A 108,052-nucleotide genomic window follows, 5' to 3' on the forward strand; every position below is an offset into this window, starting at 1 on the left:
GATGACATGGATGCAGAAGACGAAGTTAACACAGAAGAAAGTGTTTTTGTAATGCCCGGTGATTTTGTAGGTACTACAGAGGAATTCAGGGCAGGTAATGGAACTTATGTCAACGTGGCAGATATCCATTCACTCAGTACCGGATATGTAAAGATAGACAGAAAGTCAAGGACAATTTCCATTGTTCCCCAGACCAGCACTCCTCCTCAGATCAATGAGGGTGATATTATTGTCGGAAGCGTTGTCAATATGCGTGAATCTGTTGCTCTGGTGGAGATAGGAGCTATTAAAGGCAAAGGTGAACGTGAGTTCCAGACCAATGGCGCAGCAGCTATTCATGTTTCCAACGTGAAGGATTCTTACGTCAAGAACCTTGGACAGGAGTTCTCCCTTTCAGATGTTGTAAAGGCAAAGGTCATCAACACACAGAACATGCGTCTGACAACAGATGGCAAGACACTTGGCGTTATGAAGGCATTTTGTTCAAGATGCCACTCTGGTCTTGAAAAAGACGATGACAGGTTGAAGTGTCCGGAATGTGGTCGTGTAGAGAAAAGAAAGCTCTCATCGGACTATGGAACAGGACTTATCTGAAGATCATTGCATGATTATCGTATAATTTAGGTGAGATTAAGATGGAATTGAAGATCATTGATAAAACAGAAGATGAGATGCACCTTGAGATCATAGGTGAGAATCACACTCTTCTCAATATGCTTAAGTCAGCTTTGCTTGATGACCAAAGGGTTCAGATAGCAACATACGACATGAAACACGTTTCAATAAGTGATCCTATACTGTTTGTGAAAACAGATGGTGCAGACCCTATTGGTGTAGTAAAGGATGCTGCAAACAGCATGGTTGCCCAGTGTGACGAGTTCATGTCAATTTTTAAGACAGCTGTAGACGTTTAAATTAGTTTGAAGTAGCACCTTTTGGTGCAATTTCATCCATTTTATTTTTCATTTACCTGTTAATCATGGTTTTATTTTTATAGATTGAGATTAATTATTTTTCAATGAACATTTTTAACTAGTATTGGAAAGTTCAGTATTCACTATAATTCATACATTCATACTTCAGGGGTAATATTATGGAACTCGATGATTCTATTCTCAACAAATTCGGTTTTATTGCGCGTGGTCCTAAAGATGCTATAAATATTGACCCGCTCCAGACAGGTGGCAAACTCACAGAAGATGCCCGTAAAGCATTGCTTGAATGGGGAGACGGATATTCGGTTTGTGATTTCTGTGGTGGCGTGCTTGATCTTATAAAGAAGCCTCCGATAGAAGAGTTCATTCACAATGCATTGCCTGTATTTCTGGATACGGATGCTGTGAGGATTACCCACGGAGCAAGGGAATCCAAGTTTGCAGTTATGCATTCAATGGGCCAGGAAGGGGACTATGTTGTGCTTGATGGTCTTGCTCACTATTCATCTTTCGTTGCTGCACAGCGTGCAAGGTTGAACGTGAAGACTGTTCCCCACAGTGGTAGTCCTGAATACAAAACAGATGTAGAAGGATATGCTACCGCAATTGAGGAAGTAATAAGAGAAACAGGTAAGGCTCCGGCACTGGCACAGGTCACATATCCTGACGGTAGTTACGGTAACCTTGCGGATGTTAAGAGAATATCCGACATCTGCCACAGTTATGATGTTCCACTGATGCTAAATGGTGCTTATTCTGTGGGCAGGATGCCTATACAGGCAAAGAAGATGGGTGTGGATTTTGTTGTGGGAAGTGGCCATAAGTCCATGGCATCATCAGGACCGATTGGTGTTCTGGGTGTCAGAGAAGATTATGCTGATATCGTTTTCAGGAAATCATCAACCCACAAGGTCAAAGAAGTAGAATTTCTGGGATGTACTGCAAGAGGTGCTACTGTGATGACAATGATAGCATCATTCCCGGAAGTTGTACGTCGTACCCGTAACTGGGAAAACGAAGTTGCTGATGCACGTTGGTTCTCGTCAAAACTGGAAGATATGGGAATCATACAGATGGGTGACAAACCACATAACCATGACCTGATGTTCTTTGAAGCACCTGTATTCTATGACATCTCACAGACCGCAAAGAAGGGCAGATATTTCCTGTACCGGGAACTTAAACAACGTAACATCCACGGTATCAAGTCCGGACTTACAAAATACTTTAAGCTCAGTACTTTCCAGGTTGGAAGGGAGAATCTCTCATACGTTGCAGATTCTTTCCAGGAGATCATTGACAAGTATCAGAAGGCAGAATGAACTGCCTTTTCATTTATTCCTGTATTCCTTTTATTTTTGTAGATAGTTGGAAAGATTTCATTATGCTTGTTCGAGACTAATCAGTATTTCTTCTTCCGGATCATCTATGAATACAAATGAAACCTTTTCAGAAGAAGATTGTTTAGTTGCATATTCAACTCTTGCATTGAGTGCAAATGTTTCTTCATTATCAATGTGTAAACATAACGATGCAACTCCAGCTCCTCACTGATATCAAGTGACTCGATTTTCTCATCGGGTTCAATTGAATAGCTCTCCTTGAATATGGATTTGTTATATGGGTCAAACACTTCCACTGAAAAGTCATGTTTGATGCTGTCCTCATTTAGTATCCCAAAGTTCAGAGGGTCCACTGGGTACTTTTCTTCCTCCATCCTTGAATTCACGATGTCATAAACAGCTACATAGTGGATGATCTTTCCATCAACTACAACATCAATAGGGAAGATATTGTACTTTCTTTCATAGTTTGTTACAGACCCGTATATTTCCTCTCCTCTAAGGGACATGTCTAAGTTGTAATCAGGTGAATTCGTAACAAAACCTTTGTACCTGACTACATCTGGGTCACTATCCTCCATTGAATGAATTATGATGTCAATATCCTTATTCATCAACGTAAGGTGCACGGTTCCATTTTTCGCGGAAGCACTCCAGTTTTTCCATGTCTATAAGAACAGTTTCATTGTAATCCCAGTCATCAGGCAGTTTTATGGAAACTGGACCAGTGTATATTTCTGACACAATACCTGTGTTCTGTTCTTCGATTGAGTTTGTATCATCGTTCTGATTAATGGTGTTTTCTTTGTGCTCCGGGATTTCTGAGTGCGAACAGGCACTGGCAGATATCACGGACAACAGAACAATAAACAAAACAATAGTCTGTTCGTCCCTTTTTATTTTAGCAACTCATGTTGACAAAATATTGCAAAGAATATTAATAAATTCTTAGTACTCATGTTTTATTTAAAAGGTGATGCTGTCAGGAGATTTAATATAAGACTTTTTCCTTTCTTCCTTTCCTTAACATGAAACTAGATTGGTCACATATTTTTATATACCTATGTTGTATATAATATACAATTCTGTAATTCCTAACAAGAGGCATTACTTCCATGGGCAAAAAAACACCACGTAGTGGTTTTATGTATGTTAAGTCAAAACTGGTACACAAATCACTGAATACTTTCTTTTTGTTCTTTGTATTGATGATCATTATTGCCCTTTTGATAATTGCTGTGGATGAGAGGCAGTTATTTGATTTTCCTGAAGTTGTGACAGGTACTCTAAGTGCCCTGGTAATTATTTTTGTGTCCTATGCCCTTGCAACTCTTTTTACGAAGCTGACCGTAAATACCATCCTTCATTATTTCAAGGAAATGGGGGATATCGAGGAGCGCATACTCATGGGTAAGATATACGTCTGGTTTGTATATCTCCTTGCTACACTGGTAATTTTCTCACAGCTCGGTATTGATGTTAATAATATCGCTATATTTCTTGGTTTGATTACCACGGGTTTTGCCTTTGCCATCAGAGATATCATTCTTTCTTATTTCATATGGTTCATCCTGCTTACCAAGAAACCTTTCAAGATTGGTGACTACATCAGGGTTGGTGAGGATGATTCTCTGGAAGGACAGGTTAAACACATCGGTCTTTTCTATGTGGTTGTAACTCCAACTCCTGAGACATATGATGATTATTTCAAGATCCCAAACAAGGTCTTCCTTGAAAAGCCAATCAAGAACTATGGCAGAGGGAAGTTCAGGAATGAATTTGAAATGTATTTTGAAATAGAGGAACTTCAAGTTAATTTCCCTGCAAAGGTCGAGGCACTGAAAGAAAAGGTCTGGAGCAATCTTGATGTCGATGTGAGTTTCTTCCTAGGTGCTGATAGCGAAGGCGTGAAGATTACTGTTCAATACAAATCAACTTTTGAGCGCCGCGAACAGGTCCGCCACCAGATCACTTCCATGATGCTCAATGATTTGAAACTGCTGGATGATCAATATCTTTTTCCTCACACGATTTAATGATAATCATTAAATTAATATTATCAGCGCTGTATAGTATATACAAACGTATATGGCGTTCATAGCAAGACCTGATTTAAGAGGTCAACAGATTGATAAAAGTAGAATATCTTCAACTGTTGCAACGTATTCCTGAAATGTCCAGATGGCAGTGGGAATTGCTTCTGGCAAATTAACTCTACATTGATACAGGGAAATGATATACAATGTTAAGCAAGGAAACATTTGAAATAGAAGACACGTATTTTGCACCATTCTTCGTGAAGCAGAAAATCTCTATCGAAAAAGGAGATGGAGTTTATGTATGGGACGAAGAAGGAAGAAGATACCTTGACTTCACTGCAGGCTGGGGTGTAACATGTATTGGGCATGCCAATCCGGTTATTACTGATGCTCTGGTTGATCAGGGGCGCAAAATTATACAGAACCCAAATTCAGGGCTTACATATTCACCTGCACGTGCACGTCTGCTATCCCTGTTGGCAGGAATCCTCCCTCTTCATCTTACAAGAGTATTTTTTACAAACAGCGGAGCTGAAACAAATGATGCTGCCATCAAGCTGGCCCGAAAGGTGACAGGAAGACCTGAAATTGTTTCCACTTATCAGAGTTTCCATGGTCGTACCATCAGCACAGCATCAGCCACAGGTCAGGCCAAAAACAGGGACAGGTATCGTCCACTGATGCCCAATTATCGTTTCGTTCCATACAATGATCTGGACGCATTGGAAAGTTCCCTGGATGAAAGTGTTGCAGCAGTGATACTCGAGCCGATCCAGGGAGAGGGAGGAATTCGTATACCCTCTGATGATTATCTGAAAGGTGTCAGTGAGTTATGTAAGAAGAACGGTAGCCTGCTGATAATGGATGAGATCCAGACTGGATTTTTCAGGACAGGCCCTGCTTTTATCACCGGTTCATGTGGCGTAAATGCAGATTTTCTGACCATGGCTAAAGGGATTGCAGGTGGTTTCCCGTTTGGTGCGTTTGCCATGTCTGAAGAGGTGGCAGAGAAACTTGAGATTGGTGATCATGGCGGTACATATTGTGGAAATCCACTTGGATGTGCTGTTTCCTATGCAGTGATAAAATACCTTATCGACAACAATATATCCAAAAAAGTGGAGGAAATGGGTCGTTTAGCCCTGAACCGGATGCAACAATGGGAGAGTGCTTATGGAGATGCAGTTGCTGAAGTGAGGGGAAAAGGACTTCTTATAATGATCGAGTTCCAAAACGAAGAAATTGCCACGAAGATCAAAGATGAATGTCTGGCAAGAGGTTTGCTTGTTACCCAGACTCAGGGCATTGGAATAAGAATATTCCCGGCACTGAATATCAAAAAGGGTGAATTGGAGGAAGGTCTTCATATTATCGAGGATGCAATTGGAAGTGTTGTGAACAGGAGTAGCTAATCGGGCTGCTCTTCCCGTCCTTAATTTGCTTTTTTATTGATATGTTTGGGTAGCTTGCATCTTACTTCTTACTTCTAATGTCCTACGTTTGTTTGATGTATTCAGCTTCTCGACACCACAAAATCTGTAATATCCGCGACACTACAATCCTGATAGTCGTGTAATAAATGGTAGTGGTTTAGTGGTGATAATTTGGAAAATGATAATTCCCAACTGTACATATAGTTATATAAAGGAGCATATCCTAGAGGAGACTCTAAAAACGAAAATGAGTGAATAAAATGCTTAAAATAAAAGGACATGAAATTGGTTCGGTGGTTGTAAAGGGTGCCAGTAACAGAAGGGCCGTACAATTTCAGAATAATATTATTACGATTCTAAGAAAGATCGGTGTTAATGAAAATGATATTGATATCCCTCTTGAACGTATGGCAATGAAGAGGGCAAAAGCTTCTGCAACCTGGTGGATCTCAGACCATCGCATGCATTACAGTCATAACATGCAGAAGAACTACGTAGAGAATCTTTATGTTCTTTCCAGAGTAATTGAGATCGAAGCAAATCGGGTCCTTTCCGGGGAAAACACAATATCCGAGTTCATTTCAGAGTTCAAAGAGGATTCAGATGTTTATAATAAACGCCTGGATGCACGAGAGTTCTTTGGCTGTGATCACGATGAGACTGATTTTGAGATAATCAATCAAAAATACAAAGCCCTGTCAAAAGAGTTGCATCCGGACAAGCCGACCGGAGATATTGAAAAATTCAAGCAGCTAAACGTTGCACACAAGATACTGAAGAGAGAATTGACATAAGATCAGTTCATCAAGGTGTTAAAAACCAGGTGTGATCGTTTAAATAATTTTGTGCAAATCTGCTTTTAGTTCTTTTTTGCTTTCACCCTGGATACCCCTTTCATATCGAGAAAAAAGAAAAGAAGATTCTTCTTTAAGTATTCTAATAGTCAAACAGCTTCCTGTTCGAAATAATCAGAAGTTGTTGAAACTGAACTTACTATTACTGTTGAATTATTCCTGATGACGTACTCGCTCATCCCGATTTCACCGTCAGGATTTCCCCAGTCATATGTATATCCCATTCTGGTCCAAGGATACTGGTCATAGGTGTTATTTTTAAGAGAATTGAACCATTCGACATGTTCTTGTGAGACGTTCTCATTGAAATCAAGTTGAGCCTGTGTATCTGTAATCTCAGGATCAGGGCTTGGTCTGAAAAGGTCATCCGGCTTTACCCACATTTCAACAAAGTACTCATTACCGTCATCATAAGGAAGACCGATGAGCTGCTCCAGTCTGAGTGTTAGTTCATTATCTTGGATATTATTTTGCTCAACGAAGCCTTTTAACTCAGGAATGACCATCACCCATGTATCTCCCCACCATGTTAACACGTTTGAATCAACAGGGTAACTTTCAGGGTACTTGGTCCATGTGACCACAAGAATATATTTTTCGCCGGATTCTTCCATCCATTGAAGTTCAGTATTAGACTCGTTTATCGGGACAAGTTCTCTGTATATCTCATTCTCTTCGGTTACCATTGCATCTTCTATCGCAGCCCTGTACATTTGGTCAAGGTCTGTTTCTTCAGCTGGAGATGGATCTGAATTAGCATCATGAACAAATCCTGCAGATACTATGAAGACTAAAGAGATGGATAATATCAACAACAAATTTCTTATTTTCATTTATTTGTTTTCTATTGTATATGGTCTGCATTCGTAAAATCGAGTCTTCTAATAATAGATTTCTATATTTATTTTTTATTATATTAATTATTGCCTGCTATCTTTTATTATCTACCAGTTAGAACATTTCTGAAAAGCCTACAAGGCCACAATCAAAGAATTGGGGCACTGATCTTTCGAACCTATCACAAATAGATAAACACTGTTTCCATCACCACAAAATCTATAATCTCAGCCGTAATATCACTTATTACGATTTTTTAATGTGCGGCTGTGGTTTAGTGGTATGACCGGAGCTTCCCAAGCTCTGAACTCGGGTTCGAATCCCGGCAGCCGCATGCTTTATTTTGGAAGTGATGAATACTGTAGTTAAAGATGATTGCAGATGTGTCTCACAACCTTCTTCTCAGCAAGAATATCGCAGCCAATGAAATAATCGCTACTTCAACTTCAAATCCAGGTATCATTCCAGCAAGTAGATTCTTCTTCATCAAGTGGATGCAAAGGAACTGGTTTAGGATTAGCACTCGTTAAAAGGTTTGTAAACATGCATGATGGAAATATCACTGTCCAAAGTGAAATTGAGAACGGAAGCACATTCACTTTCATTATTCCCATGAAGAAACATGACGTATGAATTTTTCATCTTAATTCCAACATCCTCATTACTTCCCTCCCATGATTTCCTATATATCTACTAAAATCCCTCCCCACATCTCCAATCTGTTCTTGACATTCATTGCATCAACAAGTATATAAGCATACAACACATTATAATATTACTTGTATTGTTGGCAATAGTGTTTCCAATTGGGAGATGGTGACACAAAAGAAGAACAATTGAGGAAGGTCGTTCTGAATGGCCTGAAGACTTTTAGGTTGAATCTAAGACTTACTGAGAGATTCCTCTGTATTCAAAAGGAGTGTTAATATGAAAGCAGCAGAACAAATCAAGAAAGTAGCTGACGAAATAAAGAATGTCAATTTAGAATCGAATGACAATTTGAAGAAGATTACTCCAGATGACCATCTGAATACGGCCGGTCTGGAATCTAATAAACAATGAATTAATCATCTTTTCTCATAGGGGAGCGGGGGCAGGGAGCAATTACCTGTGAGCAGCAGAACAGAATAAAATCACCTCGGAATTAAGAAAAACGAAAGATTCACTGAACTACGTTCTTTCAATGGATCCCTGGAGGTAAAATCTCCAAAAACTCTTTTTGTAATTGCATATTAGAACGAAATTCTATATAAGGGGTAATAAAATGAAAATAAGCACAAAGAATCAAGCTGAAAGTAAAAATCAAAATGCAGCAGCAGCTATTAAAGGGACTGTCGGGGAATCCACAAATGATACCTACGTAAAAGCCAAAGGTAAGGCTGAAAAGTCCAAAGGCAAACACAAGAAAAGATAGTTCAAATCAAGAGGGTTACAGGGAACTGAAAAGAGCGGATTATTATGCACCAGCATTCAGATTCCATATTTCTTATACATATAAGTGTCCGGATTGTTTTTTAGGACACCTATTTTTTAGGGGCATACTGGTTGAGCAATCAACCACAAAGATATATAATTGCCGATGCAACTAATCGCTCGCAGATATTTGATCTATGTATGTCAATAAACTCCATCAGGAAGGAAATGCGTGGCTAATAATATCTGCGGAAAATTCTTTTTTATTTCAAAGAGTAGCAACGTGAAAGCAGGGTAATTGAAGAAGATTACATCAGACACTTGAAAAATATCACTCTGGACTACAAGAAAAGACAGAAGTGATGAAAATCACTTCGAATCGTTATAATCCTATTTCGGTACTTATGGCTGTGGTTCTATTTCCTGCTGCTGATCCTTAGAATTGGTTCGTTTATCGGCCGAATGACAGCAATGGCCTTTTAACATCTTTATCAACATAAAAATTCCGAAATTTATCAATATCCATTTCAGTATTTTATTCATTTCTCCCACTCCTAAATATAATTACTAATATCTCTGATTTACATTAAGATAAATGTATCTGAAAAAACGAGATGAATTACATTTTACAACTACATTATTAAATAAAGAATAATGTTTAATCTAATTCGCTTTTAAGTAAATTCATACGTATAGAGAATAGAACGTGATATGTTACAGGAGCTTCAGCAGCAAACAAATATAATTTTTCTTATTAATGATGCCGGATATGGCAGTATGGCTTGATTTTAGGCTTCTGCTGCTTTCAAGTTAGTTGCTTCTAAGATTGCACGCTCCAGCTCGTTTGGTTCATCTGTGCCTATCCTGTATATTTTACCGTCTTTCATCTTTATCTCAACTGCATCATAACCGGAAACATTGAAGATCCACATTTTAGGCCATAGCCATAATCTTATCCCCCAGCCATAATACCAACTATTCTTTACTGTTTTTGCTGAAGTGATCTCATTAAGCGGGAACTTCTTCCTAAATATACCATAACCGAATTTTATTCCAAGGCTTTTATCGTCAATCGTTACGTTAAGTGTTATAAAAGAAATTACGATCATCACAACGAGCAACATAGTGGCAAAAGCGATTGGTTCAAAACCTGTACTTGATAATATGAATGCAAATAACAAAATAAGTGCAAGAAGGATAAACTCCATTAAACGTGCTTTTTGAGTGTGGTTATATATCATATTATTACGTTGTTTACTCCGGTTAAAAGCTTTGCTTTCCACATCTCCAGTCTTTCCCTAACATGAGAGTTTAGAGAAATGGCTTATGTGCTTCAGAACTCTTTTTCATGTAATGAAGAGTATCTCTAGAAAATCCCATCTTCTTCTAATCCGAATAAGAAATGCTCAATATCTTCTGTCTTATAATCTGAATCCTACGTCTCGAATTTTAGTGAAATTTCTTATTTAGGCTACATATCATCTAAAGGCTCAGGAGAGACTGAATATGTCAATGATGGTTTTGTATTTTTTACGTGTACATCACCTATTTTTTCAAACATATTCTTCATTAGATACGTTGTCAGAGCAATAAGCAAACCCAAGATGCCTGATATCATAAAGACCGTGTTAATGCCAAAATGCAATAGGACTATTCCAAGGAGTATGGGAGAAAGACTCTGACCGGTATACTTCATGGTGTTGTGTATAGATAACACACCACCTCTTGATTCTGAAGGGGATATATGAATTATCTGTGCGTCAATTGTGGTTTGAGCAAGCCCATAACCTGCCCCGAACAGCAACATTAAAAGAAGAACTACGACAATTGAATTCGCAAATGAAATAGAAAGTATTGCCAGCCCAACAAGTGCAAAACCAATGGCAATAACTCGTATCATTGAATATCTGGTGGTCAGGATCTTTACCCGGGATGCCATTAGAATGACAGCTAATCCCTGGAATGCCAATACAAGTCCTGCTTGCTTTGCCGTATAATCAAACACAGCCTTAAGCATAAAGGGCATGTAGATAACCACTGAAAATAACAGGAAGAAAATAGCAAAGCTCAGGAATACCGTATATAGTATTCTCAGATCCCTGAGTACCGGAAACACATTCAATATGCCTTTGTGAGTATCATTTTCCCTCTTCACTCTTGTTTCCGGTAGGAATAACAATACAAGAAAAGCGAATGGCAATGAAAATGCATAGAAAAGGAATGGATAGTTCCATCCCAAAATTGCCAGTCCCCCTCCTATAAGAGGGGCAGATACCGTGCCAATGGCAATAGCCATACTAACCCTGCTCATTGCATGTACACTTTCATGGCCGTTATACACATCCCCTATGACCAGCATAGCCAAAGACATCATTCCTGCAACGCCGATACCCTGTATAAACCTCAAGACAAGAAGTGATTGCAGATCGGAGACAAAATAACTTACAAGTCCCATCAGGCCATAGATAACAAGACATGGAACCAGTATACTTTTACGGTTCACACGGTCAATGAAATGTCCGATCACCAGTGTGAAAATAGCTGTTGAGATAGTGTACACCGATATCAACAGTCCTATTTCATGAGATGTTGTCTTCAGAGGGTTCACCATCTCTGGCAATACTGGTGCTAAAATAGCACTTCCAGCCATTGCAAAAAAAGCAGTAACACAAAGCATTAGAAGATGAGTATTTTTAAATTGCATGATCAGACCTATTTATCCTGCATTATTTCGGATACGTTTTTAAACATCATTTCAAGTGAGTTCATGATATCTTTTCTTTGACTTTTATCAAAACCAGATAAGAGGATGTCCTCCCACTCTGAAGCTATCTTTTTCATATCAGGTTCCAGTTTTTTCCCTTTATCAGTAAGGAAAATCATGTATGAACGCCTGTCTCCTTCATCAATTTTCTTGAAAACATAACCTTTGTCAACAAGTTTCTTAAGAGCCCTTGTAGTAGTGGCCTTATCCATCTTCAGGTAGTTTGAAAGATATTCCTGATTGACACCATCCTCGTGATACAATCGCATAAGAAAAGAGAACTGTCCACTTCCAATACCATATGGTTCAATTTTTTTATCAATATAGATTTGTCCATATCGGTGGAGATATGAGATGAACTTCCCACTGAAATCATTATTACACATTTGTACACCTTTTTTGTTCCTCAACGGTGTCAAGGCAATTAGTTGCACGCGCAACCAAATGTGCTTGTATACATCTCCCATTGATATATAGTTGCTGATGCAACTAATTAATCGCAGAACTTTGGTATAGATGTGGCAATGTAATCTTTGGGATATCGTTGAAACTTTTTGATGCAATTCAACAATAGAACCTCTCAGTTCCAACTATCTCTTACATGAGTATTCAGGATAAATGACTTAATCTTTAGTATTCTACTTAATATAATAGCAAATTCAAATTGCATCCATTGAATATTCTCCGACAGGTGATTCTAAATTAGTATAAAATCTAAAAAGAGTATATTTATTTATGGATCATTAGGCATCCTCTTTTTTACAATTGGTTTTCTTTTATGTCTCACACTAGTGGGAATGATAGTTGGATTTCCTATGATAGGAATTGGGCTTGTTTTTTTCACTATGGTAGACAGAATAAAGAAAACCGAAGCTAAGAAATAAGAATAAATCACGAAACAAAAATGAAAAAGGAACTGTCTGAAACACAAAAATAGGCAATTTTAAAACACCCACAGGGTTCTTTTAGAAACATGGCATTATTAAAGAAAGAGGAGAATTCCATGGCAAGATATTGTAAAATATGCGGAGCAAAAAGTGGCAGATGCAATCATCTGGTAATTGATTTTGGTGAAAGGGAAGAGAATACGGATGAAAAAAAGGATGAAGCTAAAAAATCAGATGAACAAAGCTAATTTCATTACAAATACTTCTTTTTCATTTAAACAAAAGTGATACTATGTTAATAAAATTCAAATCCACAACTCCAACAATCTCCCCAACTGCTTTTGTAGCCGACAACGCAACGGTAATCGGTAATGTAACCATATCAGACGAGTCCAGTGTCTGGTTCAATGCGGTCATCCGCGGTGATTCTGACACGATAAGCATCGGGAAGAGGACCAGCATACAGGACAACGTTGTCATTCACACCGATGCACCGCAGAAGGTTGAGATAGGGGATGATGTCACAGTCGGGCATGGGGCCGTGTTGCATGGGTGCAGGATAGCTAACAACGTCCTCATCGGGATGAACGCCACGGTGCTGGATGGTGTTGTGGTAGAGGAGAACTGCATAATCGGGGCTAATGCACTTGTGCCGCCGGGAAAGAAGATACCTGCAGGAAGTCTTGTAGTTGGAGTTCCAGGGAAGGTGCAGAGGCAGCTTACTGATGAGGACATCGCTCATATACGGGAGAATGCGGCGGAATATATCCGATTGTTCAAAGAATACAAAAAGATGCAGGATGAATGAATATATCCTGCTGAAAGGGTCTGTTAAAATTAAACGATGGCTAACACAAATACAATAACTCCGATTGCGAACAAAGCTGCGAATATCATAATCGTCTTTTTTCTCAGGTCTCTTTCCCTTTGGGTAAGAGGTCTCAATTCATGCTCGTGCTTCTTTTCATAACGTGAGCCCAGTATCGTACCAATGACAAGGCCAACCATGTATCCTGCAAATATACTTTCAAGTGCAATAGCTATTGGAATCCCTATTGCAATACCGATTGCAAGTCCCTGTCCCATATAATGGCCTCTGGGATACTTTCCGGTAGCCTTGTACTCTTCTCTTTTAAGTTTGAATGCGAAATACGACATCACAAGTCCTGCAAGGAGTAACACAAGGATAATGATCATAACAACGGAATATGCCATGCATTTGCTTTTGCTTCCTTTCACTTAATAGTTTGCGGATATACCTAAAATAATTCATGGTCGGTACAACTGCCGGGATTTACAAATACTATTGATGCGTAATATAAAATGTGGAGTGATTTATTTTCTGTATTCTCTATTGGGATAGAGATGTGGGACACATCCGTTTTTAGATTCATCTTTAAAGGAGTGAAACAATGATAGTTGGAGACATAATGACTACAGACCTGGTGTGTATAAAAGAGCACGATGTAATGACATATGCCAGGAAGCTATTGCGTGATAATCATCTTCATAGTCTTCCTGTACTGGATGATAAAGGCCGTGTAGTAGGTATGCTGGATGATCAGGACGTCCTTCGGTTGCACTCAAACAAATCCGAAGTAACAGTCAGCGGTTATGCGCGCGAGTTTCCGCTCATCACTCCTGATATGGAAGTGCGGGATGCAGTAAAAGCGCTTATTGGTGCACAGCAACACCGTGCTCCTGTGATGAAATCATCTACTGACAAGACCCTTGTAGGCATACTGAGCGATACAAACCTCCTGCGTCATGTCCGTCTCACTAAGCTTCCTCCTAAAACTGTAGGAGAGATAATGAACACAAAGGTAAAGACTGCATATCCTGATGACAGCATTGCTAAAATATGGGGCAACATGCTGGAATGGGATTACACAGGAATACCGGTGGTTTCTCATGATGATGAAGTCATGGGGATAATCACCAGAAGCGATATAATTAAAGTAGGATTTAGTCGTGTGGTTACTCGGTCAGGGGATTTTCATGATAGTGGGTCGGGAAAGACTCCAAAAGTGGAAAAATTGATGTCTACTCCGCTTTATTCTATCAACTCCGACACAACAATATCCAAAGCTATTGAATCTATCATTCAATATGATGTTGGCCGTATATGTGTCACAGATAATAAGAAGCTCATAGGCATTGTTGACAGGTTTTCCCTTCTGAAAGAATGTCTTGCAGCTCCGGGTTTTGAATAATTTATTATTTTGTATATTTTTATTTAAAATCCTTTTTTTGCGTAATTCATCATTATAATTGCTTTATATTGGAATATAATGTCTATTTTTTATTTTTTTCAGTCAAAAGCTCTTTATCTATCTTATATGGCTATATAATGTAATTATTAGCATTATTTAGAGAAAAGGATCTAAAAAAAGGGAGATTTAAGTTTATGGGGCACAGTATGGATGTAAAAAAGGCTATTCACTATAATGTAATACAGAACATTCTACGATATTATGAATGTCCCGATACCTGTAAATCTTATTGTTGCAAGAACGGGAGAGTTCACATGCTTGAAGATGAGTTTAAGATTCTGGCAGAACTTGACAAGGTAAAATCAAAGAACATTACAAATGATTCTCTTGTTCCAGATCTCTATATGATGAATACTCCCTGCTCTTTCCTGAACCTGACAAACCGGTGCGATGCCTATAAGGATAGGCCCACGGTCTGCGGGATGTATCCTTTCAAGATGAATAACTCGGGTTTATCATCAGGATTACAGCCATGCCCTCTGGGTTTTTTGATAATTACAGATTTCTTTTCATGGGTAATGGACACAATATCAACATCAAATATTCCAGAAGATGAAAAGGCAGTAAAAATTCTGCAATGGCAGACCAGCCTAAAATCTTATGCAATCGAACTCTCCGAATTCCAAACAAAGCCTATTCTAAAAGAAATGCAGATACCGTTCGATGAACTTGATATGCTGTCACTGTTCCTCTTCTCTAAAAACGCGTCAAAAAACAATCCAGTATGTACTCCCACAATTTAACACATAGACATATATATTCATACATAGAGGTTTATAGGGTATATACCGATTCAATAACGGAGAAATGCTGTTTTGAAATATTATGTGAACACTCTTTATCCGGGAGACCCTTTCAGGGACTGGCTCGTCGGGCTGCTTGGGAATAGAATACAGAATAAGAGTTGTGTTGTTGATGTCTTCAAGTATGATCCTTCCTCTCATACTGTATGCAGATATAAGTTCAGAGGAGAAAAGTACAGTGTTGTAGCCAAGTTCTTTGCCGAACCACATGGGAAAATGAAAAAATACAATGCATACGAGGCAATGGATAATGAATACAACAATCTGAAAAAAGTGGGACAATTCATAAATGTTGCAAGGCCCATAGCAACAAACCGGGATTTTAATTGTGTCCTTGTAACTGAGTATATTTCCGGCAAATCTCTTTTTCGTTACATGGAGAACGAAAGAAACCTTTATGATCGCCTGACATCGGTCGCGTACATGCTCCGCAGGCTCCATGATTCCACAGAAGGGTATTATGACCGGGAGAGGGAATTTGCAAATTTCCATCATGTTTTAGATCAGCTCAGGCTCGATCCCTCCACCAGACAGGTTTTCAATGAGCTGCTTGGGAAATGGTGGCATAGTTCACTTCTTGACCGTTACTGCGGTTGCATGGTTCACAGGGATGCAACACCTTCCAATTACATCTTCAGAAAAAGTGTTCCGTACGCCCTTGATTTTGAAAGTTCTTGGGAAAATGGTAATGCTGTGAGGGATCTGGGGATATTGTGCTCAGAATTGAATAATTATTATAAAGTTAATAAAGGTTCAGGGACAAATGCTGAACCATATATAGGACATTTCCTCTGGCATTACAGCAGGAATGAAGAAGATTTCCATTATATTACACAGGTATTACCTTTTTTCATGAGTCTCGGACTCCTGAGATCTGCAAGGTTGCACAGGCGATATCCGCACTACAATTATTTGATAAAGGAGGCTATTGCATGTCTGAAAGCTCTCATATAAAGGGTATGATCTTTGATTGTTATCACACACTGATAGATATCCAGACGGATGAAAGCAGTTTTGATACTTATGATGCTATTAGCAAGTGGTTGCAGTATCAGGGTGTGAAGATAGATCCTAATGCATTGAAAGATGAATATCGAAATAAGGCAAAACACATAGTTGAGACCTCAGCAGAGACCTACCCGGAAATAAAGGTCGAAGATATCTTTGGATCAATCTGCAGTAATTATTCCGTATGGGATATTGATGCAAAGGAACTGGGAATTGAAACATCAAGGGTATTCAGATCAGCTTCTCTGCGCAAGATCGAGGCGTACCCACAAAGCCTGATGCTTCTTGAAAAGTATCGTGATGTTCCCAAATGCATAGTATCCAACGGACAGCGTGTTTTTTCAGAGCTTGAGTTAAAGTTTCTGGGGCTTCACGAATACTTTGATTTCATAATATTCTCATCCGATCATGGTTACAAGAAACCGGATACAAGGCTATTTGAAAAAGCACTGGAACGCCTGGGTTTTGAAGCTCATGAAGTAATGTCTGTTGGTGATACTCCTGAGAACGACATATTCCCGCCTCAGGAGTTGGGAATGCAAGCCATGCACATCCATGATGCATGGAAAGAAGTTGAAGAAATAGAACAAATAAATGCAGAAACAGAAAACACAGATGATGAGACTTAGTTCTTCTGTTCTCTTTCTTTATTTTCATTTATTTTACTCTTATCTGGCAGGAAGCACTACACATCGATCTTATAATCCTGGAGACTTCGCCGTAGTTATCCTTTGTACAGAACACGATACTCTTTTCCCCGCATCCGGATGAAAGCGTAATTGTGCTGTTTCCAGGATAAAATGTAGCCTTTCTGACATTTTTCCATTTAATATCCTGATCCTGGTGAGAATTGGCAAGAAAACCTGTCCCCGCCGCCGTGGGATTTTTCGTGAGAAGTCCGATTATTACTAACAGGAAATTCAATTTGCTGTTTTTGCCTCGTTGTTCTGTGCGGTTGGTGGTCCTGACACCTTTACTGTCCATACTATAGGACAGCATGTACTTGTTTCCATAATATACGAAGATGAACAATACTGTGAGCAGGAACGTCAATCCTATCATAATCGAGGCATATTTCATATCTTGCGCGTTGATGTTGTTGGAATGAAAGTCACCCGTGAGAATAGAAGGAAGAGTTATTAGCAGTAAGATGGAAACTGCGATAAATGTTGCAATTCCCAGTACTTTCAACAGTTCTTTTAAAATGAACCTGTTAGTTAGTATCGAAACATCAATATCCTATTCGGTCTCATTTTCCGTGTTCATGTCCATTAACAACCACTAAAATTCATTTTATTATCTGGCAGACAAATCCAGGTATAAACAGAATATAGTTATATAAAACAACTCTTATTTTTAAAATAGATTTCAATACATCTATTTGAATATAGAGTAAAAGTCATTTCCAGCATGTTGCTTGAGGTATTCCTTGTCTCAGTCTTTCTATCTGAAGTTTCTTAGCTTCGTTGTATCTTCTCCAGAGAAGGAAAGTGCCAACAACAGCTACAAACACCTGTCCCATGAATACATTTACCATCGTCTGAGGGAATATGGCTAATACTTCGGGCAGGCCATTCCAGAGTCCATGGAGGGCAGCTACCGTCAGATATGCTCCAATTACTTTGTAGTTTATGTGGAATGCACGTGGCCCGCTTTCCCTGAACATGACGCTCACAAGGATGGCTGTCCATGTACCATGTCCTATGGGTGCGATAACTCCTCTTACGAGGGTTATCAAAACTGTCTGTGACAGGCTGCCTCCACTTGCCAGGAATGCTGAAAATGCGTAACCTGTACTTTCAAGTGCAGCAAACCCCATACCTGAAGCTGCACCAAGTATAAGTCCATCCATTTCAGAATCATGAAAACAGCGTTTTGCGATTATTAGAACGCCAAGTATCTTGGCAAACTCTTCTATCAGTCCGACTTCAAAAGAAAAGTATAATTTATGCTGTGACAGGAATATTGGTTCCAGGGTGGCCGCGGCCAGAACTCCTAGCATTCCTCCATAGAAAAAAGCCCAGGCGGTTGTTGGCAGGTCGAGTTTGCTCAAATGTCTTCTCTGGTAAAAAAATGCCACATATGTGATTGGAACCAGAAAGTTGCCGAGCATAACAACCGTTGGAAAGATGTTGCTATTGCGGGTTACTGCAAGTGCAAATACTCCAAATATATACAGGAGTAATCCGCCTGAGAATACTTTAAGCCAGGAATGGTTTCGCTGGTTGACTATTTCCTCGTAGTCGTTCTGTTCTTCCATGGTATATGTGGTCTGGTTCTTATTTTCAGCTTTCTTTGTGCAATAGTATGTTAATCAGTCTTTTCCCAGTATTCTTCAGCTTCATTTTCCATTTTTTCCAGTCTGTCGTAATAATCGGGGAATTCATTCAAATGTGCAAGTGCGATTTTTCCTGTCATCAATGGGTCGTCGTTAGTTACATTGGTTACAGGGTCTCTTGAACCGTGTTCAAGTTCAACGTCCATTCCTCTTCTGAATTGGTCCACATCGAATTTGTCCCAGCTTATCCCTAATTTTTCTCCAACTGATTTTACCTCTGCTTCAGTGAATGATTTTTGTGATGTCATTTTAAATCTCCTATACTTATTAAGTAAGTTTATTTTTATTTAAAGATGTTTGAATCGATACTAGCTAATATCTAAATATATGGTATTAGAACGTATACTCTAAATTAGTATTTCATCACAGGAAGTAATTGCAGATGTCAGAATCAGCTAAAGACAATATAATCTCTGAATGGGAGCGAAAACAGCTTCTTTCAGCGTTGCATGCCCGTCTTTTTTGGGTAGGCGAGGAAGTTCCATATTCAGTTGAGATCAAAGGAAGAAAATGTAAGCTGCATGACATGGTATGGGATCTCATAAACAAAGATACGCTATCAGCTGATGATATCAAGCATATTAATATGTATCTCTCATATATCCGGGAAAAAGAAAAAGAAGATGAGCTGGAGTTATCAACAAAGAAACTCACACGAAAGGAAGCAAAGGATCTCTTTAACGAGACTGCCGGACTTCTCAGGGCAATAATGGACCTCAGGGAGATTGAGGACGGAACTGCAAAAGAGAAGGAACAGGAGTTTCGTGATACATTTTCCAGGGAACGCACGGCTGAAGCACGTAGGTGGCTTCAATTCCTGAAAGATAGTGGTACGTTAAAATAGGAAACTTCCTGTCTGTTTTGGTCAGCTGCCGGAAGATGGTGTGATTTCAATTTCCGGCATTTTTGTAACTTCAATACCTGAGATACTTCCTATAAAGATATCCGATTCACCGGCAAAGCCCTCAAGAAGATTCCGGACGATCATATCATTGACGTATCTTCGCTTTTTAGGATCAACCACGTAACGAAGATGCATCTCTATTCTGTCACCCTCGATTTGCATAAACACCTTTGTATCAACATCATAGGATGTCAACAGGTATTTTTGTTCCATGTTTACAAGTTCTCTTTTCGAATGCTCCACGTAATCTTTTATGAGTTCATTGGTGGTTTCAAGCGCAGTTATTTTTGCCTTTTCCCAGTTACTTTCAGGAGTCAGCATGATGGTCACTTCGTCCCATATGAATGAGAAGTCCCTTGTGTAGTTCTTTATTGTATTGTTCAGGACAAAACTGTTCGGAATGTTGAGTACCCTGCCAGAGTACTGGTCTCCGTCAACCCATTCTCTGATCTCCATCAGGGTTGTGTGAAAATATGCAATATCAAGCACATCTCCATAGCAGTTTTCTACCTGTATTCTGTCTCCTGCCCTAAAGGATTTTGAAAAGAGGATAATAATACCGCCTGCAAAGTTACGAAAAACGTCCTGCAGAGTGATAACTATCCCTGCACTGAAGATGCCATATGCAATTATAAGAGTGGTTGTTTCCTTGAAAAATACTATCACTAACAATCCCAGGGCCAGCAAGGTGATGAAGATTGAGGATACTTTTCTAAGGGTATACCTGTCTCTGGTATCTCTGACTTTCTCCAGGATGATATTTCCAACCAGAACATCCAGCAAATACGCAAGCAGAATTATCAATGATGCCTGTATGAGTTTTACAAGCAGGCTTTCATTGTTTACAGCATAGTCTGTGAAGTAATTGATGTAGGAAAGTATCAGGATAATAACAGAAAATAAAAGAATTCTAATATAGTTTTTTCCACTCACATAATAATCTTGCCTGCTATCTTATAATAATTTTATCCGCGATTCCTGTTTAATGTTTTGGCCTTTGCTACAATAATGACTATTATGCGATATGTTCCGATTCCTGCAAAAATGCAAAACATGAAAGAGGTGATTAAGACATTCATTTCCCCTTGAATTGCTGCAATTATAATGAAGGCGAGTATTGCCATCAGTTTTGCAGCTCTGATTCTTACAGTGTCAAGAGATTTGCCTGTTCGGTCTCCAACACTAACTAATTTCTTCTTGTTTACTATCACTGGAATAAACAAGATCGATCCTAATATAGCAGGGTAAAGATTTTCCAATGTTCTTATGAATACCATCCCTCCATTTTCAATACAAATTATAGCAGAAGCAAATAACATCAGAATTCCTGCAGGAATATGATATTTTGCCGGATATTTTAGCTGGCTGTCGATTACAAATCCTGTAGCTGTAATCACTCCGTATATCCATGAGATGTAGTAAGTCATTGTCAGTCCAAGCAATACAATGAACAAAGAATCCATTATTCCTGCAGGCATTCCGGTCGAATGGTTCACCACTCTCAGGATCAGCAGGAGCCATAAAAATACAAGTATCATTGGCCTTTCTGAAAAGGTGAGTATTAAAAGTGACAGACTCACAGGTACAAAAGCACTCCAGTCATTGTCCGGGTCAAGTTCTCTTGAAATAGCCCATAGCAGGAATATAAACAAACCTGTTCCAACTCCTGTAAGAAGGCTTTTAGAAAAAGTTTCACCATGGATTGTACTGACAATAGTTGTTGAAACAAAAGTGAGAAATGAAATGATGGCCATCAACCAGTTTGTTAAATATCCGTAATCAAAAGGTCGACCTATAGTCGTTATTCTGTTTGTTCCCATCTCTATTATAGCTGATCCAATATGATTTCTATTTTTTCCTGTGCATTGTGCATAGTACTATGTAAAAAGTACATCATAATTATTATGGTGATTAGATATCGAAGTGTAGATATATTTATATAGTATGTATTATTAGTAGGAGTTGTCACATAAGACGCGTGTGGCTAAATGTCCCAAATGGTACGATATGGACATTATTTACCCGCCTAAAACGGAATTGGATTGCACAGGAATGTGGACTACAGGTACTTCCCCCTCAGTACCTAAAAAAACGTATGCACACATAAGTCCACATTCCATCCATTAAATCGTTCCAGTGGAGTATGAGCAAAAAAGGATTGCATTCCGATTTAAACGGAATGCGGGGTTATTGTCGCTTCCCTCTATTCAACGCCATTTTCTATTTTTCTGGCATTTTCATACATCCATATAGCGTCTTCTTTCCTTCCCATGAGTTCCAACACATATCCCAGATTCTCAAGTGTTATGGTGACATTGGCACGGTATGACTTATTCTCTGGCTCTGCTTCCATTATTTCCCCGTATGATTTCAGGGCATTCTCATAACTCTTCTTTGCTTCTGCATGCATCTTCATATTAAGGAAAAGAGCTCCCATTCCATCCAGGACACCGGCATAATCCAGCTGGTATTCCATACTGGAAGGATTTGAATCTATTAATACCCTGTAAGTTTCAAGCGATGTCTCATATCTGGTTTTTGCCTCATCGCCGTCACTGACACTTGCTGCAAGTTCTGCTATCCTTGTATGTATCGCTGCAGTTCTTTCAAGAGGGTAAACGCTCTCCGGTTCGAGTTCTGAAAGGTCGGCATATGCATCAAGTGCATAGGTATACATGTTACCTGCCTCTTCCGTCTCTCCTTTTTCAGAGAGCATCTGGGCAATATTTTCGATGATCGATGCTCTGTTTCCGGCAATCAAAGCATTGTTAACCATTGTTTCCATAAGTTTGTTGTATCTTGAAAGCAGAAATTCCAATACTTCAAGTTTCTTTGCAGATTGCTGCCCGCCAGCAGATATCTTAATTTTTTCAAGCAGCTTTACTATTTTAGGCAGGTATGTGTTTGTGTTATCTGTTTCCTGAAGTTGCTCATATGCCTGAAGTGCTTCTCTGTTCTGTCCCATTGCGACCATTATATCTGCTATCTTTTCCTGGAGCACCTTTATTCTGTAGGTGTTTTTTCCCTGTTCGTCAGGCATCAGTCCAAGAAGCTCGGTTCTGGACTCAATTATCTTCTCGTACTCTTTTTTCAGGACATCCACATTTCCTGTATTATCTGCAATTTTTTCTTTATCAATTAGTATCTCATCAATACTTTCAGCGTATTTCCTATTAAGAGACCCTGCTTTTACAATCTGCATATAAATCTTCAATGCCTCATCGATATGTCCAAGATTGCTCTGCATATGTGCCATACTTTCCAGAACATCATTCATTTTGGACCTTTCCCCGGTTGCATGTCTGACTGTTTCATAGGTATGGAGTGCCTTTTTGAAATATACAAGGGCTTCTGAATATTCTCTTTTTTCAGCAAGTATCCTGCCTGTTTTGTTGCATATTCCTGCATTTATCAGTCCAATCTCAAGGTTTTCCTCACCAATTTCCTTTATTTCATGTCCAAGTCTACTGTATAGTTCAAGTTTTGTACTGCTGTCTTCTACTACACCGATAAGTGCCAGCATATCTTCTATAAAGGATATGGCTACCTGCAGGGAAGAACTGTCTTCTTTTTCCTTTTCAAGAACCTGAACTGCAATACCCACGGATTCTTCCATCTTTGGTATTGCTTCATTAACTTTGCCTGTGTCCTTTAGCAGGTTTCCTATTATATTAAGAGCGAAAGCCACATTCAGCTGATAAGACGTATTGTCTGGCATAGATACCAGCAGCTTTCTGGACATTTGAAGTATCACTCCGTACATTTCCAACAACTTCTCAGACTGCTCCACATTTTCCAGGAGCCTGTTCATATCCCTGAGAATGTCGATAAGCATTTTTTTGTTTTCAGGATCATCAGGCTTGTCATCAAACTGCTTTGAAACGATTTCCAGTGCTTCTTCAAGTTTCATGAATGCAGCATCAGTATTTCCTTCTTTTTCACGCATGTGGGCAATATTTCGCAAGGCTGTAGACATTTTAAGCGACCCCTTGTTATTAGCATTTATTTCTGCATACTGTTCCAGTAATTCCATATATCTTTCTTCTTCAATCCCGGATGTATCATCCAGAGGAATATTCAGAAGGTTTTCAAGTATCGTGGCTCTTTTTTGCTGGTATTCGGTTTCTTCGTTACTTCCAGTTGCTCTTGCATGGAGATTAAAAGCTTCTTCCAGCGTATCCAGAGCTTCTCCATTCCTTCCTATTTCTGCAAGCAGCGCACCCATGTTGTTTAGTGTTGATACAGCGTTCGAGATATGTGATGCGCTTGAAGTTTCCTCTTTGATTAGTTCCCTGTAGTTTTGAGCAGATATCTTGTATTTTTCCCTGGCCTCTTCTTTCTTTCCTGCATTCTCCAGCGCCAGTGCCATATTACTGAACATATTTGCTTTTTGTTCAAGAGACATATAGTTCGGGTTCTTTTCAAGGATATCAGATGCCGCAAGGTATCTATTAAGTGCTTCCTCTTTTTTATCATGCGCAAATAACAGGTCTGCATATGTCTGCAATACTGCGATCTGTATCTGAGGTGAGTCTGCTTCATTTGCCTGTTCTTCAGCTCGTTGCAGTGTCTCAAGTGCATCTTCATGCAGTCCTTTCTCAATGAGGCTTACTCCTTTGTTGAAGTGCCTGAATGCTATATCTCTTGCTCTTTTGGACATAATGCTCTCGGTTTTATGATGATGGTAATTAACAACATAGGTTATACTATTTATTTTTTCACAAAAAATATAATAGAACGTTTGTACTAGCTCCGCTTTTAGGTGGGAGTATCTTATTTAATAGTAACCCTGTTACTGGTTACGTTGATAATCTTTTCTATAAAAATATCTTTAAGTTCAGAATCGACTTCCACAACAAAGTCTGCAACATCAGAGTAACTTGTTTCCAGAATGCTGCCGTAGTCTGCCACCAATCTGGATACAACATCAATGTCCGAATAATTTGATTTTATATGTAAACGTATCCTTTTGCAAACCTCGATAATTTCCACATTCTCTATGGCTTCAATTGCAGTTTCTCTGTATGCTCTGGTAAGTCCTCCAAAACCAAGTTTAATTCCTCCAAAATACCTGTTTACAACTACCGCTACATTGCTGAGTTCTTTCATCTCCAGTACTTTGAATACTGGCTTTCCTGAACTTCCGGCAGGTTCCCCGTCATCGTCATATTTCATTGCAAGAACATTATTTGAATTTATAAGATATGCAGAAACATTATGATTTGCATCACTATGGTTTCTTTTTACATCGGTTATTACATTTTTAGCTTCTTCTTCATCTTTTACAGGGATTGCGTAGGCGATAAAGGTTGAATTTTTTATATCCTTCTGTGCATATCCCTTTGCTTTTAATGTTTTGTAACCTGACAACAACACCCTCCATTATTTACTTATCTTTATATTTCGAAAATGATTTTTTTATTTTTTGCATTAGATATATGTAAATACTAAAAACTGCTATTAAGATTAACCACAATTATCATCATTCAATATTTTTATTTCAGGTAATATTATGGTTCATAAAAACCCTATATTCTTTGTAATACTCCTGCTGGCAGTATTTTATTCCTGTCCCATAGCTCATAGCTTAGGTCAGGAAGCTGAAGGTTTGAATTCAATTGCTTTTTCCCTTGCCAGAAATGGCACATATGATGAAGCTCTGGTTTATTTTGATAAATCCTTGGAAGCAGACCCTTCCTATATACAGGCACTGGACAATAAAGGTTCAACGCTTATTCTGATGGGGAATTATAGCGCAGCATCAAAAGTATATGACCAGATACTAATCCGCTATCCTAATTCTCCTGCAGCTCATTTTAAGAAAGGGCTTGCCCTTTCAGGGCAGGGTTATCATGAAGAAGCCCTGAATTATTACAATGAGTCTCTTCATCTTTTATCAAATGAAAGTATTTCTGATTATGAAGATGTCTTTGACATTGGTACTTTTTCCCCGATGGCTTCATCACAGGAGCACAAATTAATTGATGTGGACTATGATTCCAGAATTCCAGGTGTATGGTACCAGAAAGCATTCTCACTAAAATCGCTTGGAAAGTACGATGCATCCCTTGAACAATATGATTTGATTATAAACCTTGTAAAAAGCAACAATGCTGGTATTTCAAAACGTGCAGCCAGTTTGTATGAGCTTGGAAAATACAATGATTCAATAAGCGTTTATGATGAGGCGTTACAGATAGAACCTGATAATGCTGATTACTGGTATGGGAAAGGTCTGAATTATGATAGTTTAGGTGATTATGAAAAAGCTATCCATTCATATGAGAAAGCTATAGAATTTAATCCTGAATATATCAATGCATACTACAATAAAGCACATGATCTTGAGCTAATGGGTCAGCTTGAACTTGCTGTGCAACAATATGATGCTCTTGTCAAGGTCAATCCCTATGCAGTTGATGCCTGGTATCAAATGGGAATAGGTTTTGTGGAACTTGGTAATTATAACTCCGCATTGAATGCTTTTAATCAGGTTCTGATCTATGAACCGGAAAATGCAGAGGTATGGACACATAAGGGTGATATGCTGGATACCCTTGGTATGTATACAGAGGCTATAGAAGCTTATGATATAGCTTTACAGCTTGATAATAAAGGTGTGGATTCTTCCAGCTTAGGGGCAAGTCTGTTTGGTGTGCCTTTCGAAGTTTCTGATTGCTATGATGATATTCCTGAATTTCAGTCTGATTCTGCTTTGTTGTGGTTCAACAAAGGTCTCTCTTTTTATAAAATGGGCAATTACGAGGGTGCGATTGAGGCATTTGATAGTGCAGCCGACATCGAGCCGGATTTTCCTATGATCTGGTATAAAAAAGCCAGTGCATATGAGAATCTTGAAATGTATGACGAAGCTATTAAATCATACGAGAAAGCGGTGAAAACGGATGGTTCATGTGCAAGGCTCTACTACGATCTTGGTCTTGCTTATGATCGTGTTGCTGATTACAACGATGCACAAAAAGCATACTCTAAGGCCGTAAAACTTGAACCTAATTTCACAGCTGCACTCTATAACAGGGGGCAAGACCTGGATAATCTCGAAAAGTATGTTGACTCTGCGGAAGTTTATTCTAAAGTACTTGAGCTTCAACCCGAATCCATAGATGCATGGCTGGGAAAAGGTTATGCTCTGAATGAACTTGGCATTCATGAGGATGCAATCGAGTGTTATGAACAGGTTATCCAATTGGATCCATCTAATTCATTTGCCCGGTTCCAGTTAAATGCAAATAAGGCTTTCCTCGAAAGCAGTAATAGTTCAGTTTCGTATTCTTATGATACTACCACATCATTTGGGGTACTGAATTCCGAAATTTTCAGTTCAGATGTGCTTATCCTGTACGATTCAGATAACATTTTATACGGTAATGGTAATGGCCCTAAAAATGAAGAAATACTTGGTAATATCATCACTTATGATAAGGTTTGGATTTCCAAGGCATCTTGTTACGAAAGCATGTCGATGTCTGATATTGCTATAGAGACTTATAATGCCGCTATACTTCTCAATCCGCAATCTGCCGAAGCCTGGAGTGGAATGGCATCATCTTATGATATTCTGGGTAAACATTCCGAAGCCATTTACTGTCATGAGCGGGCGGTATTGCTTGATCCCGATAATTCTATGGTATGGTACGAAAAAGCTCTTTCACATTACAATAGCGGAGAAAACCAACTGGCAGTTGAATCTTTTGAAAAGGTTATGGAGAATGAAAATTCCAATCCTGATGCTCTTTATTATAAGGCACTAGCCTATGACAACCTTGGTATGTATGCTGAATCCATTAAATTATATGATATATTGTTACAACAGAATGACCGGGATATAGATATCTGGTGCAGGGTGGGAAATGCTGCATACCAGCTTGGAGAATATGAAAAAGCAAAAGAAGCTTTTGACAGTGTGCTCCTATACGACCCTACAAATATCACAGCTCTTAAATCGCAAAGCAGGGCTGTAGAAGGGCTTGGTAGATATGAAGAAGCCATTGATATCTATGATAAAATACTGGCTATTAACCCGGCAGATTCCAGTGTGCTTTTTGAAAAAGCTTCCGTTTATGAGAGAATCGGAAATTATACAGAAGCATTTGTAATCTATGACCGGATTCTGGAATTGGAGCCGGAGAATGTCATGGTCATGAACAGAAAAGCTTTCTCATATTATCTTAAAGGTGACCTTGCAGGTGCATCAGATATGTTTGCAATGGCAGCAGCTAAAGATCCTACAAATGTTGCAGCCTGGTATCATTTGGGAACGATGGCGTACATAAGAAGCAGTTATAGGGGTGCTCTTTTTTATTATGATAAGGCACTGGAGCTTGATCCATACTGCATAACAGCCTGGTATAACAAAGGTTTCATTCTCAATATCATGGGTGATATTGAAGGTGCTGTTGAATGTTATGACAATGCCCTGATAATCGATCCTGATTCACCTTCTGTCCTTTACAATAAGCAATTCGCACTGTATAAAATAGGTGAATTCTCAACAGGTGAAACAACAAAAGAAAGACTTGACTCCATAGATCCAGGCTTTGCAGATTCTCTTAACGATCGAGGTACACGTTTCTTTGTTCCTTCCGAATATAGTGAGACTCTGGATTATAGTTTGCCTGATAGATGGTACAACGATACCACAACAAGCACTGCTGTAAGTAATGAATCCATGGCATCACATCCTTACATTACTGGTGTAAAGGAGTAGTTCCCGATATATTTTGCGTGGCATTTGACTTTGTCACACAAGATTTATCGTGTATGAGTGCAATTACCATCCATGCTCAGTTCTCTTATTTTTGACATGGATGGAGTACTTGTAGATTCTATGATGTATCATGCACAGGCATGGATACAGGTTTCCAGTGAAGTTGGTGTCAAGGTTGCACCTGCTGATATCTATGAAATAGAAGGTGCTAACCACAGACTTGGTCTAGAGTGGCTTTTTAAAAGGGCAGGTAGAGATTTTGAGCCGGAAATGTATGAAAAGGTCATGCAAAGGAAAATTGAGATATTTTATAGCATTGCCGATGTGAAAGCATTTGATGGAATGGCAGATTGTCTCAGTGTACTTAAGAATAATTTCAGGCTGGCGGTCGTTACAGGTTCCGAACGAGCTACAGTTGAATCTTTTATGAACCAGTTCTTCCCTGGAATCTTTGATGTTGTAGTTTCAGGTGAAGACGTGAGTTATGGGAAACCATATCCTGAACCTTACCTTAAAGCCGTTGAAATGCTGGGGATTGCAAAAGATGAATGCATTGTGGTGGAGAATGCCCCAATGGGTGTTGAGTCTGCAAAAAGAGCTGGTCTTTACTGCGTGGGCGTGCCGACATATGTTTCCCCGGACAGGTTATCCGAAGCAGATATCGTACTGGAAGACCACGCATCGTTGCAGGATTATCTTTACAATATCCTTGAGTCAAGGAATATGAGCGATAATTCGTAAGATTTTAAAACCAATGCTCCCAATATACTACTATGGAAGAGAAAACAGGATCTGACATGAAGGATGCTCTTATAGAGAACCTGCATAATCTGAAAGAGAGTTTCCGCGAAACCCCAAGTATGGAATATCTTCTCCAGATAATTGCCACGTATCGTGGACTTGAACAGACGGAACGTGGCATTGGCTTTGCAGAAGCTTTCATTATGCAGATAGAGGATGAAAAGGAAAGACTCTTGCAGACCTCAATGGTGTTTGAGATGGTTGAACTGAACGAGGAGGCTCTTTCCTATCTGACCGAGGCCGGTGAGAAATTCCCGGAGGATGTACAGGTGAGGAACCACCATGGAATGCTTCTGAACAAGCTCAAAGAGTTCGAGAATGCACTCTCCATCTACGATGGTCTGCTTGAAAGCACACCTAGTTCCCTTGAGTCACTTTCCGGCAAATTGATAGCGCTTGTGGGACTTGGAAGGCAGGGGGACATTCTGAAACTATACAAGATCTCCATTGCTATAACCCCATCCTCGGTCCAGGACTGGCACTTCAAGGGTGTTATCGATGGTATTCTTAAGGATTATTTTGAACATGAAAAAGGTGTATCTATCACCGAAGGGCAGGCAGCTAAGTTGTCTGGAAGTTTTAATTCCATTAACCACATAATAGATGGATTGGGGCACGAGGTCCGTAACTTTTACATGATGGGAAATTTTGCAGGTAAAGAGATATATCATGAAATACTGGAAAATAAAAACTAATTTTTCTGGCATTTTATAACGAACGGGTTATATTATGTCCGTTTTGTGCAATTTAAACTATTATTATAGCCGGATATGGTTAATAGTGGGCTCAAAAGGGTAACGTTTATAATCGCTCTTTCCACATTTGCTATATGAAAAAATATGATGTGAAATGCCTGTTGTGTGGTGAAGTTCACAATCCCTATTCACTGAGCTGTAAAAAGGGTGACGATTCTCTTCTTCGTGCTTATTACACAGCAAAACAGTTGATGCCAACGGATATGCCAGGTCTCTGGCGGTACTATAACTGGCTTCCTGTTGAAGGTATCATCGAAGAAGGTTCCGGGCGGACCATTACTTACAAAAGTGAAAAACTTGCTTCTGCTCTGGGTCTTGATGACCTGTGGATTGCTTTTAATGGTTACTGGCCGGAGAGGGATGCTTATCTTATGACATGTACCTTCAAAGATCTCGAGTCATTCCCAACCATGCAGAGACTCATGGAACAGGAAGAAAAAAGAATAATGGTTGTTGCATCCGCCGGTAATACTGCCAGGGCATTTGCTCATGTTTGCAGTATAACAGGCCAGCCACTTCTTCTTGTAGTTCCAAAAGAAAGTGTCCACAGACTGTGGACAATACATGATGATAATCATTCAGTTTGCCTTGTAACGGTGGAAGGTGACTATTTCGATGCCATAGCCCTTGCAGGCAAGATAGCATCAAGAGAAGGTTTTGTAAATGAAGGCGGTGCTAAAAACGTTGCCAGGCGCGATGGTATGGGCACAGTGATGCTTGATGCGGTGTTGACTTCCAATGAGCTGCCTGCTCATTATTTCCAGGCAGTTGGAAGTGGTACCGGCGGCATCTCGGCGTGGGAAGCATCCATGAGATTAGTTGAGGATGGACGATTCGGAAATACCTTGCCAAAACTCCATCTTGGGCAGAGTCTCCCATGTGCACCACTTTATTCCCTCTGGAAAGGCACTGATGCAATTGATGCCGCATGTCCCGATGAAATGTATGATGATGTTCTCTTCAACAGGAAACCACCTTTCGCTGTAAAGGGTGGCGTAAAGAATGCTCTTGAGGCAAGCGGTGGAGACATCTATGCTGTAAGTAACGAAGAAGCTTCCTATGCCCAGGATCTCTTTGAGAAATCAGAAGGTATAGACATAAATCCTGCTGCAGCAGTCGCAGTTGCCACACTTGTGCAGGCTGTGAAAGCCGGCAATGTGAAGCCCGGTGAAAAGATAGTTCTCAATATCACCGGCGGCGGACAAAAACGATTGATTAAGGATTATGAATTAAAACAACTACCTGTATCTCTTGCAGTGTCGGCAAAGGACGAGGATGCAGAGAACATGGTGGTAAAAAAGGTAACCGAAGGATTTGGTGTATAATTATGGCTGAAATAATAACTCTTACTATACTGGGCGGTGTTGACAAAGATGGTGTCAACGAGCCTATAAGATCAGTTGATATCTCCCGTGGCGAAATAGTTGGCATTGTAGGTCCAACAGGTTCCGGAAAGAGCACACTTATCGATGATATCGAGCAGCTTGCGCAGGGTGATACGCCTACTGGCAGATTACTTCTTATCAATGGCGAAAAACCGGATGCAAGTGTCCGTGCGGACCCGCGTAAGAAACTTGTTGCCCAGCTTTCACAGAACATGCATTTCCTTGCTGACATGACAGTTGAGGAATTTCTGCAGATGCACGCACGTAGCAGAGGTAAGGACGAAGGTCTTGTTTCAAGGGTTATCGAGCTTGCAAATGGCCTTACTGGAGAGCCAATTGCACCGCATCACCACCTGACATCTCTTAGTGGTGGTCAGTCCAGGTCACTTATGACCGCGGATATTGCAGTAATCAGTGACTCTCCTGTGGTGCTCATCGATGAGGTGGAGAATGCAGGTATCAAGAAGCAGGAGGCTCTCCAATTGCTTGCAGGCGAGGGAAAGATTGTTGTTGTGGTCACACATGACCCGGTTCTTGCATTGATGTCCTCCCGCAGGATAGTTATTAGAAACGGAGGCATGGTAGACATTATCACAACAAGTGAGCAGGAACAGGATGTCTGCTGTAAGATAAGTGAGGTAGATAACTGGCTCATGTCGCTCCGGGAGACTATAAGGCGTGGTGACATCGTGGGAGAAGTTGCATGAAGCTTGTTGTAATTGCTGGAACGCCCGGTTCAGGAAAGACTTCTGTTCTCTTGCATACCATTAAAGCTCTGATGAGGCATGAAAAAAGACCTGCGGTTGTCAAGGTTGATTGTCTCTGGACAGACGACGACCAGCGTTTCAAGAAACTGGGCATACCTGTGCATGTTGGTCTTGCCAAGGATATGTGTCCAGACCATTTTACTATTTATAACACTGAAGAAATGCTTAAATGGGCAACTGCAGAAGGTGCTGATGTCCTGCTTAGCGAGACTGCCGGACTTTGCTTGCGCTGTGCCCCTTACCCGGATGAGTGTCTTGCAGTTTGCGTCATAGATGTCACAACAGGTCCTAACACGCCACTCAAGGTAGGTCCTCTGCTTACAACCGCCGATATAGTCGTCACGACAAAAGGTGACCTTGTATCACAGGCTGAGCGGGAAGTATTCAGAGAACGTGTCCTTGAGGTCAATCCGGGATGCATCATTGTAGAAGCAAACGGTCTTGCCGGAAAAGGTTCGTTCGAGCTAGCAGAACTGATAAGGTCCGGTCCGGATGTTGTAGACAATATGCTTTTGCGCTATAACCCTCCTCTTGCAATATGCTCTCTGTGCACTGGTGAAAACCGTGTTGCGAGGAAACATCATATGGGTGTCCTGAGGAACCTTGATGGTTTCATGGAATACAAGGGAGAATGATCCATGAGCGAGATCGAAAAACTGCTTCCTGGTTATAATTGTGGAAGTTGTGGATTCCGCCAGTGCAGGGACTTTGCATCATATATCAAAACTGCTGAAGACTTGCATAAATGCCCTTTTCTTTCCCGTGAAAATTTCAAGGATAATGTGGAAAAAATACTGATACTTCTGGGCGCGGAGGTCCCCGGAGATGAAAAAATAATCGGTATCATTGACGGACTTGAGGCGGACTTCACTTTGGCTCCACTTAAAGATGAATGCTCATGCAGAGAAGATATACATCCCTTTGACACTTCTGTTGAAGTGGAAGTAGGCGATATACTGCGCTACAGGCCACTTGGATGTCCTGTTACTCATTTTGCAAAGGTCATCGATAAAACACCTGGTGCAATATACACAGTTCACATGGTAGGGCCATTACACAGGCTCGGGAATGATGATTTCAAATTCAAGGACATTGGTCTCTGTATGATACTTGCTTTTGATGGCAAGGTTGCAAAGGGTAAGATTCCGAAAGTAGGCCAGACCGTGAAGTTTATTCCTGAATACTGCATGATGCAGAAGGTCCACTCCGGCATGGTCGTGGGTGTGGAAGGCAGAAACGTTCGCATCGAGGCAATAGACTTGAAAGTATGGTGATATCATGACTAATTCATTAACAGGTGAACTTACTCCTTCTGAATCTATTTTTGAAGGTCTCAGGGATGCTGGCATAGATTTCATTGTCAGTGTGCCATGCGCTAATCTCAAGGAACTCATCCCAATGGTGGATGAAGCGCCTGATATCATTCATCTGCCAGTGACCCGTGAAGAAGAAGGCGTGGGAATATGTGCAGGGGCCTATATGGGCGGCAAAAAGCCAGCAATGCTCATGCAGAACTCAGGTCTTGGCAATTCGATAAATGCACTTGCTTCACTGAATATTCTCTACAAAATACCGCTTTTGATGATTATTAGTCACAGGGGTGTGGAGGGCGAACCAATAGTTGCCCAGGTGCCAATGGGTGAGTTGACCACCAAATTGCTGGATACCATGGAGATTCCATATTTCCTTCCGCAGAAAGGCGTCGATCCGGCAGATCTTATCGTAAGAGCATGGAATGAAGCTTATGAGAAGAGAAAACCAGTTGCTGTACTTTTACCCATACCATTCTGGAGGAAGCAATAATGAAGCGTATAGATGCCATCAACGAAATCGCTGCAAAGGTAAAAGAAACAGGTGCATTGCTTATAGCTAACATCGGTATTCCCTGCAAGGAATTACATTATGTGTGCGATATACCTAATAATTTTTACATGCTTGGTTCCATGGGACTTGCTTCTTCAATAGGTCTTGGTCTTGCATTATCAAGGCCTGATAAGAAGGTTATTGCAATAGACGGGGACGGTTCTATCCTCATGAATATGGGAACCCTTGCAACAATAGCTTCACAGGAACCGGATAATTATATCCTGGTTATTGTTGACAACCGTGCCTATGGTTCAACCGGCAATCAGCCTACAGCCACTTCAAAGAATACTGATCTTGCGGCCGTAGCAAAGGGAGCAGGAAACTCAAATGTCTATGTGGTCGATACTCCCGAGGGTCTGAGAAGAACCCTGAAATCCACAGATAATGGGATAATAGTAGTAAAAGCCGAGCCTGGTAATTCCGATGCTCCGGTGATTGAGATGAGTCCTGAAACAATCCTCAAAAGGTTTATGGGTATATCCTCTCGACCATCTCGTTGATTTTGAAATCTCCATCCTCTACTTTCTTTTTAAGTTTCCCGGCAAGTTCTTCAGCTCTTTTTCGGTCTGATTGTCTCAGTACAATGGGTACATCATACTGCTTTCCATCTATTTTGAAGTGAAGCTCTCCAAGCTCGGCGGTGAATACTTCACCGGGGCAGAGTGTTGAGCAAAGGCCGCAATTGAAGCACATGTATCTGTCAAGTACCATTCTGTCATCATTGCGGTATATCGCTCCCATGGGACAATCTCTTGTAGGCTTGCACGTGTCACAATTAATACAATTATCAGGATTGAAACTGACTGAGGCGTCTGTATCCTTCCACGCATCAGCATATGTGCTGCTACCTATCATCATTCTTTTATCCACATCATTGACAACCATTGGGATGTCACTGTCTGTTTTGATCACTGCATCAAGTACGGATTGACTTGTAACAGGTATGGCAATGGCCCAGGAGGCTATGCACTCAGGTCCGGCAGATGTCTTAAAACCACCCATGAGGGCCGGATCCATATCGTGCATATCTGCAAATCCGGTCAGGTTTGGCTTTTCCGGGCTACTGCGCGTTCCATGTCCAATAACGAAGCCTTCAGCTCCGTTCATAAGCATGCGTGTCCCTATTCCAATCGTCTCCATTTTAGGGTCATTTTTAACAGGGTTAATCTCGCCACATCCGGAAAGTGTTGCACCATCCATGTCAGGGCTGAACTGTACAGCATGGAATATAGTGCTGATTGGTTTTGTAGAGCAATTCACAAAAGCGGCATAGTTCTTGAAAGTATGGCGGGTTGCATAGAGCTTAGCATAAGGTATGTCATCCAGTTTAACTTGACTTTTGAAGGATACATTTTCGTCGGTGACAACGGAAACATCTATGTTTTTTCCCTCAACCAGTTCTCTAAAAAGGTGTCCTGCTCCGTAACTGTGTTCATAGGTTGAATGCGCTGTTCCAAATACTATAAGGTCAAGCACTCCAAGACTTTCATTGGGGCACGGTCCAACATGTGCCGGTACTCCATTTAGAAGAACCGTTGATGCTCTCTTAAAACTTAAAGAGCAATCTACAGGGAAAGATAGGATTGCATATGTTCCGCTCATGATAGCTCTTGTTGCAGTTGTGACAACATCAACATCTTTTGTTGTTATGTTCTCTCCTTTTTCCACAAGTCTGGATACTTCCTGTGCTGTCATTACAACGGCTTCTTTTTTATCCAGTTTTTCTTTAATATGAGCAATAGAGCGTTCCATAAATACCCCTCGTTTCAAAAATCAAATTAATAATTCAAATATGAAATACAAAATAAAAATGGCAGCAGTTTTTGCTGCATTCAGTCAACACCAAGTATACTTGCCAGTTCCAGTCCCTCACTCCCAAGTTCCGAAAGCTGGTCAAAAGCTTCTTCTTTTGTGATATATTTCTCAGTACGTGTTCCATCGGATGCTTCTATTTTGATGGTTATTTCGTTTTTGACATATCCCTTCTCAAGTGATTCTCTGACAATATCTCCATATTGCTCAGCGATTAGCTTGAGGCAGTCAAATATCTCATTATTACGTACTGCGTCTTTTCCGTCAAGCGAAATGTGTGTAAGTGTCTGGGATTTGATGAACATTTCCATGTATTTCCTGACATCTTCCACAAGACCTGTAATGTTGTCCACAGTTAGTGATTCAAGCAGTTTTTCATCGGAAGTGATCTCAAAGTCGTTGTGATATATCTGATATGTATCATTGTCAGAAACAACCTTGAATTTCTGTTCTCCCTTTTTGTTCTCAAAACTGACATCAATATGTTTATTACCATCATAATTCATGGATGTGATTACGTATTCGGACACATTTATTATTTTGACCTTGTTCTCTTTGGAGAATATACCCGCTTTTGTCCATGTAGGTAGTGCCAGTTCTCCATAAACTTCCCTGATGGAAAGTATCTCATGGGCGTAGACAAGGTCGCATGTGTATTCCATACCTGCAAAGGATGCTTTGAGTTCTCCTTTCAGAGACAGGTCTTTCATAGAAACGTAATATGCTTTTCTTGCACCATAAATGCTGGATTCAAAAAGTGGGTTAAGGTTATTCAGCAGATCCATCTCGATTTTGTAAATACCACTTTCAGACTGGCGTTTGATCTGCTCCAGTCTCAGAGTAATATCCTTAATACCACGATTGGCAGTTTCGGTGCAGGCATCTATAACAGCGTTGCGACATTCAAGTATTTCTTTATCTTCCGCACCCTTTGAGCGATCGTCAACATAGTTCTGTATGTCCTTGCTGAAGCTATCGATCTCTTCTAATCTTGCTTCCAGGGAAGATATCTCTTCAGATTCTTCCTCGCTAAGTTCAATTGCAGAATTTTCAAGAGGAAGGACCTTCTTTGCCATTTCTATGAAATTATTAAGGTCCTGAATAAAATCTCTTTGTAACGGTAATTCTGTAGAGTCCTGAAATGTATATTTCATCCTAATCCCCGTTGTTATTTTTCTAGTAGTATATTCTTACGGACCGAATATATAAATTCCTGCTTATAGGGGTGCAGGCAAATCTTAGATTACACTCCTTACAACATCAAGTATAAGGTTCATGTACTTTGCAGCCCCATTCTTCAGGTCCATTGGGTGAAGTTCCCCAGATGCAAAAACCGCTTCAAGTTGCTCATATCCCTTACATACAAGGTTGCCGCCAAATTTATCTGGTCTTTCAAAGACAATTTCCTCGTATCTTGGGCATATGTGGTACTTGAACAGTTCCATTACTGGATTATCATTAATTTCTCCTGCAGGACAGAATGCCTTCTTCATTTTCTTATTGATGTCAGCTTCGGTGTCATCAACTGATATGAAGTTGTTATTTGACGACGACATCTTTTCACCATCAAGTCCCAGGAGAATTGGCGTATGGATGCATAGTGGCGCTTTAAATCCAAGTGATGGAAGTCCTTCCCTTCCAAGCATGTGTATTTTTCTCTGGTCTATTCCACCAACTGCTATATCAACACCAAGCATTGCTATGTCCACTGCCTGCATAATGGGGTAGACCATCTGTGAGACGGATGGATCTTCCATCTTCCTTCCTACCTCATCCATACTCCTTGTTGCCCTGTTCAGGGTTGTGATACGTGTTAGCTTGAGTACGTTGAGGATGTACTCCTGACCGAGCTGGTAATCTGAGCCATATACGAAGTTAGTGTTCTCCTCGTCAAGTCCTAGGGCAATGAAGCATCTTTTATTATAATCTGCAACCTCGCGGACCTCTTCAAGTGTTCCTTTTTTGTTGAGGTAGGCATGAACATCTGCAAGAAGCACCGTAATCTTAAAACCTGCATTCTGAAGGTCAAGGAGCTTATTGACCGTAAGGACGTGTCCCATATGGATCTTACCACTTGGCTCATATCCTACATAGGCTGTAGGGTGTTCTTTTGTTTCCAGAAGCTTCTTCAGTTCGTCCTCTGTTACTATTTCCTGCACATTTCTTTTTATAAGCTCAAGTTTATCCATAGGTTCACCTTATAAATCGTGGTTTGTATAAACACATCCCTCTTTAAATGCTTTTTCTTGTGTTATTCGCTCAGTTCTTATGCAAGGATTTTTTTCAAATATGCTTCTCCCTCTTCTGAACTAAACAAAGGGATGTAGCGGTCAGCAAATACCTTTGTTCTGGTACTTGTTGTTTTGACATTGAGGTACGGGTTAAAACCTTCAATATCGTTCTCTTTTTTGTGGAACATTATCCCGCGTCTTTGCCACATGGGAACTTTTGAGATATTAATGCCTCTGTCAAAAAGAAGCTCATGCATATCAGAAGACTTCTTATTTTTAAGGAAAGCAGTTGCCTTCTTCTCATCCATACCTTCAGATAAAAGAGTGTAATATGCGTATGAGTTGATGCAGTTACGCCATGCTTCATCCTGTCTCCAGATGAGGTATTCGCGAACATCTTCCTCATGCACAGGTATAATCCTGGAATCAAAGGATATCGGTTCACTAGGGTTCAGGGCTGTCGTAAAAGCACTGCTGATATATGAAGGGACAATTGAGTCAATTTTTTCAATTCTGCTTTCAAAGGCATTATCCCTGAAAAAAAAGCTTATCTCGTCGGAGAAAGTATATGCAAAAACAGGACTCAATCCGCTTTTTGTAAAAAAGGTTTCTATTGCTTCTACAATAGCGGATGTGAACTTTTCGTCATAAGGTTTTTCAAATCCCATGCGTGACAGTGCATTTTTAAAATTCCTGCCATCAATGCGCACGATCACAGGCGGTATACAACGCAGATCTGAATAGATCTCTCGCCTCTTCATGGGTCAGTCTTCTTCTATCTCTTTCTTAAGTTTCTTGAACTTGTTCACTACATTCCTGATAAGTACAATGTCACCTGAAGTAACAACCCATCTGTAAGGAATTATAACTCCTCTTGAAGTTACGTCAAAAAGATCCTTATTGATGTCGGAAACTGCTAATCCTCTGACTACTCTCTCGTCAACGTCCAATACAAGGTCAGCAACTTTTCCTACGTATGTTCCTGTATCAGTATAGATGTTTAATCCAAAAAGTGAAGTTATGTCTGCACGCATGATATCCCTTTCTTCTTTTATTTTACTTATATATGAATATTTGTATGTAATCCGGCATTTTCAAATGTAAATGCCGGTATTTTAAGTTTCCTTCAGGTGCTAATCTTTGCAATTCCTTCTCTGACTTTGTTAGCAGATCTTTGCAGAGCTTCCATTTCCTGGCTGCTAAGTTCAAGCTCGATTATCTTTTCAACACCGTCTTTTCCAAATACTACAGGTACACCAAGGCATATATCGTGTAGTCCGTACTCGCCGTTAAGGAATACTGAAGCAGTGATTATTCTCTTTGTGTCATTGAGTATTGCTTCGATCATTGCCACAATTGCAGCAGAAGGTGCGTAGAATGCACTGCCGTTTTTCATATATCCCACGATTTCCGCACCTGCATTAATGGTCCTGTTTACTACTCTTTCAATGGATTCTTCGTCCATCAGTTTGCTTAAAGGAATTCCTGCTACTGATGAGTGATCAGGAAGAGGGACCATTGAGTCGCCATGACCTCCAAGTACCATTGCACGTACATCTTTTACGGAACAATTAATCTCTCTTGCAATAAATGATGCAAAGCGACTAGAATCGAGCAGTCCGCCCATGCCAAAAACTTTGTTCCTGTCAAACTGCGTGCTTCGAAGAGCAGAATATGTGATTATGTCAAGAGGATTGGTCACAGTCATGATTATAGCATCTGGTGCATATCTTTCAATTTCCGCAAACACTTGTAGTGTGATCTTGATATTTGTAGCAAGCAGATCGTCCCGGTCTATCCCAGGCTTGCGTGCGATTCCTGCAGTTACAACCACAATATCCGAGTCTATGATGTCTGCGTAATTATTCGTCCCGAGTACATTAATATCATATCCCATCAGTGGTGCTGCATGGAGTAAGTCCAATGCTTTTCCCTGTGGAAGACCTTCAACTATATCCACCATTACAACATCTGCAATATTAAGTTCTGCAAGCCTCTGGACTGTGGTGGCACCGACATGACCTGCTCCTATCACTGCAACTTTTTTCATATTTATCTCCTGAAGGTGATTTATATATAATATATTGTGTTATTGGTGAAGAGGTTAAATCCAACATTATATATTAAACCTTATTTTATTTAGCACTTGTAGATAGGCCATATAGTTATCAATACCATAATCATTACTAAATATTAGGGAAAATTATGCTTACAAGTACATACATTCACATGCCACGGATTGGCGCAACCGTGGAAAAAAGAATATGGTCAAATGGTATCAGGACATGGGATGAGTTCATGGATAGAAGGGATGAGATTCTAATATCTCCTTCCAAAAAGGATATGCTTATGACTGGCATCAGGGAGTCCATTGAAAGACTTGAGTCCCACGATTTTGAATTTTTTGCCAAATCTCTTCCAAAAGCGGAACATTGGCGTGCTTTCAATGAGTTCTCAGGCAAAGTTGCCTATGTTGATATAGAAACTACAGGTCTTTCTCCAGGTAGTTCGTATATCACTGTTGTAGGGATATATGACGGGAATAATGCCAGAACATTTGTAAAGGGTATAGATCTTGATGATATAGTCGATGTTTTTCCAAAATATGATTTCCTTGTTTCTTTTAACGGTGCAAGGTTCGATCTTCCCTTCATTAAACGTGAATTCCCTCAAATAGAATTCAACCAATTGCATGCAGACCTTATGTATCCTCTGCGCCGCATCTCGCTTTCAGGCGGCCTGAAAAAGATAGAATGTGAATTGGGTATTTCAAGAGCAGAGGAAACTGTTGGTATTAGTGGCTTTGACGCGGTGCGTCTATGGCACCAGTATGAGCGCGGGGACGACGATGCACTTGATCTCTTGCTTAAATACAACCGGGAGGACATAGTGAACCTCAAAACGATAATTGACATGACCCTCCCCAGATTCATCGAAAATAAATTCTCCGAATGTATCTGATATGAAATTTGACCTGAAAACCCTTCCTGCACTTCCTGGTGTGTATCTAATGAAAGATAGCTCCGGGGATGTCATATATGTGGGTAAGGCAAAGTCTCTGGACAAAAGGGTGCGTCAGTATTTCCAGTCGAAGAAAAATCTCTCTCCCAAGACAATTACACTGGTAAAACACATTGATGATATAGAGTATATTATAACGGATTCTGAAATAGATGCACTTGTATTTGAAGCAAATCTCATAAAGAAATACAAGCCGCGTTACAATGTCCGTTTAAAGGACGATAAACGATATCCTTACGTGAAGGTAACAGTTAGTTCCGCATACCCGCGTATATTTCTTACCCGCAGGAGACTCATGGACGGAGCTCTCTATTTTGGTCCTTATACTAATGTAAAGGCTATCCGTACTACACTTGATCTAATCTCCAGGGTTTACATGCTCCGACAGTGCAAAAAAAGAATCGAACCGGGAAAATCTCGTCCATGTCTTAATTATCATATCAAACGTTGTGTAGCTCCATGCAGGGAAGGACTCGATAAGGAGGAATATCGCAGGAGGGTAATGGAAGCTGTTCGCTTCCTGAAAGGTGATACTTCGGGTCTTTTGAAAGAGCTTGAAAAAAAGATGGAATCTATGGCAAAAGTACAGGATTATGAATCTGCTGCAGAAGTAAGGGACCAGATAGAATCTGTAAAATATCTTTCAGAGCAGCAGATCGCGACTTCCGGTACGGATGATCGCGATATACTGGCTGCAGTTGCTGATGAGAAGTCAATCTATATCCAGGTTTTTTATGTGCGTCACGGCAGCATGGTTGGCAAGGCTGACTTCACACTTCTGGGGGCCGAAGCTTCGGAAAGTATTGAGGAATCCATGGCGCAGTTTGTAAAACAGTACTACCAGGATTCACCTATTCCACCGGAGATCCTGGTCCAGTATGATCTTCCTGAAAATGAACTCATTGTCAGATGGCTTTGCCAGCGTTCCGGCAGGGATGTGCATGTGCATGTACCACTTCGGGGTGAAAAGAAAAAGCTCATCGAGATGGCTGCAAGGAATGCTGAAATGGCCCGAAGGCTGGCACAGCTAAAACCGTCACCATCTGAATCAGCTATGGAGGCACTTGAGGATCTGCAAAAAGTATTATCACTGAAATCTCCTCCTATGCATATTGAAGGCTTTGATATTTCCAATATATCAGGTACCAATGCAGTGGGTTCCATGGTATATTTTGAGAATGGCAGACCTGAAAATAACAAGTACAGACAGCATAATATAAAAACTGTAAAGGGGATCGATGATTTTGCCATGATGGCAGAGGTTGTAGGCAGACGTTATTCCCGATTGCTCAAAAATAATGAGGATTTGCCTGATCTGATTCTGATAGATGGGGGGCCGGGACAGGTTGGTGCTGCAAAATCCTCTCTCGATGCTCTGTGTCTTGATATACCGCTTATCGGTCTTGCAAAAAGGTTCGAGCATATAATTACGACTAAAAAGGGCCCGGATGAAGTTATTATTCTTCCTCATTCATCTCCTGCTTTAAAGCTCCTGATGCATATACGTGATGAAGCTCACAGGTTTGCAGTGACTTCTCACAGACGCAGGAGGTCTGCCAGTCTCACACATTCGGAGCTTGACTCAATACCTGGTGTTGGTTCTTTCAGGAAACGTCTTTTGCTTGAGAATTTTGAATCAATCGAGAAAATAAGATCATCTTCAGTTGAAGAGCTTTCTGCTCTTGATGGTATAAGCCAGAAGCTTGCAAAAAGAATACTTGAGCATCTGATCAAATAAAATCATCTTATTAAGGAAGTTGCGGCAAAAATAAATACTGTGCTGTGAATATACTCTACTATCTTGATTTTATTCAAATGGTAAAGTGTGATTAAATGGGTAAAGAACTGGATTTTTATGGGAATGTCCACCTTCCTGATATAAGGATGCTTCATGATATGGACGAAGTACTGCATGATCAGGCATGGCTACTTTTACAGGATAATATTGAGCTTTATTACATGTATCGTGATCTTTCAAAAAATGGATCCGACTACAATAAAATAGTCGAAAACAGGCTCAGATATGATATTACTATCATTCCTCCTGCAATGCTTGGTGATGAGTATGTAAAGACAGCGGGTCATTATCATCCTCCTGTGCCAGGTCAGGATGTATCATATGCTGAACTCTATCAGGTACTTGAAGGGGAGGCTATCTACCTCTTGCAGAAGGCGGAAGGTGACAAAATTATCGATGTAATCGTGTTTGAGGCAAAGGCTGGAGATCTTGCACTGGTTCCACCGGGTTATGGACATATAACAATCAATGCTTCGGAAGTACCACTTAAAATGGCTAACTGGGTATGCCGTGATTTTTCATCTCTGTATGAGCCTATCAAGAAACTCTTTGGTGGAGCATACTACATGCTAACAGATGGTTTTGTAAAGAACCCTGATTATTTGGAAGTGCCGGAAATAAGGTTTATAAAACCGATGGATTATCCAGAATACGGTCTCTTCTGCGGAAAGGACATGTATGAGATGGTAAGCGAGCTCCGCAAACTTGATTTCCTTTTGAACCCCCAGGTTCACCAGGATATATTCAAAAAGATGATATTTTCTTAGTTCCGTTATTTTTATATGCGAAACTATAAATGTCTAGCCGTTACTACTTTCTAGCAGTTACAAAACGTTAGAGGTATATCTTTGCAAGGAAATCAGCGCATTCAGTTTACATCGTCGAAAATAGAGGACCTGATGTTCAGGACAACCTTCAATCCTAAAACAATGGAAGGAGATGTAATTGTAAATCTCTCACTTATTGACAAGAAGGATTATGATGATGTTTTCAAGATCTTCAGAATGGCCATAAATAGTGGACTTTCCGTCAGTCCTCTGCTTAAGATCCTTCGCGAGGGGGATATGATTGGTGAGCGGAAGATCGGTAGAGATGAAATTGGATTTGCAACGGTATGCAGTATCACTATCGACGGCCTTCTTCTAAAAGCAGGTGTGATGGTAAAACCACGATTTGGTGGTCTTGTAGAAATACGTGATGGTGAACCTTTACGCTTTACAAATGTTCTAACATATCAGAGTACTACCATAGATCCTCTTGAGGTTCTGATGTCCCAGGAACTCACGTCCGTGATGGGTATGTTGAAAACGGGCTCTGGTAAGATACTTGCTAATCTTCGTGAAGCACCTATGGTTGCAAGGGATGTAATAGACAGTACTCTTTCTGATATGGTGGATGCCGGAATAAATGGAATTCTTGAGGTGGGTGAGCCGAATACAAGAATACTGGACGTACCGGTAGAGCGCGATCACCTTGGTATCGTTGTCATAGGTGGTACCAATCCTATGGCTATAGTCCAGGAACATGGTATTCCAATAAGGACCAATGCAATGTCATCACTTATTGATATTAAAGAACTGACTCACATCAACGATCTTGTTTGATGTGTTTCATGCTTTCATTAGCTGTGCAGCGATAGTAGTATTCAGTTTCTGGATAAACTCTTCTTTTTTACCGAAAGGAACTGTAGCACCCGCTGCAATATCATGTCCTCCGCCTGCACCTCCAAGTTCCTGACATACGATACTCATGGCTTCTGCCAGGTTGAGTCCCCGGTTGACAAGTTCCTGTGTTCCTCTGGCAGATACTTTGTAGCCGTCATCCTTGTCTGCAAATGCTATGATTGGTAATTTACGATTACCTGCAGATGAATGACTCATTCCTGCAACAATACCTACGATGGTTTCCGGGATCACACTGCCAGCATCAAAGTACTGAAGATATGAAAGTTCGGTTATCCCATTGTCTCTGACGAAATTCAGTCCATCAACAAGGTTTTTGCGATGAGTGTTCAGCAGGTCCTGTGCTTGCGTGTAGGCTTCATCGCGATCTCCCATACATACCTGCATGCCAACTTCTGCTCTCATATATCGGCCGGTGGCATTAAGGAGTGTGGAATATTCTGTTGCATCCCTCATTTCCGTGCCTTCCTGTTCGGAAAGAAGTATGTATCCTTCAGAAACCAGTCTTCCTATATTGTAGGACGACATACCGCTCTGCATGGAATGTTGCAGGAGTGATGATGTGACTTTCATTTTCTCCTCTTCAGAAAGGTCTATCCATCGTCTCCATTTTTCGTCATTTGAGAACTGAAGGCCAACCCTTGCAAGAAAATCAATGCATGCATCTTCATTGCCTGTAAGTCCTGGGATAAAAGGGTCGGATGAGAACTGCAACATCTTGTAAACAGGTCTTGTCTGTTTTCCAAAGAGTGAAATGTCCTTCCTAGGGAGTATAACTTCAGGATTTGCTTCAAGTATCATCCTGTTAAGACTCACAAGTTGTCCATACTTTCGGTATTGCATATCTCCTACACACCCTACAATTGCAAGATCAGCAAGATCCCTGTTATCTCCAAGCTGGGTTGCGAGTATAAATGTTGTTCCTGAGCCACTGATCTCGTAAGACCCATTTGCTCCGAAAAGATGTGGGTTCAGGTGGAACTTTGTTTCTCCCTGGGGTCGGTGATGGTCTGAGACAATGGCATGCACTCCATAATTGCTGATATGCTCCAGTTGTCCGCTCCCAAGGTCGGTGAATATCGTAAGTTCCGGGTTTATATCTGCAAGTTGCTCTACAATTGTTTCATCGAGTTGCTTCACAAACATCATGTTATATCCAATACCCACTCTTTCCAGGGCTTTGGAAATAATGGCACCGGATGTTATCCCATCAGCATCGATGTGAGATACCAGTTGTATTTCATCATACTTCCTTATCTCTTCAACACATTCTCTTGCACGTTCGGCCATCATGGCCATGGTTTCAGACATTATAAAAACCTCTTATTCTATCAACCTGAGTCTTTTCCATCCTTTTGTGTCTATCAGGTACTTATTTCCTTCTCGTTCTATTCTCGGGTATTCCTGTATTTCTTCCACAGTTATTTTTGGAGTACCTTCTTCATTGTATTTTCTGCAAAGCTCTGTCCAGGGGATCATATAGGCTTCTCTTGCCCTTCCTACTCCCATTTTGAGTTCTACTGCAAGGAATCCCGTTCTCCCTGATCTTAACAGGAAACTGGATATTCTTTCTATCTGGTGGACTCCATTCTTATCTGTTGTGAAGTGCTGTGTAAAATATATTGCTTTTGCACCTTTATCTACGGATATGCTCTTGCATTCAATGCCCATGTAGTAGTCAGGATCAAGGGAATCAACGAGCACATCCAGAAACTGGGAAGTGAATCTATGCTGCTTAAGTCGATAGGCAATTCCCTTAAAGTTGTTCTGTTCGAAGAATGCATTAAATGACTGGACGAGTACCCTTTCAAATTCTGTCATAGCTTGATCACGTTTTCAGAATTATATTATTTTGAGGTTATATTAAGTATTGCTTTTAGTTTCTTTCCTGTATATTCGATAGATTCATGTACCTGTTAACTCAATTAGAAACGATGAATAAGAAAAATATGGAAATTATATCTTCAGTAGGTTCTGTAGTATTGTTGATTGTTCTTTTTGCTGTCGCACATCAGATGAGGAATTCAATGTCACAGGAATACGGATTTGTCGGTGCACTTGTGGCATTCATAGTTGTGATCTCAGTTGTTGGTCTGAAGTTAAATGAAATGCAGTGAGGTTTAGTGATCGATGTCTGTTTTCAGTAGTGATTTCAGCCTTTAAACTTCAGGAAATGCGGACGTAATCGATATTATTCGCCAGGTTTGTGAGCTGGTCTTCTCACGTAGTCTTAGTGATGATATATGTACTGGTAAATGTTCTTGGTTCAACCGCAGCGATAACCGCGATTGAGCTTAATCGGGTTTGCTTGGAACATCAAAGATGCACTTAAAATCTGGCTCTGGAAGATATTACTTATTTTCATAATGGAAGATGGCATGGTGGCAATGGCTATTCTCATATACACGCTTCATTTATAGGGCAAAGTGAATCTTTTCTTCTGATAAAGATTCTACTTGGCGCCTGGCAGCAGATTGTTCTGATGGGCCTAGATGATCGTCCGCAATCAAGAAAAATCATTGTTCTGATCTGCGGTGAATAAAGAATAGAAAAGAATAATAGGAAAAGTTCCCGGCTATTGCCGGTAACTGTTTTATCCCTGTTTAACAAGGAACTTGACAAAGTCTGGACTGAGTCTTGTCTCTCTGATCATCTTGTCTTCGACTTCATCTTCGGAGAGTCCGTCCTGCTTGTACTGTGCAATACGGTCGTAAACACTCTGTGAAACCTCGGAGTATTCATTGATATCCTTTCTGTGTCCCCATACATCTCCTTCGAGGAGCTCTATTCCCTGCATCTCAAGGTACATCTTTGCAGAGTTTGAGATTGTCCTCTTGTATGAGCTTGGTATGTGGAGTGCTTTTACATTAGGGCATTTCATAATAAGGGAAAAGATATCTGTGTTTGATGGTCTGAATGCAAGGTGTATAATCTCTTCATTTGGGCCAAGTGTGTTGATCTCTTCTTTTGAACTTACTACTCTTATTTTCATGTTTTAACATTCCTTGATATTTGTGTGTTTTTATTAACTTTTAGGAGGACTATCTTGAGATTTTTTCTCTCTAAAAATTAGTGTATATACAAACTTTTATTTAAAGGTTACTAACGTAATATTATATCAATCAAATTAATTAGTTCATTAGTGTAATTAGTTATTTTTTTATAAATGTCTATTTTTGAATAAAACGCACGCAATTGATTCATTGACTGTTTCTTTCTTATGTCTGTTAAGCACTTTTTTACTATGATTCTTTTATTTATTTCATAGGAATAAAAAAATAAAACATTTGTATTTTACAGTATATACTTTAAATTTCAAGTTGCCCGTAAAAAAGTTTATTTTTATAAAAACATACAATATTTGGTGTATTTCTCACAACAACCACACTTTGTATCTATTTTGGTATCATTTAAAATATAGCGTATATATCATAATTACATTTATATTGCGGGTGATTTATTTTAAATAGATATATATATCAACTCTATTCAAGATACTTAGTTTTATTAAAATGTAAACGCTTATATAAGCACCTCTCCAATTTAAGAAGCGTGTTGCCAAAAAGGATAAAGAATGATGTCAAAGCAGTTTACCTTCTATTTGGTATAGTAATGACCTATTTTTCTATATATATGCCTGATTATATGGATGTGGTAGGTGTAAGTGGAACTCGGATTAGTTCCACAGTATCCTTTGGAGCATTAAATGGAATGTTATTTGGTCCTTTTTGGGGGTCTATTGTTTCACTAACAGGTTTCATGTTGCATAAGTTCACAAGTGGGAGTTATGCTTCAATGACTTCTTTTTCGGTCTTTTCGGTCTTGTTCATTGCCCTGAGTTCAATTGTTGCAGGTCTTGTCGTTAACAGGGAGCACAAAGCAGTTAGGTATATATTTAGTACACTTATTGCTGCATGGTATCTGCTTGATGTGGGAAGGGCGGTATATTATTATCCATGGTATCATTTGCTCGTGCTGGGTATTTTTATATTTTTTGAGAAAACAATCCTTATAAAGTCTGTCACTTCAAAAGCATATGTTTTTGCCTCATTGTTTATAGCGTCTCTTATGGGTGTTCTCTCCGATCACATGGCAGGCAGTATTACATATTACTTGCTCTATGGTCTTCCTGCAGATATGTACAGGTCTGTAGTCTTTATTTATCCCGTGGAACGAACTATACTGGCATTCTTTCCGGCATTTCTGGTATACGTGCTCGTAGTCATTTTCAAGGATATACTACTCTCCTCAGGTACGATTGAAAAAGACATAGAGGATATGAAATCCAAAGATCTGGAGGAATATCTCCAGAACGATGTCTTAAAAATAATAAAAGAAGATGACTGAAAAATGTAATTTACTGCATGGTTTTAATTTTGTCTTTAATTGCGATTATACTTTTAGAGAATAGGTGTTCAGGTTCTGTATGTACAAGTATCTCATTCTTTCCCTTGGTTGCAATTTCACACATACATGGTATCGTTGCAAGGACGGGTGCACCATATCTTTTTCTTTCGATCAGATCAAGATGATTTCCATGGTACATATTGTCTATTACCGCACATTTTTTATCAAGAAGTGAATAAACGCCTTTTATAAGCTGTTCCGTACAATTGGTGCAGGCGTTTGTATCATTATGGACTATAATTACCATATCCGATGCCGCCACTGCATTTATGGATTCATATTCAACACCTGGACTAGTATCAAATATGACTACATCCATATTATTTTGTTCCAGTTCTCTTTTCCCGGCCATCAATGCTTTAAGTGCACCAGCCTGCCAGTTCCTGTCTTTGCTGACAAGGTCTCTGATCTCTCCTATATCAGGATTTGCGAAGCTCAGGTAAAGGTGACCACTCGTATCCATCTTTTTTTTAATATCAGTCAGAGTATCCTTTATGCTGCATCTTCCTGAAATGAAATCATTTATCCAGAAACGGGTTTCTGGCTTGAACATGCTACAAAGAGATGGTCCTCTCAGGTCCAGATCTATCAGGCATGTATTTTTTCCTTCAGCTGCAAAAGCAACTGCCAGGTTCATGGCAATGCTGGTTTTTCCTGTTCCACCTTTTGAGGAGTGTATTGCTAATGTATGGGTCATATTTCTGTCATCTGGTTTTGTTTAATTGTTCTGGAACTGTTCTGATTTGCTTAATAAAGCATTTATGTAATACAATATTATTATCTCTTCCTCAAACTTTGGTTAATACGGAAATAAACCTTCCTTCCTTCTCTGTACTTTTTAACGTGATTCATCCTGACAAGCTGATTGAGGTAGTTACTTTCTACTGCTCTTTCTTTATTTGTGACATTTGATATCTCGTCTGCTGTTGCAGGGCCGATTTCAAATAAAGTGGTTGCTGTTTTTCTCAAATGGTCCGGAAGGGATAATAATGTAATCACATCGAGAGAATCAGCTACATTTCTAATTTTTTCACTGACCTGCTCTTCTCTGCATTCTGCCTGTACAACGAGCCTATCGAGTTTAGAATTTATTTCTTTTAAATTATATACAATTTCTTTAAGCAACTCTGAATCCAATATTTTGTCTCCTGCATTAATCATCAGAATATTCATTATTACTATCATTATTATACATTATTGCTATATAATCATCCGCCATCTTTACTAATAAAACTTTCTAATTCAGTTCTTCTGTATGTTCTTTGTCATATATACATTTTCCAGTTCATAACCTGCCTTGCGGTAGTACTGGCGAACGCCAATTCCACTTATTATTGCAACTTTTCGATATCCTGCATCATATGCAAGTTCCTCTGCATACGATATTAGTTCCTTTCCATAACCTCTGTGCTGCCAGTCGTTCTTTCCTGCATCTTTTCCAACAGCCACAGTAGAGCCGAATATATGAAGTTCTCTGACAAGAGCTGCGTTGTGCAGTTCCTCACGATGGGGACTATAAGGGTATCTAAGTCTGAGAAAACCTATCAATATATCATTTTCAACATCCTCAAAGGCAATAAAATTCTCTTTTCCTCCACAGCAATCGTAGGATTCCACTGTTAGTTGTATATTTTCTATATCAGGTTCATTTCCTTTCAGCATGTTATGTCCGACTTCACGGCATCTTATGCAACGGCACTTGCCACCATGTTGTTCAAGATGTTCATGTGCAAGTTGGCGTAGGTTGCTTTTCCTTACACCTGCAAGTATCTGCGGGGATGGTATGTCTCTCTGGATACGCTGTAGTCTGACCCATTTTGGTATAAAGGATTTGATTGTGGACAGGAGCTGTGTTGCTTCTCTGTCTCCCATAGCCTCGTACTTTCCCTGTTTCCACATCTCATGTAATTCAGTACCTTCTGTAACAAGAGTTGGATATATTTTCAGGTAGTCCGGTTTGAATTCCTTATTTTCAAAAAGTCTTTTGAAATTCCTTTCGTCCATTTCTACGTCAGTTCCGGGAAGTCCTGGCATCATGTGGAATCCTACTTTAAGGGCACTATCTCTAAGTATGCGGTTCGCTTCAATGCTGTCTGCAACGCTATGGCCCCGTTTCATTCTTTCCAGGACAAAATCATAAGTACTCTGGACTCCGATCTCTACCTTTGTTGCTCCAAGCTCCAGCATCTTGTCGATGTGAATTTGTTTTGTCCAGTCAGGACGTGTTTCAAAGGTAATGCCGGTATTCCTTACATCCGATGTTTCATTTGCCTTCTGAACGTCTTCAATTGTGTAATATGGAACTGCTTTTCCAATGGGATTTGCCTGCTGTCTCCAGGAATCTCCATAGAAATCATTCATAGCTTCAAGACAGCGTTTTGTATACCATTCCTGATAATCAATGGACCTTGCGGAAAAAGTGCCTCCCATTATGATAAGTTCGGCTTTTTTAATTTCATGTCCGATCTGTTTCAATTGGGTCAGCCTGTTTTTTACTATTCTGTAGGGGTCGTATTCAAATTGTATGGCCCGCATGGTGGAAGGTTCCCTTCCCATGTAGCTTTGTGGTGAATGGAATTCTGAGTTAGGTCCTCCGGGGCATGGTGTGCATATTCCGTGAGGGCATGGTGCAGGTGATGTCATTGCTGCTATCACAGCTACTCCAGATATGGTGCGGACAGGTTTGCGCTGAAGTATGGCACGGACCTTTTCCTGCTCTTCATCGTTACCTGATACTATAATGTCTGCATTTTTAGGAAGGGTCGAAAGATGAAACCTTTTTGAAACCTTTTTCTTAGTTTCATTCAGTTGTTTTTCATCAGTTATCTTGCCTTCAAGGACCATGTCCATTATTATCCGGCAGGCTACTTCAAAATCATTTATGTTATTATCAGTCATCCAAACCATCATTTTATGTGGTAAATATCGCAGTATCTGCGTCTATTGGCAGAATTCAGCAACAAGGGCTTCAAGCTGTATCCTGTCGTTTGCACTTTCAGTCAAGTAGAAATCTGTATCTGCTATTTTTGTGACCCACCTGGCAATGATATTATCCGGTTCATTGTAATTAACTACCATTTTATGAAGCTGAAGCAGTATTTCCTGTCCTGATAATCCTTCTTCCAGAATAAGTGCATCAATATACTTCCTGGCTTCGAGTATGTTCTTCAAAATAATGGAATCAAATAGTTTTGCTACGTTCTCTGATTGCTCCTCCAGTGTTGCATCGTATATCTGTTGTGTGCCGATATTATCAATGTCGGATTGTATGGATGCTATCTGAAGTGTGTTCAATGCTCTTGCAATGTTGCCTCTTGCATGGTATACAAGTGCATCGATGCCATCGCTGGTAACAGTTAGTTCTTCGGCTTCGATTACTTGTAAAATGAACTTTGTGAGCTTATCATCTGAAACATGGGTGAAGAATAGTTGTAGTCCCCTTGACCTTAGAGGTGCTATCAGTTTTGAAGGCTGGGTAGTTGAGAGAATGAAACGGCATGTTGTCGTATACTTCTCCATTATCCTTCTCAGAGCATTCTGAGAGTCAGAACTGAGTGATTCGGCATTATCTATGAATATTATCTTGTAATCTGCATCCATGGGTGCCATACTTGCATATTCGTTGATGACTTCTTTGAAGATGTTGATTACACTTTTAGTGATTTTCTTTGGGTCATCAGTTCCCAGAATGCGCAGAAATCTCTTATCACGCACGAGGTAACTTTTTCCCTGTTCAAAGAAATCCGATGCATTGAAGTATGCCAGATTACGCTCATAACCTTCTCCATATAACTCATAGGCAAGTGCAAAAGCCGTGCTTGACTTGCCTGAGTTTTCCGGGCCGTGGAATACAAGATGCGGAAGGTTGTTGGACCTGGCCAGTTTAATTATCATGTCCAGTGATTCTTCATTGCCGACAATATTTTCAAACGTCGATGGCCGATATTTTACAGTCCACAGGTCCTTCATGTATTCACCTTTCTCTTTTATTCAGCATCAACGGCAACCTTTGCTGCAAGTATTTCATGTATCACTTTGCCGTACACTGGTCGTGCAATAATTATGCCTATCAGAACTCCTACGATAGTCGTTATTGCAAATCCTTTCAGGGTGCCGAATCCCATGATGACCATAGGTGACATTGCGATAATGGTTGTTGCTGCTGCTGCAAATATTATTCCGAATGCTTTTGTTATCCTTGAAAGATATACTTTCCTTGGTGGAAGCTTGCCTTCGTACAGCACTTCATCAGTGATGATAACAAGGTGATCAATACCTGTTCCTATGGCTGCAATGATACCTGCAATACTTGCAAGGTCAAGCTGCCAACCGATGGCTGCTGCAAAACCAAGTATCATTATAACTTCACTGATAGAGGTTCCTACCATAGGTACAAGTATAGATGGCTTGTTGTATTTCCTGTAAACCACAAAGGCAACAGCGAACAGTGCCAAAAGACCTGCAATGACTGCCTGTAACTTGAACTGCTGGCCAAGGGTTGCATCTACATGTCCTGAACCCATGAGTTCTACATTCACAGGCAATGCACCTGCACGCAGGTGTATCTGCAATTCTTCAGCTTTTGTCTTGCTATCCTCATCAGGGCCGGTGGATGCCTGCCATGAGTATATCGGTGCATTTTCGAGTCTGGAAGCTGCTGAGTAGCTAAGTGGCGCACTGTAAACTTCATTCTCATCAAGGTACATAACAAGGTTATGTGAAAGTGGATCTTTTGTTGCACCAGTTTCCATGGCAACTTTCTGAAGTGCAATTGCACCAGCATCTGTGAGGGTGAATGGAACGTACCACTGACCATCATCTTCCTGATATCCTACAATGCTGACCGATTCAATCTTGTCACCATAAAGAGCATGCTCTGACTCGTTGCCCTGGGTTATTATCCTAATTTCAAATTTCCCTGGTTTTTCAGCAATGTTCTTGGCAGTTGCAAGATCAATTCCTGCAAAATCAATGAGTATATATTCATCACCGACTGTTTTTACAGGTATGTCCTTAAGACCCAGAGAATTAAGCTTATCGCTAAGTATCTCCTTGGTCATTTCCGTTGTTTCTGCTGTTACTCCCTCTTTGTAGAGTACCTCACCACTGCTGTCAGTAAGGATAGAACCACCGACTGCTCCCATAAGCTCTTCGAGTTCTTCCTGTGATACAGCAGTTCTTATCTCGTACTCTACACCATTGGAAATAAGTGTAGGAAGGACTTCTGCTTTTAGTGAATCGACAAGATATGTGCTGATAAGTGTTTCCTTTGAAGTGTGGAGTATAACTTCGGTCACATTGTTGTTTCGGAAGATAGTTGTCTGGCCCACGCCAAGCTGGTCCATCTGGTTATTGGTAAGTAATGAATCTGATGTGAATGTTACCGTTATGTCATCGGTTCCTTCATCGACGGACAATATCTCAATATTCTCTGCAATGTTAATATTAACTATTTCCTTTACCAGAAGACCAATATCCCCATCAAGTTGTGCAACAGCACCTTGAAGTTTCAGTTGCAGCCAGGAGCCACCTTCAAGGTCCAGTCCGTAGTTAAGGTTGGTTGTAAATCCTTCTTCAGAGGAATACCATGGCTGTATGAAGACTATAGAACCAAGTATTGCCAGGATGAAAATAATTACTCTGACGTCCTTGAAGAGGTTTTGTTGTTCGTCGTCTTTCATGCTTTACGTCTCCTTGTGCCCACGTTTGTAACATGCCATCTGAGTATGGATGTATTAAGCATCCAGGTGTTCATCATATCGGCAGCCAGTCCGAATATCAGGACGATTGATATGTTTGAAAGAAGGGTGATCTGTGAAAGCGATGAACTCAGTAGGTATGAGTAAGTTGATACAAGGTACATTACAACCAGTGCCGCAAGGGTAGTGGTTGTCATGGTTACTCCTGTATACATTGCGTTGGTAATATTCTCCTGTGGAGTTCCACGTCTTTTGAGTACTCTTGTAGTAAGTAATATGTCACTGTCAACTGAATAGCCTATTAGCATTAACAGGGCGGCAACAGTTCCCAGAGATAGTTCGATCCCGACTATGTTCATGAACGCTGCTGCAATAATAATGTCTGATAAAGCTGACAATACAACCGCAATTGAGGGTACGAAAGTCCTGAATATCATAAACACTACAAGGGCCATTCCCAAGAATGATATAATAACTGCTTTAACAGCCTGTTTCTGAAGGCTTTCTCCGTATACAGGTCCAATCTGGTTTATTTCCACACTTTCGTATGATTCTATTACATCACTTACCAGTTGTTGTTGCAGTTCATCATTCATTGGTCCGAATTGTATTATAACTCGTGCTCCGGCCTGTCTGACGTCAGATATTGGATAATCTGCATACTTTTGTTCAATGGCTGACAAACTGTCTTCAGTTGCCACAGAGACCATTGTCCCGCCTTTAAATTCCATTCCTAGCTTTACAGGTGCACCGCTACTGGCAAATGTGAATGCAAGTATCAACAATGATATTACTAAAATCACAAGCGGTATTACTGCAAGCTGACGATCGTTATGTTTTCTAACAAAAGAATCTAAACGTTCAGTCAAACCGACTTCCATGTTTGTATACTCCAGAATAATAGGTTTTCAATCTCATCAATAAAACATTGAATTGATGAATACACTCTTACACTATAACTTATATATACCACTTACTGCTTCTTTTAGTCAATGACTGACAGGCCAAGTATAGATGAGTATTTGCTTGAGATCGCTACGATTGTGGCTAAACGCTCCACATGTCTTAGAAACAAGGTTGGTGCTGTGATCGCGAGGGATAAACGTATACTTTCCACCGGTTATAACGGTGCACCACGGAACATGAAACATTGTCTTGAAATAGGTTGCATAAGGGAACAGAATAACATTGCTTCCGGCACACGTCATGAAAAATGTCGTGCTGTCCATGCTGAACAGAATGCTATTATCCAGGCAGCCCTTCATGGTGTAAGCACTGATGGTGCAACTCTTTACTGCACTCACCAGCCATGCATACTATGTACTAAAATGATTATCAATTCCAACATAAAAAGAGTTGTTTATATCCAGCCTTATCCGGATACAGATGCCCTTGATTTCTTTTCAGAGTCAGGTGTTGAAGTAGTGAACATTGCGATTTCAGACTTTGCTTAAGCAGCGAAGTCCTTTTTTTATTATATCTTCCCGCTTACTACGGTACATTTCTCTAATTGAACCTTCTTCTGACCTGAATTCCAGTCCTCGCAGAATCACTACAGGATATCCTCCGTCACCTTCACCCATGAGCAGATTTGCCGCTCCTGCAATTTCATCGGCTATAGCTTCCTCGGTGATTTCCAGTATATTGCCAAATAGGTCTTTTTGTCCCTTCCAGTTCTTTATCGGATGTATTTTGTACACACCAATGGCAATGCCTGTCTGGCCGATCTTAAACGATCTTCCATTGGTGTCGGTCACTATGATACTAACTTTTTTTCCTGTTTGGTGTTCGATACCTTCGCCTATGTTCTTTGCACTCTGGTCCGGATCAGTGGGTAGGTCTGCCATATAGCCTTTATCAACATTTGATTCATCTATTCCTGCTTTAATGCATACGTGTCCGTTGTCTGTCTCTACAAGAAGTATCGGGAACTCTACCAGAACCTCATGGCTGCGGTCAAGAACTGCCTGCACAAACCTTGCATCAATTCCGTGCTTGTCTGCAATTCTTTTAGCGTCTTCGCCTGCAGTTATGTCTTCCAGCCTGAACATCCTGCCCTCTGCTTTTGAAACTATGGTGGAAGCTATGACTATGATATCATTGTCTTCAATGCTTGTTCTCTCACAGATGATCGATGCAATGTTATCCCTTTCTTTGATCAGGGGGATATTTTCCACAGTAAATGCCTGCATTTTCAATTGGATTCTCCAAAGAATGGTGTTTCATAAAAGTTGCTATGTTAATTTATGCTGCCATATTAAATTAATACACGTTTATGTTAAATATGCTGAAAATCAACATAATATTTAAGGGGGTAGGTTTATGAGGCAAACACAGGTTTCAGCTATAAACCAACCAACACATAGTATTGAAGTTTGCATTGATTAGTTTTCATGTGTTTGTCTCGCCTCCAATTTCCTCCATTTGAACTGTATGTTGTATCAATTTTAATGGTTATTCAAAGACCTGCCAAGAAGAATAATATACTATATTTGCATAGTATTTCCTGCGGCGATGATGACAGTTACCCCGACTGAGCAAAGAATGATGATATTTCTAACTGATGCCGCAAATCCAAATAAGGGTAATATAAAAAGATGAAACGTCCCTTTTATGGGGCGTTCATTGTAATACAGGTTTTACTCGATCATTATCTATGCTTTTCTTCGATATCTGCTTTAGGTAACGTTATGGTCAGTACACCATCTTCCAGTTTTGCACTTGCTGTGTCTTCCTTTACTGCAGATGGCAGATTGAATGCACGTGCAAACCTGTTGTAGGTCCGTTCTCGCATAAGGTATCCTTAATTTTTTTCTTCGGATTCCTTGTGAGTATTGGCACTGATCCATACTTTGTTATCCCTTATGTCTATATTGACGTCCTTTTTATCAACACCCGGAAGATCTGTTGTGACAACAATATTATCGTCATTATCTTTGATGTCAACAAGAGGGGATAGTGTATCAATATCCATCATTTCAGGCATCGATTCACGATCTCCGAACAAACTGTTGAGGTGCTCTTGCGTATGTTTCATTTCTTCAAAGGGATCCCACCTTGGAGCTGTACTCGGGTTTCATGGCGTTAATCCAAATTTCATTTCACCACACTCATGGTTTGTTATAGTTGGAACTATCCCTAATATTGGATACTCCCACTAAATAATATTATCCATTCAGTTTTATATATCTATATATATATGTGGTGATTCGGAGTGTGGGTGTAAAAAAGATGACAAGCGGAGTTATTGGGTCCACTTGTTGTCTATCAGTATTCTTACAAGGTTAGCTGCATACATTGTACCAAGTGAGCCTTTCTTCACTGACTCCTCGTCAAATGCATCTGCATTATCCGCAGTTTCTTCTGATGTGCAATATATGGCTACAGGGATTGGCACTGAAGTGTGCGTCCTCAATGCAATTGGTGTGGGGTGATCCGGCAGAACCATGATGGTTACGTCTTCATCCATGTCGTTGGCAGCTTTAAGAACAGTGCCGACAACTTTCTCATCGAAATCCTCGATTGCCTGTATCTTGGCCTTCATATCGCCCATGTGGCCTGCTTCATCAGGTGCTTCCACATGAACGAATACAAAATCGTGGTCTTTGAGAGCTTCCATTGCGTACTCGGCTTTTCCTATATAGTTTGTATCAAGGTACCCTGTGGCACCCGGTACTTCAATAACATCAAGCCCTGCATAGATGCCTATTCCTTTTACAAGATCAACGGCTGATATAATGGCACCACGAAGTCCATACAGTTCGTTAAATGGTGTGAATGCAGGTGCAAATCCCTGTCCCCAGAGCCATATGGAGTTTCCGGGGTTTTTTCCTTCTTCGACTCTTTTTTTGTTTACAGGATGATTGGGAAGTATCTCCATTGACTTTTCTATGAGTTCAGAGATCACTTCGCTGTCTTCTCCCTTTGGCATATGTTCATGCCTATTCTCATCGATGACATCATGAGGTGGAACGCATTCTGTATTAGCTCCAAGGCTTTTCTTTGCCACCATGAGGTGTCTGTAGCTGATACCAGGGTAGAAACTAAAACGTTCGTCTCCAAGGGTCGAGTCAACACTTTCTATCAGTTCCTTCGCTTCCTCATTGGTGATGTGTCCGGAACTGTAATCAGCGATCTGTTCATCTTTGATCGTTATCAGGTTACATCTGAATGCCACATCATCCTTTTCAAGTTCCACTCCCATGCTTGCTGCTTCAAGGGGCGCTCTTCCTGAATAGTACTTCTTTGGATCATAACCGACAATGGACATGTTAGCCACATCACTTCCAGGAGGAAATCCTTCAGGAACTGTTTGAGCTAGTCCTGCCCTTCCGTACATGGTAATGTAATCCATGTTGGATGTGTTGGCTTTCTGGAGAACTGTCATGCCTCCAATTTCTTTAAGGGGCTCATCTGCCATGCCATCTCCGATAAGTACTACATATTTCATACAATCACCTATATTAATAGAAATCAATAAAAACTATGAGACTTTAATATGCTTGCTAAGTAGCATAATGATTCTGTCATTTTAATCCGGTATTATGATGTGAGGGTTCGATGAAATATATACATTTTGTAATGGTCTGTGTTTGTCTGCTTGTTCTGTGTGTTTCTCCTGTTTCTGGTGTTGAAACAGAGACAATAATCCATTATTCGGAACCTGCCGTAAGTGTGCAGGATAATATAACCCTGGAGCAAGGCTATTCCTTCAAAGTTGTAGATATGAATAGCAAAAGCGGCGATGTAATGATAGAACTCTATCTTAATGGCGAAGAGATTGATCTGGACAATAACTTTGCCGCAGAAGATAATCCATTGGAGTATGTCCGTTCAGTTGCAGATGATGACGATGAAGAGGTAGATTATTTCATCATGAGGATAACCCCAAAAGGTTCTGTAAAGGAATCTGATGGTAAATATTACTCTATAATCTATATTGAGCAATACCTTGATCCGGTGGAAGATATTGATGAGTATCTGATTCTGGGCGAGAGTTATTCTTTTAAGAGTGATTCTGATTTTAAATTGGCCAATAGTTATACTCTGGATGTTGCAGGTATCGAAGATAATGAGTTATCTCTTGAACTAAGGCTTAACGGTAAATTGCTAAAAGAGGATGATGTTGAAGAAGGAGAATACTTCTATTATACTGTCTATTCTGGTAATCAGCCAGATACGATTTTCCTTGCAAATGTGAAAGCATTTATTGAGTCCGATGATTCTACTACGGTTTTCCTCAAGCAGGTTTCATTGAAACAAAATTCAAAATCTGTACCAGACAAGGATGCTGCTGCTGTTCCTGAAGAGATAGATATTGATGTTGAGTCCCCAGTAGGTGGTGACTTGAAAGCAGGTAGTATCGCCATTATAACCTATGGTGTCGATGAGGCATTTACAGAAGTGCGCATTCTGGTTGACGGTGAATTTGTTGACTCTAGAAATGACGTAAGTAAGGGAACTTATAAGGCGGTCACTGGAGAGATGGATGCCGGGATTCATGACGTAATGCTTATTATGATAGATGGTGAAGATTTTTCATATTATTCAGAGGATTTCTCAGTGTCTGTTAACATAAAAGACAATATCACAGAATCGATAGCAGGCATTGCAAGTTCAGCTGCAGAAAGTATCGTAAGGGATAATAGTTCTTCAAACGTTTCTTTCAATTCATCTATGCCATCCACTTCCGGTTCAAGTATTTCAAATGTGATCTCTCTTATTGTAACAGTAGGAGTATTTGTTGTATTTTTTGTTTTCTACAATAAATTCAGGTAATATCATATTTTTTACCTTCCTTTTTTGCTTTACTCATAATCTTTATATCACTCTTTATTGTTTATAGACAAGATTAGCTGACTAAACTTGGTTGTATCATGAGAATCGTAATGAAGTTTGGCGGAACTTCCGTGGAAAACGGCGAAAAGATCCGTCATGTGGCAGAGCTTGTAAGGCAATACTATATTGATGGCAATGAACTTGTAGCAGTGACTTCTGCACTTGGCGGTGTTACGGATGGATTACTGAGCACTGCAAAAGAAGTATCTAAAAATGGGAAAGTAACTCAGGTCAAGGAATTTATTACAGATTTATCCAAAAAACACTATGATGCAATTAATGTTGCTATTGATGATGATACTATAAGATCAGAATGCATAGAAGTAATCGACAGTAGGGTCGATGAATTGGAAAAGGCTTTGATTGGTATATGCTATCTTGGTGAACTGACCAACCGTTCAATAGATTACATTTCTTCATACGGGGAACGTCTTGCCGCACCGATTGTAAGTGGCTCGATCCGCTCACTTGGAACTCTTTCAAAAGCGTTCACAGGCGGAGAGGCGGGTATTGTAACAGATTCTAATTACGGTGATGCTAAGCCATTGGAGGACAGTTATTCTCAGGTACACGAAATACTCTGTCCTTTGCTCAAAGATTATATTTCGGTAGTTACAGGTTTTATTGCCCATGATAAGCAGAATATCATTACCACTCTTGGACGTGGAGGTTCTGATTTCTCTGCATCTATCATAGGAGCTTCTATTGGAGCCGATGAAATCTGGCTGTGGAAAGAGGTTCATGGTATATTGACCACTGATCCGAAAATAGTTCCTGAGGCAAGTCCGATCCCTCAGATATCATATATAGAGGCTATGGAGCTTTCTTATTTCGGTGCTAAGGTTCTTCATCCTAGGACAATTGAGCCTGCTATCAGGCACAAGATACCTGTACGTGTGAAGAACACCTTTGAGCCCGATTTCCCGGGCACGCTTATTGTTGCAGAACAACAGCAGACACAGGATGTTGTCAAGGCTGTAACTCTCATTAACAAGGTTGCCCTTATCAATATATGCGGAGCCGGCATGGTGGGAACCATCGGTACAGCGGCAAGGGTATTTTCCGTACTTGCCAATGCAGGTGTTAATATTATCATGATCAGTCAGGGTTCATCTGAAGCTAACATGTCCCTGGTTATCAATGAGGACCATCTTGAGGCAGCAGTGGCAGCCGTAAGGTCAGAATTCACAACTAATGTTGTAGGTGACGTTGCCTATGATCGTGATGTCTGTGTGATTGCTGTGGTTGGTGCAGGGATGGATGGTATTCCCGGAGTTGCAGGAAAAGTATTCAATTCTCTTGGAAAAGCCAGTATAAATATTATTATGATAAGTCAGGGTTCTTCACAGCATAACATTTCCTTTGTAGTGAGTTCAGAGGAAGCTATTGATGCTGTGCGGACCTTACATAAAGAATTCGAGCTTGAGAAATAATGCAGGGATTTCAGATGAACGATAAACACCTAACGTATGCAGATTCCGGGGTTGACATCGAAAAGGAAGAAGAGACTATCAAGGCGCTAACTAAAGGTATGGATTACAAGCGTGAGGGTCTGGGTGCACCTTTGACTGGCATTGGTCACTATGCAGGTCTCATAGACTTTGGAGAATATGCCCTTGCTCTTGCTACTGATGGGGTGGGTTCCAAGGTTCTGATCGCAAATGAGATGAAGCGCTGGAATACCGTGGGAATTGACTGCATTGCAATGAACGTCAATGACCTGCTTGCAATAGGTGCTGAACCTATTTCATTCGTTGATTATCTTGCTCTTGAAAAGCATGATGAGAACTTTGCGGCCCAGATCGGCGAAGGTCTTAGAAAGGGTGCTGAGATTTCACGCATGTCGATAGTTGGTGGTGAAACAGCAACACTCCCTGATATTGTGAAGGGTTTTGACCTTGCAGGCACTTGTCTGGGAATGGTCAAGAAGGATCAGATCATCACAGGCGAAAAGGTTCAACTCGGGGATGCAATTGTGGGTATTCCAAGTGACGGTGTTCACAGTAATGGGTACACCCTTGTCAGAAAGATAGTCGATGAATCTTCCTATTCATATCATGATGAGTTTCCTTATGACACCTCAACCACAATAGGTGGCGAACTTCTTATTCCTACTCGTATCTATATGGAAGTTCTTAATGTCATTAAGGAGTGTGATGTACATGGGCTTGCACACATCACTGGTAGTGGACTGTTGAAATTGAAGAGGGTCACAAAGCTTGGTTTTGATTTCAATGATCCGATAGAACCAAATGACATTTTCAAGTTCCTTCAGGAAGAAGGTAACGTGGCTGACCTTGAAATGTACAGGACATTCAACATGGGAATGGGATTTGTGATTATACTTCCGGTAGAGCAGGCTCAAAAAGCCGCACAGATGACTGGCGGTAAGATTGTCGGTCGTATTGTCGAAAAAGGTATAAAAGTCGGCGACCTTTTTATTGTTGAATGATTTATAAGGTGTTATGATGGCTTGTATCAATGATATTCCCTTTGAGATTCTCTTAAAGGGTGGCACTCCTAGCCAATGTGAGAAACTCATACAGGAAAAGTCGGACAAGGTCTACCATGTAGCTGGTGGTTACAGATTACGTGGTGTAGCTCTTATGGGGGATAATGTCCCAGTAGGGGTGAAAGGAGACGAGGTATTCTTCCAGTTCATCAAGCCGTGTTTTGGGCTCTTTGTACTCAGGGTGCCTGATGCTGCAGATATTGCAGAACAGCTTGAAAAGGATTTTAAAAAATAGTTGATCAATTAGATTTTACTCAATTTTGCAGTTTCATTGATCCATTTCAGGAACTTTCCTGATGGGAACTCATGAATGGTGGTGGCAATTATCCTGCCATTTCCTAATTCCTTCACTACCATTAAAGGATTTCCTGCATCATTACTGAAAACCACTTCTCCATCTGTCTTTGAGAAATATCCATCGAATTCAACTTCAGCACATGAATCTTCGATCAGGCACTGCGCTTGATGATCTGTTGTTTTGCAGATAGTGGTTACTTGTTGTTGCTGTATGTATTCTAATTCCATTGGTAACCAGCCATAATTATATTTGGGAACCATGGGGCTGAATACTACAAGGTTACCTCCGGCACGAACAAACTTTTCGAAGCTCTTAGCGTTCCTTTCTATTCCTGGTAGGATTTTCGTATAATCTTTGTTTGCAAAACCAGTTGGAATGACTACGCATTTGCATGGTGGGGTAAAAGGTGTGCCAATGGAGTCAGATACAATTCTCTGGCACTCAATGTTATGCTCTTTAAACAGTTTTTCGAACAATAAAGGATTATCCCAAACCAGCATTACCTCGGTCATGGTAGCTGATAGTATTTGTTGCTTTAATTATTTTGCTGCCAGTAACAGCACTTCATATGTTATTTTACTACTGTTGCATTATGTCAGTATAAGTGATTGAATATAGAGTATTAATTGCAACACATATCTGTAGGTGTGTATTTTTATATTTTTTATGTACACATTATATCGGGTTGGGGATGGAGGTCCCTAAGAAATACCTACGGCTCTTTGCCAGAAGGTCTATAAAAAGAAAAAAGAAAGCTGGTTTAAACCAGCTTGTTGAGTGGGTGGTTCTCGTCCATGATCTCAAGGCCGAGTTCCTTTGCAGTCTCTGCCAGCATGATATCAACCATTGCTGTTGCAGGGAATATTTTGTCTGTGTTCTCGATAGGTCCAAAGAGCTGGAAGTTTGAGCCGATTATCTGTGATACAAGATTTGTTCCGATATCAGTTGGCATGTAAATTGCCTTCCTCTCTTCTATTGTCTCAAACTGCTTTTTGTACGTCTTCATCCAGTCCCATGCGGATGCCATGTTGTGGTATCCACCGCCAACAGGCAGTCCAAGGTGGCCCTTGATTGCAATTACTGCTCTTATGGATGCACCGGAGCCTGCTCCCAGTGGTGTTGCTGCTACATCGATCAAAGGTTTTGTGATTCCACATTCCTTTGCGATATCGAGCATACCTTTTTCCTGTCCGGTACCACCGCTTTCAAGGATCTCAAGTTTTCCTTTTACGCTTGGGTCGGTTGCATTGAATGCAAGCACAATGGAAGCATTGATGTCGCTGTCTCTGATTGCCTCGATCTCGTCAGCATGAACACTGGCGTTGATTGAGTTGTAGATTGCTCTGTCAGCTACACCGATCTCTGTTACATACTCTGCTGCTGCTGCACGAACATCACCAGCAGATGAGTCTATGAGGAATGGTGTTTTGTCATCGACACTAATGAACCAGTCGATATATTTCTTGATTGCTTCCGGTGTTTCTCCGACAATCTGGTTTACGATTGGGTTACCAGTGATCTGTCCCATGTCAACCATTCCCTGCCAGAGCTTGTTTGCAGCATCTACATCGAAGACACCCTTGTCTTCATCAGTCACGATCTTGTGCCTGTTGTAGAACATCGTTCCTATAAGCACTGTTGGGTATTGCCCTGGCTGGCCACCGAACTTGACCCCACCGACATCAAATACTTCTTGTTTCTTGTCAAATTTGAACATATGAACAACCTCTTTATTTTAAATACCGAGCATAGGTGCAAGGAACAGAACGTACAGCAGGAATATGATAATTCCAACAACAGCTCCGTATAATATTCCTATGTCTCTTCCTACTTTCTTTCCGATACGTTGTGCTACTTCACTGTTAACAAACTCGATTTTCTCATCTATCTTGTTGAGTTTCTCAAGTACTGCATTGAAGTCTTCCGGATCTGTAACTACGCTTGGTACCCTGTCGCTACTGTCAGCCATTTTACATCACCTTCCAGACGAACATAGGGATTATTACTACCATTACAATCGCAAATACGAATCCCGCTATAAACCCAGACACACCTGTTACAGATACTCCTGAATCGAGTTTCTGGTTTCTTGCTATGAGCTGAGCCCTGTAACGGATATCCTCAACTACGGCTTCAATGGGTCCCATCTGTGGGTTTATGACCATTGGTACGCCTTTTCCATATTCTTGTTCTTCTGCCATATCAGTTACCTCCGAACAGCAGCATTCCAAGGAGTGCTAATGTGATTGCAAGACCAATCATTACACCTTCTACCTTACCAGCGTGTACACCAGAGTGGAACTTGTTGAGGTTACCTATTACCATCATTTCCTTATTGATGCCAAGTATTCTGCTTCTGATAGTTGAGATCTCAGCTGCCATTGGCTTAAGTCCGCCGGCTTCCTCTCCTTCGTCACTTTCTCCGCCGCCTACTTCAAGTACCATTGCGTCTGCATCGAAAGCTCCGGGATCTTTTGATGCGTATTCCTTGATCTTTGCAACAATAGCATTCATGTCCTCAGTACCGATGAAATCGATACATTCGACCTGCTGCTGGAATCTTTCAATTGCCTCCGAACTCAGGTTCTCTACGTAAGGAATTGCACCTGCTGCACCAACTATCCTGTTGTCTTTTATACCATTTTTGTGGATCTTGATGATTGCGTCTCCTGTAATATGACCCTTTACTTCGGATCCTGTTACAAGGAGGAATCTTACGTTAGGGTTTGATATTATGTGAGCAACTACTTTTTCAAGACCAAGGTTTTCGGTCTTACAAGGGCCTGCTATACATGCACCTGCTTCTAACATGGGGCCAGCTGAAAGGTGTGAACCACATGTTACGACTGCAACACAGTTGTTGACATCGCCAACATCGTATTCTCCTTTAAGGATTGGCCATCCTGCTGCTGGTTCTCTTTTATCTACCATCTCACATCACTCCTAATGCGCCCATGACCAGAAGCATGAGTCCTGCAACTCCCAGACCAACTATCACTCCATAGAATGTGTTTCCGTAGAAACCTGCGTGGTATGAAGTCTGTCCACGTCCTGGGAATGAGTTCATCAATTCTTTGCTTGGTGACAGGGAGTTGATGAGGTCATCAGCTATTTTGTCAAGTTCATCAAGCTGTGCCATGATAGGATCCATTGAATAAGCAATTATATCCTCTCTTTCTGCTGCAAGAAGGGATGTAAGTGGATCCAGTACAAGATGTGCCTCTGGGGCTACGTGTACCATGCTCATTCTAATTCCTCCTTTGTAGGTAATTGACCAGTGCCAAGAACTACATATGCATCTCTCTTTACGCGCTCATAGTAGCCGCTGAACCCTATGTACCAGAGTGCGAGTCCTATAAGGATGGTAAGTGAGCCGGATGCTCCTTCGTTTATGGTTGCAACTATTCCTGCAACTACCATTGCCAATGCACCTTTTTCCAATGCAACTATGAGTGTCCTGTCCTGTTTCTCGTCAGGTCCCAGGTTTGCATTGAATGGGTGAAGTATAGCAAGTCCTCCTGCTATGAAGATAACAGCAATGTATCCGGTACTGATGACTTGCTTAAGTACTATTGGGAAATCAAATGTTCCAGTCATTGCGATAGTAAGACCAATGATGGTGATCGTACCAGCTGTTGCAATTTCTGTCATGGATATTTCCATGATGGGGATACCCATATTGAGTACTTTGTTTGCAAGGCTACCAATGAGAAGGCCAATAATTGCTGCTGAAATCAGTGCAATTATAGGTCCTGCAATGCCACCTACTGCAAGCCCGAATGTTGTTGCAATTACTCCCATACCGAGTGCCAGCATACCGATTGAAGGTACACCAGTACCAAGCCCGTAACTTGCTACTCTTCTGACTGCTGCAGCACCCCATATCATGCCGCATATTGCTCCAAGTGCACCGATAAAGGACATATACTGTCCAACCATGTCCACAAGGAAATATGCTGCATATATTCCGATAAGTCCGCCTGCAACGCCAAAGGCTATAATTTTATTCTGTGGAACTGCCTCTGCGGCTGCTCCGCTTCCACCTGCTGACATTTACAGACCTCCTATGGACAACACAGCAATAATTGAGCAAAAGAATGTTGCTATTAATGATGCGAGTACTGCTTTTGGGAATCTCTTGAATTTAGGGTCGTGGAAACCTTCGATGGTTCCTCCGATGTTATAGGATGGGATTACTGCGTTAACGAAGAAGATACCTACTGCGAAAACACTGGCCATACCTACAAGGTCTACAAGAGGAAGTCCGTTCTCAATGCTCATAAGGGAGTAGTATATAAGTGCGCCACCAATTCCTCCAAGTGCGCCACCAATTACACCACTTACAAATGATACGGTTGGAAGTCCGTGTCCCTCAGTACCCTGTGAAACGTAGAGATCCTGCCTGTCCTTTGTAATTGGGTCGTACTTGACCTTTGCTGATGCAGGTGGGCAACCAACTCCGTATGTGTATACCCATGCTCCTACTATCATTGTTACGGACATCATTATCATTGCACCGACTGCACCAGATGCAAGAATGAGTCCCATATTATCTGTTACCTGCATCATGGCGCCTGCTGTTACAAGACCTGTAAGACCTGCACCAGCTGCAAGCTGGACAGTACCTGTGCCGATACCTGTTGCCTGTGCCATAGCTGCCGGAGCACCACCTACTGGTACGAAGTGAACACTCCATGAAATTAGTGCTCCACCAAGTGTGATAGCTATCACGTAGATGATGTTTGCCATTAATATGCCTACAATATCTATCATGCGGCCACCTCTGCTTCTACTTCATCTTCTTTGTATGTTCCAAATGCGGCACGTGCAGCAACTTCAATGTTCCTGTTCCATAATATCAGAATAAGTACAATAATCACACCTGTTATGACTGAAACCCAGCCAATAGCGTCTCCCTTTGTCGGATCGAAAAGAGCGGTGATCCAACCACTGAGAAACACGGTCATACCAAAAGCAAGACCTGTAACAGGTCCACCGAATTTTGCACAGAACCAGGAATTGTCGATACCATTTCTCAAGCCTGACTCTGCTTTTCTCACGATGTTACCGGAGTTTGCAGCATTAAGGCCTGCTCCATATTCGACGTTCTGGAATTCACGTTCTGCACCGTAGTGTACGTCACCGGTTGATGATCCGATTGCACCGACAGTGATTCCCCAAATGAATGCCAGAAGTGGCAGTGAGAAGGGGTGTGCCAATACAGCCACCATCAGATATGATACCACAAGTATACAGAATGTTGTGATAAAGGAATATCCCATAATGACGGGTGTGTGACTTGCAATTAAATCAAGATAAACTGGTTGTTTGAAACGTTTCTGACTTGCTGATCTGCCGAAATATGCGGTCACTGAATATGTGCCATGTATTGCTGCAGCGACAATTGCTCCAATGACCAATGCCAGTACTGCAGATGCACCAGCGGTAATCAATACGGATGCGGTTGTTCCACCAATTGCACACATAAGTGCGTTTGATGGTGGTTCACCGGAAATGGCTTTACTATATATCCTGTGAGGATACATCATTTGGGGCGCTAACTGCACTTGAGAGTTTGGGTTACTTTGTGACCCAACATCTGATTCAAGGTCTTCAGAGGCACCTGCAATAGTTGCAGCTGCACCCATAAGTGCGAGTACGCCCATACCTGTGAGCGGTTCCATTCACATTTCCTCCTTTTTATGTTGTACCAAGTAAATTATGCCAAAATTACAATAACTATTTCTTAATATTTTATTATAATTGCTATGGCGTAAACTAACGTAAGGTGGATTGCATTATCTTAAATACTTCTTAAAGCTTTCGAATGGATTCAAGTGAAAAGGCAGTCGTTTAGCTAAAAGAATGACATATATTTTCAATACCCCGGTACGTTAAAAATATATAATTCAAGAAATGATGGAATTGTTAATTTCATTCCCTGCGTTCGAAGTTAAGTATATATATATCTGGTCTTGGCTTTTTGCCACTTCCCCGGGAAAAGTCCATGTAACACCTGTTGCAAAGAACCCGGCTGTTGAGTGAGGCTATTTCAGCTGTACCAGGTACAAGCCTTGCAAAAAGAAAAGAAGATTCGATTTCGAGATTCTCTGATGTCTTTTTCAGGTAGCCATTAATGTGTTCCTCAAAGATCTCCAGGTCATCATACTGCAATCCTCTGGTGTTTACGGTAACTCCTTTACATCCACATGGGAGGGCGAAGACATCCATCTCTATAATAAAGACTGGTTTTGCCAGCAGACTCCTCAGGTTGTTTTCAAGGTCACCACGGTTCTTTGCCAATATTTCTGTTATAGTCATTATTGCCCTCCTTCTACTTTCAGGGGCTTAAGTATGTTTTCACCATTCTCCGTGGAGTAGACCTTTATTATTTTCTCTGCCAGTCTCTTGCAATATCCGCATTTATTGCAGACCTTGCCACATTGCTTCCATTGGGAAATAGCACCTTCAAGCTCTTTATTAGGTATATAATACAGGTCTCTTAAATCTCTGGGACAGTCCAGCAGGTCCATAAGATTGCCTTCATATGACTCATTTGCATAAGCATGGACATTATTTAATATCCAGTTGGGAAAATGCGTCCTTCCGCCAATCTTGAAAGTATCAGTTATATGTTTGTATTCCTTGAGGTCTTCTGGTCTTATCCATGGAGATTTGATAAGCTGCTGAGGATCTTTTATCCTGAGTGAGAGACACTTGTAATAATAGTAGTCGTCAAGCACGTTCAGTTTTGGTCCCGGGCCATTTGCGTGAGAGAAGAAATTAAAGTGCGCATACCTGAGCGGACACTGATAAAGGCATCCTTCGTTCACAAGCAGTTTCAGGTCACATGATACTGCATCCCTGATAGCTTCAAGTTTATCGAAGGCACGATTGATTACAGGGTCTATTACTATAGTATCTGCTCCAAGTCCTTCATAGAACTCTGCTTTCTGCGGTGAGTCAACGAATGAAAGGACTGATACAACAACTTCCATATCAAAATCCTTTGATAACATTTCTATAAAATAAGGCTCAGCAACCGTTATAGCATCTACTCCTATGTTATTGAGCTGTTTAAAATACCAGTTGATCCGGTTGTAACCTTCAGAGGTAAGATGTTGGCCTCCCATACAAGAACTGTTGAGGACGACTTCCATTTTGACCCCTTTTTCATGGGCATACCTGGTTTGCTCAGCTATTTCTTCAAGTCCAGGTGCACTGAGATTTGTTCTGCCTGTGCCTACATAGTCTGGAGTGCCCGCCATGTAAACTCCATAAATATCGCTGGAACCGGTAAGCAGCTCCTCCAGTCCCTCAAGGTGTCCCACATGGGGAGCATACAGTTTCATCGCTTTGGTGGTACTCTTTAATTTAGATAAGTATTTTGGTTATTAAGAAAAAAGCAAAACTCTTATCAATTACTATAATATCCATTTAGTCATGATACTGGGTGCTTCATCCTTTGCAGGCAAAATTTCCGAGATTGCCTCTGAATTACAGTCTGTTGAGCTTTACATGCCAAAACTTGATGTGTACAAAAGTTCCATCCTGCAGAAAGACATTCTTGAGTTCATACTTGATGAGCTTTCGATGTTTGATCTGCAAACCTCACTTCACGCTCCCTATTTTGCAGATGTTCCTACTTACCCGAAAGATGTTGTTGTTGATACAGCCAGTATGGGCGAAAGAGAATTCCGTCTTATCCGGGAATCCATTGAGCTTGCCGCAAGGCTTGATTCAAAGGCTATTGTCCTGCATCCCGGGAGATTTGACAATGATCATGAAGCATGTTTCAATAAAATGATATCCAATCTGAAAGTCCTTGCCGCTGATGCAGAAGATAGTGGTGTGATGCTTGGACTTGAGAACAAGGAAGGGACTTCAACCGGGAATCTGTGCTGTAATGCTCATGAACTTTTACTTGCCGTTAAAGAGGTAAATTCTGATAATCTTGGTGTAACCTTTGATATAGGGCATGCGAATCTTACCTGTGGCGGAGACAGTACAAAACTTCGTGAATTTGCAAGAACACTTGCTCCGTATGTTATTCATGTGCATGTGCATGACAACGGTGGAGTCTGGACAAATGAATATGACGGGGATGAACACCTTGCTCCGGGATCAGGGACTATAGATTACAGTGTTCTGAACGAGTTAAAAGGTTACAAAGGTATCTACAATATGGAGGTTTTCTCTATAGAAGATGTACGTTTGGGAAAAGAAACAATAAAAAAAGCACTTAGTACTTGTTAGTATTCGATGTACTACTTTCTGTCATTCCTTGAATGATTTTCAATTTTTTATTTAAGAATAATGCTAAAAGATCAAGCATTATAATTTGGCGGAACGACCAGGACAAGCACATCGGATATCTGTAGCACTTTCTCGGTGACCGAACCTACCAGTTTTTTCAGGCCATTCTTTCCCTGTGTGCCAATAACTATACGATCAACACCTTCCTTTTTTGCAACCTCTACAATTTTCTCAGGGGCGCTGCCGTCCTCTATTATGGTATCTATCCTATCCATTTCACACCCTGACTCAACGAGTATGTCGGTGATAGTTGAAATAGTACTATCAGCTCCTTCATTCTGCCATGTTTTCCTTGAAAATCCCTTATCGGGGACAACATGAAGGACAATCAGCCGGTAGTCATGTTTTAAGGCTATTTTCGCTGCTACCTTTGCAGCATTTGATGAATAGATTGAGCCATCTGTAGGGATGAGTATTTTCATTCAAACTGTGGAATTGTGCAGGTTATAATTAAATATATTGGAATGCAATTGTGTAATACAATGGCTGCAATACTTCATGCATGTCAGTCTTATTGTGGGTGAATGGCGATGAACAAATATCAGAAATTCAAAAAAATGGATAACAAAAGTTATTCCGATGTAACTCGTTTTTTGAAGGAAACAACGCACCTTACAGCCAGGGAATGGGTTGTTTCTAGGATGTGTGCTGACTTCAAGAACCTCTCCAACCATTCCGAGATGACATGGATAGGTGAGAACCTACCGGAAATGGTTCCTTTCATGGACGAGGCTTACTCAAGGCAGGAAGTCTCAAATGCCAGGTCCTCATTCAAGAAAAAAGTCCAGCGCAGTGGAACTACGTTTTTTTATGCTTACTATGCGGGTTTGATTACACAGGAAGAAATGCTTTACATGATCCATCAGATGGTAAAAGATATCAAAAAACTAATGGATACTGAAGGCAGTGAAGTTCCACAAGAGCATGCAACTGATGTTCAGATCCTCGTTGCCGAAGTACTCAGAAATATAAATGAATCGCTGGATGAAGGGTATTAAGATATTAGTACTCTTCAATTCCGTTTCTTTCACAATAGTTCAGATATCCCAGGAGCATTCTCATATCAATCTGCCTGATATATCTTGCCTGTACCTTGGATACATGCAATGTATTGTCTCCAATCTTTACCTTTATGTCTGATTCCTTGGGCATACTCATATCTATAGAAACAATGGCAGGTCCGCCACAGGTAGTGCAAAGGCGATAGTCCTTGTTTGATTTAAGGATAAAGTCCTCAACTTCATTTTCAACTTTTATTTCTCTAGGGGTATCTATCATGCGTACTAGGCAGTATTATGTATACTTAAATCTTATCCATTATTGCTTATAATCTGGGTATTTTCATGCCTATAAAAAAGTAATGTAGGTGTATGTTGAACCGTATGGTATGCTAAAAATCTGTCAGATACAATGTTCTTTTGTTTTTAAAAAAGGATGGTGAAAAAGGAGTTATTGCAGCTCATGCGTACGAGTCAAAAAATTATATTTCAGGATTATTTTCCGTTAGTTTCGATACAATAATACATATTTTTAAGCTCATTTTCTTTGTAAACTTCGCAGTCTCCGCATATGCAGCCTTTCTCTTCATCAATACATTTGCTCTTTTCGAAAGCACAGAATAATCCTTCCATATGTTCGACTTTGTCGATATCTCCCTTAACCATGGTCATCATATTCTTAGGCATTGCTTTCATTTTGCATGCAAATGAATAACTTGGGCATTTCATGCACATACATTTGCTTATATTTTCCTTACTTCTTTCCACATTCCCCATTATTATCACCTTATATTGCTATTGTTGCAACATCTGCTATGATAACCCCTGTTGATCTTAAATCTCTATCTACCATCCATTTTGATCAACATTTAAAAACTCTGTGTCATTGATATTTATTATTATTGGTATTTAATGATGTGTGATTTTTATAAACACCATTTTCAGGGCAAATTTAAATCGAATGAGTTGTATTGTAAAATCCATGTTGATGAAAGAAAGGGGTAAACTGGTCATATGGCCTGCGTACATCGATAAGACCAAATCCAGGCGAGACGGGCGTATTGTCTCCAGAAAGACTTCAGTGGAATCCCCCACAATCAATGAGATTAATCAGGCTGCACAAAAGTTGGGACTTAATCCTGAGGTAGAGGCTGACAAAGCTTATCCTCGTAGCTGGTGGGAAATTAAAGGGCGGGTACTTATTGATAATACGGCACCAAAGACTCATTTATCCAGAAGGATATGCGCAGCTATCAAGGAAATGCGTTCCTGATAGTTTATCTATCTTATTTTTAGCTATTTTAAAAAAAGAATGGTGAAATGCGTTTTGTAGTTATGCTACAGGCCACATTCCAAAGTTTGCATCAAGTATGATGATAGCAAGTCCGATGACCACGCCAATCACCATTACGGTTTTAGGGTCTACGTGTATTGCTTTTTTGTCAGCTTCATAATAGCGCATAAGGCCGGCAGATGACATCAAACCGTTACCGCTGGATTTCTTTTTTGACATTTGTATCTCCGCATTTTAGTGTTTATATCTATTAACTAGATATTATGTGTTTATTATTAATTTATTTGTCCCTTTCATGTCTTTCATGATTTAAAAGACTGTGCCTTCATGCAAGGAGTTCATCCAGCAGGAATGGGGGGTAGAATACTCCTTTTTCTGTAATGAATGCAGTCACATTTTCCATTGGTGTCGCGTCGAATGCGGGATTGTACACCTTTACATCTGCAGGTGCTATCTGCACATCCTTGAAGAACCGCAGTTCGTTTGCATCCCGCTCTTCAATGGTAACAGTGTCTTCCCAGTTATTTGGGTCAAAGGTGGATATGGGGGCTGCAACAAAGAACGGTATCTCATGTTCCCTTGCAAGAACTGAGTGTGTGTAAGTTCCTATCTTATTGAAGACTGCATCTCCAGTTATCCTGTCCGCGCCCACGATAACCTTGTCTACCATGCCCTTGCTCATGACATGTCCTGACATTGAATCGGTGATGAGTGTTACATCTATATTGTCCTGCATGAGTTCCCATGTTGTAATTCTGCCACCTTGGTTGAGTGGTCTTGTCTCACACGAAATGACTTTGATCTCTTTGCCTGCCTCGATAGCAGAGCGGATAACTCCAAGTGCGGTTCCCCAGTCAACACATGCCATTTTTCCTGCATTGCAATGAGTCATGACAGTGTCGCCATCTTCCAGGAGTTTTGCTCCGTATTTTCCAAGTTTCTTGTTGGTTGCAACGTCTTCGTCAGCGATATTCTTTGCTTCAGATAGTACTACATCCTTGATGCCATCAAGGTCAAATGCATCCGAGATCGCATCCATTGTCCTGTCAACTCCCCATGCCAGATTTATAGCAGTGGGACGTGTTGCCTTGATAGTCTTTGCAGCAATTTCCAGATCCCTGATAAGCGCTTCCATTTCGTTTGCGCTGCTCAGAGTTGCGGCAAGTGCGATACCATAGGCACCGGCAGCTCCCAGCGCAGGAGCACCCCGCACGCGCAGGGACTTGATAGCCTCACAAAGCGAGGCAAGAGTTTTGCATTCAATGACCTTGTACTCCATTGGTAGAAGTGTCTGGTCTATCATTACGATTGAAGCTGATTCATCATTCCAGTCTATGGTTCTCATGCTATCTGCTCCTTTAAAGGTATTAACTGGGATAAAAATGTAAAGGTTTGAACAAATGTGACTTTAATATTTATAACAAGTATCATGCTTACAAACAGAGTCACTTTTTTAATTACAGAAATGAATACTAAATTATAATACATACCAATGAATGGCAAAGAGCATCTGACTAGGAGCACTCTCCAATCTAATCATTTTGATGGTTATTATAAAAATCCATTTTTTTAATAACCTTTGCCGGGTTACCGGCTGCAATACAATTAGAAGGAATGTCACTCAAAACAACCGAATTGGCACCGATAATGACATTGTCGCCTATAGAAACACCGGGCATTATAATACTTTGAGCACCAATATATACATTGTTACCAATTTTGACTTTTCCATACGGGTCTTTCTCATAAAAATCCTGGAATTTGAATTTTGAACTATCATAGGACAAAATCATTGCATAGCGCGTTATCTGAACATCATCACCGATTTCGATATATCCGGGTTTGTGCATATCGATATAACTTAAAGGTGATATTTTAAAATTCTTACCTATGACTACTCCGCTAGCTTTGTACATTTGGATACGGGCATGAATATATATTTTATTATAGGCTGATATAATACGGAATACTAATTTCATTATTGGGCGAATAATCATTTTTACACCGTATGTTCAATGGAAAAAGTTATTTTATATCAAAATATGCAGTTTGCTCTTTATTATAGGCCATTATATTAAGTTCTTTATTTAAAAGGATGCCTATTTTATTCAGTAAGTCCTGATTATTCCCTACAAAGATGAAGAAACAAAGCTTCTTCATTTTGTTAACGATGCTGGAGATATTTCATTGCCTACAGGGTCAAAACTTCATTATTTTGTAAAATATAGGTTAAGGAAGGAGTTCAATAAATTATGGAAATGATAGGAGAACATTGACCTAACCGGGTATTTTAAGCAAAAGAGTCATCAAATTAGAATAGAATAAATGATGGTCTAATTTGATAGGTTCATGAAGCTGGATCGTCTATTTACCTTCTATTTATATACTCATCACTCATAATATCAGCCAATGCAAAAGCCCTTGATTATCCACGATCCGGTACATAAAACCATCATACTCGATGAGTTCGAGCAGATGGTATTGAACTCAAGGCATGTGCAAAGGCTTAGGAATATTCAGCAACTGGGGTTGGTCGACTATGTCTATCCAGGTGCCAACCATACTCGTTTTGAGCACAGCATCGGAACCATGCATATGGCATCGGTTATTGGTCACTCCCTCTCACTTGAGGACGAGGACATACGTAGGATAAGGATTGCAGGTCTTCTTCATGACGTTGGGCATTCTGCATTTTCTCATGCGGTTGAGAATGTGCTGAAGCGCAATCCTCAGTTGCAGCCGGTGATCGAAGGAAAGAAGTTCATAAAACATGAGGCCTTTTCAAAGGATATTATTTCCAGAAGACTGCCACAGGATAATTATATTGCAAGGTATGTGGAGTCCGAGTTTGGCACAGATCCGTTCGATTTCTTTGATGAAATATCAAAGATAGCCACAGGTGATGCCCAGTCTATTTCAAAACCGTACCTTGCTCAGGTAATTGCAGGTGATGTGGATGCCGACAGGATAGATTTCCTTCTGCGTGATTCATATCATACAGGTGTCTCATTCGGACTCATAGACGTTGACCAGATAATTGGCAGTCTCATTATTAAAAATGGAGCAGTTGTGCTGGGAAGCTCGGATGGTTCTGGTTATGGAAGCGACATGGCTCTCACGGCTGCCGAATCTTTGCTTATATCCCGTGCTCATCATTATACTGCGATCATACATAATCCTAAAACTCAGGCTGCCAGGGTGATGTTGCTCTATGCACTTGAAGATGCGCTGGAGCAATTCAAAAACAAGTTCGGAACAGATGCGGTAAAAGATGAGATAGTTTGTTTTTTCACAGAATATAATGATAGTGATCTGCTAAGTTTCATCAGGTCCAATGCATCTGAAAAGTCTGTTAGTTTGATTAAAGACTTGCGTGATGGCAAACTGCATGTGCCGGTAGCCCGGCTAAGCCAAAAGATACTCAGACCATCCACTAGAATGGCACTTTCGACCATTGCACGACATGGTGTCGCTACAAGACGACTTGAGATGCGACTTGCCAGGGAACTCGGTGATGTGCTTGTGGATCTAACGGTGGCTTCGGGTGTTCCCAAGAGCATGCGCATAGCAATGGAAAATGAGGATGGTTTCTTCTATGATGAATCAGCACTTGCAAACGGTCTGGTTCGTGCCATCTCAAGACAGTTGTCTCTTACAGCATTTTCCCATCCTGAGGTTGTCACGAATGAAGACTCAGCATCTGTGATCTCAGAATTGCGCAGGGTGGTTGATGATCTCTCTCCTCGGCTCCTTAGTTTTACCCGGGAAGATCAGTATCTTCCTATAGAGGGTATAATTCTGTTATTCTATGCCGTTCACAATCTCTTTGCAGATGAAAAACCGGGTTTTATCTCAATTCCCCGTCTCCGGCATATAACATGGCTCTACCGTACCATCCGTGAGCTAAGTGGTTTCCCAAAGCTGAAGAATCTCTTTGACTATTCTTTCCATGAAATGTATGGTTTCCCCTACTGTGAGAAAGTCTTTGAAGATATACAAGTGCTTGTTGCCATGGGTATTGTTGATGAGGACCTCCGCTATTATGAAAAGGACGGGAGGTTCCGGCAGAGTTATGAATATGTGCTGACATGGGAAGGGGTTGAATATGCAGGGACTCTTGCAGATGCATACCGTCTGGAATTCGAGGAAATGATGTTTCATCTTTCAATGGTCAAACATTCTATCAAAAGGGATATTGTTACAATTCCTTCCAACAGATATGTGTCAAAAAAACGTCCAACAGGTGTAAAATAATGTTAACTGGTGAATTGGTTTTGCTGAAGACCTTCTATGGGGATAAGGTCAAAGAGTTTATCGCAAAAGTTTCTGATGATCAACTGCACACGAATTTTGGTATCATAGAACTTTCATCTCTTGCGGACAAGGTCCCTGGCGACACAGTAGTATCACACAAAGGCCAGGAATTCATCATCCAGCGTCCAAAAATGCCGGATTTTTTCCGTCATGCAAAAAGAACAGGCGCTCCTATGATGCCCAAAGATATAGGCATGATATTGGCCTATACTGGTCTTAACAAGAATGATGTGGTACTGGACGCAGGTACGGGTTCGGGAATACTTACAATGTACCTTGGCTCCATCGCAAAAAGGGTTGTGACTTATGAGGTCAGGGAAGAATTCGTAGGTGTTGCTCGTAAGAATGTTGAAAATGCTGGTCTGGATAACGTAGAACTCCGCTGCGGTGACATCGTTGAAGAAATAAAAAAGCTTGATGAGAAATTCGATGTTATAACTCTTGATACTCAGAATTCGAAGGATGTCATTCCTCATGTGAAGAATGTATTATGTCCTGGTGGTTTTCTTGTTACGTATTCTCCTTTTTTTGAACAGACAAAAGAGATACGTGATGCAATTGAAACTGCGCAGTTTTATGAGGTAGTAACATTAGAGTGCACAGAACGTGAGATTTCTTTCTCTTCAAGGGGCACCCGTCCATCTACGACAAAAGTAGGTCATACAGGCTTTATAACAATAGCAAGGGCCTGAATTATTTTTTAATACTTATCTGACACCTTCACTGGTGATTGTAAATACACAGATCTTTCCTTCTGGGAGTGAGCGGTGTTTCCATAGTTTTGCACGTCTTTTGCCATCTCCTGTTTTTTCGAACTGGATGATGGTTTTTGATATGTGCTCTATGCTACTGCCACCTATGGGTCGTACTGTGCCTGTCGATATATCACTGTATACCTGATTGGTTATAACAGCCACAACCCTGTGTTTGCGCGCAATGCCGTGTACAAAACCTATCTGATTTGCCAGTTCTCTTCTGGTTTTGATGCTTGATTCTTCCTGGTCAAGCTCTAATCTGTAAAAAGAAGTTGCAGAATCTATTATTATAAGGCCAATCCTGTCTGAGATGAGTTTTTCTATTTCCATAACTGAAGCGTACTGTTCTTCAAAATTATGAGGTTCAAAGATGATTATTTGCTGTGCTATCTCCTTTGCATTCTCTCCGGCTATTTGTTTGAATCTGTCAGGGGAGATTGCTTCAGTATCTATATAGATGACCTTTTTCCCATTTTTAACACATTCAACTGCAAGCTGAAGGCACAGATTAGTCTTCCCGCTTCCGGCTTCTCCATATATCTGCGTAACAACTCCTGCTTCAAATCCTCCTCCTAGAAGTTCATCAATGGGCTTGCAGCCGGAGCTTAGTTTTTTAGTTATCTTGTACACCTCTTGATTGGATTATGTGCTATATGGGGTTTATAATATACATCTTTTGGCAGTGGAATCGTAGTTTTTTTTGTTTGTGATTTTCTGTCTGCTTCTATTTATGGGATGACATTCAAGTCAGTTCTCTCTGGATTGTTGGTGTCATGTCTGGTATTAATATATTATCATATTTGTTATCAGTAATGTTTCATATATGGTCTGATATTCTCTACTGTATATTCAAACGATGTTTGAAAAACCATTATTAATCTATAAGTCATTTGTATAATTTACCTTCTGGAAACAGAAGTCATCACCACTACAATGCCGATTGAATGTGCTTTTCAACTTGGCATTGTCGTTCCTCTTTGGAATGGTGGTAAATATAAAAATTTAATTATATACTATGAAGGGACGCGAGAAAATGGTTGAAGTGGTTATATATACAACAAAGACTTGCCCGAAATGCGAGCAACTGAAGAAGGTACTTACGTCAAAGGAAGTTGCTTTCACAACTGCAGATATGTCTACTCCTGAAGCTTTGACCGAACTTAAATTCAATGGTGTTTTCACCATGACTGCTCCGGTACTCCAGATTGGCGATGAATTTTTAACACATAAGGAACTGTTCAATGGTCCTGACGTGAATCTGGAAGTATTGAGTAGCATAATCTAAGTGCAATTAAATTGAGGTGGAATGATGGACGTATGTGCTACTAAAAAGGGAAAGGAAGAACTTGACAGGTCAGACTTGGGAACTGACATGCAGGTTCACGCAGAGGAAGATGAGAGGACAAATATTAGTATGACACCATTAACAAAACAGCATGCTATACAGAAGACACTCGATGGCCATGATGTCTCTATAATGCCAAAGGTGCGTACCACAGCAGGCCACATGGTCGATTGGGATCGCATTGTAATTGTCAATCAGTTGCTGAAGGAAACAAAGCTTGCTGAGAGGTTCCATGGCAAAGCTGGCATAGAAAAGGATGAGGCTCATGACATCGCAAAGGAAGTAGAGCGTCTCATCAGAAGTCTTAATCTGAAGTTCCTTTCAGGTCCTCTTATAAGAGAGATCGTGAACATGGAACTTCTTCAGAGGGGCCATGTTGAATGGAGAAATGTCTCCACAAGGATAGGTACTCCTGTATATGATGCCTGTGAGATCGACCTTGGAAGTGGTTTTGAAGCAAATGACAACGCAAACCTCCAGGAGAACGCTGAAACATCCCATAAGAAGAAGGCTGACAAGATCTCCAAGGAACAATACCTGCTTCTGTTGCCTACAAAGCTTGCTGACATGCATCTTAACGGCGATATTCACATTCATGACCTTGAGTACCTCGGAACCCGTGCATTCTGCCAGGACTGGGACCTCAGGTATTTCTTCTATTATGGTCTCATGCCAGACGGTTCGGGTGCAAAGGCAAGTGTCGCTGGTCCTGCAATGAAGGCAGAGGTAGCTATACTCCACGCAGTGAAAGCTCTGGGAAGTGCCCAGACAAACTTCGCAGGTGGCCAGGGATTCTATAATTTCCTGACATTCCTTGCTCCATATCTTGAGGGCAAGAATTACACTGATATAAAACAGCTCATGCAGATGTTCGTGTATGAGATGACCCAGATGATGGTAGCTCGGGGTGGTCAGGTCGTTTTTTCTTCCGTTCAGTTGTCTCCGGGTGTACCAAAACTCTGGAAGGATAAACCTGTTGTTTACAAGGGACGTGTGCATGATGGTACAAATGGTACTCAGAAGCGCACCTACAGTGAGTTTGAGCGCGAGGTACGTCTTTCTTTCCAGGCACTTATGGATGTAATGATCGAAGGTGACAACTGGGGCAAACCTTTCAATTTCCCCAAGCCTGAGATATCCATTGAGCCAGACTTCATGACAGAAGATGAGTTCTTCAACAAGGCACATCCTGACCTGCCAGGTTATGAGGCACTCTACGATATGACCTTTGAACTTGCAGCAAAGTTCGGTACACCATATTTCGATAATCAACTACCTGAATACAGAGGTGCAGGTGAGGGTATATCCTGCTATCAGTGCTGTGCATACCAGTTTTCAGCAAATGCTGATGCAGATGACAAATTTGATGAAAAGCTCATGTTCAAGGATGGGCAGCATTTCTCTATGGGTTCCTGGCAGGTTGTATCTCTTAACTGCCCAAGGGCTGCTTACAGGGCGAATGGAGATGATTCTGCTCTGTTCGCCGATCTGAAAGGTCTCATGGACCAGTGTATAACTCTCTTTAAGACAAAGCGTAGCTGGATGGATAATATCATTGAGAACAACAGGATGCCATTTGCAACCCAGAGGCCAAAGGATCCTATTACAGGTGAGAAAGGTTGCATTGCAGTCGATATTGATGCACTTGTCTGTACTATGGGCGTTATTGGTATCAATGAAATGGTTCAGTACCATACTGGTTCGCAGATGCATGAATCCAAAGCTGCATTCAAATTTGCCATCAGGGCGATGACTGAGATGGAAATGTATGCCAACGAGCTCAGTCAGAAACATGGTATGGAGATTGCCCTTGCCCGCACTCCGGCTGAAACCACAGGTCAGAGATTTGCGGTATCAGACATGCTGCATGAAGAATACAGGGATTGTGTCATGGAAGTTGTAAAGGGGGACAGTGAAGCTGCTCTTGCAAATCTCAAAAAGACCCACGATCTGCCTGTTTACTACACCAACGGTACTCATGTACCACCGGGTGCTAATGTATCACTTGTGGACAGGATGAACATCGAGCATGTTTTCTTCCCTATTGTTGATGGTGGAAACATCTGTCACATCTGGATGGGTGAAGGTGCTCCTGATGCAAAGGGACTTAAAGAATTTGCAATGAACATTGCAAAGAACACTCAGGTAGGTTACTTTGCTTTCACCAAGGATATGACTGTATGTCTTAATGATTTCCATATGATGTCCGGTCTCAAAGATGTCTGTGAGAACTGTGGTTCATCGAATGTTGAGCAGATGTCAAGGGTAACCGGATATGTGCAGGCAGTAGGTGGATGGAACAATGCAAAGAAGCAAGAGCTTGCAGACAGGATGCGTTACAGCTCAGCAGACATGATCTGATAAGCTTATGAACGTAAACTATGGGAGTTCGGTTCCCATATCAACGGTAGATTGGCATGGTAAAGTGTCAATCGTCTTTTTTTTACGTGGTTGTCCTTACAGGTGTCCTTATTGTCAGAACCATGAGCTACTTTTTGAAAGCAACATGGTGGACGCTTCGGTACTTGAAGCTGAGATGAAGAAGTCCCGGCCCTTTGTCAGTAGTGTCGTTCTCTCAGGTGGTGAACCTCTGATGCAGAAGGATGCTGTAAAGCAGCTTGCGAGGTTTGCAAAGAAAATCGACCTGCTTGTCGGTATTCATACTAACGGCTATTATCCTCACGTAATGGCTGAATTTATGGAAGAAGGACTTGTGGACAAATTCTTCATCGATGTGAAAGCTCCGCTGGATGATGCTGAAAGTTATGCAAAAGCAATTGGATGTAAGGATTATACTGACATTCATATTGAATCTCAGGTTGCAATGGAAAAAGTGGCTGAATCTATCAACCTGGTTCTGGAAAAGGGTGTTGCACTCGAACTGAGAACAACCATCATCAGGAATTTCATGGGAAGTTCTGATGATGTCTTAAATATTGCTAGATCTATTAACCAAGTTACCGGAAAGCGGGACGTAGGCTATGTGCTCCAGCAGGGATTTGCTGACAAAGCAATGCTGGAATCTCTCAGAGATATAAAGCCATTAAGCAGGGATGAACTTCTTGAACTTGCATATGTTGCCCATGAGTTTCTTGATAACATATATGTAAGGAGCAAAGAGAAGGGCAATGAAAAGGTTAACTTCGAACCAGTTTGAAGTTTAAACAATTTTTTAATACTTTGCAGTCGATTATTTGATTATACATTAAAAAGGGTGTAATCAAATGAAGACAAAATACAGTAGCTTTACAGTAATTATGCTTTTACTTACGGCTACTTTTGTATCAGGTTGTATGGGAGCCAATGAAGAAAGCTATTCACAATCAGCAGATTATATTGTAACTAAAGATTATGATGACTCTTATACGCGGAATACAGCTATGGGGGAAGCAGAATATGATGTTGATGATGGTGGAGCTTCCACTGCTTCTGTGGACCGCAAAACAATAACAACCATCGACATGACCATTAAGGTCGATGATGCCGCAGCAGGTATTGATGAAATATCAAAGATGGTAGTGGCTTTTGGTGGTTATGTTTCTAGTTCTTATATCTATGATTCATATTATGATTCCAGTGCAGGTAAGGAAGGTTATATTATTGTAAGAGTTCCGGAATCTAAATATCCCTCTTTTCTCGAAGATGTGGGAGTTCTCGGAGAAGTTACTTCTAAGAGTGTGAATGCTCAGGATGTCACGGAAGAGTACATAGATGTCACTGCACGTCTGGATAATCTTGAGAGACAGGAGATACGCCTTCAGGAAATCCTCAATATGACTACTACGGTTGAAGAAGTTCTGACTGTTGAAAAGGAGCTTGAAAGGGTGCGTGGTGAGATTGAAAGTCTTACTGGAAGGCTGAACTATCTTAAAGACAGAGTAGAATTTTCAACTATTACTATACGTGTCACAGAGCCCAGGCCAATTACTCGTTCATGGGGTATCAGGGATGCGGTATCTGAATCTGTCAATGGTTTTATTTCAATGGTAAATGCATTGATAGTACTTGTGGGCTATCTTCTTCCATTGGCAATAGTTGTTGTTTTCCTTGGTGGATCATTTGTACTTGTGAGGAGGAGACTGCGCAGGTAATTTATCTGCAAATTTTAATAATATTTGCTGATGTTTATTCATCAGCAAAATTTATTTGCTAAGAGTATGTTCTATAAATTCGTCTTCATATGTACTACTTCCTCTTGAATAAGTATATTTTCTCACATAAAATAGCAGGTAAATTATGGCAGACTCTACTCATGTATCAGAGATCGGTGAGCGTTCACTTATAAAGCGTTTATCAGGTATTTTCAATATTGGTTGTAACTCCGATGTTTGCATTGGCTCGGGGACAGATGATTGTGCGGTCATTGATATCTCCGAAGATGAGTATATGGTAGTAACTACAGATATGTTGCACAGAACAACCGATTTTCCTCCCCAGATGACTCCGTGGCAAATTGGCTGGATGTCAGCTGCTGTGAATTTCAGTGACGTGGCATCAATGGGTGCACGTCCCATAGGTTTTCTTTCCGCCATGGGTTTTTCCAAAGATACTGATATTTCCTTTGTTGAGGAAATTTCCAGAGGTATGGATGACTGTGCTAAATTCTGTGGCACTTCGGTTATAGGTGGGGATATTGATACTCATGATGAACTGACGATAACTGGTACTGCACTTGGAAAAATAAAAAAATCCGAACTTTTGACCCGAAAAGGTGCAAAGGTCGGTGACAAAGTTTGTGTGACTGGTTTTGCAGGTTCTGCCGGAGCTGCACTCCATGCTATTGAACAAAATATAAACATTCCTGATATTCTTCTCAATAAACTGCTAACTCCAATTCCCCGTGTCAATGAAGCAATGAAACTTGCTCATTCTGGCGCTGTAACATGTATGATGGATACAAGTGATGGGCTTGCAATGTCATTGCATGACCTTGCTGATTTAAATGAGGTCGGTTTCAGGATATATGAAGACTCTCTTCCCCTACAGGCAGAAGTCTCAGAATTTGTAAGTTCTGATGCAGATTCTCTGACAGAATTTGCACTTTACACCGGAGGAGATTTTGAATTACTTTTTACAATCTCTCCGGATATGCTAGAAATTGCTCAAAGCGTATGTTATTTAAATGTTATAGGCGATGTAATTGAGCAAGAAGTTGGTACTGGCATTAAGCGTAGCAATGGAGAAATCATTGCGATAAATCGGAAAGGTTATCTGCAATTGGGGGATTAAGATAGTCAAGATTAGTTTACGTTATATAATTTAAGGAAGTTTTAGAATGCAAAAGAAGTTTAAATTTATTTTAATTGCTTTATCACTAATGCTACTATGTAGTACGATCGGTTCGGCTGCAAATGTTACTGCTGATTTTTCAGGAACTCCTACTTCAGGTGTCGCTCCTTTGAATGTGACTTTCTCAGATATGTCAGTGAATGCTACTTCATGGTCTTGGGATTTTGGTGACGGAAGTACTTCCTCCATTGAGCAGAATCCTGCTTATACATATGTTTCTCCAGGAACCTATTATGTAAATCTTACAGTCTCAGATGGGAATGAAACAGTTTCAATGAACAAACCAGCCTATATAAATGTAACACAAGCAGTTGTTACTTATACTCCGGTTGCTTCTTTCACATATTCTACAAGTGATTTAACTGTGAATTTTACTGATGCTTCAACCGATGCTGATGGCTTGTCTTGGGATTTTGGTGATAACACTTCATCAACCAATCAGGATCCAAGCCACATTTATACTTCTTATGGAACGTATACAGTTATCCTCACAGCAACAAATTCTACTTCAAGTACAAATAACACCTACATTGAGAGTATAAATGTTTCTGCGGCACCTATTACTCCTGTTGCCTCTTTCACATATTCTACAAGTGATTTAACTGTAGATTTCACTGACGCTTCAACGAATGCAGATAGCTGGTCATGGGATTTCGGGGACAATGGATCATCAACTAGTGTGAGTCCAAGCCATACTTATGGCTCAGCAGGAGATTACACAGTTGAACTGACTGTAACAAATACGACTTCAAGTGAAACAGACACCTATAGTGAATCCATAACTGTTAGCGAGCCTGCTTCTTCAGCTCCGGTTGCTTCTTTCGATACAAATGTGACTGAGGGATTTTATCCTCTTATAGTCCAGTTCAATGATACTTCAACTAATACTCCAACATCTTGGGCATGGGACTTTGGAGATAATAGCAGTTCCAATGATAAGAATCCTGTATACACTTTCACTTCAACAGGTACTTACAATGTTACTCTGACTGTAACAAAGGGTAGTGATACTGACACGTCAGAAGTAACAGAAATAAACGTATACTCACAAAATTATATCACTGGTGACAGAATATGGGATGAAAATGCTGATCAGTCAAAGGACAAATACATATGGACTGCAAAAAGTTTCTCTGGTTTCTTCTATGACCTTGAATCAGGACTCAGCTCTGAAAATATGACAATATACAATATTGACCGTTCACTTAACAATGGGGATATTGTTTATCAGACAAAACCGGTTGAAACTGATTTTGAGTACAGTGACTGGGGATCATATCAGGTAATCGGATTTATGGCTGAGAAGTACTTCGCAGGTTATACTAACGATACTGATATCAACGGCGCTGAAGAAGTAAGTATGATGTCTGCAGGACAGCTTTCAAAGATTCTCCTTGATATTGATGACAAGGAATCTATCTACTCCGGTTCATCACTTACTCTTGAAGAAGGTTATGATCTTAATGTAGTTGAAGTTGATGTGAATGGTAATAGTGTACTTGTTACCCTTACCAAAGACGGCGATGAGCTAGATTCCGGTGTTGTTTCCAGTGGGGATGACTACATCTATAAGACTGATATCGGTGATGCTGATGATGTAGTGATACTTGCTGTTCACTTCGATGAAGTATTCAGTGGTACTGAATCAAATGCTGTGTTTGTAAATGGTATTTTCCAGATATCTGATGAGTACCTAGAGGTTGAAGACGGGGACAACTATGGTGAGATGGAAGTTACAGCTATCAGCGATGAACTTATTGAAATGGAAAACGAAGATACCGTTTCTCTTTCCTCAGGAAAGACAATAAATCTCATGGGCAAGATCAACCTGATAGTTGCTGATAATAGTGACCTCAGATTCGCTCCTTATGTTGATATGTCAGACCCGGGTACATATGAACTTCGCGGTACTGTTGCAGAAGGAAATGAACTCCTTACATGGACACCTCTGAATTTTGAAGGTTTCTACTATGATATCGATGAGGGTATACAGACAGAGTCCCTTAAATTGAAATCCATTGAAGGAAGGACAATTCCTGATTCAAACCTGGTATATAACAGTACATCTAGACAAGTTGAGTTTGAGCACTCTGACTGGGGTGACTTTGAAGTAATTGGTTTCATGGCTCAGAAGTACTTTACAGGTTATACTGCTGACACAGATGTCGATGGCGTTGATGAAGTAAGTCTTTTATCTGATGGACAGTTGTGTGAGGTCCTGATGGATGATGATGACAAAGTCTCAGTCTATTCTGGTTCTTCACTTGTGCTTGAAGACGGTTACACCCTTGACATAGTAGAAGTAGATACAAACGGTGACCGTGTTCTCGTTGAACTGTATAAGGACGGGGACGAAGTTGACACAGGCATTGCATCTTCAGGCTCAGATTATGTCTACGAGACTGATCTTGGTGATTCAGATAATGTACCTCTTATTATAGTCCACTTCGATGAAGTTTTCAGAGGAAGTGAAAGCAATGCAGTTTTCGTGCAGGGTATCTTCCAGATATCTGAAGATTACATCACTCTGGAAAGTGGCGACAACTATGGTGAAATGGAAATTGACAGTTTTAGTGACACCACAATTGTCATGAGTAATGATGGATCCATCTCACTTAACAAGGATAACGAAATTGAATTGATGGGTGATGTAGGCATAAAGGTAGCAGACTCCAATACACTCAGGTACTATCCGTATGTTGAAGTAACAACTGCAGCTTCCGAAACACTTTCGGTTAAGTTGAGTGAAACGACTATTGTGGAAGACCAGGAAATAACTATCACTGTAACAGCACGTGGTGCATCAATTAGTGATGCTACAGTAAAGGTGGATGGTACTACTATCGGAACAACCGAAGATGAAGGTACACTCGCCTATACTCCTACAAAAGCAGGAACATATGAGATAACTGCTGAAAAAGATGGGTATGCTTCAGGTTCTGAAGATCTTGAAGTTATAGGTGCAGATGATGAAACAAAGAAGATGAGTATAGAAGTGTCTCCTGATGAAGTATTCGAGGGAACATCCATGACCATCTTTGTCCTGCAGGCCATTGGGGGTGAAGGTATTTCTGATGTAAACGTCACATTTGATGGTAAGTCAATTGGTACTACAGGTAGCAACGGCACACTCACTTACACTGCAACTGCAACTGGCACTCATAAGATAATTGCTACTAAATCAGGTCTTATTAATGCAGAGCTTGATCTCAAGGTTGTAGAGAAGGCAGCCAGATTTGAATATGGTAATCTGGATATCAGTCCTCTTGAGATTAAGCAAGGTCAGAAAGCCACAATTAGTGTGAATGTTACTAACATCGGTAGTGCTAACGGTTCATACACTGTGGACCTTAAAGTCAACGATATAGTTGTTGATTCACAGCCTGTTACACTCTCCATGGGGGAATCTACAACCATTGAATTTGTTCATGAAGAAGAAGAGATAGGTAACTACAAGGTTGAAGTTGGAGGTCTTAGTAAGACTTACGAGGTCTTTGAGAAATCCGGTATTATCTTGTATGTTCTCGGGGCAGTTGCACTGGCAGCAATAGGAGCAGCAGCTTATCTGTTCACAGCAGGTGGCTGGACTGTTGAGATTGCACAGGCAAAAGCAGCCGAAGCAATTGAAGCACTAAAAGAGTTGGTCGGAAACCTCCGATAACTCTTTTTTCTCATTTTATCTTATTTTTTTAGCCACTAGTTCTATAGCTTCCAGAAGACTGTTCTTTGGCATTATTGTGGCAACAGGTATCCTTAATATCTTCTCTACAGTAGTGCTTACGATTGGCGCGCACACAAGAGCCTTTGCTCCGTCCCTTTCAGCACGTATTGCGGCTATAATTGCTTCTTCCATTGAAGTTGCAGAATACTCTCGTATTGTGCAAAGGCTACCACATATTTTCCTTTTTGTTTCATTGATATTGTCCAGCACCGGTCTGGCAGCAATAACTGCAATGAATTCTCCCTTTTGAGACCCTTCGAGTTTTTTTACAGTTTTGATTATATTCCTGAGAGTCTTGACATTTGGGTCTCTTTTTCCTGACATTATCTTATAAAGAGTACTTGCAGGAATTTCCGCCTGCTCGGCAAATTCAGCTATATTCATATTCAGTTCTTCTTTTATAGTAACGGAAAGGATTCTCCGGAAATCATCGTCTGATTCAAAGACCGCGTCTATTATTTTTTCTGCAGCATTCATATTTCCACACACTCCTGGTTTTAGTGTCCTATTAAGGTGAATGCAGATGTTAAATTAATACTTTTGGGTCATGTTAATCCTTAAATGTGGAAATATATATAATATATAGGCCCATGCTCAGGAATATCTAATATTTATAAAGGTGGTAATGTGAATTATAAAAAGACACTAAAATTAGCTTCCGCTTTCTTTTTTGTTATTGTGTTGATTTCAGCAGTATTCATCTCCGGATGTACTGAGAAAACAACAGATCAGGAAGACGGACAGGCAGAAACTATTACAGAACTTACTTTTGGTTATCAGCCAAGCACTCATCAGATAGCATATATCACTGCAAGGGAAAAGGGATGGTGGCTTGAAGACCTTGCACCTTACGGAATAAAGTCTATAAATGACAATCTCTTCCCTACAGGTGCACCTGAAATGCAGTCCATGATGGCAGGAGATCTCGATGTTGCCTATGTTGGTTCAGCACCTGTTATTTCTGCTCTCGCAAGTGGTCTGGATGCAAAGATTGTAGCTGCAGTCCAGATACAGGGTTCAGACATTGTTCTGCGCACTGAACTTCCTTATGAAAGTCCTGAGGACTTGAGGGGACTGAAAATAGCAACATTCCCTCCGGGTACTATTCAGGATACTCTGCTAAGGAACTGGCTGGCAGAAAATGGGATTGATCCTAATGAAGATGTTGAGATTATTGGAATGGGTCCGGGAGACGCAATCACTGCAATCTCGGCAGGTCAGGTTGATGCAGTATTCCTTCCTCATCCTTCACCGGTAATGGTTGAGAATGAAGGCGTGGGCAGATCAGTTGTGTCGTCCGGTGAAATGCTTGAGGATCATGCATGCTGTGTGATTGCTGTTAGTGGTGATCTTATAAGGAATCATCCTGACATAGTCCAGCAGATAGTAGCTACACACGTACGTGCAACAGAATACAATTCCGAGCACTTGGATGAAGCAGCACAGATATTTGCTGATGATCAGGAATGGGATGTTGAACTGGTAAAACAGTCACTGAACGAATGGGATGGTTCATGGATTGCAGACCCAAACCTTATTGTTAATTCCACCGTGGATTATGCACAGGTTCAGTATGAGCTGGGATACATTAGCAGCCCTCTCACACAGGATGATATATTTGATCTGAGCTTCTATGAAGCTCTTGATCAATAATCCTTATTTTTCTTTTTTTGATACTAATTTAAATAATAAGTAGGCATTTCTATTGTCTGTCCGGAGCTCTTATCTCCAAAAACCGGAGGATCCATGGTAAAAAAAGATTTTCAGATACTGAGCGGTAAAAGTATAGAACTCATTTCAATATGTTCTGCAATCATTCTCTGGCAGCTAGTAGCTGTTTATATTGTGCAGAATAAATTCTACCTGCCAAGTTTTACAGATGTGACTTTTGCCTTTGTAGGTATAATATCGAAAGATACTAAATTAGGTCTTTTTGGTTTGGATTATCAACTTCCGGTCCTGCTGGTCGATCTTATTTACAGCCTTATGCATTTCTGGATAGGTTTGATTTTTGCCCTTGTAATAGGCATTCCTGTTGGGATGATAATGGGATGGTTCCGTACAATTAATCGTGTAGTAGACCCATTGATCGAGATTATTCGTCCGATTCCTCCTCTTGCATGGATCCCTTTTGCTATCGTCTGGATTGGTCTGAATCCTATTGCAGCTGGTTTTCTGATATTCATTGGTGCGGTATTCCCTATTATCATAAATACTTTTACAGGTTTCAAAAGTGTTTCCCGTGTTTATGTGGAGGCTGCAAAAGTACTCGGCTGTAACACAGACCGTGAACTGATACGGTATGTAGCTCTGCCTTACGCACTTCCTTCTATTACAGCAGGCATTAGAATTGCCATGGGGGTTGGTTGGATGTGTCTTGTAGCTGCAGAAATGTTTGGTGTGAGTAGAAATGGTCTTGGTTACAAGATATGGCATCACTACTATTTGCATAACATGGATCTTGTACTTGTGTACATGTTACTTCTTGGCTTTTTGGGACTTTTCATTGACAGGGCGTTGCGCTATTATATCGATGGGAAGCTTCTGAAATGGCGCAAAGGGGTTGTGATATAAATGGGGAAGGTAAAAGTGGTCAATGTTTCCCGCAAGTTCACAAAGGACAATGATACTTCCACACTTGCGCTGGACAACGTCAGCATGGAAGTTGGTGACGAGGATTTTGTCTGTTTTATAGGTCCTTCAGGTTGCGGAAAAACTACCCTGCTTCGGATAATATCCGGACTTGATAAACCGGATGAGGGCGAGGTGTATCTGGATGGCAAAAAAATAGAATCTCCTGGTCCTGATAGGGGGATGGTTTTCCAGGAATACTCTCTGTTCCCATGGAAATCTGTTATTGACAATATTATATTCGGTCCGCAGATGCAAGGCATTAAAAAGAAAGATGCGCTTAAAGATGCTGAAAAATATTTGAAATTGGTTGGTCTTCAGCAATTTAGGGACAGTTATCCGTATGAACTATCAGGCGGTATGAAGCAGAGGGTAGCCATAGCAAGAGCCCTTGCTAATGAACCTTCAGTTCTGCTGATGGACGAACCTTTCGGTGCACTGGATGCACAAACTCGTAATATTCTTCAACAGGAACTTCTTGAGATATGGCAAAAAAAGAATATTACAATCCTGTTTGTTACACACAGTGTAGATGAAGCGGTGTTCCTTGCTGATAAAATCGTGTTGATGAGTGCGCGTCCTGGTATAATAAAAGAAATCATCCATGTAGACTTGCCAAGGCCTCGTGACAGAACAAGTCTTGAAGCAAATGTTCTTCGCGAAAGGATATTGAAGTCTCTGTTGAAGGAACAAACAAGGTAATCATTTATACGTTCATTCAGAACGCACAATTACCTTTGTTCCTGATTCTATCTCTTTGATGCTGGTTTTTCCCACAAGTTCCATTGTTTTGCTGGCTTTTGCAAATTTGATGTTACATCCTGGACGGACAAGCATTTCTTCTCCTGCAATAGCGGAACCATTGATCTTAACAGAGTCAAATATACGAAGTTCTCCTGCCACTTCTATGTTGCCATTTATCTCGGATTTTGCGCCGATGATGGCTTTATCAGCTATTATGTTTCCTTTTACAAAAGTTCCTTTTCCAAGTTCCAGCGCTCCTTTTACATTTAGATTTTTCCAAAAATTAGAACCAGCTCCAACCATGAAATTCCCGTCAATATTAACATCTCCTTCAAAATAGGTTTTTTTGCGGGCAATGTAAGTGTTAGAATCTTCATGATATTTCAATTGGCTTTCACTCATCTAAGGTCACCATGCCTACTCCAATAGTTTTTTGTGATTATAAATGCTCCTCATAATGGGGGTACTTTTCTTCTTAATTTTGATTTCATAAAGCATACTCCATAACAATTTCTACTTTTTTATGTATACTACTTTGGTCACACATACTAACTATTATATATTATACATATGATATAATTAGATATACCTGTGATTTATTATTGTAGTTTTCTACAGTGAGTTTGTCAAGGCCAAAGGTGTGTAGATGGGAATTAAAAAAGAAACCCTGAATTTTGTGGATATTGAGAGTGATTGCTCTGCTTATACAGAGAACACATTCCAGGTTTCATCCAGCGAAATTTCGTTTTCAGAAATTGAGAAATCACAGGTTTTTTATGACCTTCTTGATTCACCCATATTCGTAATTAATGAAAAAAATGAGATAATTCTGGCTAATAAAAAAGCCAGACATTATTTAGATTTTGATAGTACTTTTGCTTCGATTAACAGTTTTATCGATTTGTGCGCTGTTGAAGATGAAAAAGAAAAAGTAGAATCCTTTTTTTCTTCGGTTTTGTCCGATTTTAATGTTGAGTCCCCCTCTCTGGAAGTGTCATTTAAGGGACCCGTTGAAACACAAACTACTTTTCTACTAAACACGAGCTTACTAAAAGATAGCCAATCTTCAGATAAGGCACTTCTTTTATCCTGTACAAACATCCAGAAAAAAAAGAAGCAGGAAAATGATCTGCTCCTGGAATCTGAAATGATCTTCAATTATCTTGATTCAATTCCATATGCTCTTGTACTTTCTGATTACACGGGAATAATTACTTTCTGGAACAAACATGCCACTAAGCTCTTCAGGTATGAGAAAAGTGAGGTAATAGGGCAGCCTATTAGTCTTATTATGCCAGGCCGATATCGCAAGGCTCATGAAGGTTGGGATGAGCTGATATCCATTGGTCAGTCTCCGGTTGTAGGAAAAATAATAGAGGTAACGGGATTACGCAAAGATAATACCGAATTCCCTATAGAGCTTGCAATAACAACAACAAGAGTAAAAGGTAACAGGTTCCACGGTGCTATTATCAATGATATTTCTAAAAGAAAAATGGCAGAGCGATTAACGATTATTGCCAAGAACAAATATCGTATGATGTTTGAAAAGTCTCCTCTGGGTATTTTCCATTTTGATGAAAATGGTATAATAACCCAGTGTAATGAAATATTGATCAAGATTCTTGATGTACCTGCAGAAAGTGTAATTTCCAAAGTAATTGGGTTTAACATTATTGAGTCATTTGATGATGATCATTCTCTTAAAAAGTCTATAAAACATGTACTTGCAGGAATTCCTGCAAGATATGAGGATGAATTCCATTCTCCATTCTCCGATAAAATAATCCCTATTAAGGCAGAGTTCAGCCCTGTCATTTCTGACGAAGGAAAATTCATGGGTGGTGTATGTGTCGTTGAAGACTTCACCGAGCGCAAAGCAGCAGAAGAAGCTCTTAACAAATATGCTCAGGATCTGGCCAAAGCAAATGAGGAACTAAAGTCCCTTGACAGAATGAAAGATGAATTTATTTCCAATCTGCGGCATGAGTTAAAGACTCCACTTATTCCAATTAAAGGATATAGTGAACTGATGTATGAGGGGGCATTGGGTGAACTGTCTCAGAAACAAAAAGATGCAGTGGAAAAAATGATGTTAAGTTCCGAAAGGCTGAAACGTCTGATTGATTCGCTGCTTTATGTCAGTATTACTGAAGGTGGAAACGTTGATTATAGTTTTGTCCCTCTACGTATATCTGAGGTAATAGATTCAGCGGTACATGACAGGTCTCCTGAAATTATCAGCAAGAAACATGAAGTTGAGAGATTAATTGCAAAGGATATACCGCTGATCAATGGTGATCTGGATTATCTTGAAGAGGTATTCATAGACCTTATTGATAATTCTATCAAATTTATGCATGAAGGTGGGGTAATAAAAATATCTGCTATCCTGCAGGATGATAAAAAAATACACATCATGATAAATGATAATGGTGTGGGTATTTCTGAGGAAAATCTCCCTCAGATATTCAACAGGTTCTATCAGGTTGATGGTTCATCAACTCGTAAATATGGTGGCAATGGCCTTGGCCTTTACATATGCAAGAAAATAATTGAAGCTCATAGCGGTGAAATATGGGCTGAGAGTAAAATAGGGGTCGGAACCACTATTCACATATTGTTGCCTGTGAAATAATTCATCTCTTATACTCCTGTATAGTTATAAGTGACAATGATGTTGTATTGATGTCTCCCTCCTCTTTTCCCCAGGAACCATTATTGTTTATTTTCGATAATATCCATTCGAGAGGTTCTACAATTTCATCTTTAAGCTCCGCAAGGATAAGTGACTGGATTACAAGGTTGCTAGTAGCCAGAGTTTTCCAGGCTCCGTTTTTTTCTTTTTGTGAAATAATCCATCTGGCACGGTCCCTTATAATATCACTGAATACTCCTTCTTTCAGAAGTTTATCCTGCTTTATAAGAGCAGTAATGATGAGGGCTGTAGTTCCCGGGTGCTCCCATTGCTTTCCATAGTTTTCAACGAGCCACCTACAACCTTTCTCATTATAGCAACCCATATCAGCAAGCGCTATTAATGAGTATGTGGAATCATACACATCATCATTCCATGAACTATCTGTTTGTTTTGACAATATCCACTTTTCAACTTCCGGATATACTATGCCTGTAATTGCAAGTACTGAAGCTGCACGTGATGTATCTCGCAGGTTGCAGTTCCAGGAATCCTCATTACTTGAGCTTATAAGCATCTCCTTGTATTTGTTATTCTCATTCCAGAGATGACTTGCCTGCACAATTCGCGCAAGATCTTTTACTTTAGATATCTCCTGTGAATAAAGCCACTTGAATGATGTCTCACTCTTAAAATCCATACTATTCTGATGATCCGGACAGTTATTTATCTTTCTACCGGTATCCCATTCTGTATCGGTGACACGCTAAAAAAGGTTGTAGTAAGTAAAAATCATAAAAAAGGAAGAGGTAATCTCTTCCAAAAATAAATATTCTAAATTACTTTTTAAATTGCTCTATAGAATCAACAATTGCAGCAAAGCTCTTGCCCCAAAGCATCTCTTCGTTGATGTCGGTGTGAACTTTTCCGCTGTCCTCTATCTCTGCAATTTTTGGGTCCATGGGCAGTTCACCAAGAATGGGCACATTGAAGTCTGTAGATGCTTTCTCTACGCCGCCCTTGCCGAAGAGGTCGATCATCTCATCACAGTGAGGGCAGATGATTCCGCTCATGTTCTCCACAATACCAATTACAGGTACTTTGAGTATCTCTGCAAATTTGATGGATTTCCTTACACTGACAAGTGCTACATCCTGCGGGGTTGTCACAACGACAGCACCTTCCATCTTATCTATTAGCTGTGCAATGCTGAGTGGTTCATCACCAGTGCCGGGTGGCAGGTCTACAATAAGATAGTCCAGTTTTCCCCAGGAAACGTCTTCAAGGAACTGTTTAATAGCTGCCATCTTTGCAGGTCCCCTCCATATAACAGGTGCATCCCTGTCCTCTAGAAGAAGTGCTATTGACATCACCGTAAGGTTCTCTGTGACACTTATAGGGACAATGCCATTTTCATTAACGGTAGGTCTCTGGTCCTCGATACCGAACATCTTTGGGATGCTTGGGCCGTGGATATCCGCATCCATAAGTCCTACTTTATGTCCGCGTTCTGCAAGTCTTGCAGCCAGATTTGCTGCAACTGTACTTTTGCCAACTCCGCCCTTGCCGCTCATAACCATTATCTTCTTTTTGATGGCTCTCATGTTCCTGATGAGCTTTGGCTCCACCGGCTTCTTTAAAAGGTCAGCTGCACTCTGGATATTTTGTGTCATATGGAATCTCCTTTAGAAATATTCGATTTTGAAATATAATGGAACAACAAATGTCGCTGCGGCAATTATCCTATGTCTTTCGGGTCTTTGCCGACTATCTCTATGGCCATTCCTTCAATAAGGGCCATAGCTACTTTCTTTCTTGCATTCTGAAGATCCTGCCAGAAAGCCCTTCTTGAAATGCCCATGCTGATGGCAGCTTCTTCCTGCTGCAATCCTTCAAGGTCTGCCAGTCGCAGAGCTTCAAGCTCCTCTATTGCAAGGGATACTGTTTCAAGTTCCTTGAGTGGTACTCCTCGTGGTTTAAAATAGAGTGCCCCGGGTGAGCACTCAACTCTTCTGGGTGATTTGGGTCTTCCTCTGCAATTCATTGTTATGCACTCATTGAGTAATGTAATATTTATTTGTTTGCGGAAACCTTTATGTATTTCATCTCTTTTGCGGCAAAATGCTGAATATTAGGGTATAATTGTTTTACAAAATGTTAATGTTCAGTTTCATTTTCCAGGAGGATTGAATGCCGTATTTTAGTCTATTACTTCTCATATGTGTATAAATATATAGGCATTATGGGATATCCTTTTATATTTTATCTCGTATGTGTGTATATAGATTATTACTCATATGGGGGAAATTCAATGAAAATATGTGTGACAGCAAGTAATTCCGGTCTTGAAGCATCAGTTGATCCTCACTTTGGCAGATGCAAATACTTTGTGCTAGTTGATTCCAAATCAATGGAATTCGAATCAATTGAGAATGGGCAGGGTTCTGCTTCTGGTGGTGCAGGTGTCCAGGCAGCACAACAGGTCATTGGTAAAGGAATAGATGTGCTGATAACCGGTAGTGTCGGCCCGAATGCATTCTCATTGCTGTCCTCAGAGGGAATCGAAATGAAGATTTTCTCGAGTGGTTCAGTCATTGAAGCTATCAGAGCATATGAGTTCGGTTCACTGGAATCAATTGACTCAGCAAACTCTCCCGGCAAGTCAAAGATGTGAGTTAAGAATCAAGTTTAGCGTATTATTTCTTTTTATAGCAGATAAAAGCGACATTGAAAATTGTTAAAATATTAAGATCAGAGGTGTAAAAATGAAATTATGCATACCATCAATGGGGCAAAATGGAATTGACGATACAGTTGGCCAGCACTTTGGAAAGGTGCCTTTCTATACATTGTACGACACAGAAACAAAGGAAGCTACAGTTATTCCAAACACAAGTGAGCACAACGGTGGAATCGGTCTGCCTCCTGAGCTCATGGCAAAGGAAGGTGTGGATATAATGCTATGTGGCGGTCTTGGAGTAAAGGCTGTTATGATGTTCGAGGAGGCTGGTATTGAGGTATTCAGTGGTGCCACAGGCACAGTTAAGAATGCTATTGATGCCTGGGCAGCATTCAAACTCGCAAAGGCTACTCATGACAACTCATGCAGCGGACATGGGCATGATCACGACCATGACCACGAGCACTGCCATTAATTTTCTTTTAGGTGCTTGATAAATGAAAATAGCTATCGCAAGTGGCAAGGGTGGGACTGGAAAGACAACAGTAGCCGTCAATCTTGCCCTCGCTCTTGGAAATGCACAACTGCTGGATTGTGATGTGGAAGAACCAAATTGCAATCTTTTTCTGGGATTTGATCTTGAAAAGCAGGAAGATGTCACTATAACAGTCCCTGAAGTGGATTCTGAAAAATGCTCTCTTTGCGGCAAATGTGCAGAGTTCTGTCAATACAATGCGATAGCTAAACTGTCCAGTAGCATCATGCTGTTTCCTAAATTATGTCATGGCTGTGGTGGCTGTGTTCTTGTTTGTCCTGAAAATGCCATTACAGAAGAAAAGCGGTCAATAGGTATTATTGAAAAAGGTACTGATGAGCATTTTAATATTGAACTTCTGCAGGGTACTCTTAACATTGGTGAGCCCATGGCTTCACCTGTTATCAGGCAGTTACAGGCACACATTGATGAAAGCACAGTTGCAATTGTTGACTCTCCTCCAGGGACAGCTTGTCCCGTCATAGCATCTGTTGCAGAAATGGATTACTGTGTGCTTGTAACAGAGCCAACACCATTTGGTCTGAATGATCTTGCTCTTATGGTAGATCTTGTCAGGCAGCTCGATGTCCAATTCGGAGTTGTGATAAACCGTCATGGCATTGGTGATGCCCGGGTCGAGGATTATTGCCGGGCAGAAAGGATACCAATTCTGATGAAAATTCCCAACGACCGGGAAATAGCTGTCCTTTACTCAAAAGGTATCCCTTTTGTGGAGCAGATGCCTCTCTGGAAAGAGAATTTCCGGGAGCTTTACAGGTATATCTGCAAATTCATTTCCTATCAGGGTGGTTTCTGAATGGTAAAACAGCTCACAGTTATCAGTGGGAAAGGCGGTACTGGTAAAACAACCATCACTTCTTCATTTGCCGCACTTGCTGAAAATGCAGTTATTGCAGATTGCGATGTTGACGCTGCGGATATGCATCTTATTCTGCATCCTGATATATTTGAAACAAATGATTTCTACGGCCTAAAGGTTGCAAGCATCAATAAAAACATGTGTGTTGATTGTGGAAAATGTGCTACATCGTGCAGGTTTGAAGCAATCAACCGTTATAATTTAATTGATGTGTACAAATGCGAGGGATGTGCAGTATGTGAATACGTCTGTCCTGTAAATGCCATTAGTATGGTTGAGAGAAAATCCGGTGAATACTATTGTTCCCACACGAGATTCGGTACGTTAGTGCATGCTAAGCTTGGTATTGGAGAGGAAGCAAGTGGGAAGTTAGTCTCAGAGGTAAGGCGTAGAGCATCAGAGCTTGCAGCGGAAGACGGAAGCGATATGATACTCATCGATGGTCCGCCGGGAACTGGGTGCGCTGTGATTGCGGCAATCACAGGAACTGATCTTGTTCTTGTTGTAACAGAGCCAACGATATCGGGAATACATGATCTTGAAAGAGTTATAGGGGTAACACGACATTTCAGGATACCTGTTGCGGTGTGTATTAATAAGTGTGATATAAATATGAGTCTTTCACAGAAAATTTATGACCATTGTAAAATCAATGGAATAAGCGTTATGGGCATGCTTCCATATGATAGAAGTCCTGTTGCCGCAATGGTGGAAGGAAAATCAGTTGTAGAGTACTCAGATAATAGTCTTTCCTCTATGATCCGGTCTTTGTGGTTTGAGGTCAGTGCTCGTCTATTGAAGTGAAGGTTTATACCACTTTTAATTTCTTTTATTATTTTCAAATTTGATGCAAATTATGTTGCATTATTGATTATAATCAAAAATCATTAACAACCATCGATACGCTTTTATTATAGCTGGTATGAATTCTATTTGGGTGATAAAATAGTACATTCTGCAAATGGACATATGGGTTCTTTCGCTCATATGGTGCAGTCTCTTCCGGATTATTCCGAACTGCTCATAGCACTCCTGATACTGGTATTGTTGCTGCTATCCATTGATGAAATTATAGATTTCATCTACGTGGTGAAAGAAATTTTCACTTTCAAGGGTATGCCTTTCGATTGACCATTTCAATTATGCTCTATGCAACTGAGCAATCACACGGTTTAATTCATTCGCTTTTTTTTGAAGGGCGCCCATGGGAGGACACACATGGGGCATTCAGGTCCATATCCGGCAGCAGCATATCCTGTCATACCACCTGCTACATTTCGCACATCAGAGAATCCTTTTTGCAGGAGGATACTGCATCCTATGCTGGATCTTTGACCAGAGCCACATATAAGAATGGTTTCAATATCCGGTTCGATTTCGGTGTGGCGGTCTCTTAGTTCGTGTACTGGTATGTTTACAGCTCCTTCTATGTGGTAGTCTTCATACTCTGAGGCGGCTCTGACATCCAGTATTATCATTTCTTTTCCGGCAGTTAGCCTGTCATGCAATTCGGTTGACGATATCTGCGGGATATGTCTTGTAGGCAGTCCATCCGTCACCCATCCGTACATTCCATTTTCGAGATAGCCTGCTACTCTGTCATGTCCTACACGGTGTAACTGGGTGCATGCATTGAATGCCTGTAAGTAGTTGTCAGAAACGATGAGTATGTCTTTTTCAGTTGGCAGCAACCATCCGGCATAGGTGGGGAAGTTTGAATTGCTATCTATGTTGTACGCTTGGGGTATGTGTTGTCCACCGAACGATTCAAAGCTGCGAACGTCAAGGATGATTGCAGTTTTCATCTTTTCCCTGAATCGGTCATTTTCCAATGCTACAGGGATAGGAAGTTCTTTCACTTCATCCGGTCCGATACGGTTTAGATCTGTACATCTGCTGAAATGGTCCGGTGCATCAGGCATGTTGTTTGTTAGCGAGTCTATGAAATCTGTCCTATCACTAATCTTTAGAGCATAATTGTAGTTCTTTTCGTAACCCAATGTGCTGCTTCTTTTGGATGCCATTGCTCTTCCACAAAGCGATCCTGCTCCGTGCGCAGGGTATATTTCACAGAAATCAGGTAATTTGAGCAGTTTTTCATGTAATGTGTCGTACAGCTTTGATGCAAGCTCTTCTGCTCTCCCGGGAAATAGGTCCGGTCTACCCACATCACCTACAAACACGGTGTCTCCGCAGAAAAGTGCTACTGGCTCTTCACCTCTTGAAGTATCGGTAATCACGTATGATATGTGTTCAGGCGTGTGCCCGGGTGTTTCCAGAATATCCAATTTAATGTATTCTATTGAAAATGAGTCTCCTTCTGCGAGTGGAACTGATTTAAAATCACAATTCGCTGATTTAGGTGTGTATATTGCAGCTCCTGTTCTTTCTGCAAGGTCCATGTGACCTGATATAAAATCGGCATGCAAATGTGTTTCCAGTACATGTGTAATCTTGACTCCGAGGTCTCTTGTAAGTTCCAGATATATCTCTATGTCTCTTCTCGGGTCAATGATCGCACAGGTTTTATCACCTGCAAGTATGTATGAGCTGTGTGCTATTTTCTCTGTGAATATCTGTTGTATTATCATTTTAACCCCTTTGTTAAATCTTGGTCCTATGTACAAATATATTTCCAGCCATCTTTTTTAAATATTTTCAAGTGGGTTGTCTACATTCATGATCAGGCATCATTGATTATTGGATATATACCAAAAATCATCTAGTAATTTGGGTTATTTTCAAAAGAGATATATACGTGTTCTTAGTTAATGGATATCATGCAGGAAATCACAGGGCTGGAGCTATCTCCTAAAAAAGTGGAGTATCTAAAATTCCTCTTAAAAAAAGGTGGTCTTGTAAAGACTACTGATATATCTAATGAGTTGAATGTCGACCCATCGACGTCTACAAAGACCATAACGGACCTTTCCGAATCGGGGTATGTGGATCATGTTCCTTATAGGGGGGTTCAACTTACTGAAGTGGGTAAACAATATGCTGAGTTTTTTGTAAATAGACATAATATATTGAGTCTGATGTTGACTCATTACGGTTTATCTTCTGAGGAGTCCTGTGCAGAAGTGTCCAGATTCGAATCATTTATCTCCAAAAATGCTATTGATCGAATCTGTGATTCTATGGGTCATCCGACCGTAGGTGTTTGTGGTAAGATCAAACACATTTCCTGTGGCTCTCTTGATCGTCTTTAACTGTAATTTTTTGAATAATCAATCATTGGTATAATACCAAATAAGTTGGTGTAACTCCAAAAATATATGGTGTAATAATATGAAGAAAACTATGATGGTTCTAATGATGTTCTTTTCCATTTCCGTTATTTTGACATCTGGATGTGTCGATGAACAAAGTTCATCTGATACGATATCTGATACCGGCGATGATATGATTGTAGCTGTGAGCATACTTCCACAGGCAGAATTTGTGGAAAAGATTGCAGGTGATAATGTAAAAGTAGTTGTCATGGTGCCTCCTGGTGCAGATCCTCATTCATATGAGCCTACGCCAAGCCAGCTCAGGGGTCTTAGCAAGGCAAAAATGTATGCAATGGTCGGCTCCGGGTTAGCAATTGAAACTACTATGATGGACAAGATTGCAGATTTGAATCCTGGCCTGATGATAATTGATTGTTCTGAAGGGATAGCACTGCGGGAAATGGAAACCCATGCCCACGGGGATGAAGATGAACATGATGCTGAGGAAGAAACTGATGCTGACCACGAAGGGGGTCTTGATCCTCATATATGGACATCTCCTGGTAATGTGAAGATAATGCTGAACAACATCTATGAAGGCCTTGTAGAGATCGATCCCGAGAATGAATCAATTTATCTTGAGAACAAAAATGCATATATTGCAGAGCTCGATGAACTGGATGGGCAGATAAAAACCACTCTTTCCGGTAAAGAAAGTAGCAGTTTCATAGTTTACCATCCTGCATGGGGTTATTTCGCAGACTACTATGGTCTTATAGAGGTGCCTGTTGAGATCGAAGGTAAAGAGCCCAGTGTGAAGGATATGCAAAAAGTGATCGATGAAGCAAACGAGAAAAATATAAAAGTGATTTTCGTGCAGACCGGTTTTAGTACTGTCAGTGCATCCGCCATTGCAAACGAGATTGGTGGTGAGGTGGTTGAAGTGGATCCGCTTGCAAAGGATTATATAGATAACCTTGCAAAAGTAGCAGAAGCATTTGAAAAAGGGCTGGCTTGAAATGGATAACGTGATCGAACTTAAGGATATATGGGTGAGCTATGATAGTATTCGTGTTTTGGAATCTGTCACTTTAAATGTAAGGGATAAGGATTTCCTGGCTATCATAGGTCCCAACGGAGGGGGTAAAAGTACTCTTCTGAAAGTCATCCTTGGATTGATCACGCCTGACCGGGGCTCTGTCAGGCTTCTAGGGGGGAATCCTAAGGATATGAGGAAGTATGTTGGGTATGTTCCCCAGTATCACTCCTCAAATCTTGATTTCCCCATCACTGTGTGGGATGTTGTACTCATGGGTCGTCTGAGCCACAAAGGTCCTCTTCAGAGGTATAATGAAGATGATCACAAAGCTGCACACGAAGCACTCGAAACAGTTGGGATGCTTGAATTTAAGGACAGGCAGATCGGTGAGCTCTCTGGTGGGCAGAAACAGAGAGTTTTCATTGCCAGGTCACTTGTTACAAAACCGAAACTGTTAATACTGGATGAACCATCCACTGGGATAGATTCCAGAATGCAGAAGGAGTTCTACGAACTTCTCAACAGGCTCAAATCTGAAATTGCAATTGTCATGGTGACACATGATATAAGTGCAATTTCTGTGTATATTGATAAAATAGGATGCTTAAACCGTAAGTTCCATTATCACGATGATAAAGAAATCAGTTCGCATGATCTGGAAGTATCGTACCAGTGCCCGGTAGAGCTTATTGCTCACGGTGTGCCGCACAGGGTGTTAAAAGAGCACTAAAGGTGAACAGTATGCTTGAAATACTCCAGTATGATTTTATGAGGAATGCTATTTTTGCCGCTATTCTGGCAAGTGTGGCATGTGGTATAATTGGCGTATACGTAGTCGTCAAAAAGATAGTGTTCATTAGTGGTGGTATCACTCATGCCTCTTTTGGAGGTATCGGTCTTGGGTATTATCTTGGAATTAATCCATTATATGGGCTTATTCCTTTCAGTCTCTTTTCCGCACTTGTCATGGGGCTTGTAAGTAAAAGGTCGAAAGTGGCCGAAGATACTGCAATAGGTATACTCTGGTCCCTGGGAATGGCTATAGGTATTATTCTGATATACTGGACCCCTGGGTATGCACCCGATTTAATGACCTATCTTTTTGGTAATATCCTGACGGTGCCAATGTCCGATATTTACCTGATGTTGGGTCTTGATGCAGTTATCATCTTTATTGTATATGCATATTATAAACAGTTCATGGCACTTTGTTTTGATGAAGAGTTTACAACGGTTGCTGGCTTGTCAGTAGAGAAACTTTACCTGCTTCTTCTTTGCCTGATAGCACTGACTGTTGTATTGTTGATCAAGGTAGTTGGTATTATTCTTATCATCGCACTGCTTACCATGCCAGCATCCCTGAGCAGGCATTACACCAATGATCTAGGAAAGATGATGCATATTTCAATATTCTTTGGCATTTTTTTCAGCATTGTGGGTTTGTCACTATCCTACCTGTTTGATGCTCCTTCAGGTGCAACAATAATCCTGGTAATGTCTTCTGTCTATATACTGCACTTCCTGTATGACGGATTAAAACCAAAAATAGCAGCTTAACTATTCAGTTAAGGTCTGTTTTATTTTTTCAAGAACAAGGAGTGCATCATCCCTTTTTACGTCACACTCGTTCTCTATGCAGAACCTGAGGAGTTCATCTGCTTTATCCTCAGGGATAATTCCTTCCCTTGAAGCTCTCTTTGTGATTCCATAGTAACTTCTTTCGGTATAGTGTGTCCTTTTGGCAAGCTCAGTTACATGTCTGAACTCATCATCATTGATGATCTGGGATCTGAGTGCTACCTTAAAAGTTTCCCGTATATTGACCATGGGATTTGATACCGGTTCGAATGTATCGGGATTTATGGCAACGGCTACTTCATCATCATCTTCTATGACTCCGTCCCTGTACCACTCATATATTTGACCTACTCCTGTCATTCCGTGGACATCGAGTTCAGAAGCCCTAAGAGCTCCCATACTGCAACCTCCAACGACAGTTATTCCTTCCTTCGTTGCCCTGATGATTTCCTTGTGGCCCACCGCAGCCCGGCTAAAAAACATTCCGTCAATGATGCCTATTACTGTGTATCCCTGGCAGATTGCTTTGTTAACATCTCCTCTGGATATGGGTGGCCAGTATGTGGCATCAAGGACCTTTGCAGCATCCTCGTGGCTTATGCTTGTGCCTGCAAATATAAGGGCTTTAGCAAGGAATTTGGTATTTTCTCTCATTTTCTGCGTCCGGTTCTCCATGGCCTGTCTTCTGGTGCCATCTTCCTCTTTTTTCCTGACTTTGCTCTTTTTCCGATACGCTCTCTGTCAAGTGTGTACATCTCAAAGGAGGGAATAATTACTCTGACAACCGGAACCGGTATGCTTTTTCTTGACATGTCTACAACTACGGCGCAGTCTGCAATATTTCTTAATTGTTCAAGTACTGCATCGATACTTTTGGCAGGTGTGTTTTTTGACATGTCTTTCAGATCACACATGGAGATTTGTTCCGCATCATCATACCAGTACTTGTTCATGCGTTTTATTCTGTCATATCCGATTTCCCTTACAAATTTTTCACGTTCAGTGTCCTCTCGGGCACCATGTATCTGCACAACTCTTGACTGGGCGGCTTCTGTCAATGCTCTCTTTACTGCGATCTCAGGGTTGAGGTGTGCGCCTGCTCCCATTACCAGAAGTGCGGCATCTCTGAGTCTTATGTCATCGGTGACTGCAACCACGGTTGTTATTTCCGTATCATGGGATAATGCCCACAATTTTACCTCAACTTCATTGTCAGTGAACTTGCGCAGAAGCTCGTAATTTTCACCGTCACCTTCTGTGAGGATTATCTCTTTTCCGGGATTACGGTTGAACTCTGCTATGCTCAAAGCATCCCTCTCAATGACTTCCAGCAGGCCATGGAATATGGCTTCTTCCACAGTGTTTCCTGCCGCAAGGCCGTTAGTGTTACTTCTGAATAACTTCAAAGCTCTTCCTGGGGCATCATATGGGTGATAAACTGCATTTGCGGGGACAAATATCTCTTCATTCTTTAAAAGGTCCCATCCGCTTATCCACTCTACAAATGCCTGTGGGCTGTAGTCTTCAGATATGAGTAGGAGTGTCGGGTCGACTGTCCGGTACTTTTCCCCCAAGGATACAAAGTTCTCTATAATGTGCTGAGCTTTGATATCTTCTGCCACATCGTTGTTCAGTCCGTTCCTTTCTGCCAGGCATCGTTCAAAACTCTCCATAATTGCAGATATCCTTGCCTGATTCTCAGTGTTTCCTTTTCCTGAATATACTGATATTGCGCCTTCTGCCGCACTGGGTCTGATGGTTGAAATAACTGGTATTCCTACTCTGTCAAGATCAGTGATGCTGGCGACTCTGGTAACCCCTATCTTTTTGGAACTATCGTTTACCTTCTCCAAGGTACTTTTTTCATCAAAGACTCGCTGTGTTCCTTCGATGTACGTGAGTGTTCTGTCGATGTTTAGCTCTGGCATGATTAGCGAAAGTCTCCTGCATATATTATATCTCTTACGACAAGGAAATTCCGTTTTATCTCGGTAACAATTATATAGTGCGCCGTAATTTTGTTATTGGGGTTATATATGGAAATTAAAACACTTATTCTTTTAGTACTAGTATGCGCTATCGGTGTTTCCGGTTGTGCAGACAAGAGTCCGGTAGAAAAACTTGCACCTGAAGATGCTGGTGCAGACAATGTAGCGGATACCATGGAATCAATACCTGCTGCAGCTGATCTTTTCTCTGTATTTGCTAATGAGAGCAGTTATAAAGACTGGAGCATATGGCCAGGAAAGGAAGCAATGATGGGAGGAAATGGCGTGCATGGTGATTATGTTTCTATATATGTTTCGAATAATGCGTTTTCTGCTGCAGAAGTGGGTGGAGGACCGATGCCTTATGAAACGATGGTTGTTAAAGAAGGATTCAATGCCGATAAGGAATTAACGGGTATTTACCTCATGTACAAGTTAGAAGGCTTTGATTCGGATAATAATGACTGGTTCTGGGCTTCCTATTCTGCTGATGGGACTGTAAAATCCGAGGGCAAGGTTGGAGGATGTATCAATTGCCACGAAGGAAAGAAAGATGTTGACTATATATTTGTCAATGCTTGATTTCTTTTTTCCTTTTGTTTTCTCTAGAGGCCGTCTAATTAGAATTTCAGCATAAAAGCGTATCCTTTTTTTTTCGTTA

Annotated in this window: 121 protein-coding genes, 1 tRNA gene and 1 pseudogene; 64 read left to right on the forward strand and 59 right to left on the reverse strand. The window is 40.7% G+C overall.

Features of this window, described 5'->3' with window-relative positions:
- Nucleotides 1-6: 6 nt before the first annotated feature.
- The 3 genes from QZZ23_RS03860 to pscS all read left to right on the forward strand — a co-directional run bounded on the left by QZZ23_RS03860 (nucleotide 7) and on the right by pscS (nucleotide 2,257).
- Complete coding sequence (locus QZZ23_RS03860) at nucleotides 7-594, forward strand: exosome complex RNA-binding protein Csl4 (protein ID WP_292466976.1); 588 nt, start codon at nucleotides 7-9, stop codon at nucleotides 592-594.
- A 41-nt stretch (nucleotides 595-635) separates the two neighbouring features.
- Nucleotides 636-914 (forward strand): DNA-directed RNA polymerase subunit L, encoded by a 279-nt coding sequence (locus QZZ23_RS03865; RefSeq protein ID WP_292466978.1) that lies wholly within the window; start codon nucleotides 636-638, stop codon nucleotides 912-914.
- Between the two features lie 179 nt (nucleotides 915-1,093).
- Nucleotides 1,094-2,257, forward strand: a complete 1,164-nt coding sequence (gene pscS, locus QZZ23_RS03870; protein ID WP_292466980.1) for an O-phospho-L-seryl-tRNA:Cys-tRNA synthase — start codon at nucleotides 1,094-1,096, stop codon at nucleotides 2,255-2,257.
- A gap of 104 nt (nucleotides 2,258-2,361) precedes the next feature.
- Here pscS and QZZ23_RS03875 read toward each other — a convergent pair whose 3' ends face one another.
- Nucleotides 2,362-2,892 carry a hypothetical protein gene (locus QZZ23_RS03875; RefSeq protein ID WP_292466982.1) on the reverse strand — a complete coding sequence of 177 codons (531 nt, stop codon included), beginning with the start codon at nucleotides 2,890-2,892 and terminating at the stop codon, nucleotides 2,362-2,364.
- A complete protein-coding gene (locus tag QZZ23_RS03880) occupies nucleotides 2,885-3,136 on the reverse strand; it encodes a hypothetical protein (protein WP_292466984.1) in 252 nt (83 codons plus the stop codon). The genes QZZ23_RS03875 and QZZ23_RS03880 overlap by 8 nt, the downstream gene beginning before the upstream one ends.
- Before the next feature lie 257 nt (nucleotides 3,137-3,393).
- Between QZZ23_RS03880 and QZZ23_RS03885 the strand changes: the two genes are divergently transcribed.
- The 3 genes from QZZ23_RS03885 to QZZ23_RS03895 all read left to right on the forward strand — a co-directional run bounded on the left by QZZ23_RS03885 (nucleotide 3,394) and on the right by QZZ23_RS03895 (nucleotide 6,544).
- Entirely contained in the window at nucleotides 3,394-4,314 is a 921-nt protein-coding gene (locus QZZ23_RS03885; protein WP_292466986.1) for a mechanosensitive ion channel family protein, read from the forward strand.
- Between the two features lie 206 nt (nucleotides 4,315-4,520).
- Entirely contained in the window at nucleotides 4,521-5,729 is a 1,209-nt protein-coding gene (locus tag QZZ23_RS03890; RefSeq protein WP_292466988.1) for an aspartate aminotransferase family protein, read from the forward strand.
- Nucleotides 5,730-6,010: 281 nt separating this feature from the next.
- A complete protein-coding gene (locus tag QZZ23_RS03895; protein ID WP_292466990.1) occupies nucleotides 6,011-6,544 on the forward strand; it encodes a J domain-containing protein in 534 nt (177 codons plus the stop codon).
- A 149-nt stretch (nucleotides 6,545-6,693) separates the two neighbouring features.
- Here the strand turns inward: QZZ23_RS03895 and QZZ23_RS03900 are convergent, their stop codons facing one another.
- Nucleotides 6,694-7,437, reverse strand: coding sequence for a hypothetical protein (locus tag QZZ23_RS03900; RefSeq protein WP_292466991.1), 744 nt, complete (start codon nucleotides 7,435-7,437; stop codon nucleotides 6,694-6,696).
- Nucleotides 7,438-7,704: 267 nt separating this feature from the next.
- Here QZZ23_RS03900 and QZZ23_RS03905 point away from each other — a divergent pair.
- Nucleotides 7,705-7,775, forward strand: a tRNA-Gly gene (locus QZZ23_RS03905).
- A 54-nt stretch (nucleotides 7,776-7,829) separates the two neighbouring features.
- Here the strand turns inward: QZZ23_RS03905 and QZZ23_RS14660 are convergent.
- Complete coding sequence (locus tag QZZ23_RS14660; RefSeq protein WP_366931313.1) at nucleotides 7,830-7,928, reverse strand: PGF-CTERM sorting domain-containing protein; 99 nt, start codon at nucleotides 7,926-7,928, stop codon at nucleotides 7,830-7,832.
- Between QZZ23_RS14660 and QZZ23_RS03910 the strand changes: the two genes are divergently transcribed.
- The 3 genes from QZZ23_RS03910 (at nucleotide 7,892) to QZZ23_RS03920 (ending at nucleotide 8,855) form a co-directional block, all read left to right on the forward strand.
- Nucleotides 7,892-8,074 (forward strand): ATP-binding protein, encoded by a 183-nt coding sequence (locus QZZ23_RS03910; RefSeq protein WP_292467199.1) that lies wholly within the window; start codon nucleotides 7,892-7,894, stop codon nucleotides 8,072-8,074. The genes QZZ23_RS14660 and QZZ23_RS03910 overlap by 37 nt on opposite strands.
- Nucleotides 8,075-8,368: 294 nt before the next feature.
- A complete protein-coding gene (locus QZZ23_RS03915) occupies nucleotides 8,369-8,503 on the forward strand; it encodes a hypothetical protein (RefSeq protein WP_292466993.1) in 135 nt (44 codons plus the stop codon).
- A gap of 202 nt (nucleotides 8,504-8,705) precedes the next feature.
- On the forward strand, nucleotides 8,706-8,855 hold the full coding sequence (locus tag QZZ23_RS03920; protein ID WP_292466995.1) for a hypothetical protein: 150 nt from the start codon (nucleotides 8,706-8,708) through the stop codon (nucleotides 8,853-8,855).
- A 787-nt stretch (nucleotides 8,856-9,642) separates the two neighbouring features.
- Here the strand turns inward: QZZ23_RS03920 and QZZ23_RS03925 are convergent.
- The 3 genes from QZZ23_RS03925 to QZZ23_RS03935 form a co-directional block, all read right to left on the reverse strand.
- Nucleotides 9,643-10,095 (reverse strand): hypothetical protein, encoded by a 453-nt coding sequence (locus tag QZZ23_RS03925; RefSeq protein WP_292466997.1) that lies wholly within the window; start codon nucleotides 10,093-10,095, stop codon nucleotides 9,643-9,645.
- 230 nt (nucleotides 10,096-10,325) lie between these two features.
- Complete coding sequence (locus QZZ23_RS03930) at nucleotides 10,326-11,558, reverse strand: MFS transporter (protein WP_292466999.1); 1,233 nt, start codon at nucleotides 11,556-11,558, stop codon at nucleotides 10,326-10,328.
- Between the two features lie 8 nt (nucleotides 11,559-11,566).
- The gene (locus QZZ23_RS03935; RefSeq protein WP_292467001.1) at nucleotides 11,567-12,004 is read right to left on the reverse strand and encodes a MarR family transcriptional regulator; all 438 of its coding nucleotides are present in this window, start codon (nucleotides 12,002-12,004) and stop codon (nucleotides 11,567-11,569) included.
- A gap of 363 nt (nucleotides 12,005-12,367) precedes the next feature.
- Here QZZ23_RS03935 and QZZ23_RS14665 point away from each other — a divergent pair, with 363 nt between their 5' ends.
- The 3 genes from QZZ23_RS14665 to QZZ23_RS03945 all read left to right on the forward strand — a co-directional run bounded on the left by QZZ23_RS14665 (nucleotide 12,368) and on the right by QZZ23_RS03945 (nucleotide 13,313).
- The gene (locus QZZ23_RS14665; RefSeq protein WP_366931314.1) at nucleotides 12,368-12,502 is read left to right on the forward strand and encodes a DUF5362 family protein; all 135 of its coding nucleotides are present in this window, start codon (nucleotides 12,368-12,370) and stop codon (nucleotides 12,500-12,502) included.
- A gap of 119 nt (nucleotides 12,503-12,621) precedes the next feature.
- Complete coding sequence (locus tag QZZ23_RS03940) at nucleotides 12,622-12,753, forward strand: hypothetical protein (protein WP_292467002.1); 132 nt, start codon at nucleotides 12,622-12,624, stop codon at nucleotides 12,751-12,753.
- Between the two features lie 44 nt (nucleotides 12,754-12,797).
- The gene (locus QZZ23_RS03945) at nucleotides 12,798-13,313 is read left to right on the forward strand and encodes a gamma carbonic anhydrase family protein (protein WP_292467003.1); all 516 of its coding nucleotides are present in this window, start codon (nucleotides 12,798-12,800) and stop codon (nucleotides 13,311-13,313) included.
- 29 nt (nucleotides 13,314-13,342) lie between these two features.
- Here QZZ23_RS03945 and QZZ23_RS03950 read toward each other — a convergent pair whose 3' ends face one another.
- A complete protein-coding gene (locus QZZ23_RS03950; RefSeq protein WP_292467005.1) occupies nucleotides 13,343-13,744 on the reverse strand; it encodes a hypothetical protein in 402 nt (133 codons plus the stop codon).
- Between the two features lie 173 nt (nucleotides 13,745-13,917).
- Between QZZ23_RS03950 and QZZ23_RS03955 the strand changes: the two genes are divergently transcribed.
- The 4 genes from QZZ23_RS03955 to QZZ23_RS03970 all read left to right on the forward strand — a co-directional run bounded on the left by QZZ23_RS03955 (nucleotide 13,918) and on the right by QZZ23_RS03970 (nucleotide 17,218).
- On the forward strand, nucleotides 13,918-14,718 hold the full coding sequence (locus QZZ23_RS03955; RefSeq protein ID WP_292467008.1) for a CBS domain-containing protein: 801 nt from the start codon (nucleotides 13,918-13,920) through the stop codon (nucleotides 14,716-14,718).
- Nucleotides 14,719-14,924: 206 nt separating this feature from the next.
- Nucleotides 14,925-15,521: a YkgJ family cysteine cluster protein gene (locus QZZ23_RS03960; protein WP_292467010.1), complete on the forward strand. Its 597-nt coding sequence runs from the start codon at nucleotides 14,925-14,927 to the stop codon at nucleotides 15,519-15,521.
- A gap of 72 nt (nucleotides 15,522-15,593) precedes the next feature.
- Nucleotides 15,594-16,535: a phosphotransferase gene (locus QZZ23_RS03965; protein WP_292467012.1), complete on the forward strand. Its 942-nt coding sequence runs from the start codon at nucleotides 15,594-15,596 to the stop codon at nucleotides 16,533-16,535.
- On the forward strand, nucleotides 16,514-17,218 hold the full coding sequence (locus tag QZZ23_RS03970; protein WP_292467014.1) for an HAD family hydrolase: 705 nt from the start codon (nucleotides 16,514-16,516) through the stop codon (nucleotides 17,216-17,218). Before QZZ23_RS03965 ends, QZZ23_RS03970 begins: the two co-directional genes overlap by 22 nt.
- Before the next feature lie 28 nt (nucleotides 17,219-17,246).
- Here the strand turns inward: QZZ23_RS03970 and QZZ23_RS03975 are convergent, their stop codons facing one another.
- The 3 genes from QZZ23_RS03975 to QZZ23_RS03985 form a co-directional block, all read right to left on the reverse strand.
- On the reverse strand, nucleotides 17,247-17,780 hold the full coding sequence (locus QZZ23_RS03975; RefSeq protein WP_292467016.1) for a hypothetical protein: 534 nt from the start codon (nucleotides 17,778-17,780) through the stop codon (nucleotides 17,247-17,249).
- 208 nt (nucleotides 17,781-17,988) lie between these two features.
- Nucleotides 17,989-18,849: a PrsW family intramembrane metalloprotease gene (locus QZZ23_RS03980; protein WP_292467018.1), complete on the reverse strand. Its 861-nt coding sequence runs from the start codon at nucleotides 18,847-18,849 to the stop codon at nucleotides 17,989-17,991.
- 50 nt (nucleotides 18,850-18,899) lie between these two features.
- Nucleotides 18,900-19,175 (reverse strand): DUF5661 family protein, encoded by a 276-nt coding sequence (locus QZZ23_RS03985; protein WP_292467020.1) that lies wholly within the window; start codon nucleotides 19,173-19,175, stop codon nucleotides 18,900-18,902.
- Nucleotides 19,176-19,309: 134 nt separating this feature from the next.
- On the opposite strand from QZZ23_RS03985, the gene QZZ23_RS03990 reads away from it, so the two are divergent.
- Nucleotides 19,310-19,771: a DUF5788 family protein gene (locus tag QZZ23_RS03990; RefSeq protein WP_292467021.1), complete on the forward strand. Its 462-nt coding sequence runs from the start codon at nucleotides 19,310-19,312 to the stop codon at nucleotides 19,769-19,771.
- 21 nt (nucleotides 19,772-19,792) lie between these two features.
- On the opposite strand, the gene QZZ23_RS03995 is transcribed toward QZZ23_RS03990, so the two are convergent.
- From QZZ23_RS03995 to QZZ23_RS04010, 4 genes are all read right to left on the reverse strand, one after another.
- Nucleotides 19,793-20,764, reverse strand: a complete 972-nt coding sequence (locus tag QZZ23_RS03995) for a mechanosensitive ion channel family protein (RefSeq protein ID WP_292467023.1) — start codon at nucleotides 20,762-20,764, stop codon at nucleotides 19,793-19,795.
- Nucleotides 20,765-20,796: 32 nt separating this feature from the next.
- Nucleotides 20,797-21,651, reverse strand: coding sequence for a hypothetical protein (locus QZZ23_RS04000; RefSeq protein WP_292467025.1), 855 nt, complete (start codon nucleotides 21,649-21,651; stop codon nucleotides 20,797-20,799).
- Between the two features lie 383 nt (nucleotides 21,652-22,034).
- Nucleotides 22,035-24,491 (reverse strand): tetratricopeptide repeat protein, encoded by a 2,457-nt coding sequence (locus tag QZZ23_RS04005; protein WP_292467027.1) that lies wholly within the window; start codon nucleotides 24,489-24,491, stop codon nucleotides 22,035-22,037.
- Nucleotides 24,492-24,604: 113 nt separating this feature from the next.
- Nucleotides 24,605-25,207 carry a YigZ family protein gene (locus QZZ23_RS04010; RefSeq protein ID WP_292467030.1) on the reverse strand — a complete coding sequence of 201 codons (603 nt, stop codon included), beginning with the start codon at nucleotides 25,205-25,207 and terminating at the stop codon, nucleotides 24,605-24,607.
- A gap of 136 nt (nucleotides 25,208-25,343) precedes the next feature.
- On the opposite strand from QZZ23_RS04010, the gene QZZ23_RS04015 reads away from it, so the two are divergent.
- The 9 genes from QZZ23_RS04015 to comE all read left to right on the forward strand — a co-directional run bounded on the left by QZZ23_RS04015 (nucleotide 25,344) and on the right by comE (nucleotide 34,633).
- Nucleotides 25,344-28,559 (forward strand): tetratricopeptide repeat protein, encoded by a 3,216-nt coding sequence (locus QZZ23_RS04015; protein WP_292467032.1) that lies wholly within the window; start codon nucleotides 25,344-25,346, stop codon nucleotides 28,557-28,559.
- Between the two features lie 72 nt (nucleotides 28,560-28,631).
- Nucleotides 28,632-29,300 (forward strand): HAD family phosphatase, encoded by a 669-nt coding sequence (locus QZZ23_RS04020; RefSeq protein ID WP_292467034.1) that lies wholly within the window; start codon nucleotides 28,632-28,634, stop codon nucleotides 29,298-29,300.
- A 32-nt stretch (nucleotides 29,301-29,332) separates the two neighbouring features.
- The gene (locus QZZ23_RS04025) at nucleotides 29,333-30,055 is read left to right on the forward strand and encodes a hypothetical protein (protein WP_292467036.1); all 723 of its coding nucleotides are present in this window, start codon (nucleotides 29,333-29,335) and stop codon (nucleotides 30,053-30,055) included.
- 134 nt (nucleotides 30,056-30,189) lie between these two features.
- On the forward strand, nucleotides 30,190-31,440 hold the full coding sequence (locus QZZ23_RS04030) for a cysteate synthase (protein ID WP_292467038.1): 1,251 nt from the start codon (nucleotides 30,190-30,192) through the stop codon (nucleotides 31,438-31,440).
- Nucleotides 31,441-31,442: 2 nt separating this feature from the next.
- Nucleotides 31,443-32,207 (forward strand): ATP-binding cassette domain-containing protein, encoded by a 765-nt coding sequence (locus QZZ23_RS04035; RefSeq protein ID WP_292467040.1) that lies wholly within the window; start codon nucleotides 31,443-31,445, stop codon nucleotides 32,205-32,207.
- Nucleotides 32,204-32,902 (forward strand): GTP-binding protein, encoded by a 699-nt coding sequence (locus tag QZZ23_RS04040; RefSeq protein WP_292467042.1) that lies wholly within the window; start codon nucleotides 32,204-32,206, stop codon nucleotides 32,900-32,902. Before QZZ23_RS04035 ends, QZZ23_RS04040 begins: the two co-directional genes overlap by 4 nt.
- A gap of 3 nt (nucleotides 32,903-32,905) precedes the next feature.
- Complete coding sequence (locus QZZ23_RS04045) at nucleotides 32,906-33,541, forward strand: (Fe-S)-binding protein (protein WP_292467044.1); 636 nt, start codon at nucleotides 32,906-32,908, stop codon at nucleotides 33,539-33,541.
- A 4-nt stretch (nucleotides 33,542-33,545) separates the two neighbouring features.
- Complete coding sequence (comD, locus tag QZZ23_RS04050) at nucleotides 33,546-34,070, forward strand: sulfopyruvate decarboxylase subunit alpha (protein WP_292467046.1); 525 nt, start codon at nucleotides 33,546-33,548, stop codon at nucleotides 34,068-34,070.
- On the forward strand, nucleotides 34,070-34,633 hold the full coding sequence (gene comE, locus QZZ23_RS04055; RefSeq protein WP_292467047.1) for a sulfopyruvate decarboxylase subunit beta: 564 nt from the start codon (nucleotides 34,070-34,072) through the stop codon (nucleotides 34,631-34,633). The genes comD and comE overlap by 1 nt, the downstream gene beginning before the upstream one ends.
- Here comE and QZZ23_RS04060 read toward each other — a convergent pair.
- From QZZ23_RS04060 to mdh, 6 genes are all read right to left on the reverse strand, one after another.
- A complete protein-coding gene (locus tag QZZ23_RS04060) occupies nucleotides 34,602-35,885 on the reverse strand; it encodes a methanogenesis marker 16 metalloprotein (RefSeq protein ID WP_292467049.1) in 1,284 nt (427 codons plus the stop codon). The two genes, comE and QZZ23_RS04060, sit on opposite strands and share 32 nt — an antisense overlap.
- Before the next feature lie 80 nt (nucleotides 35,886-35,965).
- The gene (locus QZZ23_RS04065) at nucleotides 35,966-37,099 is read right to left on the reverse strand and encodes a hypothetical protein (protein WP_292467051.1); all 1,134 of its coding nucleotides are present in this window, start codon (nucleotides 37,097-37,099) and stop codon (nucleotides 35,966-35,968) included.
- 84 nt (nucleotides 37,100-37,183) lie between these two features.
- Nucleotides 37,184-38,134, reverse strand: coding sequence for a tyrosine--tRNA ligase (locus QZZ23_RS04070; protein WP_292467053.1), 951 nt, complete (start codon nucleotides 38,132-38,134; stop codon nucleotides 37,184-37,186).
- A gap of 77 nt (nucleotides 38,135-38,211) precedes the next feature.
- Nucleotides 38,212-38,937: a tRNA(His) guanylyltransferase Thg1 family protein gene (locus QZZ23_RS04075; protein ID WP_292467054.1), complete on the reverse strand. Its 726-nt coding sequence runs from the start codon at nucleotides 38,935-38,937 to the stop codon at nucleotides 38,212-38,214.
- Between the two features lie 3 nt (nucleotides 38,938-38,940).
- A complete protein-coding gene (locus tag QZZ23_RS04080) occupies nucleotides 38,941-39,210 on the reverse strand; it encodes a PRC-barrel domain-containing protein (RefSeq protein WP_292467056.1) in 270 nt (89 codons plus the stop codon).
- A gap of 92 nt (nucleotides 39,211-39,302) precedes the next feature.
- Nucleotides 39,303-40,226: a malate dehydrogenase gene (gene mdh / locus QZZ23_RS04085; protein WP_292467058.1), complete on the reverse strand. Its 924-nt coding sequence runs from the start codon at nucleotides 40,224-40,226 to the stop codon at nucleotides 39,303-39,305.
- A gap of 155 nt (nucleotides 40,227-40,381) precedes the next feature.
- Here mdh and QZZ23_RS04090 point away from each other — a divergent pair, with 155 nt between their 5' ends.
- From QZZ23_RS04090 to QZZ23_RS04105, 4 genes are all read left to right on the forward strand, one after another.
- Nucleotides 40,382-41,137, forward strand: coding sequence for a ribonuclease H-like domain-containing protein (locus tag QZZ23_RS04090; RefSeq protein WP_292467060.1), 756 nt, complete (start codon nucleotides 40,382-40,384; stop codon nucleotides 41,135-41,137).
- Nucleotide 41,138: 1 nt separating this feature from the next.
- A complete protein-coding gene (uvrC, locus tag QZZ23_RS04095) occupies nucleotides 41,139-42,935 on the forward strand; it encodes an excinuclease ABC subunit UvrC (RefSeq protein ID WP_292467062.1) in 1,797 nt (598 codons plus the stop codon).
- A gap of 95 nt (nucleotides 42,936-43,030) precedes the next feature.
- Entirely contained in the window at nucleotides 43,031-43,762 is a 732-nt protein-coding gene (locus tag QZZ23_RS04100; RefSeq protein WP_292467064.1) for a glucose-6-phosphate isomerase family protein, read from the forward strand.
- Between the two features lie 81 nt (nucleotides 43,763-43,843).
- Nucleotides 43,844-44,599, forward strand: a complete 756-nt coding sequence (locus tag QZZ23_RS04105) for a DUF128 domain-containing protein (RefSeq protein ID WP_292467066.1) — start codon at nucleotides 43,844-43,846, stop codon at nucleotides 44,597-44,599.
- A gap of 6 nt (nucleotides 44,600-44,605) precedes the next feature.
- Here the strand turns inward: QZZ23_RS04105 and QZZ23_RS04110 are convergent, their stop codons facing one another.
- Nucleotides 44,606-45,988 carry a DHH family phosphoesterase gene (locus QZZ23_RS04110; RefSeq protein ID WP_292467068.1) on the reverse strand — a complete coding sequence of 461 codons (1,383 nt, stop codon included), beginning with the start codon at nucleotides 45,986-45,988 and terminating at the stop codon, nucleotides 44,606-44,608.
- 12 nt (nucleotides 45,989-46,000) lie between these two features.
- The gene (locus tag QZZ23_RS04115) at nucleotides 46,001-46,498 is read right to left on the reverse strand and encodes a hypothetical protein (RefSeq protein ID WP_292467070.1); all 498 of its coding nucleotides are present in this window, start codon (nucleotides 46,496-46,498) and stop codon (nucleotides 46,001-46,003) included.
- A gap of 113 nt (nucleotides 46,499-46,611) precedes the next feature.
- On the opposite strand from QZZ23_RS04115, the gene QZZ23_RS04120 reads away from it, so the two are divergent.
- Together QZZ23_RS04120 and QZZ23_RS14670 are read left to right on the forward strand one after the other, a co-directional pair.
- Nucleotides 46,612-46,794 carry a hypothetical protein gene (locus tag QZZ23_RS04120; RefSeq protein WP_292467071.1) on the forward strand — a complete coding sequence of 61 codons (183 nt, stop codon included), beginning with the start codon at nucleotides 46,612-46,614 and terminating at the stop codon, nucleotides 46,792-46,794.
- 233 nt (nucleotides 46,795-47,027) lie between these two features.
- Nucleotides 47,028-47,219, forward strand: coding sequence for a YjbQ family protein (locus QZZ23_RS14670; protein ID WP_366931315.1), 192 nt, complete (start codon nucleotides 47,028-47,030; stop codon nucleotides 47,217-47,219).
- Between the two features lie 51 nt (nucleotides 47,220-47,270).
- Here QZZ23_RS14670 and QZZ23_RS04125 read toward each other — a convergent pair whose 3' ends face one another.
- The gene (locus QZZ23_RS04125) at nucleotides 47,271-47,669 is read right to left on the reverse strand and encodes a DUF1699 family protein (RefSeq protein ID WP_292467073.1); all 399 of its coding nucleotides are present in this window, start codon (nucleotides 47,667-47,669) and stop codon (nucleotides 47,271-47,273) included.
- 563 nt (nucleotides 47,670-48,232) lie between these two features.
- Between QZZ23_RS04125 and QZZ23_RS04130 the strand changes: the two genes are divergently transcribed.
- Nucleotides 48,233-49,024 carry a hypothetical protein gene (locus tag QZZ23_RS04130; protein WP_292467075.1) on the forward strand — a complete coding sequence of 264 codons (792 nt, stop codon included), beginning with the start codon at nucleotides 48,233-48,235 and terminating at the stop codon, nucleotides 49,022-49,024.
- A 10-nt stretch (nucleotides 49,025-49,034) separates the two neighbouring features.
- On the opposite strand, the gene QZZ23_RS04135 is transcribed toward QZZ23_RS04130, so the two are convergent.
- The 6 genes from QZZ23_RS04135 to QZZ23_RS04160 form a co-directional block, all read right to left on the reverse strand.
- Complete coding sequence (locus QZZ23_RS04135) at nucleotides 49,035-49,781, reverse strand: MinD/ParA family protein (protein ID WP_292467077.1); 747 nt, start codon at nucleotides 49,779-49,781, stop codon at nucleotides 49,035-49,037.
- Nucleotides 49,782-49,861: 80 nt separating this feature from the next.
- Nucleotides 49,862-50,269 (reverse strand): helix-turn-helix domain-containing protein, encoded by a 408-nt coding sequence (locus tag QZZ23_RS04140; RefSeq protein ID WP_292467079.1) that lies wholly within the window; start codon nucleotides 50,267-50,269, stop codon nucleotides 49,862-49,864.
- A gap of 57 nt (nucleotides 50,270-50,326) precedes the next feature.
- Nucleotides 50,327-51,982 carry a tRNA uridine(34) 5-carboxymethylaminomethyl modification radical SAM/GNAT enzyme Elp3 gene (locus tag QZZ23_RS04145; RefSeq protein WP_292467081.1) on the reverse strand — a complete coding sequence of 552 codons (1,656 nt, stop codon included), beginning with the start codon at nucleotides 51,980-51,982 and terminating at the stop codon, nucleotides 50,327-50,329.
- Nucleotides 51,983-52,024: 42 nt separating this feature from the next.
- Entirely contained in the window at nucleotides 52,025-53,053 is a 1,029-nt protein-coding gene (locus tag QZZ23_RS04150) for an AAA family ATPase (protein ID WP_292467083.1), read from the reverse strand.
- A gap of 17 nt (nucleotides 53,054-53,070) precedes the next feature.
- On the reverse strand, nucleotides 53,071-54,765 hold the full coding sequence (locus QZZ23_RS04155) for a preprotein translocase subunit SecD (RefSeq protein WP_292467084.1): 1,695 nt from the start codon (nucleotides 54,763-54,765) through the stop codon (nucleotides 53,071-53,073).
- The gene (locus QZZ23_RS04160; RefSeq protein WP_292467085.1) at nucleotides 54,762-55,664 is read right to left on the reverse strand and encodes a protein translocase subunit SecF; all 903 of its coding nucleotides are present in this window, start codon (nucleotides 55,662-55,664) and stop codon (nucleotides 54,762-54,764) included. The genes QZZ23_RS04155 and QZZ23_RS04160 overlap by 4 nt, the downstream gene beginning before the upstream one ends.
- 111 nt (nucleotides 55,665-55,775) lie before the next feature.
- On the opposite strand from QZZ23_RS04160, the gene QZZ23_RS04165 reads away from it, so the two are divergent.
- Complete coding sequence (locus tag QZZ23_RS04165) at nucleotides 55,776-56,237, forward strand: cytidine/deoxycytidylate deaminase family protein (RefSeq protein WP_292467087.1); 462 nt, start codon at nucleotides 55,776-55,778, stop codon at nucleotides 56,235-56,237.
- On the opposite strand, the gene QZZ23_RS04170 is transcribed toward QZZ23_RS04165, so the two are convergent.
- The 3 genes and pseudogenes from QZZ23_RS04170 to QZZ23_RS04180 form a co-directional block, all read right to left on the reverse strand.
- On the reverse strand, nucleotides 56,223-56,981 hold the full coding sequence (locus QZZ23_RS04170; RefSeq protein ID WP_292467089.1) for a coenzyme F420-0:L-glutamate ligase: 759 nt from the start codon (nucleotides 56,979-56,981) through the stop codon (nucleotides 56,223-56,225). The two genes, QZZ23_RS04165 and QZZ23_RS04170, sit on opposite strands and share 15 nt — an antisense overlap.
- 452 nt (nucleotides 56,982-57,433) lie before the next feature.
- Nucleotides 57,434-57,820: pseudogene (locus QZZ23_RS04175) on the reverse strand (Hsp20/alpha crystallin family protein).
- Nucleotides 57,821-58,027: 207 nt separating this feature from the next.
- A complete protein-coding gene (locus tag QZZ23_RS04180; protein ID WP_292467091.1) occupies nucleotides 58,028-59,233 on the reverse strand; it encodes a cofactor-independent phosphoglycerate mutase in 1,206 nt (401 codons plus the stop codon).
- A gap of 110 nt (nucleotides 59,234-59,343) precedes the next feature.
- On the opposite strand from QZZ23_RS04180, the gene QZZ23_RS04185 reads away from it, so the two are divergent.
- The 4 genes from QZZ23_RS04185 to QZZ23_RS04200 all read left to right on the forward strand — a co-directional run bounded on the left by QZZ23_RS04185 (nucleotide 59,344) and on the right by QZZ23_RS04200 (nucleotide 63,368).
- Complete coding sequence (locus QZZ23_RS04185; protein WP_292467093.1) at nucleotides 59,344-60,561, forward strand: hypothetical protein; 1,218 nt, start codon at nucleotides 59,344-59,346, stop codon at nucleotides 60,559-60,561.
- A gap of 98 nt (nucleotides 60,562-60,659) precedes the next feature.
- Entirely contained in the window at nucleotides 60,660-62,054 is a 1,395-nt protein-coding gene (locus tag QZZ23_RS04190; RefSeq protein WP_292467095.1) for an aspartate kinase, read from the forward strand.
- A 14-nt stretch (nucleotides 62,055-62,068) separates the two neighbouring features.
- Nucleotides 62,069-63,073 carry a phosphoribosylformylglycinamidine cyclo-ligase gene (purM, locus tag QZZ23_RS04195; RefSeq protein ID WP_292467097.1) on the forward strand — a complete coding sequence of 335 codons (1,005 nt, stop codon included), beginning with the start codon at nucleotides 62,069-62,071 and terminating at the stop codon, nucleotides 63,071-63,073.
- Nucleotides 63,074-63,089: 16 nt separating this feature from the next.
- On the forward strand, nucleotides 63,090-63,368 hold the full coding sequence (locus QZZ23_RS04200; RefSeq protein ID WP_292467098.1) for a DUF1894 domain-containing protein: 279 nt from the start codon (nucleotides 63,090-63,092) through the stop codon (nucleotides 63,366-63,368).
- An 8-nt stretch (nucleotides 63,369-63,376) separates the two neighbouring features.
- On the opposite strand, the gene QZZ23_RS04205 is transcribed toward QZZ23_RS04200, so the two are convergent.
- The 11 genes from QZZ23_RS04205 to QZZ23_RS04255 form a co-directional block, all read right to left on the reverse strand.
- Nucleotides 63,377-63,943, reverse strand: a complete 567-nt coding sequence (locus QZZ23_RS04205; protein ID WP_292467100.1) for a hypothetical protein — start codon at nucleotides 63,941-63,943, stop codon at nucleotides 63,377-63,379.
- A 248-nt stretch (nucleotides 63,944-64,191) separates the two neighbouring features.
- Nucleotides 64,192-65,148, reverse strand: a complete 957-nt coding sequence (gene mtrH, locus QZZ23_RS04210) for a tetrahydromethanopterin S-methyltransferase subunit H (RefSeq protein WP_292467102.1) — start codon at nucleotides 65,146-65,148, stop codon at nucleotides 64,192-64,194.
- An 18-nt stretch (nucleotides 65,149-65,166) separates the two neighbouring features.
- A complete protein-coding gene (gene mtrG / locus QZZ23_RS04215) occupies nucleotides 65,167-65,400 on the reverse strand; it encodes a tetrahydromethanopterin S-methyltransferase subunit MtrG (RefSeq protein ID WP_292467103.1) in 234 nt (77 codons plus the stop codon).
- A 1-nt stretch (nucleotide 65,401) separates the two neighbouring features.
- Complete coding sequence (locus tag QZZ23_RS04220) at nucleotides 65,402-65,632, reverse strand: tetrahydromethanopterin S-methyltransferase subunit F (RefSeq protein WP_292467105.1); 231 nt, start codon at nucleotides 65,630-65,632, stop codon at nucleotides 65,402-65,404.
- Nucleotide 65,633: 1 nt separating this feature from the next.
- A complete protein-coding gene (mtrA, locus tag QZZ23_RS04225; RefSeq protein WP_292467107.1) occupies nucleotides 65,634-66,362 on the reverse strand; it encodes a tetrahydromethanopterin S-methyltransferase subunit A in 729 nt (242 codons plus the stop codon).
- Between the two features lies 1 nt (nucleotide 66,363).
- Nucleotides 66,364-66,678, reverse strand: a complete 315-nt coding sequence (locus QZZ23_RS04230; RefSeq protein WP_292467108.1) for a tetrahydromethanopterin S-methyltransferase subunit B — start codon at nucleotides 66,676-66,678, stop codon at nucleotides 66,364-66,366.
- A complete protein-coding gene (mtrC, locus tag QZZ23_RS04235) occupies nucleotides 66,675-67,484 on the reverse strand; it encodes a tetrahydromethanopterin S-methyltransferase subunit MtrC (RefSeq protein WP_292467110.1) in 810 nt (269 codons plus the stop codon). Before mtrC ends, QZZ23_RS04230 begins: the two co-directional genes overlap by 4 nt.
- Nucleotides 67,485-68,195, reverse strand: coding sequence for a tetrahydromethanopterin S-methyltransferase subunit D (gene mtrD, locus QZZ23_RS04240; protein ID WP_292467201.1), 711 nt, complete (start codon nucleotides 68,193-68,195; stop codon nucleotides 67,485-67,487).
- Between the two features lie 5 nt (nucleotides 68,196-68,200).
- A complete protein-coding gene (gene mtrE / locus QZZ23_RS04245; protein WP_292467112.1) occupies nucleotides 68,201-69,115 on the reverse strand; it encodes a tetrahydromethanopterin S-methyltransferase subunit E in 915 nt (304 codons plus the stop codon).
- Between the two features lie 250 nt (nucleotides 69,116-69,365).
- Nucleotides 69,366-69,752 (reverse strand): DUF5402 family protein, encoded by a 387-nt coding sequence (locus tag QZZ23_RS04250; protein ID WP_292467113.1) that lies wholly within the window; start codon nucleotides 69,750-69,752, stop codon nucleotides 69,366-69,368.
- On the reverse strand, nucleotides 69,752-70,783 hold the full coding sequence (locus QZZ23_RS04255; protein WP_292467115.1) for a peptidase U32 family protein: 1,032 nt from the start codon (nucleotides 70,781-70,783) through the stop codon (nucleotides 69,752-69,754). Before QZZ23_RS04255 ends, QZZ23_RS04250 begins: the two co-directional genes overlap by 1 nt.
- Nucleotides 70,784-70,874: 91 nt before the next feature.
- On the opposite strand from QZZ23_RS04255, the gene QZZ23_RS04260 reads away from it, so the two are divergent.
- Nucleotides 70,875-71,687: a sugar phosphate isomerase/epimerase gene (locus QZZ23_RS04260; protein WP_292467117.1), complete on the forward strand. Its 813-nt coding sequence runs from the start codon at nucleotides 70,875-70,877 to the stop codon at nucleotides 71,685-71,687.
- A 71-nt stretch (nucleotides 71,688-71,758) separates the two neighbouring features.
- Here QZZ23_RS04260 and QZZ23_RS04265 read toward each other — a convergent pair whose 3' ends face one another.
- Nucleotides 71,759-72,169, reverse strand: coding sequence for a universal stress protein (locus QZZ23_RS04265; protein WP_292467119.1), 411 nt, complete (start codon nucleotides 72,167-72,169; stop codon nucleotides 71,759-71,761).
- Between the two features lie 108 nt (nucleotides 72,170-72,277).
- On the opposite strand from QZZ23_RS04265, the gene QZZ23_RS04270 reads away from it, so the two are divergent.
- Nucleotides 72,278-72,745, forward strand: a complete 468-nt coding sequence (locus QZZ23_RS04270) for a DUF5806 family protein (protein WP_292467121.1) — start codon at nucleotides 72,278-72,280, stop codon at nucleotides 72,743-72,745.
- A gap of 4 nt (nucleotides 72,746-72,749) precedes the next feature.
- Here the strand turns inward: QZZ23_RS04270 and QZZ23_RS04275 are convergent, their stop codons facing one another.
- Together QZZ23_RS04275 and QZZ23_RS04280 are read right to left on the reverse strand one after the other, a co-directional pair.
- On the reverse strand, nucleotides 72,750-73,025 hold the full coding sequence (locus tag QZZ23_RS04275; protein WP_292467123.1) for a hypothetical protein: 276 nt from the start codon (nucleotides 73,023-73,025) through the stop codon (nucleotides 72,750-72,752).
- Between the two features lie 215 nt (nucleotides 73,026-73,240).
- A complete protein-coding gene (locus tag QZZ23_RS04280; protein WP_292467125.1) occupies nucleotides 73,241-73,522 on the reverse strand; it encodes a DUF2769 domain-containing protein in 282 nt (93 codons plus the stop codon).
- Nucleotides 73,523-73,733: 211 nt separating this feature from the next.
- Here QZZ23_RS04280 and QZZ23_RS04285 point away from each other — a divergent pair, with 211 nt between their 5' ends.
- Nucleotides 73,734-74,018 carry a signal recognition particle protein Srp19 gene (locus tag QZZ23_RS04285; protein WP_292467127.1) on the forward strand — a complete coding sequence of 95 codons (285 nt, stop codon included), beginning with the start codon at nucleotides 73,734-73,736 and terminating at the stop codon, nucleotides 74,016-74,018.
- Nucleotides 74,019-74,078: 60 nt separating this feature from the next.
- Here QZZ23_RS04285 and QZZ23_RS04290 read toward each other — a convergent pair whose 3' ends face one another.
- The 3 genes from QZZ23_RS04290 to QZZ23_RS04300 all read right to left on the reverse strand — a co-directional run bounded on the left by QZZ23_RS04290 (nucleotide 74,079) and on the right by QZZ23_RS04300 (nucleotide 75,955).
- Nucleotides 74,079-74,258 (reverse strand): preprotein translocase subunit Sec61beta, encoded by a 180-nt coding sequence (locus QZZ23_RS04290; RefSeq protein ID WP_292467129.1) that lies wholly within the window; start codon nucleotides 74,256-74,258, stop codon nucleotides 74,079-74,081.
- Between the two features lie 106 nt (nucleotides 74,259-74,364).
- Entirely contained in the window at nucleotides 74,365-75,384 is a 1,020-nt protein-coding gene (locus QZZ23_RS04295) for an S-methyl-5-thioribose-1-phosphate isomerase (protein ID WP_292467131.1), read from the reverse strand.
- A gap of 187 nt (nucleotides 75,385-75,571) precedes the next feature.
- Nucleotides 75,572-75,955, reverse strand: coding sequence for an acyltransferase (locus QZZ23_RS04300; protein WP_292467133.1), 384 nt, complete (start codon nucleotides 75,953-75,955; stop codon nucleotides 75,572-75,574).
- A gap of 493 nt (nucleotides 75,956-76,448) precedes the next feature.
- Between QZZ23_RS04300 and QZZ23_RS04305 the strand changes: the two genes are divergently transcribed.
- Both QZZ23_RS04305 and QZZ23_RS04310 read left to right on the forward strand, forming a co-directional pair.
- On the forward strand, nucleotides 76,449-78,293 hold the full coding sequence (locus QZZ23_RS04305) for an HD domain-containing protein (protein WP_292467135.1): 1,845 nt from the start codon (nucleotides 76,449-76,451) through the stop codon (nucleotides 78,291-78,293).
- Nucleotides 78,293-79,045 (forward strand): tRNA (adenine-N1)-methyltransferase, encoded by a 753-nt coding sequence (locus QZZ23_RS04310; RefSeq protein WP_292467137.1) that lies wholly within the window; start codon nucleotides 78,293-78,295, stop codon nucleotides 79,043-79,045. The genes QZZ23_RS04305 and QZZ23_RS04310 overlap by 1 nt, the downstream gene beginning before the upstream one ends.
- A gap of 15 nt (nucleotides 79,046-79,060) precedes the next feature.
- Here QZZ23_RS04310 and radB read toward each other — a convergent pair whose 3' ends face one another.
- A complete protein-coding gene (gene radB, locus QZZ23_RS04315) occupies nucleotides 79,061-79,738 on the reverse strand; it encodes a DNA repair and recombination protein RadB (protein WP_292467139.1) in 678 nt (225 codons plus the stop codon).
- 403 nt (nucleotides 79,739-80,141) lie between these two features.
- Here radB and QZZ23_RS04320 point away from each other — a divergent pair, with 403 nt between their 5' ends.
- From QZZ23_RS04320 to QZZ23_RS04345, 6 genes are all read left to right on the forward strand, one after another.
- Nucleotides 80,142-80,393, forward strand: a complete 252-nt coding sequence (locus tag QZZ23_RS04320; RefSeq protein WP_292467203.1) for a glutaredoxin family protein — start codon at nucleotides 80,142-80,144, stop codon at nucleotides 80,391-80,393.
- Between the two features lie 129 nt (nucleotides 80,394-80,522).
- Nucleotides 80,523-82,814, forward strand: coding sequence for an anaerobic ribonucleoside-triphosphate reductase (gene nrdD, locus QZZ23_RS04325; protein ID WP_292467206.1), 2,292 nt, complete (start codon nucleotides 80,523-80,525; stop codon nucleotides 82,812-82,814).
- 7 nt (nucleotides 82,815-82,821) lie between these two features.
- The gene (locus QZZ23_RS04330) at nucleotides 82,822-83,610 is read left to right on the forward strand and encodes an anaerobic ribonucleoside-triphosphate reductase activating protein (RefSeq protein ID WP_292467141.1); all 789 of its coding nucleotides are present in this window, start codon (nucleotides 82,822-82,824) and stop codon (nucleotides 83,608-83,610) included.
- Between the two features lie 67 nt (nucleotides 83,611-83,677).
- Nucleotides 83,678-84,544, forward strand: coding sequence for a DUF4349 domain-containing protein (locus tag QZZ23_RS04335; protein WP_292467143.1), 867 nt, complete (start codon nucleotides 83,678-83,680; stop codon nucleotides 84,542-84,544).
- Nucleotides 84,545-84,689: 145 nt separating this feature from the next.
- Nucleotides 84,690-85,682: a thiamine-phosphate kinase gene (gene thiL, locus QZZ23_RS04340; RefSeq protein WP_292467145.1), complete on the forward strand. Its 993-nt coding sequence runs from the start codon at nucleotides 84,690-84,692 to the stop codon at nucleotides 85,680-85,682.
- 88 nt (nucleotides 85,683-85,770) lie between these two features.
- Nucleotides 85,771-89,403: an S-layer protein domain-containing protein gene (locus tag QZZ23_RS04345; protein ID WP_292467147.1), complete on the forward strand. Its 3,633-nt coding sequence runs from the start codon at nucleotides 85,771-85,773 to the stop codon at nucleotides 89,401-89,403.
- 15 nt (nucleotides 89,404-89,418) lie between these two features.
- On the opposite strand, the gene QZZ23_RS04350 is transcribed toward QZZ23_RS04345, so the two are convergent.
- Entirely contained in the window at nucleotides 89,419-89,940 is a 522-nt protein-coding gene (locus QZZ23_RS04350) for a helix-turn-helix domain-containing protein (protein ID WP_292467149.1), read from the reverse strand.
- Between the two features lie 150 nt (nucleotides 89,941-90,090).
- On the opposite strand from QZZ23_RS04350, the gene QZZ23_RS04355 reads away from it, so the two are divergent.
- The 3 genes from QZZ23_RS04355 to QZZ23_RS04365 all read left to right on the forward strand — a co-directional run bounded on the left by QZZ23_RS04355 (nucleotide 90,091) and on the right by QZZ23_RS04365 (nucleotide 92,796).
- Complete coding sequence (locus QZZ23_RS04355; protein ID WP_292467151.1) at nucleotides 90,091-91,116, forward strand: ABC transporter substrate-binding protein; 1,026 nt, start codon at nucleotides 90,091-90,093, stop codon at nucleotides 91,114-91,116.
- 93 nt (nucleotides 91,117-91,209) lie between these two features.
- Nucleotides 91,210-92,037, forward strand: a complete 828-nt coding sequence (locus tag QZZ23_RS04360; protein WP_292467153.1) for an ABC transporter permease — start codon at nucleotides 91,210-91,212, stop codon at nucleotides 92,035-92,037.
- Nucleotides 92,038-92,796: an ABC transporter ATP-binding protein gene (locus QZZ23_RS04365; protein WP_292467155.1), complete on the forward strand. Its 759-nt coding sequence runs from the start codon at nucleotides 92,038-92,040 to the stop codon at nucleotides 92,794-92,796.
- Between the two features lie 12 nt (nucleotides 92,797-92,808).
- On the opposite strand, the gene QZZ23_RS04370 is transcribed toward QZZ23_RS04365, so the two are convergent.
- Complete coding sequence (locus QZZ23_RS04370; RefSeq protein WP_292467157.1) at nucleotides 92,809-93,240, reverse strand: polymer-forming cytoskeletal protein; 432 nt, start codon at nucleotides 93,238-93,240, stop codon at nucleotides 92,809-92,811.
- 244 nt (nucleotides 93,241-93,484) lie between these two features.
- On the opposite strand from QZZ23_RS04370, the gene QZZ23_RS04375 reads away from it, so the two are divergent.
- The gene (locus QZZ23_RS04375) at nucleotides 93,485-95,476 is read left to right on the forward strand and encodes a PAS domain S-box protein (protein WP_292467159.1); all 1,992 of its coding nucleotides are present in this window, start codon (nucleotides 93,485-93,487) and stop codon (nucleotides 95,474-95,476) included.
- A gap of 1 nt (nucleotide 95,477) precedes the next feature.
- On the opposite strand, the gene QZZ23_RS04380 is transcribed toward QZZ23_RS04375, so the two are convergent.
- The 3 genes from QZZ23_RS04380 to QZZ23_RS04390 all read right to left on the reverse strand — a co-directional run bounded on the left by QZZ23_RS04380 (nucleotide 95,478) and on the right by QZZ23_RS04390 (nucleotide 97,520).
- Complete coding sequence (locus tag QZZ23_RS04380) at nucleotides 95,478-96,176, reverse strand: hypothetical protein (protein ID WP_292467161.1); 699 nt, start codon at nucleotides 96,174-96,176, stop codon at nucleotides 95,478-95,480.
- A gap of 139 nt (nucleotides 96,177-96,315) precedes the next feature.
- A complete protein-coding gene (locus tag QZZ23_RS04385; RefSeq protein ID WP_292467163.1) occupies nucleotides 96,316-97,149 on the reverse strand; it encodes an Mrp/NBP35 family ATP-binding protein in 834 nt (277 codons plus the stop codon).
- A gap of 65 nt (nucleotides 97,150-97,214) precedes the next feature.
- Nucleotides 97,215-97,520, reverse strand: coding sequence for a DUF134 domain-containing protein (locus QZZ23_RS04390; RefSeq protein WP_292467165.1), 306 nt, complete (start codon nucleotides 97,518-97,520; stop codon nucleotides 97,215-97,217).
- Between the two features lie 267 nt (nucleotides 97,521-97,787).
- Here QZZ23_RS04390 and QZZ23_RS04395 point away from each other — a divergent pair, with 267 nt between their 5' ends.
- From QZZ23_RS04395 to QZZ23_RS04415, 5 genes are all read left to right on the forward strand, one after another.
- The gene (locus QZZ23_RS04395; protein WP_292467167.1) at nucleotides 97,788-98,150 is read left to right on the forward strand and encodes a NifB/NifX family molybdenum-iron cluster-binding protein; all 363 of its coding nucleotides are present in this window, start codon (nucleotides 97,788-97,790) and stop codon (nucleotides 98,148-98,150) included.
- Between the two features lie 91 nt (nucleotides 98,151-98,241).
- A complete protein-coding gene (locus QZZ23_RS04400) occupies nucleotides 98,242-98,631 on the forward strand; it encodes a NifB/NifX family molybdenum-iron cluster-binding protein (RefSeq protein WP_292467169.1) in 390 nt (129 codons plus the stop codon).
- A gap of 22 nt (nucleotides 98,632-98,653) precedes the next feature.
- Nucleotides 98,654-99,508, forward strand: coding sequence for an ATP-binding protein (locus tag QZZ23_RS04405; RefSeq protein WP_292467171.1), 855 nt, complete (start codon nucleotides 98,654-98,656; stop codon nucleotides 99,506-99,508).
- Nucleotides 99,509-100,375, forward strand: coding sequence for an ATP-binding protein (locus QZZ23_RS04410; protein WP_292467173.1), 867 nt, complete (start codon nucleotides 99,509-99,511; stop codon nucleotides 100,373-100,375).
- A gap of 129 nt (nucleotides 100,376-100,504) precedes the next feature.
- Nucleotides 100,505-100,702 carry a hypothetical protein gene (locus tag QZZ23_RS04415; protein ID WP_292467175.1) on the forward strand — a complete coding sequence of 66 codons (198 nt, stop codon included), beginning with the start codon at nucleotides 100,505-100,507 and terminating at the stop codon, nucleotides 100,700-100,702.
- Nucleotides 100,703-100,743: 41 nt separating this feature from the next.
- Here the strand turns inward: QZZ23_RS04415 and QZZ23_RS04420 are convergent, their stop codons facing one another.
- On the reverse strand, nucleotides 100,744-102,162 hold the full coding sequence (locus tag QZZ23_RS04420; protein WP_292467177.1) for an MBL fold metallo-hydrolase: 1,419 nt from the start codon (nucleotides 102,160-102,162) through the stop codon (nucleotides 100,744-100,746).
- 189 nt (nucleotides 102,163-102,351) lie between these two features.
- Here QZZ23_RS04420 and QZZ23_RS04425 point away from each other — a divergent pair, with 189 nt between their 5' ends.
- The 4 genes from QZZ23_RS04425 to QZZ23_RS04440 all read left to right on the forward strand — a co-directional run bounded on the left by QZZ23_RS04425 (nucleotide 102,352) and on the right by QZZ23_RS04440 (nucleotide 105,382).
- Nucleotides 102,352-102,783 (forward strand): metal-dependent transcriptional regulator, encoded by a 432-nt coding sequence (locus tag QZZ23_RS04425; protein WP_292467179.1) that lies wholly within the window; start codon nucleotides 102,352-102,354, stop codon nucleotides 102,781-102,783.
- A gap of 79 nt (nucleotides 102,784-102,862) precedes the next feature.
- Nucleotides 102,863-103,804 (forward strand): zinc ABC transporter substrate-binding protein, encoded by a 942-nt coding sequence (locus QZZ23_RS04430; RefSeq protein WP_292467181.1) that lies wholly within the window; start codon nucleotides 102,863-102,865, stop codon nucleotides 103,802-103,804.
- 1 nt (nucleotide 103,805) lies between these two features.
- Nucleotides 103,806-104,555, forward strand: coding sequence for an ABC transporter ATP-binding protein (locus QZZ23_RS04435; protein ID WP_292467182.1), 750 nt, complete (start codon nucleotides 103,806-103,808; stop codon nucleotides 104,553-104,555).
- Nucleotides 104,556-104,566: 11 nt separating this feature from the next.
- Complete coding sequence (locus tag QZZ23_RS04440; RefSeq protein WP_292467184.1) at nucleotides 104,567-105,382, forward strand: metal ABC transporter permease; 816 nt, start codon at nucleotides 104,567-104,569, stop codon at nucleotides 105,380-105,382.
- Here QZZ23_RS04440 and QZZ23_RS04445 read toward each other — a convergent pair whose 3' ends face one another.
- Both QZZ23_RS04445 and QZZ23_RS04450 read right to left on the reverse strand, forming a co-directional pair.
- Nucleotides 105,383-106,057: a TfuA-related McrA-glycine thioamidation protein gene (locus QZZ23_RS04445; protein WP_292467185.1), complete on the reverse strand. Its 675-nt coding sequence runs from the start codon at nucleotides 106,055-106,057 to the stop codon at nucleotides 105,383-105,385.
- Nucleotides 106,054-107,331, reverse strand: a complete 1,278-nt coding sequence (locus tag QZZ23_RS04450) for a YcaO-related McrA-glycine thioamidation protein (RefSeq protein WP_292467186.1) — start codon at nucleotides 107,329-107,331, stop codon at nucleotides 106,054-106,056. The genes QZZ23_RS04445 and QZZ23_RS04450 overlap by 4 nt, the downstream gene beginning before the upstream one ends.
- A gap of 108 nt (nucleotides 107,332-107,439) precedes the next feature.
- On the opposite strand from QZZ23_RS04450, the gene QZZ23_RS04455 reads away from it, so the two are divergent.
- Complete coding sequence (locus QZZ23_RS04455) at nucleotides 107,440-107,973, forward strand: cytochrome P460 family protein (RefSeq protein WP_292467187.1); 534 nt, start codon at nucleotides 107,440-107,442, stop codon at nucleotides 107,971-107,973.
- Nucleotides 107,974-108,052: the final 79 nt, after the last annotated feature.

Origin of the sequence: Methanolobus sp. (assembly GCF_016278385.1) — an archaeon.
Lineage (GTDB): Archaea > Halobacteriota > Methanosarcinia > Methanosarcinales > Methanosarcinaceae > Methanolobus.

Coding starts and splice junctions, on each gene's coding strand:
- QZZ23_RS03860 (WP_292466976.1), top strand. CDS start 7: ATGGATGCAGAAGACGAAGTTAACACAGAAGAAAGTGTTTTTGTAATG.
- QZZ23_RS03865 (WP_292466978.1), top strand. CDS start 636: ATGGAATTGAAGATCATTGATAAAACAGAAGATGAGATGCACCTTGAG.
- pscS (WP_292466980.1), top strand. CDS start 1,094: ATGGAACTCGATGATTCTATTCTCAACAAATTCGGTTTTATTGCGCGT.
- QZZ23_RS03875 (WP_292466982.1), bottom strand. CDS start 2,892: ATGAATAAGGATATTGACATCATAATTCATTCAATGGAGGATAGTGAC.
- QZZ23_RS03885 (WP_292466986.1), top strand. CDS start 3,394: ATGGGCAAAAAAACACCACGTAGTGGTTTTATGTATGTTAAGTCAAAA.
- QZZ23_RS03890 (WP_292466988.1), top strand. CDS start 4,521: ATGTTAAGCAAGGAAACATTTGAAATAGAAGACACGTATTTTGCACCA.
- QZZ23_RS03895 (WP_292466990.1), top strand. CDS start 6,011: ATGCTTAAAATAAAAGGACATGAAATTGGTTCGGTGGTTGTAAAGGGT.
- QZZ23_RS03900 (WP_292466991.1), bottom strand. CDS start 7,437: ATGAAAATAAGAAATTTGTTGTTGATATTATCCATCTCTTTAGTCTTC.
- QZZ23_RS14660 (WP_366931313.1), bottom strand. CDS start 7,928: ATGAAGAAGAATCTACTTGCTGGAATGATACCTGGATTTGAAGTTGAA.
- QZZ23_RS03915 (WP_292466993.1), top strand. CDS start 8,369: ATGAAAGCAGCAGAACAAATCAAGAAAGTAGCTGACGAAATAAAGAAT.
- QZZ23_RS03920 (WP_292466995.1), top strand. CDS start 8,706: ATGAAAATAAGCACAAAGAATCAAGCTGAAAGTAAAAATCAAAATGCA.
- QZZ23_RS03925 (WP_292466997.1), bottom strand. CDS start 10,095: ATGATATATAACCACACTCAAAAAGCACGTTTAATGGAGTTTATCCTT.
- QZZ23_RS03930 (WP_292466999.1), bottom strand. CDS start 11,558: ATGCAATTTAAAAATACTCATCTTCTAATGCTTTGTGTTACTGCTTTT.
- QZZ23_RS03935 (WP_292467001.1), bottom strand. CDS start 12,004: ATGTGTAATAATGATTTCAGTGGGAAGTTCATCTCATATCTCCACCGA.
- QZZ23_RS03940 (WP_292467002.1), top strand. CDS start 12,622: ATGGCAAGATATTGTAAAATATGCGGAGCAAAAAGTGGCAGATGCAAT.
- QZZ23_RS03945 (WP_292467003.1), top strand. CDS start 12,798: ATGTTAATAAAATTCAAATCCACAACTCCAACAATCTCCCCAACTGCT.
- QZZ23_RS03955 (WP_292467008.1), top strand. CDS start 13,918: ATGATAGTTGGAGACATAATGACTACAGACCTGGTGTGTATAAAAGAG.
- QZZ23_RS03960 (WP_292467010.1), top strand. CDS start 14,925: ATGGATGTAAAAAAGGCTATTCACTATAATGTAATACAGAACATTCTA.
- QZZ23_RS03970 (WP_292467014.1), top strand. CDS start 16,514: ATGTCTGAAAGCTCTCATATAAAGGGTATGATCTTTGATTGTTATCAC.
- QZZ23_RS03980 (WP_292467018.1), bottom strand. CDS start 18,849: ATGGAAGAACAGAACGACTACGAGGAAATAGTCAACCAGCGAAACCAT.
- QZZ23_RS03985 (WP_292467020.1), bottom strand. CDS start 19,175: ATGACATCACAAAAATCATTCACTGAAGCAGAGGTAAAATCAGTTGGA.
- QZZ23_RS03990 (WP_292467021.1), top strand. CDS start 19,310: ATGTCAGAATCAGCTAAAGACAATATAATCTCTGAATGGGAGCGAAAA.
- QZZ23_RS04000 (WP_292467025.1), bottom strand. CDS start 21,651: ATGGGAACAAACAGAATAACGACTATAGGTCGACCTTTTGATTACGGA.
- QZZ23_RS04005 (WP_292467027.1), bottom strand. CDS start 24,491: ATGTCCAAAAGAGCAAGAGATATAGCATTCAGGCACTTCAACAAAGGA.
- QZZ23_RS04015 (WP_292467032.1), top strand. CDS start 25,344: ATGGTTCATAAAAACCCTATATTCTTTGTAATACTCCTGCTGGCAGTA.
- QZZ23_RS04020 (WP_292467034.1), top strand. CDS start 28,632: ATGCTCAGTTCTCTTATTTTTGACATGGATGGAGTACTTGTAGATTCT.
- QZZ23_RS04025 (WP_292467036.1), top strand. CDS start 29,333: ATGGAAGAGAAAACAGGATCTGACATGAAGGATGCTCTTATAGAGAAC.
- QZZ23_RS04030 (WP_292467038.1), top strand. CDS start 30,190: ATGAAAAAATATGATGTGAAATGCCTGTTGTGTGGTGAAGTTCACAAT.
- QZZ23_RS04035 (WP_292467040.1), top strand. CDS start 31,443: ATGGCTGAAATAATAACTCTTACTATACTGGGCGGTGTTGACAAAGAT.
- QZZ23_RS04040 (WP_292467042.1), top strand. CDS start 32,204: ATGAAGCTTGTTGTAATTGCTGGAACGCCCGGTTCAGGAAAGACTTCT.
- QZZ23_RS04045 (WP_292467044.1), top strand. CDS start 32,906: ATGAGCGAGATCGAAAAACTGCTTCCTGGTTATAATTGTGGAAGTTGT.
- comD (WP_292467046.1), top strand. CDS start 33,546: ATGACTAATTCATTAACAGGTGAACTTACTCCTTCTGAATCTATTTTT.
- comE (WP_292467047.1), top strand. CDS start 34,070: ATGAAGCGTATAGATGCCATCAACGAAATCGCTGCAAAGGTAAAAGAA.
- QZZ23_RS04060 (WP_292467049.1), bottom strand. CDS start 35,885: ATGGAACGCTCTATTGCTCATATTAAAGAAAAACTGGATAAAAAAGAA.
- QZZ23_RS04065 (WP_292467051.1), bottom strand. CDS start 37,099: ATGAAATATACATTTCAGGACTCTACAGAATTACCGTTACAAAGAGAT.
- QZZ23_RS04070 (WP_292467053.1), bottom strand. CDS start 38,134: ATGGATAAACTTGAGCTTATAAAAAGAAATGTGCAGGAAATAGTAACA.
- QZZ23_RS04075 (WP_292467054.1), bottom strand. CDS start 38,937: ATGAAGAGGCGAGAGATCTATTCAGATCTGCGTTGTATACCGCCTGTG.
- QZZ23_RS04080 (WP_292467056.1), bottom strand. CDS start 39,210: ATGCGTGCAGACATAACTTCACTTTTTGGATTAAACATCTATACTGAT.
- mdh (WP_292467058.1), bottom strand. CDS start 40,226: ATGAAAAAAGTTGCAGTGATAGGAGCAGGTCATGTCGGTGCCACCACA.
- QZZ23_RS04090 (WP_292467060.1), top strand. CDS start 40,382: ATGCTTACAAGTACATACATTCACATGCCACGGATTGGCGCAACCGTG.
- uvrC (WP_292467062.1), top strand. CDS start 41,139: ATGAAATTTGACCTGAAAACCCTTCCTGCACTTCCTGGTGTGTATCTA.
- QZZ23_RS04100 (WP_292467064.1), top strand. CDS start 43,031: ATGGGTAAAGAACTGGATTTTTATGGGAATGTCCACCTTCCTGATATA.
- QZZ23_RS04110 (WP_292467068.1), bottom strand. CDS start 45,988: ATGTCTGAAACCATGGCCATGATGGCCGAACGTGCAAGAGAATGTGTT.
- QZZ23_RS04115 (WP_292467070.1), bottom strand. CDS start 46,498: ATGACAGAATTTGAAAGGGTACTCGTCCAGTCATTTAATGCATTCTTC.
- QZZ23_RS04120 (WP_292467071.1), top strand. CDS start 46,612: ATGAATAAGAAAAATATGGAAATTATATCTTCAGTAGGTTCTGTAGTA.
- QZZ23_RS04125 (WP_292467073.1), bottom strand. CDS start 47,669: ATGAAAATAAGAGTAGTAAGTTCAAAAGAAGAGATCAACACACTTGGC.
- QZZ23_RS04135 (WP_292467077.1), bottom strand. CDS start 49,781: ATGACCCATACATTAGCAATACACTCCTCAAAAGGTGGAACAGGAAAA.
- QZZ23_RS04140 (WP_292467079.1), bottom strand. CDS start 50,269: ATGATAGTAATAATGAATATTCTGATGATTAATGCAGGAGACAAAATA.
- QZZ23_RS04145 (WP_292467081.1), bottom strand. CDS start 51,982: ATGACTGATAATAACATAAATGATTTTGAAGTAGCCTGCCGGATAATA.
- QZZ23_RS04150 (WP_292467083.1), bottom strand. CDS start 53,053: ATGAAGGACCTGTGGACTGTAAAATATCGGCCATCGACGTTTGAAAAT.
- QZZ23_RS04155 (WP_292467084.1), bottom strand. CDS start 54,765: ATGAAAGACGACGAACAACAAAACCTCTTCAAGGACGTCAGAGTAATT.
- QZZ23_RS04160 (WP_292467085.1), bottom strand. CDS start 55,664: ATGGAAGTCGGTTTGACTGAACGTTTAGATTCTTTTGTTAGAAAACAT.
- QZZ23_RS04165 (WP_292467087.1), top strand. CDS start 55,776: ATGACTGACAGGCCAAGTATAGATGAGTATTTGCTTGAGATCGCTACG.
- QZZ23_RS04180 (WP_292467091.1), bottom strand. CDS start 59,233: ATGAAATATGTAGTACTTATCGGAGATGGCATGGCAGATGAGCCCCTT.
- QZZ23_RS04185 (WP_292467093.1), top strand. CDS start 59,344: ATGAAATATATACATTTTGTAATGGTCTGTGTTTGTCTGCTTGTTCTG.
- QZZ23_RS04190 (WP_292467095.1), top strand. CDS start 60,660: ATGAGAATCGTAATGAAGTTTGGCGGAACTTCCGTGGAAAACGGCGAA.
- purM (WP_292467097.1), top strand. CDS start 62,069: ATGAACGATAAACACCTAACGTATGCAGATTCCGGGGTTGACATCGAA.
- QZZ23_RS04200 (WP_292467098.1), top strand. CDS start 63,090: ATGGCTTGTATCAATGATATTCCCTTTGAGATTCTCTTAAAGGGTGGC.
- QZZ23_RS04205 (WP_292467100.1), bottom strand. CDS start 63,943: ATGACCGAGGTAATGCTGGTTTGGGATAATCCTTTATTGTTCGAAAAA.
- mtrH (WP_292467102.1), bottom strand. CDS start 65,148: ATGTTCAAATTTGACAAGAAACAAGAAGTATTTGATGTCGGTGGGGTC.
- mtrG (WP_292467103.1), bottom strand. CDS start 65,400: ATGGCTGACAGTAGCGACAGGGTACCAAGCGTAGTTACAGATCCGGAA.
- QZZ23_RS04220 (WP_292467105.1), bottom strand. CDS start 65,632: ATGGCAGAAGAACAAGAATATGGAAAAGGCGTACCAATGGTCATAAAC.
- mtrA (WP_292467107.1), bottom strand. CDS start 66,362: ATGGTAGATAAAAGAGAACCAGCAGCAGGATGGCCAATCCTTAAAGGA.
- QZZ23_RS04230 (WP_292467108.1), bottom strand. CDS start 66,678: ATGAGCATGGTACACGTAGCCCCAGAGGCACATCTTGTACTGGATCCA.
- mtrC (WP_292467110.1), bottom strand. CDS start 67,484: ATGTCAGCAGGTGGAAGCGGAGCAGCCGCAGAGGCAGTTCCACAGAAT.
- mtrE (WP_292467112.1), bottom strand. CDS start 69,115: ATGGAACCGCTCACAGGTATGGGCGTACTCGCACTTATGGGTGCAGCT.
- QZZ23_RS04250 (WP_292467113.1), bottom strand. CDS start 69,752: ATGACTATAACAGAAATATTGGCAAAGAACCGTGGTGACCTTGAAAAC.
- QZZ23_RS04255 (WP_292467115.1), bottom strand. CDS start 70,783: ATGAAACTGTATGCTCCCCATGTGGGACACCTTGAGGGACTGGAGGAG.
- QZZ23_RS04260 (WP_292467117.1), top strand. CDS start 70,875: ATGATACTGGGTGCTTCATCCTTTGCAGGCAAAATTTCCGAGATTGCC.
- QZZ23_RS04265 (WP_292467119.1), bottom strand. CDS start 72,169: ATGAAAATACTCATCCCTACAGATGGCTCAATCTATTCATCAAATGCT.
- QZZ23_RS04270 (WP_292467121.1), top strand. CDS start 72,278: ATGAACAAATATCAGAAATTCAAAAAAATGGATAACAAAAGTTATTCC.
- QZZ23_RS04275 (WP_292467123.1), bottom strand. CDS start 73,025: ATGATAGATACCCCTAGAGAAATAAAAGTTGAAAATGAAGTTGAGGAC.
- QZZ23_RS04280 (WP_292467125.1), bottom strand. CDS start 73,522: ATGGGGAATGTGGAAAGAAGTAAGGAAAATATAAGCAAATGTATGTGC.
- QZZ23_RS04285 (WP_292467127.1), top strand. CDS start 73,734: ATGAAAGAAAGGGGTAAACTGGTCATATGGCCTGCGTACATCGATAAG.
- QZZ23_RS04290 (WP_292467129.1), bottom strand. CDS start 74,258: ATGTCAAAAAAGAAATCCAGCGGTAACGGTTTGATGTCATCTGCCGGC.
- QZZ23_RS04295 (WP_292467131.1), bottom strand. CDS start 75,384: ATGAGAACCATAGACTGGAATGATGAATCAGCTTCAATCGTAATGATA.
- QZZ23_RS04300 (WP_292467133.1), bottom strand. CDS start 75,955: ATGTACAAAGCTAGCGGAGTAGTCATAGGTAAGAATTTTAAAATATCA.
- QZZ23_RS04305 (WP_292467135.1), top strand. CDS start 76,449: ATGCAAAAGCCCTTGATTATCCACGATCCGGTACATAAAACCATCATA.
- QZZ23_RS04310 (WP_292467137.1), top strand. CDS start 78,293: ATGTTAACTGGTGAATTGGTTTTGCTGAAGACCTTCTATGGGGATAAG.
- QZZ23_RS04320 (WP_292467203.1), top strand. CDS start 80,142: ATGGTTGAAGTGGTTATATATACAACAAAGACTTGCCCGAAATGCGAG.
- nrdD (WP_292467206.1), top strand. CDS start 80,523: ATGACACCATTAACAAAACAGCATGCTATACAGAAGACACTCGATGGC.
- QZZ23_RS04330 (WP_292467141.1), top strand. CDS start 82,822: ATGAACGTAAACTATGGGAGTTCGGTTCCCATATCAACGGTAGATTGG.
- QZZ23_RS04335 (WP_292467143.1), top strand. CDS start 83,678: ATGAAGACAAAATACAGTAGCTTTACAGTAATTATGCTTTTACTTACG.
- thiL (WP_292467145.1), top strand. CDS start 84,690: ATGGCAGACTCTACTCATGTATCAGAGATCGGTGAGCGTTCACTTATA.
- QZZ23_RS04345 (WP_292467147.1), top strand. CDS start 85,771: ATGCTACTATGTAGTACGATCGGTTCGGCTGCAAATGTTACTGCTGAT.
- QZZ23_RS04350 (WP_292467149.1), bottom strand. CDS start 89,940: ATGAATGCTGCAGAAAAAATAATAGACGCGGTCTTTGAATCAGACGAT.
- QZZ23_RS04360 (WP_292467153.1), top strand. CDS start 91,210: ATGGTAAAAAAAGATTTTCAGATACTGAGCGGTAAAAGTATAGAACTC.
- QZZ23_RS04365 (WP_292467155.1), top strand. CDS start 92,038: ATGGGGAAGGTAAAAGTGGTCAATGTTTCCCGCAAGTTCACAAAGGAC.
- QZZ23_RS04370 (WP_292467157.1), bottom strand. CDS start 93,240: ATGAGTGAAAGCCAATTGAAATATCATGAAGATTCTAACACTTACATT.
- QZZ23_RS04375 (WP_292467159.1), top strand. CDS start 93,485: ATGGGAATTAAAAAAGAAACCCTGAATTTTGTGGATATTGAGAGTGAT.
- QZZ23_RS04380 (WP_292467161.1), bottom strand. CDS start 96,176: ATGGATTTTAAGAGTGAGACATCATTCAAGTGGCTTTATTCACAGGAG.
- QZZ23_RS04385 (WP_292467163.1), bottom strand. CDS start 97,149: ATGACACAAAATATCCAGAGTGCAGCTGACCTTTTAAAGAAGCCGGTG.
- QZZ23_RS04390 (WP_292467165.1), bottom strand. CDS start 97,520: ATGAATTGCAGAGGAAGACCCAAATCACCCAGAAGAGTTGAGTGCTCA.
- QZZ23_RS04395 (WP_292467167.1), top strand. CDS start 97,788: ATGAAAATATGTGTGACAGCAAGTAATTCCGGTCTTGAAGCATCAGTT.
- QZZ23_RS04400 (WP_292467169.1), top strand. CDS start 98,242: ATGAAATTATGCATACCATCAATGGGGCAAAATGGAATTGACGATACA.
- QZZ23_RS04405 (WP_292467171.1), top strand. CDS start 98,654: ATGAAAATAGCTATCGCAAGTGGCAAGGGTGGGACTGGAAAGACAACA.
- QZZ23_RS04410 (WP_292467173.1), top strand. CDS start 99,509: ATGGTAAAACAGCTCACAGTTATCAGTGGGAAAGGCGGTACTGGTAAA.
- QZZ23_RS04420 (WP_292467177.1), bottom strand. CDS start 102,162: ATGATAATACAACAGATATTCACAGAGAAAATAGCACACAGCTCATAC.
- QZZ23_RS04425 (WP_292467179.1), top strand. CDS start 102,352: ATGCAGGAAATCACAGGGCTGGAGCTATCTCCTAAAAAAGTGGAGTAT.
- QZZ23_RS04430 (WP_292467181.1), top strand. CDS start 102,863: ATGAAGAAAACTATGATGGTTCTAATGATGTTCTTTTCCATTTCCGTT.
- QZZ23_RS04435 (WP_292467182.1), top strand. CDS start 103,806: ATGGATAACGTGATCGAACTTAAGGATATATGGGTGAGCTATGATAGT.
- QZZ23_RS04440 (WP_292467184.1), top strand. CDS start 104,567: ATGCTTGAAATACTCCAGTATGATTTTATGAGGAATGCTATTTTTGCC.
- QZZ23_RS04445 (WP_292467185.1), bottom strand. CDS start 106,057: ATGAGAGAAAATACCAAATTCCTTGCTAAAGCCCTTATATTTGCAGGC.
- QZZ23_RS04450 (WP_292467186.1), bottom strand. CDS start 107,331: ATGCCAGAGCTAAACATCGACAGAACACTCACGTACATCGAAGGAACA.
- QZZ23_RS04455 (WP_292467187.1), top strand. CDS start 107,440: ATGGAAATTAAAACACTTATTCTTTTAGTACTAGTATGCGCTATCGGT.